This is a genomic window from Pseudooceanicola onchidii (genome assembly GCF_004959925.1).
GTDB classification, from domain to species: Bacteria; Pseudomonadota; Alphaproteobacteria; order Rhodobacterales; family Rhodobacteraceae; genus Pseudooceanicola; species Pseudooceanicola onchidii.
The window spans coordinates 109,455-221,482 of record NZ_SPUW01000003.1 but is presented as its reverse complement, the minus strand read 5'-3'; the positions used below and the strand labels follow the sequence as shown (position 1 = coordinate 221,482).

Sequence of the window (112,028 nt, the reverse complement as noted above, 5' to 3'; positions counted from 1 at the left end):
GTCGATTTCCTGGGCCACCTGTTCGAGGGATCCGCCGCGCTGCTGGCTCTGGCAGATGAAATGCGCGAAGTTCGCACAATCTGTCATTGCGGCAAGAAGGCCACCATGGTCGTGCGCCGCGGGCCCGACGGTCGCGCCCTGCGCGAAGGGGCGCAGGTCCAGGTCGGCGGCAACGAGACCTATGTCTCGCTCTGCCGGCGCCACTGGCGCGAGGAAATGGGCGACCCGGTGTCCTGAACCGGGAACCAAGCCCGGTCTGGGCCGTTTGAGAGGGCAATCTAGGAAAGGCACTGCCACATGCAAATCTTCCGCTGCCCTGCCTGCGCCGCGCCGGTCTATTTTCATAACCTCGCCTGCACCTGCGGTCAGCCGGTGCTGTTCGACCCCGAACGGCAGGTGATGCAGTCCGAGGGCCAGCCCTGCGTCAACCGTGACGACATCGGCTGCAACTGGCTTGCCGAAATGGACGGGCTTTGCCGGTCCTGCGCCATGACCGAAACCGTGCCGGACCTGCGCGAACCCGACAACCTGCCCATGTGGAATTACAGCGAGTTGTCGAAAAGATGGGTCACCGCCAACCTGGGCCGTTGGGGCTGGTTCACCGCCGCCGACCACGGCGCGCGCCCGACCTTCAAGATGCTGTCGGAAAAGACCCTCGCCGGTGCGGAAAACGTGACCATGGGCCATGCTGACGGGCTGATCACGATCAACGTCACCGAGGCCTCCGAAGCCGTGCTGGCCAAACGCCAGGAAGATCTGGGAGAGCTGTACCGGACCATGACCGGCCACATCCGGCACGAGGTCGCGCATTTCCTGTTCCTGCGGCTGGCCGAAGATCCCGGCTTCCTTGACGGGTTCCGCGCGCTCTTCGGCGACGAGACGGCGGATTACGGCGCCGCGCTCGAGGCGCATTATGAAAACCCCCGGCCCGCCGATGACGACCACATCACCAGCTACGCCACCGCCCACCCGCACGAGGACTGGGCCGAAACCATCGCGCATCTGCTGCACCTCGTCGACCTGATCGACAGCGGGGCGGCGGCGCAGCTGTCGCTGCCTGACGGGTTGATGCCGGGCTATGACGCCTATGCCGATCCGGACACCGACACCGTGATCTCGCGCGCGGTGGACCTGTCGATCGCCGTCAATCACGTCAACCGGGCGCTGGATCTGGCGGATGTCTATCCCTTCGTCCTGCCCGACGGGGTGCGCCGCAAATTCGCCTTTGCCCACAAACACCTGCGGCTGAACGGCTAGGGGCGCCGATCTGCCGAAATTTGCGGCACGCTTGCATTGACGCCCGCCCGCTTTATCGTCGAAGGGGCCTGTACCGGTGGCACGATGGTGTTCCCGGGATAGGCTGACCGGCAGCGCGACCAAGCGAAAGACAGGCCCATGGCGATCCACGCAAGCATCTATCACCTGACCCATTACAAGTACGACCGCCCGGTCACGCTGTCGCCGCAGATCATCCGGCTGCGGCCCGCACCGCATAGCCGGACACGGGTGATCTCCCATGCGCTGCGCGTCAGCCCCGGCGGGCATTTCGTGAACCACCAGCAGGATCCCTATGGCAACTGGATGGCGCGCTTCGTCTTCCCCGAACCCGTGCGCGAATTCAAGATCGAGGTCGACCTGGTCGCCGACATGACGGTCTACAACCCCTTCGACTTCTTCGTCGATGAAACGGCCGAAACCTGGCCTTTCGACTATCCTGCGGAACTGGCCGAGGACCTGTCGATCTACCGCAGGCCCGAACCCGTCTCCCCGGCCCTTCAGGCCTTCCTCGACACCATCGACCGGACCGAGGCGCGCACCGTCGATTTCCTGGTGGAGCTGAACCGCCGCGTGTCCGAGGCCGTCGAATATACCATCCGGATGGAACCCGGGGTCTATTCCCCCGAGGAAACACTGACGATCGGCTCCGGGTCCTGCCGCGACTCGTCCTGGTTGCTGGTGCAGGTGCTGCGCAACCTTGGTTTCGCGGCGCGGTTCGTGTCGGGCTACCTGATCCAGCTGAAGCCGGATCTAGAGGCGCTGGATGGTCCCTCGGGCACCGACCATGATTTCACCGACCTGCACGCCTGGACCGAGGTCTATCTGCCCGGCGCGGGCTGGATCGGCTTTGACCCGACCTCGGGCCTGATGACCGGAGAGAGCCACATCCCGCTGGCCGCCACGCCGCACTACCAGAACGCAGCCCCGATCGCGGGCGGCTTTTCCTCGGCCGGCGCGCCCGAGGTCGACTTCAACTTCGATATGCAGATCAAAAGGGTGGCCGAACATCCCCGGATCACCAAGCCCTTCTCGGACGAGGCCTGGGACCGGCTGAACGCCCTTGGCCGCCACGTCGACGACCGGCTGGAAAAAGGCGACGTGCGCCTGACCATGGGGGGCGAGCCGACCTTTGTGTCGATCGACGACTTCGAGTCGGGCGAATGGAACACTGATGCTGTCGGGCCCCAGAAACGCGGGCTGGCCGACACGCTGATCCGCCGCCTCAAGGACCGGTTCGCGCCGGGCGGGTTCCTGCATTACGGACAGGGCAAGTGGTATCCCGGCGAAAGCCTGCCGCGCTGGACCTTTTCGCTTTACTGGCGCACCGATGGCCAGCCGGTCTGGAAGAACACCGACCTGATCGCCCGCGAAACCGGAGGCACCCAGCCGACGGCCGAGGACGCGGGCCGTTTCATGGGCCGCTTTGCCGAAGCGCTCGGGCTGGAGGCCGATTACGCGCAGCCCGCCTATGAGGATCCCGCCGAATGGATCCTCAAGGAAGCCAACCTGCCCGCCAACGTCACGCCCGAAAACTCCAAGCTCAAGAACCCCGAGGACCGCGCCCGTTATGCCCGCGTCTTCAACCGCACCCTGACCGAGGCGGCGGGTTATGTCCTGCCAATCCAGCGGTGGCAGGGCAAGGCGTCGAAATGGCAGTCCGAGCGCTGGAAACCCCGGCGCGGCAAGCTGTTCCTGGTCCCCGGCGACAGCCCCGTCGGCTTCCGCCTGCCGCTCGGCTCCCTGCCCTATATCGCCCCGGCCCATTATCCCTATTCCTATCCCGCCGACACGACCGAGGATCGCGGCCCCCTGCCCGATTTCCACGCCGATGTTGCCGCACGCCGCCAGGCCCTGGCCGAGGAGATCGCCCGGATCGAAGCCGAAGAGGCCGAGGAACGCGCGCGCCTTCTGCCCGAGGAAACCAAGGACCGCACCCAGACCGGCGAAACCACCCCGGCGCCCGAAGTCAGCGAACAAAAGATCGTCCCCCAAGGCGAAGGCAACGACCCCGCCTTTGGCGCCGTCCGCACCGCCATCGCCATCGAACCGCGTGACGGACGGCTGTGTCTTTTCATGCCGCCCTGCGACCGGCTGGAGGATTACCTTGAACTGATCGCCGCGGCCGAGGAAACCGCCGCCGATCTGAACATGCCGATCCATATCGAGGGCTATTCGCCCCCGTCCGATCCGCGCCTGAACAACATCCGCGTCGCCCCCGACCCCGGCGTGATCGAGGTGAACATTCACCCCGCCCACAACTGGGACGACTGTGTCGCCACCACCGAGGCGATCTATGAAGAGGCCCGCCAGTCCCGCCTTGGCGCCGACAAGTTCATGATCGACGGACGACATACTGGAACGGGGGGCGGCAACCACATCGTCTTCGGCGGCTCGACCACCAACGACAGCCCCTTCCTGCGTCGCCCGGACCTGCTGAAATCGCTGATTCTGACGTGGCAGCGGCATCCCTGCCTCAGCTATCTTTTCTCGGGTCTCTTCATCGGCCCGACCTCGCAGGCCCCCCGGATCGACGAGGCGCGGCACGACACGCTCTACGAACTGGAAATCGCGCTATCCCAGATCCACGCCCCCGGCGACGGCACCCCGCCGCCGCCCTGGCTGGTCGACCGCCTGCTGCGCAACATGCTGACCGACGTCACCGGCAACACGCACCGGGCCGAGATCTGCATCGACAAACTTTATTCACCCGACGGCCCCACGGGCCGCCTTGGCCTAGTCGAATTCCGCGGGTTCGAGATGCCGCCCGATCCGCGCATGTCGCTGGCCCAGCAGGTCCTGCTGCGCGCCATCATCGCGCGTTGCTGGGAAAACCCGGTCAAGGGCAAGCCCGTCAGATGGGGCACCGTCCTGCACGACCGCTTCATGCTGCCGCACTACCTGTGGGAAGACCTGCTCGACCTGCTGCGGGACCTGCGGGATCATGGCTATGACCTCGACCCCGTGTGGTTCGAGGCGCAGTCGGAATTCCGTTTCCCCTTCTGCGGCCAGATCGAGGCCGAGGGCGTGCACCTCGAGGTCCGGCAGGCGTTGGAGCCCTGGCACGTGCTGGGTGAAATGGGCGCGATCGGCGGTACGGTGCGCTACACCGACAGTTCCGTCGAACGGCTGCAGGTCAAGCTGACCACGCTGCACCAGGACCGGTATCGCGTCATGTGCAACCAGCGCCCCGTGCCGATGGCCAAGACCCAGACTTCGGCGACTTCCGTGGGTGGCATCCGCTTCAAGGCCTGGCAACCGGCCGAGGCGCTGCACCCGACCCTGCCGGTCAACGCGCCGCTGACCATCGACATCTACGACGACTGGACGGGCCGCGCGCTGACGGGCTGCACCTATCACGTCGCCCACCCGGGCGGGCGCAACTACGACACCTTCCCGGTCAACGGATACGAGGCCGAGGCGCGCCGACTTGCGCGGTTCGAACCCCATGGTCACACGCCCGCGCCCTATCGCCCCGCCCCGGAAATCCCCCATCCGGAGTTCCCGATGACCCTTGACCTCCGGCGTCCAACAGGATTGGGATAACTTCTTTACCGGAGGGTCCATGGATAAGCCGACGAAGACCGGCGCGGACAGCCCCCTGCTCAGGGGATATGCGCCCGTGCAGGGCGTGGCGGACGAGTTGTTCGACCGCGACGGCAACATGCGCCCGGTCTGGAAGAAGTTCGTCGCCACGCTGTCCAACCTGTCCGAGGAAGAACTGCGCGCCAAGTTCGAACGCGGCCGCCAGTACCTGCGCGATGCCGGGGTCTATTTCCGCCAGTATTCGCAGGATCCCCTGAACGAACGCGAATGGCCGCTGGCCAATATCCCCGTGTTGCTGCACGACAGCGAATGGGATGAAATCTGCGCGGGCCTAAGCCAGCGAGCCGAGCTTCTGGAACGGGTGATGGCCGACCTTTACGGCCCGGCCACCCTGTTGCGCGACGGACACCTGCCGCCCCGGCTGATCACCGAGAACAGCCATTGGAAACGCCCGATGGTCGGGGTCGAACCGCGCGGCGGGCACTACCTGCATTTCCTCGCCTTTGAAATCGGCCGGTCCCCCGACGGCAGCTGGCTGGTTCTGGGCGACCGGACACAGGCGCCTTCGGGCGCGGGTTTCGCGCTGGAAAACCGCATGGCGATGCGGCGGATCTTTCCCGAAGATTACCCGCGCGCCTACACGCACCGGATCGCCGGGTTCTTCGAAGGCTTCCGCAATGCCTTGCAAAAGCTGGCCGGCGACGGACGCAGCGAACCGCACCAGTTCGGCCTGCTGACCCCCGGCCGCGCCAACGACGCCTTCTTCGAACACCTTTATATTGCGCGGTACCTCGGCTTGCTGCTTCTGGAAGGGGAAGACATCCTTGTCCAGAACGGTCAGGCCATGGTGCGCACGATCGAAGGGCCGGTGCCGCTTGGCCTGCTGTGGCGTCGCATCGACGCAAGCTTTGCCGACCCGCTGGAATACAATCCCGAAAGCTGGATCGGCGTGCCGGGCCTGATGGACGCGGTGCGGTCAGGCAATCTGGCGATGGTCAATGCGCTCGGCTCGGGCGTGCTGGAAACACGGGCGCTGATGGCCTTCCTGCCGCGCATCAGCGAGGTGCTGACCGGCCAGACCCTGGCCCTGCCCAACATCGCGACGTGGTGGTGCGGCGACGACAGCGCCCGCGCCTATGTGCGCGACAACATGGACCGGATGCTGATCGCCCCGGCCCTGTCGGGCGACCTGCCCTTCGACAGCAATTCGGAAACCGTGCGCGGGGCCGAACCCGAGATCCGGCAGTTGCTGGATGATCCGGCCCCCGACCTTGTCGGGCAGGAGGCGATATCGCTGTCGACCACCCCCGCCTGGATCGACGGCGAAGATGGCCCCCGCCTGACCCCCTGTCCGACCACCATCCGGGTCTTCGCCGCGCGCACCGAACGCGGCTGGACCTTCATGCAGGGCGGCTATGCCCGCATCGGCCCGCCGGGTGATGCGACCGCCCTTGCCATGCAACGCGGCGGCAGCGTGTCGGATGTGCTGATCATCTCGGACGACCGGGTGCCGGACACGGCCAGCACCAAGGCAAGCCCGGACCCTTCGGGCCACCGGTCGGTCCGGACCGAAGCCGTGGCCCTGCCCGCCCGCGCCGCCGACAACCTGTTCTGGCTGGGCCGCTACATGGTCCGGTTCGAAGACGTCGCCCGCCTGCTGCGGGCCTACAACCTGCGGCTGGCCACGACCGACAGCGACGACGACCCGATTTTGGCCAGCATCGCGGACTACCTTGAGCCTATGGGCGTCGATGCCACGCAGGCGATCCCCGACGGGCTGATCGACCGGCTTCAGGCCGCGCACAACTGCGCCGGCCGGATCCGCGACCGTTTCTCGACCGACGCGTGGTTCGCGCTCAACGACCTGATCCGCACCACACGGCAGATGTCCGAAACCGCAACGCCCGGCGATGATGCCGCCCGCGCGATGAGCGTGCTGCTGCGCAAGACCGCCGGTTTTTCGGGCGTGGTGGTCGAGAACATGTACCGCTTCTACGGCTGGCGGTTCCTCAATATCGGGCGATCGATGGAACGCTGCGACACGCTGGCCGCGATCCTGGAACACTTTGCCGATCCGGCGGCGCCCGAAGGCGCGCTCGACATCGCGCTTGAAGTCGGAGACAGCACCATGGCGCACCGCCGCCGCTATGCGCTGGAGCCGACGCGCGATACCGTAGTCGACCTGCTGGCCCATGACGCCGGCAATCCCCGCTCGCTTCTGTTCCAGCTGCGCGAGATGCAGGAATTCGCCGAAGGCATGCCCGGCGCCAATCGCACCGCCCGCCCGACACCGCTGGTGCGCGAACTGCTGCCCCTGCGCACGCGGCTCGAGGTTGAACTTCCCTCGGATCTGACCCCCGCCGGACTGGCCGAGGTGCGCGAGGCGCTGGCGCGCATGTCCGACCGCCTGTCGGAGGCGCATCTGCGATAAGCCATGCAATACGACGTCACCCTGCGCATCAACTATGCCTACAGCCAGCCGACGATGCACACGCGCAACCTGCTGCGCCTGCTGCCGCGCGACATCCCCGGCCTGCAAAACATCCACGACTGGACCCTCGCGCTGACCCCGCGCCCCTCCGAACAGGTCTGGTTCACCGATTTCTTCCGCAACCCCGTGGCCTCGGCCGTCTGGCACGACCCGATCGAAGAGGTGAAGATCACGCTCGCCTTCCGCGCCGAACGCCACGGAGAGGCGCCGCGCCTCGCTCTGGCCTCTCCGCTGTCGCAGCTGCCGGCCGATCTGGCCGCCTGTCGCGATGCCGGGCCCGAGTCGCCTCTGCATTTCACCGCCTCGTCGCGCCGGGTGCCGATCCTGACCAAGATCAACGCCTTCGCTCGCGACCAGCTGACGCCCGGCATGTCGGCCCGGGACGCCGTTCGCGCCATCGGCCATGCCATCCACGAAGAGATGACCTATTCAGCCGATGCCACGGATGTCGACACGACCGTGGAAGAGGCCTTCGATACACGCGCCGGCGTCTGCCAGGATTTCTCGCATATCATGATCTCGGCCCTGCGCGGGGTCGGCATACCGGCGGCCTATGTCTCGGGCTTCCTGCGGACCTATCCGCCCCCCGGCAAGGAAAAGCTGGTCGGCGTGGACGCAATGCACGCCTGGGTACGCGCCTGGGCGGGGCCGGAAACCGGCTGGGTCGAATTCGATCCGACCAACGACCAGTTCGCCGGCAGCGACTATATCGTCATCGGCTACGGCCGTGATTACGACGACGTGGCCCCGGTCCGCGGATCGATGCGCGGCGCGGGGGATCAGGACAGCGATCAAAGCGTCGACGTCGCGGTGGTGGCCTAGACCGGGAACGGCCCGGGCGTCCCCGGGCCCGTCCCCATCCTGACCAATGGTTTAGGCCACCTTGTTGGGCACCTCGTCCCCGGCGAAATAGGCCTTCAGGTTGTCGACCGCCATCAGCCCCATCTCTTCGCGCACCTCAAGCGACGACGTGCCGAGATGCGGCAGAAGGCTGACGTTCTCCATCGTCAGAAGCGCCGGGCTGACCTTGGGCTCATATTCGTAGACATCCAGCCCCGCACCACCGATCTGGCCCTTCTGAAGCGCCGTGACCAGCGCGGCCTCGTCGACGATATTGCCGCGCGCGATGTTGACCAGGATGGCATGCGACTGCATTGCCCCCAGCACCTTCGCGTCGATCAGGTGCTCGGTCTCGGCCCCGCCGGGGGCGGCGACGATCACCACGTCGGCCTTGGCGGCGACCTCCGCAAGCGGCAGCTGGGTTGCCGGGAAATCCACCGACTTCTGCGACCGGTTGGCATAAAGCACGTCCATCCCGAAACCGAAGTGGCAGCGCCGCGCGATCGCCTGGCCGATCCGGCCCATGCCGACGATGCCGACGGTCTTGCCGGTCAGGTGCAGCCCCAGAAGCTGGGTGGGATGCCAGCCCTCCCATTGCCCGGCGCGGACCATGCGTTCGCCTTCACCCGCGCGGCGCGCGGTCATCAGCATCAGGGTCATGGCGATATCGGCGGTGGCATCGGTCACGGCGCCCGGCGTGTTCGACACCGTCACCCCATGCGCGGCACAGGCGGCCACGTCGATATGATTGTAGCCCACCCCGAAATTCGCGACCATCTTGCAGCGCGGACGCCCGAAATCGGCCAGCAGATCGGCGGTGATGGCATCGCCAAGCGTCACCATCATCCCGTCATAGACGGCAAAGCCCGCGCGCAGTTCGCCCGCAGACATAGGCTTGTTGGAACTGCGCACCTCGATATCGAAAAGCTCTTCCGCAGCGGCCAGGGTGCGGGGCGGCATCGGTCGGCTGATCAGGACACGTTTCAATGCATCCGCCCCCCCGGGGCCACGTCCTGATCCGGTGCGATCAGGACGATCCCGCCAGCGTCATCCGACACGCCAAGCGTCAGGACTTCGGACATGAACGGGCCGATCTGGCGCGGCGGAAAGTTCACCACGGCCATGACCATGCGTCCGATCAGCCCTTCAGGATCATAATGATCGGTGATCTGGGCCGAGGTCTTCTTTTCCCCGATCTCGGGTCCGAAATCGATCCAGAGCTTGATCGCGGGCTTGCGCGCTTCGGGAAAGGGTTCGGCGCGGACGACCTTGCCCGCGCGGATATCGACCTTGAGGAAATCGTCAAAGGTGATCTCAGCCACGGCTCAGCTCCTTCGACCGGTCCGCGGCCGCCTTCACGGCGCGTTTCAGCAGCGCGGGGAAGCCGTCCGTCTCATCCATCAGAACCTCCAAAGCGGCCTGCGTGGTGCCATTTGGGCTGGTGACATTGACGCGCAGCTGGCCCGGGTCCTCGTCGGCCTGTTCCGCCAGATCACCCGCCCCGCCGACTGTCGCCTTGGCCAGCGCCATGGCGAGATCCGCCGGCAGCCCCTCGGCCTCGCCCGCGCGGGCCAGCGTTTCGATCAGGTGGAACACATAGGCGGGGCCAGAGCCCGACACGGCCGTGACCGCATCCATCTGGCCCTCGTTTTCCAGCCGCACGACCTGACCGACCGCCGACAGCAGGTCTTCGGCCATGGCCATGTGATCTTCGGTCACCGCGTCGTTGCCAATGATTGCCGTGATCCCGCGCCCGATGGCGGCGGGAGTGTTGGGCATGGCGCGGATGACCGGGGTGCCGGGGCCGAAGACCTCTTCGAACTTGGCGATCGGCGTGCCGGCGGCGACGGAAATCACCAGCGTCGGACCACCGCCAAGCGCCGCGACCGCGGGCAGCGCATCGCCCATCATCTGCGGCTTGACCGCGATCAGCGCCACGGCAGGCGCATCGGGAAATTCGGCGTTGATATGAACCCCCGCACCGGTCAGCCAGTCCGCGGGATAAGGGTCGCTGACCCAGACACTGGCGGGCGGCAATCCGCCCTTCAGCCAACCGGAGAGCATCGCGCCCCCCATCTTTCCACATCCCATCAGGACCATGCCCTGACGGGCCACAGTGTCCAACATGCCTTGCCTCCTGTCTCGGGGGCGCTTGACGTCCCGCCCCCGTTTCAGGCCAAGACTAGGCGCGCCCGTAGGCCTCTGCAATGGCGACCTGCATTGCGTCGGCAGGGGTCTGCCCGCCCCACAGGTGCAGCTGCATCGCCGGGTAATAGCGTTCGGCCGACCCGACCGCCGCGTTGATCATCGTGTCGATCTGTTCCGGGCTGGCGATCTGTTCGCCCCCGAGGATCAGGCCGTACCGATAGACGCACAGCTTGTGATCGGTCCAGTAGGTGAAGGACCCGGCCCAGCACTGATCGTTGACGAGGTTCAGAAGCTCGTACAATCCCGGCAGCTTGTCTGCGGGCGGTTCCATTTCGAAGGTGCAGACCAGACGCAGGGTCTGATCGTAGTGCGACCATGCCAGGGTCACGGAATAGGTGCGCCACTGACCTTCGACAGCCATTGCGATCTGGTCGTCGCCGATCCGGTCGAAATCCCATTCGTGGTGTTCGGCCAGATGTTCGACGATGTCGATCGGATGAAGCTCTTCGGTCAGAAACTGCTCGCTCAATGCCATTGCGCCACCTCTTTTTGGTTGTAGCGTCAGGGCCGCGAATGCGCCCTAGCGCTAGGTGCCTGCTCTAGGGGCTGGGCGACTTCCCGGTACCCCTACGAAATATGGTGAGGGGCGGGGCACCATGACGCAAGCACTTTGTTGGGGATATCTGCAAGTAGTTGTGGATTAGCCCAAGAACAACCCAAGAATAGCCGCAAGTATCGGAAAAGGTGACAGGGGCATGACAATGACCCGCCAAGGATTGCGCCCATAGCGGGTCTTTTCGATTCGTACCATCGGACAGCAGCAAGCCCGCGCCGGACCGGCACGGGCTTGCTGACATACGAAAACCGAAGGCAGCCCAGACGGACCGCCCAACGCCTTACTTGGGTGCCGCCTTACTTGGCTTCGAGCGCCTCGATCCGGGCCTTCAGCGCCTCGTTTTCCTCGCGCGCCTTCTGGGCCATGGCGCGCACGGCATCGAATTCCTCGCGCGTGACGAAATCGCGGTCGGCGAGCCAGCGGTCGACCATGCCCTTGAAGGCGGTCTCGGCTTCGTCCTTGGCACCCTGGGCGACGCCCATGGCATTGGTCATCAGTTGCGACATGTCGTCGAAGAACTTGGAACGGGTCTGCATTGCGATCTCCCTTCTGGGTTTCCCCCTATATGGGCCGTCGGGACGTCAGTCACAAGGTTGACTTCCCCCCATCCGCGCGGCCAAGTCACGCCATGGTTGCAGCTGTCCTTCCCTTCCCCGAAATCTCGCCCGAGATCTTCTCTGTGTCCCTCTTCGGGATGGAGTTCGCGCTGCGTTGGTACGCACTGGCCTATATCGTCGGCATCCTTCTGGGCTGGCTGGTGGCGCGCACCGCGCTCAAGCGGGTGCGGCTGTGGCAGGACGATCAGCCCCCCATGCAGCAATCCCAGCTAGAGGATCTGCTGACCTGGATCATCCTGGGCGTGGTGCTGGGCGGACGGCTGGGGTTCGTGCTGTTCTACCAGCCGGACTATTACCTCGCCAATCCTCTCGAGATCCCGATGATCTGGCAGGGCGGCATGTCGTTCCACGGCGGGTTCCTTGGCGTGATCGCGGCGACATGGGTCTGGTGCCATCGCAACGCCGTGCCCAAACTGCCGACCGCCGATTTGCTGGCGCTGGCCACGCCCGCGGGCATCATGCTGGGCCGCATCGCCAATTTCATCAATGCCGAGCTTTGGGGCCGCCCCTCGGAGGCGCCCTGGGCGGTGGTCTTCCCCGGTCAGTCCGCGCTTTGCGACGGCCTGCCCTGCGCCCGCCATCCGTCCCAGCTTTACGAGGCGGGGCTTGAGGGGCTGGTGCTGGGGCTGCTTCTTCTCTGGCTGGCCTTTGCCAAGGGCGCGCTGAGGAAACCCGGCCTGATCTCGGGGCTCTTCTTCGCGGGCTACGGCGTGGCGCGGTTCATCGTCGAATTCTTCCGTCTGGCCGATGCGCAGTTCATCACCGCCGACAATCCCTATGGACACGTTATGCGTGTGACCGATACGCTCGGGATCACCATGGGACAGGTGCTTTCGCTGCCGATGATCCTGATCGGCCTAATCCTCATCGCGGCGGGGCGCCGGAGCTGGCGATGACCCCGCTGGCAGACAGACTGCTGGCGCAGATCGCCACCACGGGGCCGATGACCCTGGCCGACTTCATGCAGACCTGCCTGCTGGACCCGGAGCACGGCTATTACACGACCCGAACCCCGTTCGGTGTGAAGGGCGACTTCGTCACCGCGCCCGAAATTTCCCAGATGTTCGGAGAGATGATCGGCCTGGCGCTGGCGCAAAGCTGGCTTGACCAGGGCTCGCCCACCCCCTTCACCCTGGCCGAGGCCGGTCCGGGGCGCGGCACGATGATGGCAGACATCCTGCGCGTGACCCGTGGCATCCACGGATTTCACGACGCCATGCGGCTGGTGCTGATCGAAGCCGCGCCGACCCTGCGCGCGCTGCAGGCCGATGCGCTGCCTGATCACCACCCCGCCTGGATCGCCACGGTCGAGGATCTGCCGAAGCGGCCGCTCTGGTTCGTGGCCAATGAATTTTTCGATGCCCTGCCGATCCGCCAGTTCCAGCGGGCGGGCGACGGCTGGGCCGAAACCGTCGTGACCCGATACGACGACGGTCTGGGGTTTGCCCGCGCGGCGCCGACTCCGGTGCGCGCGCTGGAACACCGGCTGGCAGACACGACCGAAGGCGACATCGTTGAACTTTGCACCGCCGCGCAGCCGATCGCGGCCACCGTCGGCCAGCGGATCGCAGCACACGGCGGCGCCGCGCTGATCATCGACTATGGCGACGCACGGTCCCTGGGCGACACGTTTCAGGCCGTGCAGAACCACGGCTATGTCAATCCGCTGGAAACCCCCGGTCAGGCCGACCTGACCGCGCATGTCGATTTTGAAAAGCTCGCCCGCGCGGCGCTTCCGGCCGTGGCGGCGCCGCTGACCACGCAGGGCGAATTCCTGGAACGCCTGGGCATCACCGACCGGGCCCAGGCGCTGGCTGCCCGACTGAGTGAAGATGCGCTTGACCGGCACGTCGCCGCACATCGCCGCTTGACCCACCCCGAGGAAATGGGGACGCTCTTCAAGATTCTAGCCCTCACGCCACCCGGCATGCCGCGGGTGCCGGGAACATGAAGACTGACGGGCGCACAGCTGAATGACACTGGAAATCATCACCTCTCCCCTTCTGGAGCCTTTCCGCCATGGGTTCTTCACCCGGCGCGGGGGGGCGTCCTCGGGCATCTTCGCGGGGCTGAACTGCGGCCCCGGGTCGTCGGACCAGACCGAGATCGTCGAAATCAACCGCGCCCGGGTCGCCATGGCCATGGGGGTCGAGGAGTCGCACCTGATCACGGTGAACCAGGTCCATTCGGCAACCGCCGTGCCCCTGACGGCCCCGTTGGCCGATCGCCCGGCCGCTGACGCCATCGTCACCGCGACCCCCGGCCTGGCCCTTGCGATCCTGACCGCCGATTGCCAGCCTGTCCTTTTCGCGGACGCCGAGGCGCGCGTTGTCGGCGCCGCGCATGCCGGCTGGCGTGGGGCGCTGGATGGCGTGCTTGAGGCCACCATCGAAGGGATGGAGGCCCTGGGCGCCACCCGGGCCAACATCCGCGCGGTGGTCGGCCCCTCCATCAGCCAGCGCGCCTACGAGGTCGGTCCCGAATTCCTGGACCGGTTCCTGGCGGAAGATCCGGACAACGCCCGCTTCTTTGCCGGAGGCGACAGTGACCGCGTGCACTTCGATCTGCCGTCTTACGGGCTGTACCGGCTGCGCGAGGCCGGGGTGGGCGACGCCGTATGGACGCGCCACTGCACCTATTCGGACCCGGACCGCTTCTATTCCTTCCGTCGCACCACACATGCGGGCGAAGCCGACTATGGCCGCCTTATTTCGGTGATCCGCGTCTGAGCGCCCGGTTTTCGCCGCGATTGTTTCCGGAAACATTGTAAAAACTGTTACCGGCGCCGATTTGAGCGCCAGAAAAGACACTTAAACTTTCTTCAAATCGCCCTTATTCGCCGCGACCCCGCCGCAAAGGCAGGGGATAGTCAGCATACCAACACGTTGCGGTATGTGCAGACCGGAAAGGACGAAACGATGAATGCCAAGCAGAAGCGCTGGATCAAATCCGTGGTTCAGACCGCCCGCACCACCGAGGTCAAGCTTCCCTACCAGCGCGGTCAACGCGCCGACGTGGCCGCACGGCTGCGGGCGGCTGCAAAACGACGCGCGGCCTGACCAGACAGAATACGGCGCCTTCGTGCCTGTGGCGCCGTTGGCGGTGGCTTTCATCCCCGTGGCCACCGCAAGGGGAGAGGTTGCACCTGCTCGCGCAGCCTCTCCCTCCCTCTTACCGGGCCCGAATTGACTGGTGACATCAACCATCGATTCGGACCCGGACACCGGCAAATGTGGCCGGATTTTCCCCGACATCGCGAACAATCGCCCGCCCGGCCCCGCCATTGCCCGCCCCTGTGCGCCAATCGGTGACGATCTTTGACAAGTGACCCGGCAAGACGGCAGATTTTCCTCATCTGATCCACAGAGTCTCGTCTCGTGTTGTCGGTGGGGGCCGACGCAGATGTGACGCCGCAAGAGGTGTTACGATGTCCGGTCCTTTCTCGCCCGCCCGGGGCGATTATTCGTCCTTTTCCCCTTCCAGCCAGTCGCTGCCGACGATGCGGCGCTATCTGACAAGCTACCTCTCGCCCGAGGGGCACGTCTGCTATGACGACGTCCGCGCGCCCAACACGCCGGAATTCCAATGCGCCTTCAACGCCTTGGCCCACGGATCCCTGATCGCCACCACCGAAGGCGAAGTCGCGATCGAAGACCTGCGTCCGGGGATGCAGGTCATCACGGCAGAACACGGGCCGCAGCCAGTGCTCTGGATCGGGTCGATGGCCCATAACCCGGACCCGAACGGCGCGCGGTTCCTGACCCGTGTCACCGCCGACCGATTTGCCGCCGGCGCCCCGCCGATGGACCTGCTTTGCGGCCCCGGGGCCCGCCTGTTGCACCGCCCCGCCGGTCTGCGCAGCGCCGCCGAGGCCAAGCCGGTCTTCACCCCTCTGCGCGATTTCGTGGACGGGGACAGCGTGATCGCCATCGCGCCGCGCATGGCTGTTGAGACCTACCACATCGCGCTGAAGCGGCACGCGACGATCCGGGTCGGCGGGCTGGATCTGGAAACCTTCCATCCCGGCATGACGGTGCTGGACCAGATGGGCGTGAACACGCGCGACCTGTTCATCTCGATGTTCCCGCACATCCGCCGGGCCACGGATTTCGGCCCCCTCGCCCATCCGCGCGTCACGCTTCGGTCGATCGAAGACGCCGCCGCCTGAGCCATCTTGCACCAACGAAAAGGCGCCCGCCCCGCAAGGGACAGGCGCCTTTTCCCGACGGCCACAGGGATCGGCTCAGGCCGTCCGGCTTAGCCGTTCTTCAAGAATATCAAAGGGAACGCCGGGATCGTCCTTGGCGCAACGGATGACGAGAGAGGTCTTCACGCTCGCCACGTTTTCGGCCGAGGTCAGCTGGCCGGTCAGAAAGCTTTGAAAGGTCGACAGGTCGGGCGCCACGCACTTCAGGATAAAGTCCACCTCGCCGTTCAGCATGTGGCATTCGCGGACCAGCGGCCAGTCCTTGCAGCGGGCCTCGAAGGCCGAAAGATCCGCCTCGGCCTGGCTGACCAGCCCGACCATGGCAAAGACCTGCACCTCGAAGCCCAGCTCGCGACTGTCGACCTGCGCGTGATATCCCTTGATATAGCCGGCCTCTTCCAGCGTGCGCACGCGGCGCAGGCACGGCGGAGCCGAGATGCCGACACGCTTTGCCAATTCGACATTGGTCATGCGCCCGTCGGCCTGCAGTTCAGCCAGAATCTTGCGATCAATCGCGTCCAGACGGGTGCCCGCCATATTCGCCTCCTGATTTTGCGTTTGTTATAGCAGCACCTACAGAACGCGCAATAATGTTTCGCGTTGAGGTAATATCCGAACAGTCAGCCCTGCACCATTCGCAACACGCCGTCCCGGTTGCAGCCCTCTGCCACGGCGCTTACATAGGCGCAACATCCGTCATGGAGAAACCGACATGTCCGACACGCGCCACACCAAGGTCCTGATCATTGGCTCCGGCCCCGCGGGATATACCGCCGGCGTCTACGCCAGCCGTGCCATGCTGAACCCGATCCTCGTCCAGGGCATCGAACCCGGCGGCCAGCTGACCACCACGACCGAGGTCGAGAACTGGCCCGGCGACACCGAGGTCCAGGGCCCCGACCTGATGGTGCGCATGGAAGCCCACGCCAAGGCCATGGGTTGCGAGATCATCGGCGACATCATCACCGATCTCGACCTGTCGAACCGTCCCTTCACCGCCAAGGGCGACAGCGGCACGACCTACACCGCCGACGCCGTGATCCTGGCGACGGGCGCGCGCGCCAAGTGGCTGGGGCTCGAGTCCGAAGAGGCCTTCAAGGGCTTTGGCGTTTCGGCCTGCGCGACCTGCGACGGCTTCTTCTACCGCGGGCAAGAGATCGTGGTGATCGGCGGCGGCAACACCGCCGTGGAAGAGGCGCTGTTCCTGACCAACTTTGCGTCGAAGGTCACGCTGATCCACCGCCGCGACGAGCTGCGCGCCGAGAAGATCCTGATCGACCGGCTGATGAAGAACCCCAAGATCGAACCGCTGTGGCATCACGTGCTGGAGGAGGTCGTGGGCCAGGACAACCCCAAGGGCGTCGAGGCCGTGAAGGTCAAACATGTCGACACCGGCGAGATCACAGAGATCCCGGCCAAGGGCGTCTTCGTCGCCATCGGCCACGCCCCGGCTTCCGAGCTGGTGAAAGACCAGCTGGAGCTGCACAACGGCGGCTACGTGAAAGTCAAACCCGGCTCGACCGAAACATCGATCCCCGGTGTCTTCGCAGCGGGCGACCTGACCGATCACAAGTACCGCCAGGCGGTGACCTCGGCCGGGATGGGCTGCATGGCTGCGCTGGACGCGGAACATTTCCTTGCCGCACAGGGCGACGTCGAGGTCGCCCCCGAAGCGCCGGTGGCCAGCGTCAGCTGATCCCGCCGGGTCGGCTGAAATCAAACCACGGCGGCAGGCCTGCCCTGCCCCCGTGACATTCCCCGCCCCATGACGCAGGCTGCACGCGCGATGCAGGCGACGGGGGCGCGGAAAAATGACACGACAGTTCAAACGCTTCGGCGTGCTTGCCCCCGTGCTGCGGGGGCTTGTCCTTTGCGGGCTGGCGCTGATGCTGTCGGCATCCGTCGCGACCGCAAAGCCGACCGTGACCGCCGGCATGCCCGGTGCCCTGCCCGTTGACGGCACCCTGACCCCGGACGGCATCAAGCTGCACTGGACGGAGGCCGAGCCGAAGTTCGCCGGCAGTGTCGAGGTCAGCCGCCGGGTGCTGGGCACCTCAGGCACCGCCACCTGGCAGGTCATTGCCCCCAACCTCGGGCCGGTGCAGGCCTATCTCGACCGCGCCGCAACCCCCGGCACCGCCTGGGAATACCGGGTCAGGCGCATGGGCCGCGACGTGATCGACCAGGGCTACTGGACCGGGGGACGCGATGTCGCCCAGCCCGATCATCGCGGGTTGGCGGTGCTGGTGGTCGAAGCTGACGTGCAAGAGCCGCTCGCCGCCGACATCGCCCGCTTTGTCGATGATCTGACCGGCGATGGCTGGCGCGTGGTGCGCGTCAGCTCCACCGCCGACCGCAACCCGCCTGCGGCCATCCGACTGATCGACGCGCTGGAAATCCGCAACGACATCCGCGAAGCCCGCCGCGCCCACCCCGACGGCGATCTCTCGGTGATCCTTCTGGGCAACGTGCCTCTTGTCTTCAGCGGCAAGGTCGCGCCGGACGGTCATGACCATGAACCCCATGCGACCGACCTGTTCTATGTCGATCTCGATGGTCGCTGGCCCTCGACCGGCGAAGGCCTTCTGATCCCCGGCGAAATCCCCGATGGCAGGATCGACGGCGCCATTGGCCGGATCGATTTCTCGAACATGGGCGCGCCCGATCGCGCGACCGAGGTCGGCTGGCTTGGCGCCTACCTGCAGCGCAATCACGACTGGCGTAAGGGCAAGACGGACGTCCCACTTCGCGCCTATGCGGGGTCAGTCGGCCACCTGTTCATCGAACGACGCGGCGTCGCCAATATCACCGGCCCCGCCGCGATCACCGAAGGCGGCCATGCTGACAAGGGACAGGAGGGGCGCTGGCTCTTCGGCGTCGATTTCGGCCCCTGGCGCGGCGATGACTATTTCGAAGCGTTCCAGGCCGGGCCGGTCTTTGCCATCAACTTCGGCAGCCACAAGCAGAAGATCGGCCGTTATCGCAATCCGATGAACGGGCTGATGACCCCGCCGAACCAAGCCCTGGCCGTCGCCTGGGGCGCCCGCCCGGCGTGGCGGTTGCACGGGATGGCCATGGGCGAAACCATCGGTGCCGCGCAGGTGCGGACCATCAACAACGGCCCCTCCGAGCCACGCGTGCTGGCCAGCACCGACTATCTGCCGACAGGGTCCTACCCCTTCGTGCACCCGATCTGGGGCAACCTGCTGGGCGACCCGACCCTGACCGCCTATCCCATCCAGCCGGTCACAGGGGTGACGGTCGCCCGCACCGACGGCGGCACGCGGATTTCGTGGACGCCCAGCCCCCAGCCCGGCGCCACCTACCGCGTCTATCGCATTGCCGCGGACGGGCGCGCAACGTTGCTGGACGAAACCGACGGCGCAACGGTTAACGTGCTTGATCCTGACGGCGCTGCCCCGCGCTACATGGTGCGTGCCGTGGCCCCGATCGAGGTTCCCGCGGGACGTCTGATCGTCCTGTCGGCCGGACAATTTGCCGATACTCCGACCAGCCCCTGACAGTCCGTCGTGGCACGGCCGGTAATTGTCGAACCAAAATAAATTGCCATCCAAAACAATACCCTGCCGGTCCACCCGCTATTTCCAAAAGGAAATTTTTCGGTCCGAAAGGATTGACCCTGACGCAGAACTGCGTCTACGGTCGCGCACGTTTTGACCCAAAGTCCATAGGATTTCAGATGATTCTCACCAACGCCTTCCGGGCGGCTGCCTGCACGTTTGCGCTGCCTCTACTAGCCACCCACGCATGGGCCGATACGACCTCCGTTACCGGCGATAGCGCGGCCTTCAGCACCTACCAACCCTCTCTCGCCCTGACGCCGCTGATCCGCACGGGCGGCGCGTCCCACAATCTCGGCGACGTCTCTTGGACGGCGGGCAACTTTGCCCCCGAGGGGCATATGATCGCCGATGGCCAGTTGTTGCAGATCAGCAATCACACGGCGCTTTTTACAGCTATCGGATCCACCTTCGGCGGCGACGGACGCCATACCTTCCGCCTGCCAGACCTGGCCGGCCGCGCAGTCGTCGGGGCCGAGGCGCGCAATGTCGGTGTCCTGCAGGGCAACCCGACCGCATCACTGACCGTGGCCAACCTGCCAAGCCATGATCACACAATCCCAGCCACCTCCCTGACGTTCGACGCCGCGACCGGTGAAACGGGCGGCGGAGCACCCGTCGACATCGCCATGCCAAGCGTCTCCATGGCCGCCGAGATCCATTTGACGGGTGACTATCCGAACCGCGGCGGAGGAGGATCGCCGACCGGAAACGACACGATCGGAAAGGTCAGCTTTTCTGCCGCGCCCAATGAATACGGTCAATACGGAGGCGACGTCGAGGCCAACGGATCTGCCCTGACCGTCAGCAGCGCGACGGAGCTGTTCAGTACCATCGGCACCACCTACGGCGGCGATGCGAGAACCGCGTTCTATCTGCCTGACCTCACCGGTCGTGTCGCCGTCGGTACGGGCACGGGACCGGAGCTGGGCGAGGTAGAGCTGGGCCAGACGTTCGGGGACGATGACGGTGCGGTCACGCTGAGCGAAGGCAATCTGCCTGCACACAATCACACCGTCGCGGGAACGGACCCGGCAGATGACGTCGACACCGGCAATACCGGATCCGCCACCGCCTTCGAAAACACCCAGGCCAGCTTTGGCCTGACCTATCTGATCAACGTGGCCGGTGGAATTCCGGAGCGCGATCGCGCGCAAGGCGACCCGGGCAACGTGTCTGTCTTGGGTGAAATCGCGCTCTTTGCCGGGGATTACGCGCCGACCGGCTGGTTCAAGGCCGAAGGCCAGATGTTGGACGTCCAGACCCATCTGTCCCTGTTCAACGTCATCGGCGACCGCTTTGGCGGCGACGGGCGTTCGACCTTTGCCCTACCGGACCTGCGTGGCCGCACGGCCATTGGCGCGGGCAACAGTGAATGGGGCCAGGAGTTTACACTCGGCCAGCAGTTCGGCAGCGAAACAACGACGCTGACTGCGCTGAACCTCGCGTCGCACGATCACAGCTTTGACGCTGCGCCTGCAAACACGCCCCCGGCAGTCCCCCTGCCCGCCCCGGCACTGTTGCTGGGCGCATCCCTGGCAAGCTTTGCCACGCTGCGGCGGCGCCGGACCGCGAATTGACCCTAGCCCACTCACGGTAGACCACGGGGCCGCGCGAACAGAATTCGCGCGGCCTTCGCTAAAGGTGAATAACGTGATCGCTTTGCCGCCAAATCGAAGCAACAGTCCTTTTCTTGAACGCCCGCCTTGCGTGGTGGCAGTGATCCGGCCTAGGTCGCGCACAATAGTGTAACCGCTGGCATGAAGGCCCGCAGACAACCCGCTGCGAGAATTGACCCCGATGCAGAACAACCTTGCCCCTATCCCCGAACTCTTTGTCTCCTACGACAGCGCCCAGAAGCTGAAGGTCGAGGCCGCCGATCTGACCAGCTGGGATCTTTCCCCGCGCCAGATCTGCGATCTGGAACTGCTGATGAACGGCGGCTTCAACCCGCTCAAGGGCTTCCTGACGGAAGAGGACTACAACAGCGTCGTCGACACCATGCGGCTGGCGGACGGCACGCTCTGGCCGATGCCCATCACGCTGGACGTGTCCGAGAAATTCGCGGACAGCATCGAAATCGGTCAGGACATCGCCCTGCGTGATCAGGAAGGTGTGATCCTCGGCACCATGACCGTCACCGACCGTTGGGAGCCGAACAAGGCGAAGGAAGCCGAAAAGGTCTTCGGCGCCGACGACCAGGCCCACCCGGCCGTCAACTACCTGCACAACACGGCCGGAAAGATCTACCTCGGCGGCCCGGTCACCGGCATCCAGCAGCCGGTACACTATGATTTCCGTGCCCGTCGCGACACGCCCAATGAACTGCGCGCCTATTTCCGCAAGCTCGGCTGGCGCAAGGTCGTGGCCTTCCAGACCCGCAATCCGCTGCACCGCGCGCACCAGGAACTGACCTTCCGTGCCGCCAAGGAAGCGCAGGCCAACCTGCTGATCCACCCCGTGGTCGGCATGACCAAGCCGGGCGACGTCGACCACTTCACCCGCGTGCGCTGCTACGAGGCCGTGCTGGACAAATACCCGGGTTCGACCACCGCGATGTCGCTTCTGCCGCTTGCCATGCGCATGGCCGGCCCGCGCGAGGCCGTCTGGCACGGGCTGATCCGCAAGAACTACGGCTGCACGCACTTCATCGTCGGCCGCGACCACGCGGGCCCCGGCTCGAATTCGCAGGGCGAGGATTTCTACGGCCCCTATGACGCGCAGGACCTGTTCAAGGAACACGAAGCGGAAATGGGCATCGAAATGGTCCCGTTCAAACACATGGTCTATGTGCAGGAACGCGCCCAGTACGAACCGAACGACGAAATCCTCGACAAGGACGACGTGACGATCCTGAACATCTCGGGCACGGAACTGCGCCGCCGCCTGGCCGAGGGCCTTGAGATCCCCGAGTGGTTCTCTTTCCCCGAGGTCGTGTCGGAACTGCGCAAGACGCGTCCGCCGCGGGCCAAGCAGGGCTTTACCGTCTTCTTCACCGGCTTCTCAGGATCCGGCAAGTCGACCATCGCCAACGCCCTGATGGTCAAGCTGATGGAGATGGGCGGCCGCCCCGTCACCCTTCTGGATGGTGACATCGTGCGGAAGAACCTCAGCTCGGAACTGGGCTTTTCCAAGGAACATCGCGATCTGAACATCCGCCGCATCGGCTATGTCGCGTCGGAAATCACCAAGAACGGCGGCATCGCCATCTGTGCCCCGATCGCGCCCTACGCCACGACAAGACGCGCCGTGCGCGAGGATGTCGAACAGTTCGGTGCCTTCATCGAGGTCCATGTCGCGACCACGATCGAGGAATGCGAACGCCGCGACCGCAAGGGCCTCTACAAGCTGGCGCGTGAAGGCAAGATCAAGGAGTTCACCGGGATTTCCGACCCCTACGACGTGCCGGAAAACCCGGAACTGCGGGTCGAGACCGAAGGCCACGACGTGGACAATTGCGCACACCAGGTGATCCTGAAGCTGGAAAGCCTCGGACTGATCGCCGCGCACTGACCGATTAAATCAATGCAAAAAGGCCCCGGAGATCCTCCGGGGCCTTTTTCATTGGGCCGTCAGGACGCGACGCGTCTCAAAGGCTATCCCGCAGCGCCTCTGCCGTGCGCAGGTGCAGGTTGGCAAACCGCGCCGCACTGTCCCGCAGCGCCTCGAGCCCCGGCCGCCGCGCCTCGTAGTCGCTTGCGGACAGCCTCTCAAGCGCATCGCGGATCTCGCCTTCGCTGTCGCAGATCACGAAAGAAGAGGTGTCGAAATAGTCGCCGATGTTCGGACAGCCCCAGTAGATCGGCACCGTCAGGCAGAGGATCGCGTCGACCAGTTTTTCGGTGAAATAGTCAGGCTCGCGCGAGTTTTCGATCACCACCGAATAGCGGTAGGGCGCCAGGCCGTCGGATTTGCGGTCGAAGGGGGCATAACCACCTCCCATCACGTCCACATCCAGCCCGCGTGCCTTCACATGGTCGGCAATCGAATGACGCACCTCGTGGCCTGCCTGCGACCGTTTGGCCGAGGCAATCAGCGAACAGGCCTTGGACTTGCGCAGGTCAAGATCGCGCCAGTCCGGCACCCAGGTCGTGCCGAAGGGCACGAAGACCCCGTTCGGAATGTGATCGACCAGGTCGCGGTCGTGGCTGAACACGCGGAAGAACCGCCGCCAGGTGACGCGCAGCAGCTTTCGGTGGTCATTGTGGATGACACGCGGTTCCTGCACCATCATCGACAGCCGCGCCTTGAGCCCAAACAGCGGCCGGACGTGCAACGCGGGACGCGGATAGACGATCAGGTGATCGGTCTTTTCCATCGCGCGCAACGGCCGCCCGCGCAACCGGTCGGGCTGGCCCAAAGGCCAGTCCAGCTTGTCGCAACTCAGATCGAGATACCCTGCCCCGAAGCGCAGCCCGTAAGGCATGATGGCAATGGCAGGATCATGGGTCATGGGCTGTCCGGTTCTACTTGGTCAGCCCTGAGTAATCCGGCCACCACCCGTGGGCAATGGCCGATCCGGTCAGCGACCGGTCAGTGCACCGTCACCGGTGCCATGTCGTTCTGGCGTGCCAGCACGAAGGCCATAGCGCGGTCCTTGACCAGCGCCAGCCGTTCGCCCTGCGTGTCGCAGACGGCGTAAAGCTCTTCCAGACCCTCGGCCTGTTCCTGGACCTCTTCCGGCAGGTCCTCGACCCGCACGGCGCGGACATAGACGATCCGCGCGGCCTCATCGGGGTGTTCGAAGTTCGTATCCATACCCTATCCTTTCTTGATGCGGATCGTCTGCACGACCTTTTCGGGCTGAACCCGGGTCAGATCGACATGCAGCAATCCGTTTTCCATCACCGCGTCCCCAACCTCGACACCGTCGGCCAGCACGAAACTGCGCTGGAACTGGCGTGCCGCGATGCCGCGATGCAGGAAATGGCGTCCCTCGCCATCGTCGCCTTGCCGACCACGGATCACCAGCTGGCTGTCTTCCAGGGTGATCGCCAGATCCTCTTCGCGAAACCCGGCCACGGCCAGGGTGATGCGATAGGAATAGTCGGAGGTCTGTTCGATATTGAAGGGCGGATAGCCGTCGTTACCGGCCTTGGCCGAGCGTTCCAGCAGCCTCTCCAGCTGTTCGAACCCCAGCATGTAGGGATGCGCCCCCAGGGTCATCTTCGTCATGACACGTCCTTGATCTTTAAGCGACAGTCGCCGGGGTCCCGTTGTGGCGGCCCCGGTTCATTGAATATGGGCAGTCGACGCGCACCGCGCAAGGCCTTCTCGCGCGGGGGCTTTGCCGTTTGGGGCAAGCGGGGTATATTCAAGGTTCTGCAACCACGAGGGGAATCGCGTCATGAACGCGCGCAGCGACATTTCGATGAAGACCGACGAGGTGCTCCGGGTTGAGCTCGAGGTCTTCCGCCGCGAACATGCCGACCTCGATCAGGCCATCGCCGCCTTGCAGGAACGCTCTACCGCCGATCAGCTGACTTTGCAGCGTTTGAAAAAGCAGAAGCTGCGGCTGAAGGACAAGATCGCACAGATCGAAGACCGACTGCTGCCCGACATCATCGCCTGAAACGCTGACCGCCCAAAGGAAAGGCCCGCGCGATGCACGGGCCTGCGTTGGTCTTATGACTTGGGTCGGCGCGGGGTCTGGAACCCGCCCGGTTTGGGCTTGCCGCCCGGTTTGGCGCCTGGCTTGCCGGCAGGCTTGCCCCCGGGCTTGCCAAAGCTCTTGCCCGCAGGCTTTCCACCGGGTTTGCCGCCGGGTTTGCCAAAAGGCTTGCCGCCCGGCCTGGGCCCGCGTTCCCCGTCACCGCGCGGCTTGCCAAAGCCGCCGGGCCGATCGTCCCGCGCAGGTTTACCGGCAGGTTTGCCCCAGACCTTCTTGGGGTTGCCCGGCGCGGCCTCGGCTGCGGCCCGCGGCTTGCGCGGCGCATCCCCACGGTCGTCCCGCTTCTGGCCATAAGGCTTGCCCTCCCCTTTCGGAGCGAAGGGCTTGCGGTCAGGCCGGGCGCCATCGTCGAACCGCTTGGGACGGTCGTCGTCAAAGCGTTTCTTCGGGCGGTCCTCATCGAACCGTTTCTTCGGACGGTCCTCGTCAAAGCGCTTCTTCGGGCGATCATCATCAAACCGCTTCTTGGGACGATCATCATCAAACCGCTTCTTGGGACGGTCGTCGTCAAAACGCTTCTTCGGGCGGTCCCCATCAAAGTCGCGGGGCTTCGGCCGATCGCCATCGAACTCCCGACGCGGGCGGCGCTCGCCCTCGGGGCGATCCTCGCGATCGCGGCGGGGGCCACGCGGCCCCGACGGTTTGCCACGCGGCGGCAGCGGGGCCAGTACGGGCGCCTCGGCCAGACGGGTTGCGGCAACGCCTTCTTCAAGGATGCCGCCCGGGCCAAGCGCCCCTTCGAAATTGTCGGCCGCCGCTTCGGCGATCTCGACAAAGGTTTCACCCCCCTGCACGCGGATCGCACCGATGGCGGACTTTTCCAGCCGCCCGGACCGCAGGATCAGCGGCAACAGCCAGCGCGCTTCGGCCCGGTCTTCCTGACCGACCGAAAGCGAATACCAGACGCTCGGACCGAAGGGTTCACGTTCCTTCCGGGCAGGCCGCGCATCGGGCGCCGACAGATCCTCGGGCGCGCAGTGACGGTCGCGGTAAAGGCGCAGGAAGGCCACCGCGATGGCCTCGGCCGATTGCGCCTCAAGCAGGCGGGCGGCAAAGGCGGCGTCACCCTCACTCGGCGTATCCTGCCAGGCGGGATCGGCCAGCAGCCGTTCCTCGTCCCGCGCCAGGATGGCGTCTGCACTGGGGGCTTCCACCCACTCGGCCTGCACCTTGGCGAATTTCAACAGACGCTCGGCCTTCTTGACCGACCGCGGCGGCACGATCAGAGCTGACACGCCCTTGCGCCCGGCACGGCCCGTCCGGCCCGAGCGGTGCAGCAGGGTTTCGGAATTCGACGGAAGTTCGGCGTGCACCACCAGCTCAAGCCCCGGCAGGTCGATCCCGCGCGCGGCCACGTCGGTCGCCACGCAGACCCGAGCGCGCCCGTCGCGCATCGCCTGCAACGCATGGCTGCGTTCGGCCTGGCTCAGCTCTCCCGACAGCGACACCACCGAAAAGCCCCGGTTGGAGAAACGCGCGGTCAGCCGGTTCACGGTCGCCCGGGTGTTGGCAAAGACGATGGCGTTTTCCGCTTCGTGGAAGCGCAGCACGTTGATCACCGCGTTTTCCACGTCCTGCTGCGCCACCTGCAGCGCCTGGTAGGCGATGTCCGCATGCTGGCCCTTGTCGGACAGGGTGGTCACGCGCACGGCGTCACGCTGGAACTGTTCGGCCAGCTTGGCGATCATCGGCGGCACCGTGGCCGAGAACATGAGCGTGCGGCGATCTTCGGGCGCCTCGCCCAGCATGAATTCCAGATCCTCGCGGAAGCCCAAATCCAGCATCTCGTCCGCCTCGTCCAGGACGATGGCCTTCAGCCCCGTCATGTCGAGCGATCCGCGCTTGATGTGATCGACCAGACGTCCGGGCGTGCCCACGACGATATGCGCGCCGCGTTCCAGCGCACGGCGTTCATCGCGCATGTCCATGCCGCCCACGCAGGACGTCACGCGCGCCCCGGTCTTGGCGTAGAGCCAGCCAAGCTCACGGCAGACCTGGAAGGCCAGTTCCCGCGTCGGCGCCACGATCAGCGCCAGCGGCGCGGCAACAGGGCCCATCACGTCCGCCCCGCCCAGCAGCGTGCCTGCGATCGCCAGACCGAAGCCCACGGTCTTGCCGGACCCGGTCTGCGCGGACACCAACAGGTCGGCATCCGCATATTCGGGGTTGGTCACGGCGTCCTGGACCGGGGTAAGCGTGTCATATCCGCGCTCGGACAGCGCATCGGCAAGGGTCTGGATCATCTGGAAACCGTCTGTAAGAGGCCGGCACAGCATCGTGGCGCGCCGGGAAAGCGCCCCTCTAGCCTACTCCAGCCCGCCTGTATATGAAAGATTTGCCCCTGTGGCCCCCGGGACACCCCCCATATGCCCCCCCATATGCCCCAAGGACAATTGCACAGATCGCGTAACCCCGTATAACCCCAAGTCTCTAGCGCAAGAGGGACCGACATGGCGGATATCAAGGTAGGCATCATCATGGGCAGCCAGTCCGACTGGCCCACGATGAAAGAGGCGGCGACCATCCTCGAGGAACTTGGCGTGGCCTATGAGACCAGGATCGTCTCGGCGCATCGCACGCCAGACCGGCTCTGGACCTACGGCAAGACCGCGGCGGACCGGGGTCTGCATGTCATCATCGCGGGCGCCGGCGGGGCCGCGCACCTGCCCGGCATGATGGCGTCGAAGACCCGCGTGCCGGTGATCGGCGTGCCAGTTCAGACCCGCGCGCTGTCGGGTGTCGACAGTCTCTACTCCATCGTCCAGATGCCCAAGGGCTTCCCGGTCGCGACCATGGCCATCGGATCTGCCGGGGCAGCCAACGCGGGCCTGATGGCCGCCGGGATCCTCGCGATCAGCGATCCGGCGCTGGCCGAACGCCTCGACATCTGGCGCGAGGCCCTGTCGAACTCCATTCCTGATGAGCCTTCCGATGACTGACATGCTTCCGACCGGGTCCACCATCGGCATCCTTGGTGGCGGCCAGCTGGGCCGGATGCTGTCCGTCGCGGCATCGCGCCTTGGCTTCAAGACCGTCATTTTCGAACCCGGCGGCGACTGTCCCGCATCCCATGTTGCCAACTATCACCTCCAGGCCGAGTACACCGACGACGCCGCCCTGCGCCGCTTCGCCGACAGTGTGGACGTGATTACTTACGAATTCGAAAACATCCCCACCTCTGCTCTGGATATTCTTGAAAAGATCAAACCCATCCGCCCGGGTCGCGAAGCGCTGCGCATCTCGCAGGACCGCCTGACCGAAAAGGATTTCCTGACCGACCTCGGCCTGCAGGTCGCGCCCTATGCCGACATCCCCGACGCCGACGCGATGGACCGCGCGATGGACACGATCGGCGCGCCCTCGATCCTGAAGACCCGCCGCTTCGGCTATGACGGCAAGGGCCAGGCCCGCCTGCGATCGCCCGAGGACGCGGCACGGGCGCTGGCCGAAATGAACGGCGCCCCGGCCGTGCTCGAAGGCTTCGTCGACTTCACCACCGAAGTGTCGATCATCGCCGCGCGTGGCCTCGACGGGTCGGTCGCCTGCTATGACCCGGGCGAAAACGTGCACGAGGGCGGCATCCTGCGCACCACGACCGTCCCCGCCACCCTCCCCGCCTCGGCCCGCACGGACGCTGTGCTGCTGGCCGCCAAAATCCTGAACGCGCTAGATTATGTCGGCGTCATGGGCGTTGAGCTTTTCGTCACCCCCAAGGGCCTGATCGTGAACGAGATCGCCCCGCGCGTGCACAATTCGGGCCACTGGACCCAGAACGGCTGCGTGGTAGACCAGTTCGAACAACACATCCGCGCCGTGGTCGGCTGGCCCCTGGGCGACGGATCACGCCACGCCGACGTGATGATGGAGAACCTGATCGGCGACGACATGGACCGCGTGCCCGAGCTGGTCAAAGAGGCCAGCGTCGCCGTGCATCTGTACGGCAAAGCCGAGGTCAAAGCCGGGCGGAAGATGGGGCATGTGAATAGGGTTGGGTGAAACCTTTGGTCAGTGCTTTTAATTTCGGCCAAAGCCTCGGCGATTAGACTTGCCTCCGTGTGCCAGAAGTAACAAATTGCATTGCGCGAGCAATAAAACGGTTTTTCAGCATGAGCAATGGCGACGAGAAGCAGTGCGAGGTCGTAAGCAACCACCTAAAAGCGAACGGGCTATCCTTCATTGAGGAAGAAATACAAAACGCCACGCGGTACAGATGCAAATCTGGCGCGAACACAGCATCAATTAATGTCTACAACACTGGAAAACTCCATGTAGAGGGTAGAGCTTCCGAGTTAAAGACTTGGTTGGAGGAGCTGAAACGTTCTATCGAAAGAGGAACCGCAGCACCCGGCGCCATACTCCCCGCCGACATTGAGAAGTTTCCTGAGACACTCAAAGAAAGGGTCCCGGAATGTGATGACGTGGTGATATGGTTTTTTCAAGAATCTATGAAGTGCTTCAAGTCAAACAGCCCTGCCGGAGCCGCTTTCATGCTCGGAGCAGCAAGTGAAAAAGCGATCCTTATACTTATTGAGGCCTATACCAACAGCATCAAATTGGACGCGAACCGGGAACGATTTTCGCAACGGACTAACGGCAAAATGATTTCGAAAAAATACGAGGAATTCAAGTCTTCGTACGCAGGCTGCAAGAACAAGCCAACAGATCAAGTGATAACCCAAGACCTAACCCACCTTTTGGACAACGCGTTCAACTATTACAGGTTTTCACGAAATAAGGTTGGACACCCACAGATTATTCCGGACTTAGACAAGGGTGTGATTCTAGCTAACCTAGGGCAGTTCATAACCTACGCAGAAAGAATTTACGCACTCAAACAGTACTTTGAGAACAACGGAGTTGAACTGTGATTGGCAGCTCGCACCTTCCCCAGCTTGTTGCTGGCTCGGACCCACATTTCTTCTGAGTTCCACCGTAATTGCCCACGGAGGCGGACTGATCGAAGCACAAAAAAATCGGGATCTTCGAGAAAAGGCCGACCTCCCGGTCGGCCCTCCCCTCTCTCATCATCCTGACAGCCTCACTCCGCCGCCAGCTTCCGTTCCACGCTCTCGGCCGACGCCAGCCCCTCGGCCTTGGACTCTCCGCCCAGCTTCTCGCGGACGCCGGCCTCGATCTGCTGGCCGACCTCGGCGTCGATGTTTTTCCAGTACTCAAACGCTCGGACCAGAACCTTTTCACTGACGCCATCGCACAGGTGCCCGACCACGTTGCCGACCAGTCGCTCGCGCATCGCGTCGTCCATGACCTCGCGCACCAGCGCGTGGGCCTGGCTCCAGTCGTCGTCATCCTCGCGCAGGGTGTAGGCCGACCGCTGCATCTCTCCGTCGGTGTACCAAACGCCCGCCTCGTGCGGCGATGGTTGCGCGGCGGGGCCGCCGTAGGAGTTCGGCGCATAGACCGGGTCCGACACGGGCATCGTGCGCCCCGCCCCGTCCTTGGAATAGGAATGCACCGGCGCCTGGGCGCTGTTCACCGGGATCTGCTTGTAGTTCACGCCCAGCCGCGCGCGATGTGCGTCGGCGTAGGAAAAACCCCGCGCCAGCAGCATCTTGTCCGGCGACAGGCCGACGCCCGGCACCATGTTGTTGGGCTCGAACGCGGCCTGTTCGATCTGGGTGTGGAAATCGGTCGGGTTGCGGTCCAGCACCATCCGGCCGACCTCGATCAGCGGGTAATCGGCGTGCGGCCAGACCTTGGTCAAATCGAAAGGATTGATCCGGTAAGTCTTGGCGTCCTCAAAGGGCATGACCTGCCATTTCAGCGTCCAGCTGGGGTGGTTGCCGTCCCGGATCGCGTCGAAGAGATCCCGGCGGTGATAATCGCCGTCCGTGCCTGCCAGCTTGTCGGCCTCCTCCTGGCTCAGATAGGCGTTGCCGTCGCCCTGATCGGTCATGAAGTGGAACTTGACCCAGAACTTCTCGCCCTTGGCATTGACCAGCGAATAGGTGTGCGAGGAATAGCCGTTCATCTCGCGCCAGGTCTTCGGAATGCCCCGGTCGCCCATCAGATAGGCCACCTGGTGCGCGCTCTCGGGCGACAGCGTCCAGAAATCCCACTGCATGTCATGATCGCGCATATCATTGTCGGCACGGCGTTTTTGGGACCGGATGAAGTGCTGAAACTTCATCGGATCGCGGATGAAGAAGACGGGCGTGTTGTTGCCCACCATGTCGAAGTTGCCCTCGTCGGTGTACATCTTGACCGAGAAACCGCGCGGATCGCGCCAGGTGTCGGGGCTGCCGCGTTCGCCCGCCACGGTCGAGAACCGAGCAACCAAGTCGACCTTGGCGCCGGGCTGAAAGACCGAGGCCTTGGTGTATTTCGACACGTCGTTCGTGACCTCGAAATAGCCAAACGCTCCGCCGCCCTTGGCATGAGGCTGGCGTTCGGGGATCCGCTCGCGGTTGAAATTCGCCATCTGCTCAAGCAGGTAGTGATCGTTCAGGACAATCGGGCCGTCGGGGCCGACGGTCAGCGAATGTTCGTCGCTCTGAACAGGGATACCGGCATCGGTCGTGGTCGGGGGAACGCGGGTGTCGCGTGTCATGGCATGGCCTCTCTGTGGGGTGGTCTCACGACCAACCCGGCCCGGCCCGGAATGTTCCTTATGGATAGCCCGTCGGTTCGGCCGCGATGAAGGCCTCCGCCTCCTCCAGGATCTGGTCACGCTTGGCCTTGTCCATCTTGTCCCAGGATGAATACACGACCCCCATCCGCCGGTTGCCCTCGAACCTCTCGCGATGCCGGTCGAGGAAGTGCCAGTAGAGCAGGTTGAACGGGCACGCCCCCTCGCCCACCTTCACGTCCGGCTTGTAGGCGCAGCCCTCGCAATAGTCCGACATCTTCTTGATGTAATTGGCCGAGGACACATAGGGTTTTGACGCCACCACGCCCCCGTCGGCCCATTGCGACATGCCGATCGTGTTCGGCGCCTCGACCCATTCAAACGCATCCGCATAGACCGACAGATACCATTCGTGCACCTGCGCCGGGTCCGCCCCGAAAAGCAGCGCAAAGTTCCCGGTCACCATCAGCCGCTGGATATGGTGCGCATAGGCCAGATCATGGGTCTGGCCCACGGCGGCCCGGATGCAGGCCATCTCCGTCTCGCCGCCCCAGTAGGACGCCGGAAGATCGCGGTCATGCCCCAGCTCGTTCTGCGCGGTATAGTCGGGCCCCTTCAGGAAATAGATCCCCCGGATGTATTCCCGCCAGCCAAGGATCTGCCGGATGAACCCCTCGGCCGAATTGATCGGCACATCCCCGTCGCGATAGGCGGCCTCGGCGGCCTCGCAGACCTCGCGCGGGGACAGCAACCCGATGTTCATGTAGATCGAGATCAGCGCGTGATTCAGATACGGCTCATCCAGCAGCATCGCGTCCTGGTAATCGCCGAACTCCGCCAGCTGGGTCTTGACGAAATGGCTCAGCGCGCGCCGCGCCTGCCCCTGGGTGACGCCGAAGGTAAACCCAGCCAGAGACCCGAAATTCCCGCCGAACCGGTCGCCCACCATGGCCAGCACGCCCTCGGTGATCTCGTCCGGAGTGAATTCCATCGGTTTCGCCTGCAGCATGGAGCGTTGCGCGGGCTTGCGGTTCTGTTTGTCGTAATTCCACTCGCCCCCGGCCGGATCGTCCGCGTCCATCAGGACCCCGGTGTTGCGCCGCATCTCGCGATAGAACCATTCCATCCGCAGCTCCCTGCGGCCTTCGGCCCAGTCGCGGAAGCGGTCGATCGGGCACAGGAACCGGTCGTCCTCCACCAGCCGCACCCCGACGGGGCAGGCCTCGAGCGCGTCGATCAGGCGGAATTCGCCGGGACGGACGGCCACGACCTCCTCGGGCTGCACGTCCTGATGCACCTGCATGAGCGCACCGCAGATCGACTTCGGCCCGTCCTCGTCCAGCCGGAAATAACGCACGTCCCAACCATCTGCGCGCAGATCCTCGGCAAAGTGCCGCATCGCCGACAGGATCAGCGCGATCTTCTTGGGGTGATGCGGCACATAGCCGGTCTCGTCCGCAACCTCGGCCATCACCACAATGTCCCGCTCCGGATCACCGTCGCGCAGCACCGCCAGATCGGGCGACAGCTGGTCCCCCAGCACAAGGATCAAGCGCCTCACCATTCCACGCGCTCCCCCTTCCAGTCGAAGAACCCGCCAATGTCCTCCGCTGTCAGCCCCCCGACGACCGACAGCAGATGCTCCGCCGCCGCCTCCGGTGTCACCGCCGGATGCCGCCCCAGATATTTCTTGGTCAGATCCGACTGCACCGTGCCCGGATGCAGCGCCACCACGACCGCCTCCTTATGCGTCCGCCCCAATTCAATCGAAGCACCCCGCACGATCTGGTTCGCCGCCGCCTTGGCCGCGCGATAGGAATGCCAGCCGCCCAGCCGGTTGTCGCCGATCGACCCGACCCGCGCCGTCAGCACCGCACAGACCGACCGACCGTCACGCGGCATGAGCCGCCCTGCCTCGCGCAACACCAGCGCAGGCCCGATGGCGTTCAGCGCGAACTGCGCCGCCATCGCCTCGGCCTCGATATCCCGCAAGGCCTTCTCCGGTCCCGCCCCGCCGATCTCCAACGCACCCGTCGCCACCAACAGAAAATCGAACGGCCCCTCGAGGGCCCCCAGCACCCGCGCCACCGACGCGCCATCCGTCACGTCCAGCCCGTCGCGCGACCGCGACAGGCCTACGACCTCGACACCATCCGCCCGCAACCGCGCCGCCACGGCCCCGCCGATGGCCCCGCTGTCGCCTATGATCAAAGCTCTCTTCATGATGGCAATACGTGGCGCGCCCCCGCCCCGGATCAAACCCGGGCCTTCATCTTGCCGGAAATACTCCCGCCGGAGGCAACATGCTGCCCTGCAGCATGTTTCCCGGGTTTTCATCGCGCGGAACCCGCGTTATATCCCCACCCATGGAAACCAAAGGGCATATCATCACGACCGCACGCGCCCCGCGCGGCGTCGCCCTGTGCCTACTCCTAATCCGCCTCTGAGCGTGCCCTCCCGGCGCGTCCGCTCAGAGGTATGCCGTCACGCGCCATGGCTTTAGGAGAAACGAGAGATCCCATGAACACGACATCCAAACAGGACCACGTCCTGATTTTCGACACGACCCTTCGCGACGGGGAACAATCCCCCGGTGCCACCATGACCCACGAGGAGAAGCTGGAAATTGCAGCCATGCTCGACGAGATGGGCGTGGATGTGATCGAGGCCGGCTTTCCGATCGCCTCGGAAGGCGACTTCAACGCCGTCTCGGAAATCGCGAAGAATTCGAAGAATTCGGTGATCTGCGGCCTCAGCCGCGCGAATTTCAAGGACATCGACCGCAACTGGGAAGCGATCAAGCACGCCGCCCAGCCGCGTATCCACACCTTCATCGGCACCTCGCCGCTGCACCGCGCCATTCCGAACCTGACGATGGACGAAATGGCCGACCGCATCCACGAGACGGTCACCCATGCCCGCAACCTCTGCGACAACGTGCAGTGGTCGCCGATGGATGCGACGCGGACCGAACATGACTACCTGTGCCGTGTCGTGGAAATCGCGATCAAGGCCGGCGCCACCACGATCAACATCCCCGACACGGTCGGCTATACCGCGCCCCGTGAATCCGCCGACCTGATCCGGATGCTGATCGAAAAGGTCCCCGGCGCGGACGAGATCGTCTTTGCGACCCACTGCCACAACGACCTCGGCATGGCGACGGCCAACAGCCTTGCCGCGGTCGAGGCCGGCGCCCGCCAGATCGAATGCACGATCAACGGTCTGGGCGAACGCGCGGGCAACACCGCGCTGGAAGAAGTCGTCATGGCCCTCAAGGTGCGCAACGACATCATGCCGTTCAGCACCGGCATCGACACGACGAAGATCATGAAGCTGTCGCGCCGCGTCGCCACCGTTTCAGGCTTCCCGGTGCAGTACAACAAGGCCATCGTCGGCAAGAACGCCTTCCTGCATGAATCGGGCATTCACCAGGACGGCGTGCTCAAGAACGTCGAGACGTTCGAGATCATGAAGCCCGCCGACATCGGGCTGAACGAAGACAACATCGTTCTCGGCAAGCATTCGGGTCGTGCGGCGCTGCGCTCGAAACTCGAAGGGCTCGGCATCGAACTGGGCCAGAACCAGCTCAACGATCTTTTCGTGCGGTTCAAGGACCTCGCCGACCGCAAGAAAGAGGTCTACGAAGACGACCTCTGGGCGCTGGTCCGCGATGCCGAGGATGAAACGCCGGACCGGCTCGACCTCAAGGATCTCAAGGTCGTCTGCGGCACCGGCGGCCAGTCCGCCGACATGACCCTGATGGTCGACGGCACCGAAAAGCGGGCCGAAACCACCGGTGATGGCCCCGTCGACGCCTGCTTCAACGCGGTGAAAGAGCTTTTCCCGCATAACGCCAAGCTTGAGCTTTACCAGGTCCACGCCGTCACCCAGGGCACCGACGCCCAGGCTACGGTCAGCGTGCGCCTGAACGAAGACGGGCGCATCGTGACCGGCCAGTCCGCTGACACCGATACCGTCGTGGCCAGCGTCAAGGCCTACATCCACGCGCTCAACCGCCTGCTGGTGCGGCGCGGCAAGGTGGGCGAAGGCGCCGACACGCGGGAAATCAGCTACAAGGACGTCAGCTGACCCAACCGCCGACATGTCATACTGAAAGGCCCGGCCCCGCGTCGGGCCTTTTCATTGCCGCAACGCAGCAGTCGACAGGTTGGCCACTTTGAGCCGGGCCGGGGAATGCCCATCTTCCTTGCTCAACTTGCCTCACTGAAAGCCATGCCATGACCGCACGCCTGATCCCCGCCCTTTCGCTGCTTGCCGCCACCGGCCTTGCCCTGCCAGCCTTGGCCGAAACGCGCCTGACCGAGGTTCGCGATCGCACGCCCCTGCCCGGCTTCGGCATCAATTCCGACATCGCCGAGGATCTGGACGTGATTGATGCCAACGGCCGCACGATAGGCGAGGTCTCTCGGGTCGTGGGCCCGGACCGCAACACGGCGCAGGCACTGGTCGTGGAATTCGAGGACTACCTGATCAAGTCGCGGGACGAGGAAAGGCTTGTGCAGCTGACCGACGTGACCTTCGATGGCAGCACCTTTGTTCTGGGCAACGTGGGCGATCTGACCGCCCTGCCCATGTCCCGCTGATCAGGTCCCGCTGATCACATCACACCGACCCATGGCCGTCCGGCGTACAGACGCGCGGGCGGCGATCAGTACCCCTGATCGCGATCGACAAGGTGCAGGAAGGGCTCATCGGCCTCGCCCCGCCGGATGTTTTCCACCACCACCCGCGCGGCCGAAGCCGCCCGGGTTTCCGACGCGATATGTGGCGTGACCGTCACGCGGGGGTGCGCCCAATAGGGGTGATCGGCGGGCAGCGGTTCGACCCGGAAGACATCCAGCGTCGCGTGGCGCACATGGCCACTTTCCAGCGCCGCCAGCAACGCGTCGTCGTCGATCAGCGGCCCGCGCCCCGGGTTCACGATCACCGCCCCTTCGGGCAGTTTCGAAAGGGCCGCGGCATCGATCAGGTTCACGGTGCCCGGCGTCTTGGGCAAGAGCAGCACAAGGATCTGCGCGCTCGACAGCGCCTCGTCCAGGCCTTCGTCGCCGCTCAGCATCGTCACGCCATCCACGGCCTTGCCGCGTCGGCTCCAGCCGGTGACCGGAAAGCCAAGGCCGACCAGCGCCTGCGCACAGGCCGCCCCCAACTCTCCCATCCCGAGGATCGTAACCGGGCGGTCCGACGCCAGCGGCGGCACGTACCGATCCCATGTGCCGTCCTGCCGGGCCAGCGCATAGTCGATGTCCAGATGATGGCGCAGCACGTGCCCCGTCACCCATTCCACCATGCCCTGCGTCAGCCCCGGATCGACCATGCGCGCCAGCGGCTGGGTCAGCGTGGCATTGTTGGTGATCCCCTCGACCCCGGCCCAGAGGTTCAGCACGGCCTTGCAGCGGGTGTAGGGCGTGAAATCCTGCAGGTCGCTGTCGGGGGCATAGACGATATAATCGACCTCGGCCGGATCAAGATCGAGCGACAGGTTGGCGTCGATCTCCGCTTCGGCCAGCCCTTCGCGCAGGGGCATCTGGTAGTCCTGCCAGCGCGCGGCACCGGCGGCGAAAAGGATATTCAAGGTCATCAGCGGGGCCTGTGGACATGGGCGCTTTGCACCAACCCGAAGCCTGCCAGCAGGACGAGCATGGCGGAACCGCCGTAGGAGACAAGGGGCAGCGGCACGCCGACGACCGGCGCAAGGCCCATCACCATCGACATGTTCACCGCGAAGAACAGAAAGAAGGTCACCGCGATGCCAAGCGTCAGGATCGAGGCAAAGCGATCCTTGTTGGTCAGCGCCGACTGCACGCAGAAGATGATGATCAGCGCGTAGAGCGCCAGCAGCGAAAACGCCCCGACAAAGCCGAATTCCTCGGCCAGCGTCGTGAAGATGAAATCGGTGTGCTTCTCCGGCAGGAAGTTCAGACGTGACTGTGTGCCCTGCATGAACCCGCGCCCGGTCCAGCCGCCCGAACCAAGCGCGATCTTGGCCTGGGTGATGTGATAGCCGGCGCCAAGCGGATCGTTCGACGGGTCGATGAAGGTGTCGATCCGGCGGAACTGGTAATCCTTGATCAGCTGCCAGTCGGTGCCCCGCGACTGGAACACCGCCGCAACCGTGCCCACCCCGGCCGAGACGACAGCGGCGAAATAGGCCCAGTGGACCCCGGCCATGAACATCACGGCCCCGCCGCCGATCATCAACAGCAGCGCCGTGCCCAGGTCGGGCTGGCGCAGCACCAGGTAAGTTGGCACGAGGATCAGCACCACGGGAAGGATCACCCACAGCGGCCGCGAGGTCTTGTTCAGTGGCAGCGCGTCGTAATAGGCCGCCAGCACCATCACCAATGTGATCTTCGTCAGCTCGGACGGCTGCAGGCGCATGAACCCGATGTCGATCCAGCGCTGCGCCCCCATGCCGACGGCGCCGAAGAATTCGACCGCCAGCAGCAGGACGAGCGAGCCGAGATAGGCCACCACCGACAGGTTGCGCCACAGCCAGATCGGCACCATGGCGATGAACATCATCACCACCATGCCCAGCACGAACCGCTTCATCTGGGGTTCGGCCCAGGGCGACAGCGACCCGCCGGCCACCGAATACAGCATCAGGAAGCCAAAGCTGGCCACGGCGATCAGCAGCACCGTCAGCGGCCAGTTCAGGTACAGCACCTTGCGGATGCCGCTTGGCGTTGTCTTGACGTTATATTCCAGAAAACTCATGCGCGGCTCTTCAGCGACCCGGTGTCGGGCGCATAGTCCCGCATCCTGGATTGCAGTTCGCGCGCGCGGGCGCGGTCCTTCTGCGGATAGGCCTCGAGCGGAGGTTCGCCTTCATAGAGCGCCTGCAAAGTGATGTCGCGCGCGACCGGCGCCGCGACCGACGATCCGCCGCCACCATGTTCGATGACCACCGCTACGGCGATACGCGGGTTGTCCGAAGGCGCGAAATCGACAAACAGCGCATGGTCACGCCGTTCCCAGGGCAGGTCGGCGTTGGATCGAACGCCCGCCGCGCGTTCCTTGGCGGTGATGTTGCGCACCTGGCTGGTGCCGGTCTTGCCAGACATCCGCATCTCTTCCGCGATGATCCGGCTGCCATAGGCCGTGCCCTTGCGGTTGTTCACGACCGAGAACATCGACCGCCGCACCTGGCGCAGATGGTTTTCGTTCAACCCAAGGCTTTCGCCCGCGCCCTCGGGCTGTTCGATGCCGTTGATCTTCTTGATCAGCCGCGGCGACACCGCCCGACCAGACGCGATCCGCGCCGTCATCACGGCCAGCTGCAGCGGGGAGGCCAGCACATAGCCCTGCCCGATCGACGAGTTCACCGTGTCGCCGATGACCCAGTCCTGTCCGCGCGCCTCGCGTTTCCACTGCTTGGTCGGCGCAAGCCCCGAGGCCACGGCGGACATCGGGATGTCGATCCGTTCACCCAGCCCAAGACGGCTGGCCATGGCGGTGATCTTCTCGATCCCCAGTTCCAGAGCGAGCTCGTAGTAATAGACGTCGCAGCTTTCGCGCAGCGATTTTTCAAGGTTCACGTGCCCATGGCCCGCCCGCTTCCAGCAATGAAAGCGGCGGTCCGAAACCTCCAGGTGCCCGGGGCAATAATAGGTGTCCTCGGGCCCGATCATCCCGTCTTCCAGCGCGGCCAGAGCCACCACCATCTTGAAGGTCGACCCGGGTGGGTAGATGCCCTGCACCGACTTGGCGGCCAGCGGGCGATACTTGTTTTCGGTCAGGGCCTTGTAGTCGGAAACCGAGATGCCCCGGACAAAGAGGTTCGGATCGTAGGACGGCGCCGACCCGATCGCCAGAAGATCGCCGTTGCGGACGTCCATGACGACCGCGGCTGCGCTTTCGCCTTCCAGACGCGCCTGCACATAGGCCTGAAGGCGGGCGTCGATGGTCAGCTGCAGGTTCTCGCCCTGCTGCCCTTCGCGCCGGTCCAGTTCGCGCATCTCGCGGCCGACGTGATTGACCTCGACCCGACGGGCGCCGGCCTTGCCGCGCAGGTCATCTTCAAGCTTGGATTCCACACCGACCTTGCCCAGCTGGAACCGGGGGATCAGCAGCAACTGGTCCGGCGCCTCGAGCTTCGACAGGTCATAGTCCGACACCGGCCCGACATAGCCGACCACATGGGCGAAATCCTCGTCCTGCGGATAGGCGCGGGTCAGGCCGACCTCGGGCGTGACGCCCGGCAGCGCGGGGGCGTTCACCGCGATGCGGGTCACGTCGTCCCAGCTGACCTGATCGGCGATGGTCACGGGAAAGAAGGGCTGCGTCCGCTTCAGTTCCGCCCGGGCGCGTTCGACCTCTTCGGGATCGAGGGTGATCAGCGATTGCAGACGGTCCAGAACCATGTCGACGTCACCCGCGTCCTCGCGGGTCAGCGTGACGCGATAGGACGGATCGTTCACGGCGATGGCGATGCCGTTGCGATCAAAGATCTCTCCTCGGGCGGGCGGGATGAGCCGGATGTTGATCCGGTTCTCTTCGGCCAGCAGCCGGAACTTGTCGGCCTCGTCCACCTGCATGTACCGCATCCGCAGTGCCAGAAGCCCCATGAACCCGGCCTGCATGCCGCCCACGATCAGCGCGCGGCGGGTCATCTTGCGGTTGCCTTCGGCTGAATCCTTGTTGGGTCGCTTCATATCCGATGCCCCAAAGTATCCACTTCACCCGGCGCCACGCGCCGCACCCCAAAGAGGGCCACGCCCCCCAGCACCATCAACGGATAGGCCAGCGCCGTCGCCAGCAATTGCGACAGGGCAAGCAGCAGCGGCGCCTGCGGGATCACGAACAGCGCCAGCACCACCCGATAGCCGATCATCACCGCGACGATGCCAAGCGCGGCGGTCAGCCACTCAACGGTAAAGGGCAGCGTGCGCAACCCTTCGGACCGGCCGCGCAGCATCTCGGACACCACGACCGTCAGCCCGGCCATCAGCCCCGGCGGGCGCTGCAGCAGCAGATCCGCCAGCACCATCGCCACCGCCACCACGGCCGGCGGGACGTATTCGGGGCGGCGCAGCGCAAAGACGAAGGTCAGCAACAGGATCATGTCGGGCCCGGCGAAGGCGCGGGGCTGGGTCTGCAGCGGCAAGAGCTCCAGCAAGAGGATGCCAAGTGAGATCAGGACATAGACCGCCCGCATCGACCAGACGCGCGCCGGGGATATGGCGGCATGTTCAACCATCGCCCGCCCCCGCGTTCGACAGGTTCACGCCGTCCTGCGCCTCGGAGTCCAGTTCGGGTTCGATCAGGCTGCCGGGGTCGCGAATCTCTTCGGTTCCCAGATGCCGCAGCACCCGCAGGTATTCGAGCCGTTCGAAATCCGCCGCAAGCCGCACACGAAGGCGGCCCCCGGGATCCTGCGCCACGCGGCCGACCAGAAGGCCTGCCGGAAACACGCCACCATCCCCCGAGGACACAACGCGGTCCCCCGGGCGCACCAGTTCGGGCGCCTCGAGAAAATCGATCGGCGGCCCGGCCGAATTGTCGCCTTCGATCAGCGCCCGCTGCCCCGAGGGCTGAATGATCACCGGCAGGCGCGACGACGTATCGGTCAAGAGCAGCACCCGCGCGGTCTTGTCCCCCACTCCGGAAATCCGCCCCACAAGCCCGATGCCGTCCATCGTGGCCCAGCCGTCGACGATCCCGTCCCGTGCGCCGACGTTCAGCAGAACCGACTGCCGGAAGGGCGACCCGCTGTCGGCCATGACGACGCCGGTCACATGGGTCAGCCGCGGATCCAGCCGCACCTTGTTCAGGTCCAGAAGCCGGGCGTTTTCCTGTTCCAGCTGCAGCGCGGCCTCTTTCCAGGCCTTCATCTGCTGCAGTTCGCGCCGCAGTTCCTGGTTCTGCTGGTGGATGCGCGTATAGCTCTGGAAATCCCGCAGGATGTTCAGCGTGCCGTTGACCGGGGCCATCGCCCAGTCGAACGACGGCACCACCTGGTCGACCACCTGCGCGCGGAACCGTTCCACGCGGGGGCTGTCGATCCGCCAGACCAGAAACAGGCCGAAGAGCGCAAGAATCACCACGCTTGCCAGAAGACGGCGGAGCGGTGTGAGATAGTCTTCTTCCTGTCTGCGGTCCTTTGCCAAGTGGGCCCCTTAGCGCAGAGGGTTAGCTGTCGTAGTCGATCGCGTGGCGCAGAAGCTTTTCGTATTCCAGTGCCTTGCCGGTGCCGAGCGCCACGCAGTTGAGGCTCTCGTTCGCGATGGACACGGCCAGGCCGGTCTGTTCGCGCAGCGCGAGGTCAAGATCACCCAGAAGCGCGCCGCCCCCGGTCAGCATGACGCCCCGGTCCACGATGTCCGCCGCCAGATCCGGCGGGGTGGCTTCCAGCGCGGTCATGACCGCTTCGCAAATCTGCTGCACCGGTTCGGAAAGGGCTTCCGCAACCTGCGCCTGCGTTATCTCGGTTTCCTTCGGCACACCATTCAACAGATCGCGACCGCGGATGTGCAGGCTCTCGCCGCGCCCGTCGTCGGGCATCCGTGCGGTGCCGATGGTGGTCTTGATCCGCTCGGCGGTGGATTCGCCAACCAGCAGGTTCTGCTGACGCCGCAGGTAGCTGATGATCGCTTCGTCCATGCGGTCGCCACCGACGCGGACGGACCGCGCGTAGACGATATCGCCAAGCGACAGGACCGCCACCTCGGTCGTCCCGCCGCCGATATCGACGACCATGTTGCCGGTCGGATCGGTGATGGGCATGCCTGCTCCGATCGCCGCCGCAATGGGTTCGGCGATAAGGCCGGCCTTGCGGGCGCCGGCCGACAGCACCGACTGACGGATCGCACGCTTTTCGACCGGGGTCGCACCGTGCGGCACGCAGACGATGATCTTGGGCTTCGAGAAGGTCGAACGCTTGTGCACCTTGCGGATGAAGTGCTTGATCATCTCTTCGGCCACGTCGAAGTCCGCGATCACGCCTTCGCGCATCGGGCGGATGGCCTCGATCGTGCCGGGGGTCCGGCCCAGCATCAGCTTGGCGTCCTCACCGACCGCAAGAACCTTCTTCACGCCGTCCTTGACGTGATAGGCCACGACAGAGGGTTCCGACAGGATCACACCCTTGCCTTTCACGTAGACCAGAGTATTCGCAGTCCCCAGATCGATCGCCATGTCAGAGGAGATCAGCCCCGGTAGTTTGTCCCAAAATGCCATCGTCGAAGTCGTCCTGCCAAATAGCCTCTCACGTCCGCGACTCGGGCAGGCGCGGACCGTTCGCCCTTTTAACGACCCTCACGGAAGGGCGAAAGTGCTGCCACGTGCAAATCAGCGTCATTCCGCCCGGACAGGGGTGGTCAGACGCCCCGGAAATGTTGGAATACTGCAAGTCATGCTCTCTTATCAGCACCTTTATCACGCTGGAAACCCGGCCGATGTTCACAAACATGCAATTCTCGCATGGATGCTGAGACGGGCGTCAGAGAAGCCAAAACCCCTGTCCTACATCGAAACGCACGCCGGTCGGGCGCTATATGACCTGTCCGCGGCCGAGGCCCTGAAGACCGGTGAAGCCGCCGCCGGCGTGGGTCGGATGCTGGCGGATTTCGCCCCCGACCACCCCTTCCGTGAGGCCGTGGAGGCCGCCCGGACCGAAGCCGGAGCGACCGCATACCCCGGCTCTCCCTGGATCGCGGCACACTGCCTGCGACCCGAAGATCAGATCCATCTGGCCGAACTTCACCCCCGCGAACACGCTGCCCTGCGGCAGTCCATGCGCGGCAAGGCCAAGGTGCATCTGTCGGACGGGTTCGACCTGGCCCAGTCGCTGACGCCGCCGGACCCGCGCCGGGGCCTTCTGCTGATCGACCCGAGCTATGAGATCAAGACAGACTACGACACCATCCCCAGGTTCATCCGGCAGGTGCATCGTGCCTGGAACGTCGGGATCATCGCGCTGTGGTATCCGATCCTGAAGGACGGCCGGCACAGGGACATGATCCGCACGATCGAGGCCGCCGACCTGCCAAAGACCGTCAAGAGCGAGGTCACCTTCCCCCCCGTGCGCGAGGGGCACGGCATGGTCGGATCGGGCATGATCGTCATCAACGCGCCCTTCGGCCTCGACGACGAAGCGGCGGCGCTGTCGCGGATGTTCGCGAGGCTTTAGGCCGTCGCATCCCGCGCGACGGGAAACCGCGTGGCGATGTCGCGCGCGATCCGGCAGTCCTCGGCATCCAGATCCGTCCGCGCCTCGGCCATCCAGGGCCGGAACCGCAGGCGGAACGCCCAAAGCAGCAACGCCTCGGGTTCGGACACTTCGGGCGCGCGGTAGCCTATCGTTTCAAGATCCTCGGCAAAGCGCGCAGCATCGACGCCCTGCCCTTCCCCCGGCTGGGGCCAGACCGCCAGCCGTCCAAGCGCCAGCCTGCGCCAGTCGAACCGCCCCCCCGGGTCGGACTTGCGATGCGGCGCCATGTCGGAATGTCCGATGACCCGTTCGGGCGGGATCGACCAGCGTTCAAGGATACCTGCCAGAAGATCCTCAAGCGCCGCCATCTGCGGTTCGGGATACGGGTGGTGGGCGGTATTGGCCAGTTCGATCCCGATCGAGCGGGAATTGACCTCCTCGACATCGCCCCAGGCGCCCAGCCCCGCGTGCCAGCCGCGATCCCCCTCGTCGACCATCTGCCACAGCTTCCCGGTCTCCGAGATCAGGTAGTGACACGACACCGGCGGCAGCCCTTCGGGCGGGTCGGTGTCGCACAACCGATCCAGCGCGGCGCGGGCGCTGACCATGGCCGTGTGATGCACGATCACCATGTCCGGCCCGCCGCCGTGGCGACGGTCGTTGATGTTGGGGGACGGGTGCCAGCAGGCCCCGGGGTGCCGGAACCGGCGCACGGGCAAGATCAGCCGCCCGCCGCCTTGCGGAAGGGCCGCGGATCCCAGGAACAGGCAAAGCCGTCCCCATCCGGATCGACACCCTTGCGGTCCCGTTCAGGCCCGCCGTTCTTGAGGAAATCGGTCTGCGCCAGATCGGGCGAGGCATAGCCGGCGCAGGCGCGCTGGTATTTGCCGTCCGACGCCAGCAGGCTTGACCGGCGGTACTGCGCGTTGCCCGGGTTATGCGTGGTCTGCAGCGCATAGGCCACGATGTTGGGCCCCGTGTCGGTCCGCGTCGGCAGCGCCTCGGGCTGGACCTGGGTATAGGCCGCCCGGTTGCGTTCGATCAGCGCCGCGTCCTGCGCGATGGACCGCTGTTCGTCCACCGCCGAGAAATCATTCTCGCGCGAGATCCCGGCCGAGTTCACGGCGACGGGCGGCGGGTTCGACGGGCTGGCCTGCAGCGGTTCGCCCGCGCCCTGCCCCATGGGCAGACCGGCAGGCTGGTTCGCGGCGTCCAGCGCCGCGCGGGTCTGGGCCGCGATGCCTTCGGGCGTGTCGGCATCCGGTGCGGCCGAGGCCATGGTGGTCCCGGTGGCCGACAGGGGTTCGGACGAAATTGCGCTGGCGGCGGGCAGCGATTGAACCGACTGGCCCGACAGCTGCGCCTCGCGCTGGCGCTGGTATTCGGCATAGTCCCCGAACCCCACACCTGCACCGCTGTCCGGCACTGCCGGCTGACAGGCTGCAAGGCCGATCAGGGCCAGAACCGGCAGCCCGCGCCGCCATTGGGAAGTCATGATCATCGGATCGCCACTCGCTGCTCTGCCGGACATCGCCGGTCTCGTTCCCGTCAGCCTACCACCATTTCGCAGGCTTCGCCACAAAGCCCGCGGCGGTTTCCAGCGCATAGGCCGTGTTCAGAAGATCGCCCTCTTCCCACGGCCGCCCGATCAGCTGAAGACCAAGCGGAAGCCCTTGTTTGTCTAGGCCCGCAGGCACGGCGATCCCCGGCAGACCCGCCAGGTTCACGGTGACTGTGAAGACGTCGTTCAAATACATTTGAACCGGATCGGCATCCGTCATCTCGCCCAGACAAAAGGCCGCCGACGGCGTCGCCGGGGTCAGGATCGCGTCCACACCCTGGGCGAAGGCGTCTTCGAAATCCTTCTTGATCAGCGTCCGAACCTTGCGCGCGCGGTTGTAATAGGCGTCGTAGAAGCCCGCGGACAACACGTAGGTGCCCACCATGATGCGGCGCTGCACCTCGGATCCGAAACCCTCGGCGCGGGTCTTCTCGTAAAGCTCGGTGATGCCGTCGCCCTGCGCCAGCTTGGCGCGGTGGCCATAACGCACACCGTCATAGCGGGCCAGGTTCGAGGACGCCTCGGCCGGCGCGATCACGTAGTAAGCCGGCAGCGCGTACTTGGTGTGCGGCAGGCTGATGTCGACGATTTTGGCGCCTGCATCGGCCAGCATTTCCTTGCCCCGCGTCCAGAGATCCTCGATCTCCTGCGGCATGCCGTCCATGTGGTATTCCTTGGGGATACCGATGGTCTTGCCCCGGATGTCACCGGTCAGCGCGGCCTCGAAATCCGGAACCGCCAGTTCGGCCGAGGTGCTGTCCTTTGGGTCATGCGAACACATCGCCTGCAGCATGATCGCCGCATCGCGCACGTCCTTGGTCATCGGCCCCGCCTGGTCGAGCGAGGAGGCAAAGGCCACCACACCCCAACGCGAACACCGCCCGTAGGTCGGCTTGATCCCCACGGTGCCCGTGAAGGCGGCAGGCTGGCGGATCGACCCGCCTGTATCCGTGCCGGTCGCCGCAAGACAAAGATCCGCCGCCACCGCCGACGCCGACCCGCCGGACGACCCGCCCGGGGTCAATGCCGCGTCGGATCCTTCGCGCCGCCAGGGGTTCACCGCGTTGCCGTAAACCGAGGTTTCGTTGGACGAGCCCATGGCGAATTCGTCCATGTTCAGCTTGCCCAGCATGACCGCGCCTGCGTCGACCAGGTTCTGGCTGACGGTGGATTCATACTCGGGCAGGAACCCTTCCAGGATCCCCGACGCCGCCTGAGAGGCGACGCCCTTGGTGCAGAACAGGTCCTTGATGCCCACGGGGATCCCGCACATGTCGGGCGCATCGCCCGCCTTGATCCGCGCATCCGCCGCCGCCGCGCGGTCGCGCGCGATCTCGGGTGTCTTGTGGACAAAGGCGTTCAGCGCATCGGCCGCGTCGATCGCCGACAGGCAGGCTTCGGTCAGCTCGACGCTGGTCACATCACCCTTGCGCAGCGCGTCCCGCGCGCCCGCAATCGTCAGTTTCGTCAGATCGCTCATTCCACCACCTTCGGCACGGCAAAGAAGCCTTCGCGCGCATCGGGCGCATTCTTAAGAACAGCGGCCTGCTGGTCGCCGTCAGTCACCACGTCCTCGCGCCGCTTCAGCCGCATCGGCGTGACGCTCGTCATCGGCTCCACGCCCTCGACGTCCACCTCGTTCAGCTGTTCGATGAAGCCGAGGATGGTGTTGAATTCCTGTGCAAGCGCCGGCAGATCGGCCTCTTCGACCTTGATCCGGGCCAGCTTTGCCACGCGGGCGGCGGTGCCTTCGTCGATGGACATGCGTCCCCCTCTCTTCAGGGTGTCTTGAATCCGGGCCGGTTTACCCCCCCGCGCCCTGCCCCGCAAGGTGCCCCGGCACGTGCCCGACCAGATGGCGACGCAGCACCTCGGCCATCCAGGCCAGCATCACGGCATTCAGTACGTGCCACAGGAAATGCGTGCCCAGGGGCCAGACCGCGCAAAGCGGATCGTCGAGGCTGCGGAAGGTCAGCGACACCGCCAGGATCGCCACGCCGATGCCCAACCCCCGGGCGACCTGCGGCAGGCGGTGCCGCAAGGCCACCGCGTATCCGGCGATCATGACCGGCACCGGCATGTAGCCAGCCGAAGCCTGCAGCCCCGGCACCGTGTTCGCCAGCGGGATCACGACCGCCGCCAGGGGAAAGAACAGCGCCGTCGCCCCCGCCGCCCGCAGGGGCGTCAGCTGCCAGAAATATCGGTTCGCGAAATGGATATACGCCAGCACGAAGATCAGGATCGGCAGCACGTCCGCCGCCCCCGTCCAGGGCAGCGCCAGCGTGTGCCACAGCCCCGATCCGATGCCGATCGCGAACAGGATCACCGCCAGCACCCGCACCGGCAGCACCCCGCCCGACCGCCGCCAGACCCAGAGCGCCGCGATCAGGAAGGCCAGGTTGGTCACGGCATTCCACGGCTCGGCCCACAGCCCCGGCCCAAGTCTTTCGCAATAGGCGTCGATCACCTGGCCGTTTTCCATGCCGCAAACCCTTTCCTTGGCCCGCTCTGGCGCTAGGCTAGGCCTAAGACATATGGAGGTTCCCCATGAAAATCACCTGGCTTGGCCATTCCGGCTTCAAGATCGAGATCGCGGGCGAAGTGCTGCTGATCGACCCCTTCCTGACCGGCAACCCGGTGTTCCCCGAAGACCGCAAGGCCGAAGCGACAGATGGCGTCACCGCGATCCTCGTCTCGCACGGCCACGGTGACCATGTCGGTGACGCGATGGAGACCGCGAAATCCGCGGGCCTGCCCGTCTACACGATGGTCGAACTGGCGGGCTGGCTGGGCTCCAAGGGGGTCGAGAACGTGACCGGCTTCAACAAGGGCGGCACCGTCAGCATCGGCGACGTCAAGGTGACGATGGTCCACGCGACCCATTCGTCCTCGACCCCGGACGGCGGCTATGCGGGCAGCGAGGCCGGGTTCATGATCGAAGGCGACGGCCACACGATCTACTTCTCGGGCGACACCGACGTGATGGCGGACATGAAGGTCTTCAACGATCTGCACCAGCCCGACATCGGCATCCTGTGCTGCGGCGGCCACTATACCATGGACATGCGCCGCGCCGCCTATGCCGCCAAGACCTTCTTCGATTTCAAGACCTTGATCCCCTGCCATTACAAGACCTTCCCGCTGCTCGAACAATCCGCGCAGCCGCTGGTCGACGCCCTTCCCGGCGTCAACGTGATCGAGGCCGAGGTGCTGGAACCCTTCGAGGTGTGATCCCTTCCCGGGTCGTGCAAAGGCGCGGGCCCCCCCGGCCCGCGCCGTTGCACGATACGCGATTGCACCGCTATCGCTGTCTGGAGACCATCTTTCAGCTGGGGCGCGGTGCCGAAGTTTTCCACCGCAAAACCCAGGTCATGGCTATTGAAATAGCACGCAGACCGCAGACAAGGCAAAGCGCCTTCCCAAGCGCGGGCACGTCCCTGACCACCCCCTTACGGCCTGGAACACCGAGCCTTTTCACATGCCCCCGAAGACCACACGCCCCGGCCCTGCGCCGGGGCGTCTTTTACGGAATCCCCGCCCAGACACGGCCCCGGTCGGAACCGCACCAGCCTCACCCGGTCCCGGCCAAAGGCCGGGCCACAGGGATCAGGCCGCCAGCCCACGTCCCTTCAAGAGCGCCTCAACGCCCGGCAGGCGGCCCCGGAACCTTTCGTAAAGCTCTGCCGCCTCGATCGACCCGCCTTTGGAAAGAATGTTCTCCTCCAAGGACTTCGCGACCTCGGGGTCAAACGCACCGCCCGCTTCCTCGAAGGCCGCAAAGGCATCCGCATCCATCACCTCGGACCACATGTAGGAATAATACCCCGACGAATATCCATCGCCCGAAAAGACATGCGCGAACTGCGGTGTCGCATGCCGCATCGGAATGGCCGAGGGCATCCCCAGACCGTCAAGAACCTCAGCCTGCTTTGCCATCGGATCCGCAGGCGCGGCGCCGTCGTGGAACTCCAGATCAACCAGCGCCGAGGCGACATATTCCACCGTCTGGAAGCCCATGTCGAAATTCGCAGCACCCAACACCTTGTCGAGCATGGCCTTTGGCATCGGTTCACCCGTGTCGACGTGGACCGCATACTTCTCAAGCACCTCGGGCACTTCCAGCCAATGTTCGAACAGCTGCGACGGCAGTTCGACAAAGTCCCGCGCGACCGAAGTGCCAGACACGCCTTCCCACCGGACATCCGACAGCATCTGGTGCAGCGCATGGCCGAACTCGTGGAACAGCGTCCGTGCGTCGTCATAGGACAACAACGCCGCCCGCCCCTTCGGCGGCTTGGCAAAGTTGCAGACGTTCACCACGACCGGCGTCTGCAGACGGGGTCGCACGGCCTGTGATCGGATCGCCGAACACCAGGCCCCCGACCGCTTGGTGCCGCGCGCAAAATAATCGCCCAGGAAGATCGCCACATGCGCGCCATCGCGCGTCACCTCGAACACCCGCACATCGGGATGGTAAGAGGCCATGTCGAGCTCCTTGAACTCCAGCCCGAACAACCGGTTAGAACAATCGAACGCCGCGTCGATCATCCGGTCGAGCTGGAAATACGGCTTCAACGCCGCTTCATCGAGGTCACGTTCCGCCTTCCGCCGTTTCTCTGCATAGTAGCGCCAGTCCCAGCCCTCGATCGCACCGTTGACGCCGTCCTGTGCCGCCATCGCGGACAGCACCTCCTGATCGGCCAGGGCCTGACGCTTCGCAGGCTCCCACACATCCATTAACAAACCGCGAACCGCCGCCGGATTTCCGGCCATCTCGGTATCCAGTTTGTACCGCGCGAAATTGTCGTAGCCGAGCAGCTTCGCCCGCTCTTCACGCAGCGCCAGGATTTCGGCCGCGATGTCGCGGTTGTCGGTTTCTCCTCCAAAAGCGCCGCGCGAAACCCAGGCCTTCCAGGCCTTTTCGCGCAATTCGCGTCGCGGAGAAAATTGCAGAAACGGAACAATCAAGGACCGTGAAAGCGTGATAACCGGCCCGTCCTTACCCTTTTCCTCACCCGCGGCCCGTGCGGCATCGATCAGGAAATCCGGCAGCCCCTCAAGGTCCGCCTCTGTCAGATCCATCGACCAGTCCGACTCGTCCTTCAGCAGGTTCTGCGTGAAAGAGGTCCCCAGTACCGCCAGCCGTTCCTTGATCTGCTTCATCCGGTCAGCCTCGGCCCCCGTCAGCGCCGCACCGGACCGCACGTAGCCACGATGCACCAGGAACAACTGCCGCGCGTCCTGATCATCCAGCCCCAGATCGTCGCGCCGATCCCAGACCGCCTTGATCCGCGCATAGAGGTCGGGGTTGGCAGAGATCTCGGCGAAGTGCTTGGCCAACTTGGGGGAAAATTCCCGCTGCAGCTCCTGCCGCCGTGCTGTCGCGTCCGCCCCTGCCAGTGCAAAGAACGGCGACAGCACCCGGTCAAGCGCCTCGCCCGACGCCTCGAGCGCCGCGATCGTGTTCTCGAAATCCGGCGCGGCGTCGTTGGCCACGATTGCCTTGATTTCGGCATTGTGCGCCGCAAGCGCCTCGTCCAGCGCGGGTGCGAAATCCTCGTCGCCGATGCGGTCAAAGGGCGGCAGGTCGAAGGGCGTGTCCCAGGGGGCGAGAAGCGGATTGGTCATGCGTGGTCTCCTTTGTCCGGAAACCTATGCCTTGCCCGCCGCCTCCGCCAGTCCCGCACCATGACAAACCGGGCAATCCGCACGCGGTTTCACGCGAATTTTCCGGCTTTCCCCCCAGAGCGCGTCGTAGATCATCATCTCGCCCCGCAGGGCGGCGCCCGCGCCGGTGATCACCTTCACCGCCTCGACCGCCATCATCGATCCGACGACCCCCGGCAGCGGCCCGATCACCCCGGCCTCGGCGCAGGAGGGCGCCAGGCCGGGCGCCGGGGCTTCGGGAAAGACGCATTGGTAGCACGGGGCGCTATGTGCCGGATCGAAGACAGACACCTGCCCTTCCCATTGCGTCAAGGCCCCCGAAATCAACGGCTTGCCCAAGGCCACACAGACCCGGTTTGCCAGATACCGGGTGTCGAAATTATCGGTCCCATCCAGCACCAGGTCATAGTCGCCGATCAAGGCCTCGGCCTCTTCGGCGATCAACCGCCGCGCATAGGGCCGGACCTCGATGAAGGGGTTGATCGCGCGCATTCGGTCCGCTGCAGAATGGGCCTTCGGCCGCCCGATATCCGCATCCCCGTGGATCACCTGCCTCTGAAGGTTGGTCCCGTCGACCGCGTCATCGTCGATCACGCCAATCGTTCCGACACCCGCCGCGGCCAGGTACATCAGCGCGGGCGATCCCAGCCCCCCGGCCCCGATCACCAGAATTTTCGCTTGTTTCAGCTTGACTTGACCGGGTCCGCCGACCTCTCGCAGAACGATGTGTCTGGCATAGCGGCGCAGCTCCGCATCACGGAACGGGCCTTCTGTTTGTCCTGCAGCCGCATCCACCTCGCGCAGCTGAGCCTTCGTGCGCAGGCCCTTCAGCAGCCACCGATAGGCACCGGCCAGAACCACGAAACCGCCCAGCATCAGCCAGGGCGCGGCGCTTCCGCCTGTCCGGGCGCGCAGGGCATGACCTTCGGGAAGCACCAGATGCGCCAACACCACGCCCAGCCAGACGACTGCGATCCCCCAAAGGCGCAGCGACACCGGCGTCCGGGTGACGATCCCGGCCCCCCAGATGACGGCAGCGATCAGAAGGACCAGACCCATCAGCCGCGCCCGGTCGACCCGAAACCGCCCGCCCCGCGTGCGGTATCATCCAGCTGGTCCACAAGGGAAAACCCCGCCTGCAGCACCGGTGCCACCACGATCTGGGCGATGCGATCCCCATGCGCGACAGTAAAGGGCTCGGCCCCGAGGTTGATCAGGATCACGCCGACCTCGCCGCGATAATCGCTGTCGATAGTTCCCGGCGTATTCACCAGTGTGACCCCGTGTTTCAGCGCCAGCCCCGAGCGGGGCCGCACCTGAACCTCGTACCCCTGCGGGATCGCCATCCGCAGACCGGTCGGGATCAGCGCCCGCGCTCCGGGCTCAAGCACCACGGCAGCGCGGTCCGCAAAATTCGCGCGGATGTCCGCTCCGGCAGAACCGGCGGTTTCATACGACGGAAGCGCTACATCAGCGTCCGCACCCTCGACCCGTACGATCTGAACCGTGACCCCCTTCATCTTGCCCCAAGTACTCCCGCCGGAGGCATCCCGAGCGCCGCCGCGATCCTGTCTGCCAGCCGGTCTGCGACCTCCTGCTTACCCATGCGCGGCCAGTCCTCGGACCCCGCGTCGGAAATCAGGATCACCGCGTTTTCCGACCCGCCCATGATGCCGGTTTCCGGCGACACGTCATTTGCCACGATCCAGTCACAGCCCTTGCGGGCCCGTTTCGCGGTAGCATGGGCCACCACATCGTCGGTTTCGGCCGCAAAGCCCACGACCAGCCCCGGCCGCCCCGCGTCCATCTGCGACACGGTGGCAAGGATGTCGGGGTTCTCCTCGAACTCCAACACCGGCAGCGCGCCCTTTTCCTTCTTGATCTTCGATTTCGCTTCGCGCGCGACGCGCCAGTCGGCCACCGCCGCCGCCATCACCGCCGCATCGACCGGAAGGGAGGCCGTCACGGCCTCAAGCATCTCGCGCGCGGATTGCACGCGGATCACCTTGACGCCCTCAGGCGGCGGCACGTCTGCGGGCCCGGTGACGAAGATCACCTCTGCCCCCCGCGCGGCCAGCGCCAGGGCAATCGCGGTGCCCTGTGCCCCGGAGGACCGGTTGGCGATATAGCGCACGGGATCAATGGGTTCATGGGTCGGCCCCGATGTCACCAGAACCCGTTTCCCCTTCATCGGACCATCCATCAGCCTGGCCTCGATCGCGGCCAGGATCTCGGCCGGTTCGGACATGCGTCCGGGGCCATATTCGCCGCAGGCCATGTCACCGTCGTTCGGCCCGACAAAGCCGACACCGCTGGCGCGCAGCCAGCCGACGTTGCGCTGGACCGACGGGTGCTGCCACATGCGCACGTTCATCGCGGGCGCCATCAGGACTTCGGTGTCCGTGGCCATCAACAGGGTCGAGGCCAGATCGCCCGCAAGACCGCCCGCCACCTTGCCGATCAGGTCGGCCGTGGCCGGGGCGACAACAATCAGGTCGGCGGATCGCGACAGCTGGATGTGGCCCATCTCGGCCTCGTCCGTCAGATCGAAGAGTTCGGAGTACACCTTGCCGCCCGCAAGCGCCGCGACGGACAGGGGCGTCACGAATTCCGACGCCGCCCCGGTCATCACGGGCACGACCCGGGCGCCGCGATCCCGCAGTCGCCGGATCAGTTCCAGCGATTTGTAGGCCGCGATACCGCCGCCGATGATCAGAAGAATGGTTTTCCCCGAGAGCATCCCGCACCCCCTGCCTGCATTGCGCGGGCGACCCTAGGCCTCGTCGCGCCACAAGACAAGCGCGCGGGAAGCAATCCCACGCGCTGTCAGGACTTTGGTCGGGGTCCGATCACGCCAGCAGCGAGTCCGCCACCGCATCGTTCTTGCCCAGATGCTTGCGCATCTTCTTGAAGGCCGCCGCTTCCAGCTGGCGAACCCGTTCCTTCGACAGCCCAAGCTCTTGCCCCAGGCTTTCCAGCGTGCGCGGCGCATCGCGCAACTGACGTTCGCGCACGATCAGCGTTTCGCGGTCGTTCAGGGTGCCCATGGCCTCGACCAGCCAGCGGCGCAGGGTTTCGCGATCCTTTGCGGCCTCGACCATGTCGGCGGCCTGATCGCTTTCATCCTCGATCGTATCGATCCATTCGCGGCCTTCCTCGTCCACCGACTGCGTCGCGTTCAGCGAAAAGTCCGATCCCGAAAGACGACCGTCCATCATCTGCACGTCGCGCAAGGGCACGCCCACCTCGGTCGCCACCAGCTGATGCAGCTGGTGCTTGTCCAGCACCTCGCCCCGGCCCATGGCTTCGCGTTCGAACTGGGCCTGAACGCGGCGCATGTTGAAGAACAGCGATTTCTGGGACGAGGTTGAGCCGGTCCGAACCATGGACCAGTTGCGCATCACGTGATCCTGGATCGACGCCTTGATCCACCACACGGCGTAGGTCGAAAACCGGACCCCACGGTCGGGGTCGAACTTGTCCGCCGCCTTCATCAGGCCGAGACCGGCTTCCTGGATCAGATCGTTCATCGACGCGCCATAGCGGCGGTATTTGGATGCCATGGAAATCGCCAGCCGCATGTAGGCCGTGACCAGACGGTGCAGAGCCGCCTCATCCCGGTCATCGCGCCAGGCATAGGCCAGCTTCAGTTCGGTCTCCGCATCCAGAAGTTCGGCCTTCATCGCGCGGCGAGAGAGTGATTGTTCACCAATATGGTCGAGTGCCATGGACCCCCCGGTCGCTTGTGGACCAGACCTTGGCTTCTGCCGACGGGCATCCGCGCAAGGTCGGTGCATTGTTTTCTTGTCTCACTGAGCTATACGCACGAGACCCCTGTTTGGTTCACGCCTAGGTGCAAAATTCTGATGACAACCCCTCTCACCCTGGTTCTCGGCGGCGCGGCATCCGGCAAGTCCGGATTTGCCGAGGGGCTTGTCACCGCCACCGCGCGGCCCCGCACCTACATCGCGACCGCACAGGCCTTCGACGCTGAAATGACAGCGAAAATTGCCCGCCATCGCGAGATGCGGGGTACTGGCTGGACCACAATCGAGGCCCCGGTCGATCTGGCCAGGGCCCTTGCGCAGGCGCCCGCCGATCACATCATCTTGATCGACTGCCTGACACTCTGGCTGACGAACCTGCTGCTTGCGGATCGCGACGTCGAAGCCGCCACGGATGACCTGATCGACACCCTCGCCAAGGTCGCGGCGCCGGTCGTGATGGTGTCGAACGAAGTCGGCCAGGGGATTGTTCCCGAAACCGCCCTGGCCCGGCGCTTCCGCGAGGCGCAGGGGCGGCTCAATATCCGCATGGCCGCACGCGCCGACACGGTCATCCATGTCGTCGCCGGCCTGCCCAATGTCCTGAAAGGCGTGTTGCCATGACCACATTCCACCTTGTCCGGCACGGCCCCACCCACGAAAAGGCCTTTGTCGGCTGGCGCGACGTGCCCGCCGACCTCTCGGACCTCGACGCCGTGCGCCGGCTGCATGCCGGGTTGCCGCAGACGGCGCTGCTGATCTCCTCGGACCTGACGCGCGCCGTGCAAACGGCCGACGCGATCGGGGACGGCCGGATCCGCCTGCCCCACGACCGCAACCTGCGCGAATTCGATTTCGGTGACTGGGATGGTCAGATCTTTGCCCAAGCCGCCGAAACCCACCCCGAACTGTCGCGGTCCTTCTGGGAAACCCCCGGCGACATCGCCGCTCCGAACGGCGAAAGCTGGCATGACGTGGCCATTCGCACGGCCCGCACGCTGGACCGGCTGCACGAAGATCATCCGGGCGCCGACATCATCGTGGTCGGCCATTTCGGCATGATCCTGACCCAGCTGGGCCGCGCCCATGGCACCGACCCCGCAGTCACCATTGGTCAGAAGATCGACAACCTGTCGGTCACGACCCTGCGCCGCCACGACGCGGGATGGGACACGCCACGCATCAATCACGTATTCTGAATCAGATCCGCACAACCATTCATTTGCGCAATGCTGCAACGCGGCTAACCTGAGGTCACGCAGCAGGAGATTTGCATGACCTACGACCTTTACATCGGCGACCAGACCTTTTCGTCCTGGTCCATGCGGGGCTGGTTGATGTTCCGGAACTTCGACATTCCCGTGACCAGCCACATGGTCGGGCTTTATTCAGGCACCATGGCCGAAGACCTTGCCCAGTTGGCGCCCGCCCGTCTGGTCCCGGCCATGGTCACGCCCGATGGCGTGGTCGTGGGCGAAACGCTTGCCATGGGCGAAACGCTCGCCGAACGGCACCCGGGCGCCGGTCTCTGGCCTGCCGATCCGGCCGCCCGTGCGCTGGCACGCTGGCTGTCGGCGGAAATGCACGCCGGATTCGGCGCGTTGCGGGGCAACTGTCCGATGCAGCTTCTGCATCAATATCATGGCTTTGAACCGTCAGACGCCGTGAAAAAGGACCTCGCCCGGATCGACGAGCTCTGGTCTCTGGCCCGCGCCCGGTTCGGATCAGAGGGTCCCTGGCTTTTCGGGGCCTATTCGCTGGCCGACGTCTTCTACGCCCCCGTCGCCGCGCGGATTGCGGGCTATGGCCTGCCCGTCGGGGAGGTCGCGCAGGCCTATGTTGACGCGCATCTCGCCGATCCGGCGTTCCGCGAATGGCGCGCCGAGGGGTTGAAGACGACCTACGATCCCGTGCCCTACGCGTTGGACCTGCCCACGGCCCCCTGGCCCGCAGCTTGATCCTGCCACGTTAACCAACTGGCAACCTCTCCCTCGTTAACCATGACGCAGGGGGAGCGCCATGATCGCCAGATCCTACACCGTCGCCTTCGAAGGCGTCGAAGCCCATCCGGTCGAGGTGCAATGCGCCGTGACCCTGGGCCTGCCCGCCTTCGCCATCGTCGGCCTGCCCGACAAGGCGGTCAGCGAAGCACGTGACCGTGTGCGCACGGCGTTGACTGCCCTGCACATCGCCCTGCCCTCCAAACGGATCACCGTGAACCTGTCTCCGGCCGATCTGCCGAAGGAAGGATCGCATTTCGACCTGCCGATCGCGCTGGCCCTGCTGGCCGCGATCGACATCCTGCCGAAGGACGCGGTCGAAAACGCCGTCGCCCTCGGAGAGCTGTCGCTCGACGGCACGCTGGTCCCGGTGCTGGGGTGCCTGCCCGCCGCCGTCGCGGCCGCCGAAGACGACCGCAGCCTGTTCTGTCCCGAAGCCTGCGGGGCCGAGGCCGCCTGGATCGACACGACTCAGGTGATCGCCCCGCCCTCGCTCGGCGCGCTGATCCGCCACCTGACCGGCCAGGCCGTGATCCCGCCCGCCCGCCCCGGAGAGGTGCATGACCCCGCCACCGGCCTGAAAGATCTGCGCGACGTGAAGGGCCAGGAACGCGCCAAGCGCGCCCTCGAGATCGCGGCCGCCGGACGCCATCACCTGTTCTTGTCGGGTACGCCGGGCTCGGGCAAATCCATGCTGGCCGCGCGCCTGCCGACGATCCTACCGGATCTGACGGCGGAGGAAGCGCTCGAGACGTCGATGATCCACTCGGTCGCGGGGCTCCTGACCGACGGCGGCATCTCGCGTCGTCGCCCCTTCCGCGATCCGCATCACACCGCATCGATGGCGGCCATCGTTGGCGGCGGGCGTGGATCGAAACCCGGCGAAATCAGCCTTGCGCACAACGGCGTGCTGTTCATGGACGAACTGCCCGAATTTCCGCGCACCGTTCTGGAAACCCTGCGCCAGCCCATCGAGACCGGAGAGGTCGTCGTCTCCCGCGCCAATGCGCATATGCGCTATCCCTGCCGGTTCCTGCTGATCGCCGCGGCAAACCCTTGCAAATGCGGCTATCTTCCCGATCCATCCCGGGCCTGCGCCAGGGTCCCGCAATGCGGGCTCGACTACTTGGGGCGCATCTCGGGCCCGATGATGGACCGCTTCGATCTCCGGATCGAGGTGCCGCCGGTGCCCTTCATGGATCTTGACCTGCCACCATCGGGCGACACCTCAGCCACGGTCGCGAACAGGGTGGCGCGCGCCCGGAAGATCCAGGCGACCCGCTATGCCGCACACCCCGGCGCGCGGCTCAACGCCGATGCCGAAGGGCGCCTGCTGGAAGAGATCGCAACGCCCGCCCCCGAAGGCCGCGCCATGCTGCAGGCCGCGGCCGACCGGTTCGGGCTGACGGCGCGGGGCTATCACCGGATCCTGCGGGTGGCGCGCACCATCGCCGATCTCGACGCGGCCGCGCAGGTCGAAACCCCGCATATCGCCGAGGCGCTCAGCTACCGTCTGGCCGTCGAGCGCCAGACCGACACCGCCGCCTAGGCGCGGCGCGCCTCGATCGCTTCCCAGATCTTGGCGGCGATATTGACGCCGTCGAACCGCTCCAACTCCTGGATGCCGGTCGGCGAGGTCACGTTGATCTCGGTCAGCCAGTCACCGATCACGTCGATGCCCACGAAGATCTGCCCGCGTTCCTTCAGAAGCGGCCCGATCTTGGCGCAGATCTCGAGATCGCGGTCGGTCAGCCCGACCTTCTCGGGGCGCCCACCGACGTGCATGTTCGACCGCGTCTCGCCTTCGGCCGGAACGCGGTTGATGGCACCAACAGGTTCGCCGTCAACCAGGATCACCCGCTTGTCGCCCTTCGACACCGCAGGCAAAAACTTCTGCACGATCAGCGGCTCGCGCGAGAAACCGGTGAACATCTCGTGCAGCGAGGCCAGGTTGCGATCCTCCGGCGTGATCCGGAACACCCCGGCCCCGCCGTTGCCATAAAGCGGCTTGACGATGACATCACCATGCTTGGCGCGGAACGCCTTGATCGTCTCGAGGTCGCGGGCGATGGCCGTGGGCGGCGTCAGGTCGGGGAAGTTCAGGACAAGCAGCTTTTCCGGAAAGTTCCGGACCCAGAACGGGTCGTTGACCACCAGCGTGCCGGGGCTGAGCCGCTCCAGCAGATGTGTCGTTGTAATGTAGAACATGTCGAACGGCGGATCCTGCCGCAGCCAGACGACGTCGAAATCCGCCAGATCGACCTCTTCCATGGGGCCAAGGTCGGCATGGTTTCCCTGCTCGCGCCGCACGGTCAGGGTCTGGCCTCGCGCCATGATTCGGCCTTCCTGGTAGGACAGTCGTTCCGGCAGATAGTAGAACAGCGAATGCCCCCGCGCCTGCGCTTCTTCCGCGATTCGGAAGGTGCTGTCTGCCTCGATATTGACCGACCCGATCGGGTCCATCTGGATCGCTACTTTCATCGCCGGGGCTCCTCTGCCGTCGTTCCGGCTTTGATGGCGGAAACGCGGGCGGGGTGCAATCGCCCCGTCGTCACACGACCGGCAGAATTTGCGCTACCACCATCCGGCGAAGGCGTTTTCCAGCAGGGCGACCCGGCCCTGTCCGTCCACCAGCGCCACATCGATACGCATGTCGGTTGCAGCACCCGCTGCGTGGCGATCCAGATAGGCCAGCGACGACAACGCGATCCGATCGGCCTGCCGCTGAAAGATGCGGGCGGCCGCGCCGTCATGGGTGCGTCCCGCCTTGACCTCCACGAAGATGATCTGCGCGTCCCGGCGAAAAATCAGGTCGATTTCCCCGCCCGGGCCACGCCAACGCCGGTCGAGGCAGGTCCAGCCCAGCGCGGTACAATGGCGTTCGACAGCATCTTCGGCCGCCAGACCGGCAAGATAATTGACGCGTCCGCGGATCTGGCGCGACGAACGTTTGGGGGCCACATCGGACACAGCCGGTGCGGCGGTATCAAAATCGAATTCCAGCTGTGAATGACGCATCAAACCCCCGGGGCCCAGCGCCGGATCAGTCGCGATCCAGAGACAGGGCCAGTTGATACACATTGCGGCGCGGCCAGCCGGTTTCCTGCGCCACGGTTGTCGCAGCGTCCTTCACCGAAGCCCCTGCCCCGCGTTCCCGTTCTAGCGCATCAATCACGAATTTTTCGCTAACCTCCTCGATCCCCTTGCGCCCGATCAGCACCACGATCTCTCCCTTCACCGGCTGATCGGCGATGGCCTGGGCCAGTTCCTGCAGGGTTCCGCGCTTCACCTCTTCGAACTTTTTCGTCAGCTCCCGGCAGACGGCCGCCTCCCGGCCTGCGCCCAGGACCTCGGCCGCGTCGGTCAGGAACTTGCCCAGCCGCTTGGGGGATTCGTAGAACACAAGCGTCGCCGGCACGGTCCCCAGTTCGGCCAGAGCATCGCGCCGGGCTTTGGTCTGGTTCGGCAGGAACCCCCCGAAAAGGAACCGGTCGGTCGGCAGCCCTGCCAGCGACAGCGCGGTGATCACCGCCGAGGCCCCCGGCGCCGCCGTCACGCCATGGCCCGCCTCCCGCGCCGCGCGGGCCAGGTCATAGCCCGGATCCGCGATCAGCGGCGTGCCGGCCTCGGAGGCATAGGCGACGGACTGTCCCGCCTCCATCGCCTTCAGAAGCCGTGGCCGGGCGGCATCGCCATTGTGGTCGTGGTACGAGATCAGCGGACGATCGCCGACGGGAATCCCGTGAATCTCCATCAACCTGCGCAGGGACCGCGTGTCCTCGGCAGCAAGCACATCCGCCTCTCTGAGCACGTCGAGCGCATGCAGGGTGATGTCGCGCGCCGCGCCAATGGGCACCGCCACGAGCGTCAGCCCGGGGGCGGGTTTGACTGTCTGCCGATTCAAAACTGGACCCTCGTATCTTCGCAGCTATGATTACCGCTGAAACCTGTCATCCGGGCGTGTTACAGCGCCGGACGCCATCACCCAAGGAGACCGCAATGTTCGCCTTTCTGCGCGCATCCCGCAAGGCCGGAACCCGAATCGCAACCGCTCTGTCGGTGGTTGCCCTGGCCGCCTGTGAACCGATCGCGCTTGGCGGCGGATCGAACGGTGGCCCCGCCATCGACGCATCCAAGCCCGTGCCGGTCGCGCTTCTGGTGCCGAAAAGCGGCGGATCGGGCGACGCGGTCGTGTCGGCCGCGCTGGAAAACGCTGCCCGGCTCGCCATTGCGGATCTGAACGGCGCCAGGATCGACCTGCGCGTCTACGACACCGCCGGGAACGAAGGCACCACCGCGACCGTCACCCAACAGGCCGTGGCCGATGGCGCCAAGATCATCCTCGGCCCGCTCTATGGCGGCAACGCCAACGTCGCGGGCCACACCGCCGCCTCGGCGGGGGTCAACGTTCTGGCCTTCACCAACAATGCCTCGCTCGCCGGGGGCAATGTCTTCGTGCTGGGCCAGACCTTCGACAACACCGCGCGTCGGCTGACCTCCTATGCCGCGCGCCAGGGCAAGCGGCGCATCGTCACCGTCTCGGCCGAAACCGCCGCCGGAGAGCTGGGCCGCCAGGCCATGGCGTCCGCCGCTGCCGCCTCGGGGTCGTCGGTCGTGGGCAACGTGGTCTACAGCTATTCCCAGCAGGGTGTCATCGCCGCCACGCAGGAAATCAAGGCCGCTGTTGAGACGAACAATGCCGATGCGGTCTTCCTGGCCTCGAACACCAACGCGGCCCTGCCGTTCTTTGCCCAGCTTCTGCCCGAGGCCGGCGTGAACCCGGCGGTCACCCAGTACATCGGCCTGACCCGTTGGGACGTGCCTGCGCAGACGCTGGACCTGCCGGGGCTTCAGGGTGGCTGGTTCGCCCTGCCCGACCCGACCCTGACGGCCCAGTTCAATTCGCGCTACGCTTCGGCCTATGGCACGGCGCCGCACCCGCTCGCGGGGCTGGCCTATGACGGCATCGCGGCCATCGGTGCCCTGGTCAACCGGGGTCGCGCCGATGCGCTGACCGGCGCGGCGCTGACGCAGAGCGCGGGCTTCCAGGGCGTCAACGGTGTCTTCCGGTTCCAGTCGAACGGCGTTGCCGAACGCGGCCTGGCCATCGCGACGATCCAGAACCGCCAGGTCGTGGTGATCGATCCGGCGCCGCGCGCCTTCGGCGGGTTCGGATCCTGATCCCGACGCCTGATAACGGGACCCGTTCCAAAGAACGGGCCCGGCAAAAATGCAACGAACCGGGGGCGCTGCGCCCCCGGTTTGCGTAGACATCGCTTGGCAAACCGCCCCGGTTCAAGACATGAAGCGCCATGAAAGACGACCTGCCCGCCCCCGATGACCTTGTCCTGCCCGCCGCCGAGATCGCCGATCCCGCCGATCTGAGGCAGCGCATCGATGCCGCCCGCGCCGATCACAAGGATGACAAGGCCTTCCGCAAGGCCGTGGTCGATCTGCTGACCGACACCAACAATCGCGCCCGCACCCGCATTGCCGAGGCCTTTGCCCAGACGCCGCGCACCTCGGCCCCGACGACCCGCGCCTATTGCTGGCTGACCGATTGCCTGGTCGGTGCCGCGCTGCACACGGCGATGACCCACCTGGCCCCCAAGGGGTCGAACCCCGGGCCCTTCGCATTGTGTGCCGTGGGCGGATACGGTCGCGGAGAGATGGCGCCGCAATCCGATGTCGACCTGCTGTTTCTGGCGTCGACCAAGATATCGCCGGACCTCGAGGCGCTGATCGAGGACGTGCTCTACCTCATGTGGGACCTGCACCTGAAGGTCGGCCATTCGTCCCGCACGCTGAAGGAATGCCTCAAGCTCGGGGCCGAGGATTACACCATCCGCACCGCCCTGCTGGAACAGCGGTTCCTGACCGGCAAGCGCAGTCTTGCGCTGGATCTGGACAAGCGGCTGTGGTCGGACCTGTTCCGCGGCAGCGAGAAGCAGTTCATCGAGGCCAAGCTGGAAGAACGGCAGGCGCGGCACACCCGCCAGGGCGGCCAGCGCTACATGGTCGAACCCAATGTCAAAGAGGGCAAGGGCGGGCTGCGCGACCTGCAATCGCTCTACTGGATCGCCAAGTACGTGCACGGCGTCTCGGATACCTCGCAGCTGGTGACGCTTGGCGTCTTCACTGCCGAGGAATACAGCCATTTTCGCAAGGCCGACGATTTCCTCTGGGCCGTGCGCTGCCACCTGCACCTGATTGCCGGGCGACCGATGGACCAGCTGACCTTCGACATGCAGGTCGAGGTGGCCGAGAGGATGAACTACCGAGACCGCGCCGGGCGCCGCGCGGTCGAGGTCTTCATGCAGGACTATTTCCGCCACGCGACCGAGGTTGGCGAACTGACCCGCATCTTCCTGACCAAGATGGAAGCGGCGCATGTGAAAAGCGAACCCTTGCTTGACCGGGTGTTCCGCCGCCGTCCATCCGTCGGCAAGGGCTACGAGGTCGTGATGAACCGCCTGGCCGTGAAGGACGAGGCCGAGTTCCTGAGCGACAAGCTGAACCTTCTGCGGCTGTTCGACGAAGGCCTGCGCACGGGGATGCTGATCCACCCCGACGCCATGCGGATGGTCACCGCGCATCTCGACCTGATCGACGACGACATGCGCAACGATCCCGAGGCCGCGAAGATCTTCCTTGGCACGTTGCTGAACCACGGCAATCCCGAACGCGCCCTGCGCCGGATGAACGAACTGGGCGTGCTGGCCGCCTTCATCCCCGAGTTCGAGCCGATCGTGGCGATGATGCAGTTCAACATGTACCACCACTACACGGTGGACGAACACACGATCCAGACGCTGCGCCACCTTGCGCTGATCGAACACGGCGACCTGACCGAAGAGCTTCCCGTTGCCTCGACGATCCTGAAGGAAGGCATCAACCGCAAGATCCTCTATGTCGCGCTGATGCTGCACGACATCGGCAAGGGCCGGGAAGAGGACCATTCCATCGTCGGCGCCCGGATCGCGCGCACCGTCGCCCCGCGCCTTGGCCTGAAGCCCGCCGAATGCGAAACGGTCGAATGGCTGGTGCGCTATCACCTGCTGATGTCAGACATGGCCCAGAAACGCGACATCGCCGACCCGCGTACCGTGCGCGACTTTGCCAAGGCCGTGCGCACGCGCGAACGGCTTGACCTGCTGTGCGTGCTGACGGTCTGCGACATTCGCGGCGTCGGCCCGGGCACCTGGAACAACTGGAAGGCGGCGTTGCTGCGCGGGCTTTATCGCCAGACCCGGCGGGCGCTTGAAACGGGGCTTGAAGACCTCAACCGCCAGTACCGCGAGAAAGAGGCCCGCCGCGCCCTGCGCGAGGCCCTGCCCGACTGGACGAAGGGAGAGCTCGACCGCGAGATCCGCCGCCATTACCCGACCTACTGGCAGGGGCTGCATGTCACCGCCCACGCCATCCTGGCCGAGATGCTGCGCGACCTGCCCGAGGACGAGATCCGCATCGACCTGCACCTTGACGACGACCGCGATGCGACGCGGGCGCTTTTTACCATGGCGGACCATCCCGGCATCTTCTCACGGCTCGCCGGGGCACTGGCGCTGGTCGGGGCCAACGTGGTCGACGCGCGGACCTATACCACCAAGGACGGCTTTGCCACGGCGGCCTTCTGGGTGCAGGACGCCGACGGCCACCCCTACGAGGCCGCCCGCCTGCCGCGCCTGCGCCAGATGATCACCAAGACCCTGAAGGGCGAGGTCATCGCCCGCGAGGCGATCAAGGACCGCGACAAGATCAAGAAGCGCGAACGCGCCTTCAAGCTGAACACCGCGATCAGCTTCGACAACGAGGGGTCCGAGATCTACACGATCATCGAGGTCGACACCCGTGACCGCCCCGCCCTGCTGTTCGACCTGACCCGCACGCTGGCGGCGGCGAATATCCAGATCGCCTCGGCCGTGATCGCGACCTACGGCGAACAGGCCGTCGATACCTTCTACGTGAAGGACATGTTCGGCCTGAAGCTTTATAGCGACAGCAAGCAGAAGTCGCTTGATGCGCGGTTGCGACAGGCCATTTCCGAAGGCCAGGAGAGGGCCCGATCGTGAAACCCATCCGCATGATGCGCGGCTTTCTGACCGTGGGCGTCTGGACCCTGGCCAGCCGGCTGCTTGGCTTCGTCCGCGACATCCTGTTTGCCGCCTACCTGGGCGCAGGCCCCGCGGCCGAGGCCTTCGTGGTCGCCTTTTCCCTGCCGAACATGTTCCGCCGGTTCTTTGCCGAAGGCGCGTTCAACATGGCCTTCATCCCGCTGTTCTCGAAAAAGGTCGAGGCGGGCGAAGACGCCAGGGACTTTGCCGAACAGGCGCTGGCCATGCTGGGCACGGCGCTGATCGTGCTGACACTGGTCGCCACGGTTTTCATGCCTGCGCTGGTCTGGATGATGGCCTCGGGGTTTGCGGGCGACGAACGGTTCGATCTGGCCGTCGATTTTGGCCGCGTGGCCTTTCCCTATATCCTGTTCATCTCGCTGGCCGCGTTGCTGTCAGGCGTGCTCAACGCCACGGGCCGCTTTGCCGCCGCAGCCGCTGCACCGGTCCTGCTGAACGTCATTCTGGCGGGCGCGATGATCTGGGCCGCGAAAACGGGCCACGATGTTGGCCGGGCGCTGGTCTGGGGCGTGCCCTTCGCCGGGGCCGCACAGCTGGCACTGGTGTGGTATGCCGCCGCCCGCGCGGGCTTTGGCCTGCGCCCCCGCCTGCCCCGACTGACGCCCGAGATGCGCAAGCTGGCCGCCATCGCGGCCCCCGCGGCCCTTGCGGGTGGCGTCGTGCAGGTGAACCTGCTGGTGGGCCGCCAGGTCGCCAGCTTCTTCGAGGGCTCGATCCAGTACCTCAACCTGGCCGATCGCCTCTACCAGTTGCCGCTTGGGGTGGTCGCCATCGCCATCGGTGTCGTGCTTCTGCCTGACCTGTCGCGCCGCCTGCGCGCGGGCGACGAGGCGGGCAGCAAGTCGGGGTTCAACCGCGCCGCGGAATTCGCGATCTTCCTCACCCTGCCCTGCGCCGTGGCCCTGGTCGTGATCCCCGAGCCGATCATCACCACGCTGTTCCAGCGCGGCCGCTTCACCCCCGAAGACGCACAGGCCACCGCGCTGGCCGTTGCCGTCTATGGCGTGGGCCTGCCGGCCTTCGTGCTGCAGAAGGTGCTGCAACCGCTGTTCTATGCCCGCGAAGACACCCGCAGCCCCTTCCGCTATGCCATTGTCGCCATGGTGGTGAACGCCGTGATCGCCATCGGCCTTGCCCCGGTGATCGGCTACATCGCCGCCGCCTTCGCCACGACCACCGCCGGCTGGGCGATGATGGTTCTGCTCTGGCGCGGGTCGCGGCACATGGGGGACGCTGCCGCGCTGGATGACCGCCTGCGCCGTCGCATCCCGCGCATCATCCTGGCCAGTGCCGGGCTTGGCGTTGTCCTCTACGGCCTCGACATCGCGCTTGAACCGCTCTTCGCGGTCACCCGTGCCGGGGCGCTGGCCCTTCTGATCCTCGGCGGCACCATTGCCTATTTCATCCTGTGCCAGCTGATCGACGCCTTCCGCATATCCGAGCTTCGGGCGGCGATGCGACGGGGCAGGTAAGGCGGAACCAGACCGGCCCGCGCGGCGTTCCCTGAACTGAGGAACAGACGCGAAACCCCGGAATGATGCCGCAAACCCCACAGCTGTCAGACGCAGAGCCCGCCCCGCGGGCCGAAACGCTGCGTCCGCTCATCACCGCGGCCGAGATGTTTCCGGCGCTCGAACGGCTGGTCCTTGGCGCCACGGACGAGGTGCTGCTGTCGTTCCGCATCTTCGACGCCCGCACCCTTCTGCGCAGCGACGAGGCGCAGGCGCTTGGCCTGAAGACCTGGGCCGACCTGATCGCCCATGTCGCGGCCAGGGACGTGTCGATAAGGTTCCTTCTGGCCGATTTCGATCCGGTCTTCGCCGCTGACCTGCACCGCGCCGCCTGGGCCAGTGCCGGACAATTTGCCAGCCGCCTGACCGACCACCCCAAGGCCGAGATCATCTGCGCCCTGCACGACTGCGCCCCCGCCCCCCTGTGGGAATGGGCCTTTGCCCTGCCGATCCGCAAAAGGCTGGCCGACCTGCGCCAGCGCCCGCATGAAACCCTGACTCCGATGCAGCTGCAGGCGCTTCAGGGCAACTACCACCTGCGCCCGGTCACGCTGCATCAGAAGTTCGCCGTGATCGACCGCCGCGATGCGATCATCGGCGGCATCGACGTCGATGAACGCAGGTGGGACGATGACGATCACGACCAGCGCCCCGAAGACACCTGGCACGACGTCAGCATGGAGGTGACGGGCCCGGTCGTCCACGACCTGCGCCGCCACTTCTCGGACTGCTGGTCGCGGGCGCGCGGTCATTGCGGCACCGCCTTCTCGGCCCAGACGACCGACGTCCCCGACGCGCCCGGAACCGGCGCAACCCACGGCCCCCGCCTGTTGCGCACCCTGTCGACGCGCGGTACAGGCGCGGCCCGCTTCAGCCCCGTGACCGAGGACCGCGATCACGAAGTCGCACACCTTGACGCCTTTGCCCGCGCCAAGGACACGATCTATATCGAAACGCAGTTCCTGCGGCACTATCCCCTGGCCCAGGCGCTGGCCGACCGCGCGGCTCAGGTCCCCGACCTGCAACTGATCCTGGTAATCCCGACCGAACCCGAACGCGTGATCTTCGGGCGCGACAACGGCATGACCGCCCGCCATGCCCAGGCACTGCAACTGCGCTGCCTGCGCCTGCTGCGCCGTGCCTATGGCGACCGGCTGGCCATCGTGTCGCCCGCGCAACCGCGCCCTGCCCCCGAAGGCACTCCGATGCCGGTGAAAGGCTCGGGCATCATCTACCTGCATTCCAAGGTGACGCTGGTGGACGACACCATTGGCATCGTCGGCTCGGCCAACCTGAACGGGCGGTCGCTGCTGTGGGATACCGAGGCCTCGGTGATCTTCGACGACGCGCAGGTGATCACCGGCCTGCGCGACCGGTTGGCGGAAAAATGGCTGGGCGACACGCACCACGACAACACCCGCGCCGCGACGTGGCTGCACAGCGCTGAAAAGGCGTCACAGCAGCCGCCCGACAACCGCCGCGCAATGATCCTGCCTTACCCCGAGGGCCGCAACCGCCGGTTCGCCCGCTATGTTCCGGTCCTGCCCGCCGCGATGTTCTAGATCGGGTCAGTCGCGTTTGCGCAGCTTCTCCATCAGCGCGGCAAAGCCGCCGGGCGCCAGAACTGGTGCAAAGAACAACCCCGTGACGAAGCCGCCCAGGTCCCCCGGCCAGTCCTGCGCGAACCCGAAGATCAGGCCGAAGACCACCTGGATACCCGCCAGCACGGCGATCAGGCGAAAGGCCATCATCTGTGGCGCGCCCATCACGCCCAGCCGCACCCAGAGCAGGTAGGTAAACGCCCCGATCAGCCCGTAAACCGGCGGAAAGGCCCCGTACATCCAGGCATCCGGCTGCGCCAGCGCCCACATCGCGACCGCGCCGCCGATGGTGCACAGCACGAACAGGATGAAGACCGACAGCGGTGCCATGACCTCTCCCACGTATTTGCCAAGCGCCAGAAGCATCACGCCCGCAAAGGCCGCCTGGGTGAAGGACCCGTGGACGAAGGGGTAGGAGACAAAGCGCAGCAGGAACTCGGGCCGCCATTGCCCGGTCTCGACCATGTAGGCCGGGAACTGACCCTGAAAGCCGTAGTCCATGATGGCGCCGGTGCGCCAGCCGACCCCGGCAGGCCCGCCCATCAGGCCACGTGTACCCAGCTGGAACACCACCTCGATGCCGCACATCACGACGAAGATCGCCAGCACCAGCGGCGGGATCGGATTGATCGGGCTTTCGCCCCGGGGATCGGACATGGGGACCTCTTGGCAAACCGGGTCCGCCTTGACGCGAACCGGGGGCATGGGTAAGCCAGCGCGGCACGGAAATCCAGCCAAAGGACGCCGCCATGACCGAAGCCACCCAGGGTCAAACCGAAGGCAAGACCTTCCAGCCCCGCGTCTTCTCGGGCATCCAGCCGTCGGGCGGGCTGACCCTTGGCAATTACCTGGGCGCGATCCGGCGGTTCGTCGACATGCAGAACGCAGAAGACCTCACCGGGGTCGAAAAGATCTACTGCATGGTCGACCAGCATGCGATCACCGTCTGGCAGAACCCCGAAGACCTGCGCCGCAACACCCGCGAACTGGCCGCGGGCTATATCGCTGCGGGCCTCGATCCGTCAAAATCCATCCTGTTCAACCAAAGCCAGGTTGCGGAACACGCGCAACTGGCCTGGATCTTCAACTGCGTCGCCCGCATGGGCTGGATGCAGCGGATGACCCAGTGGAAGGACAAGGCGGGCAAGAACCAGCAGAACGCCTCGCTCGGGCTGTTCGCCTACCCCTCGCTGATGGCGGCGGACATCCTGGTCTACCACGCCACCCACGTCCCCGTGGGTGAGGACCAGAAGCAGCACATCGAACTGACCCGCGACATCGCGATCAAGTTCAACAACGACTTCGGCGTCGATTTCTTCCCCATCACCGAACCGGTGATCGAAGGCGCGGCAACCCGCGTGATGTCCCTGCGCGACGGATCCAAGAAGATGTCGAAATCCGACCCCTCGGACATGGCGCGCATCAACATGACCGACGACGCCGACGCGATCGCCCAGAAGATCCGCAAGGCCCGCACCGACCCCGACGCCCTGCCCTCCGAGGTCGAGGGGCTGGAAGGCCGCGCCGAGGCGCGCAACCTCGTCAACATCTACGCCGCCCTCAACGATCAGACCGTGGCCGAGGTGCTAAGGGACGTCGGCGGCAAGCAGTTCTCGGACTTCAAACCGATGCTGTCGGACCTCGCCGTCGCCAAGCTCTCGCCCATCTCGACCGAGATGGCCCGCCTGATGGAAACCCCGGACGAGATCGACGCCATCCTCCGCAAGGGCGCCGACCGCGCCCGCGCCATGGCCGCACCGATCCTGCAGCAGGCGTATGATATCGTTGGCATGATCCGCTAAAATACGGGGGCGCCTGGCCCACAACCGCGCCCTCGACTTCATCTTGCCAAAAATACTCCCGCCGGAGGCCCCGATATGCCACAGGCATATGGCCTCCGCGCACATCCCCATTGACTTCCGCGCCGCAAACCCCCATCTGCGCCTCAGTAGTCGCCGGTTCCCTTACCGGTGCGGAGCATTCCTCCGTTCCTGCGATACGCTTTTCCCGCGCACGGCAACGCCGTCTCGCGAAGGGGCTCTCGCGATTACGACCTGACGGGCAATGCCGCCTGTCCCAGGTTCGTCGCGATGACCCGAACTCTGCCTTGGGTGGCAGAACACCATAGGCCTGTTAGGACAGGCCCCGAAAGGATTTACATGAACTTCGAAAAGCTGGGCCTGCGCCCTGCCCTGCTCGACCGTCTGGCCGAGCAGAACCTGACCGATCCGACCCCGATCCAGACCCGCGCCATTCCCGAAGCCCTGCAGGGCCGTGATGTGCTGGGCCTGGCCCAGACCGGCACCGGCAAGACGCTCGCCTTCGGCCTGCCGATCGCCGACAAGCTGCTGGGCCAGAACATCAAGTGCGAACCCAAGACCACGCGCGCGCTGATCCTGGCGCCGACGCGGGAACTGGCCAAGCAGATCACCGACAACCTTCAGTTGATCCTGAAGAACGCCCACCTGCGCGTCGGCCTGGTGGTCGGTGGCGCCTCGATCAATGCACAGCAGCAGCGCCTGCTGCGCGGCGCGCATATCCTCGTCGCGACGCCTGGCCGCCTGATCGACCTGCTGGACCGCAATGCCATCACGCTGGCCAAGACCGACTACCTGGTGCTGGACGAAGCCGACCAGATGCTGGACCTTGGCTTCATCCACGCCCTGCGCAAGATCGCCAAGATGCTGCCCGCACAGCGTCAGACGCTGCTCTTTTCGGCCACCATGCCGAAATTGATGGATGAAATCGCGGCATCCTTCCTGACCGATCCGGTCCGGATCGAAGTCACCCCTCCGGGCAAGACCGCCGACAAGGTCGACCAGTCCGTCGTCTTCGTGAACCCCAACGACAAGCCCGCCGCGCTGATCGACCTGCTGGATGGGCACCGCGACGAACTGGCGCTGGTCTTCACCCGCACCAAGCACGGCGCCGACAAGCTGGCCAAGAAGATCGACCAGGCCGGGTTCGCCGTCAGCGCGATCCACGGCAACAAGAGCCAGGGCCAGCGCAACCGTGCGTTGACCGAGTTCAAGGAGGGCAAGGTCCGCGTGCTGGTCGCGACCGATGTCGCCGCGCGCGGCATCGACATCCCGGACGTGCGCCATGTCTACAACTTCGAACTGCCGAACGTGGCCGACAACTACGTGCACCGCATCGGGCGCACCGCGCGGGCGGGCAAGGACGGGCGCGCCGTCAGCCTCTGTGCCCCCGAGGAGATGGGCGAACTGCATGACATCGAAAAGGTGATCGGCCAGCAGATCGTAACCGCGGGCGGCACCCGCCCCGAAGGCCGTGGCCCCGCCAAGCCGAAATCCGGCGGTCGGGGTCGGGGCGGTCGCGGACGTGGCCAGGGCCAGGGTCAAGGCCAGCGTCAGGGCCAGCCCAAGGCGCAGGCCAAACCGCAGGGCAATGGCGCGGCCAAGCCCAAGTCGGGCAACCGCAACCGCCGCCGCCGGTCCGGCGGGCAGCGCAGCGCGGCCTGATACTAACCCACGCATCGGGGCCCGCCTGACACAAGGCGGGCCCTTTGCATTTGCGCACCATACCCCTGCGCGCACCGATCTTTTCCCCGACCTGCGCACAGCTTATTCTCCTTTCCAACGATAGGAGACACCCATGACACCTGTTCATCCCCAGGCCCGTATCGGCCATGTCCATCTCAAGGTGGCCGACCTCGACCGTGCCATCGCCTTCTATTCCGGCGTGCTCGGCTTTGAATTGACGCAGAAATACGGAACGCAGGCCGCCTTTCTGGCGGCGGGCGGATATCACCATCACATCGGGCTCAACACCTGGGAAAGCAAGAACGGCACGCCGCCGCCTCCGGGGCACACCGGGCTTTATCACACGGCCTTCCTCTACCCCGATCGCGGCAGCCTTGGCGACGCGCTGCGCCGCGTGGTCGAAGCGGGGATCGCGCTGGATGGCGCCGCCGACCATGGCGTGTCCGAGGCGATCTACCTGCGCGATCCCGACGGCAACGGGGTCGAACTGTACCGCGACCGCCCCGAGTCCGACTGGCCTCGCGATGCAAACGGCACGCTTCAGATGGTGAACAGTCCGCTTGACCTGCAGGCCCTTCTGGACGACGCGGCTTAGCGTCACCAAAGTGTCGAAGTCTCGTCACAGAACGGATTCAATCTTTGATTAACCATTGTGGCGTGGCGCATTGCTGCACCTTTCCCCGAACCGGTCGCAAGACCGACCCTGATTTCAGAACGCATCCCCGGCCTCGTGCCGGGGTATTGCGTTCGTGCCCTTCCCCTTCCGATCCCGCGCTGCCATAAGTTCGGGCAATCAGAAGGAAGACGACCATGGCAACCGGAACCAACCTGCGCACCTATTTTCAAGGCCAATGGCACGACGGTGACCTGCCGATCATGCGCGCGGGCGACCACGGCAGCTGGCTGGGCACCACCGTCTTTGACGGCGCCCGCATGGTCGACGGGCTGATCCCCGACCTCGACGCCCATTGCGCCCGCGTCAATCGATCAGCCGAGGCGCTGATGATCACGCCAACGGTCGACACCGACAGCATGATCGACATCGTGCGCGCAGGGCTGGCGCTTTATCCCAAGGGCACGCCGATCTACATCCGCCCGATGTACTGGGCGCTGGACGGCGGCGCGCTTGGCGTCGACCCCAAGGAGGGCGCGACCGGTTTCGCCATCTGCCTCGAGGAAATCCCGATGGCCCCGCCCGAGGCCTCGACCACCCTTGGCTACACCAGCTTCCACCGGCCCGTGATGTCCGACAACATCGTCAACGCCAAGGCCGGCTGCCTATACCCCAACAACGCCCGCATGATCCTTGAGGTGCGCAAGCGCGGGTTCGGCAATGCGCTGGTGGCGGATGCCATCGGCAACGTCGCCGAAAGCGCCACCGCCAACGTCTTTATGGCGAAGGACGGAGAGCTGTTCACCCCCGTCGCCAACGGCACCTTCCTGGCCGGCATCACCCGCGCGCGCCACATCGCCAACTTCCGCGCCGATGGCGTCACCGTGAACGAAACGGTGCTGAGCTTTGCCGATTTCCACGACGCGGACGAGGTCTTTTTGACCGGCAACATGTCCAAGGTCACGCCAGTGACGGCGATCGAGGACCGGCAGTACCAGCCGGGCGCCCTCACCCGCCGCGCGCGCGAGATGTACTGGGATTGGGCGGCGACCGACGCCCGGCTCTGACGGGCCTTTTGGCCCTCTGCCAGCCTCGGTACGCCATCACACCGGGTCGCGTAGGGTGCGTGCTGGCACGCACCGCCCGCCACGCCGACCCCGCTCAGACCGACGGATCCGAGGACACCCGCACCAGCCGCGTCAGATCCGCCAGGCTTTCCCTCTGCTGACCGTCGGCGCCGAAATTCGCGGGCGAAAGCCAGACATCGAACGCCTCTTTCAGGGCGGGCCAGTCCTGGTCGATCACCGCGAACCAGGCGGTGTCGCGATTGCGCCCCTTGTAGACCGTCGCCTGACGGAAGATCCCCTCGTACGAGAACCCGTACCGCTGCGCCGCCCGACGTGACGGCGCGTTCAGCGCGTCGCACTTCCATTCGTACCGCCGATATCCCGCGTCAAAGGCCCAGGACATCATCAGGTACATGGCTTCTGTCGCCGCCGGGGTCTTCTGCAACGCGGGCGACATCATGATGAAGCCCACCTCGATCGATCCCGACGCAGGCGTGATCCGCAGGAAAGAGGCAAAGCCCACAACCCGTCCGCTGCCCGCCAACCGGATGGCCAGGTAATGCGGATCCCGCGACCCTTCGCAGGACTGCACGAACCGATGGAACTGCGCCACACTGTTGAACGGGCCGACCGGCATGTAATCCCACAGCCAGTCCTCTCCCTCGATCTCCTTGAACAGAAGCGCCGCGTGATCTTCGGCGCGCAGCGGTTCAAGCCGCACGTGCCGCCCATCGATCACCAGATCCGAAGGGGGTGCGGGCGGCTCTTGCCAGTCGGGAAGGGCAAACCCCTTTGGGCGCGGGTCAGTCATGGAAAACGTCCTGAAATCAAGTGGTCACCGCGACACTAGGCAGGCCGCCGGAAAATGCCAAGCCGGCCCGTGACGTTGCTGCGGAACCACCGCGCCCGCCCCCGCGTTGCCCCTTCGCATCAGCCATCGGAGGATCCCATGCCGTCCATCTACGACGCCATCAAGAAAGACCACGACCGCCACCGCGAACTGCTCGACATCATCGTCGAGACCGAAGGCGCCAGCGACGACCGCAAAAGCGCTTGGGACGAGCTCTACCGGGACATCAAAAGCCACTCCGCAGCCGAAGAGGAAACCTTCTATTCCAAGCTGTTGACGCAGACTTGGGGTCAGGACGCCGCCCGCCATTCCGTTCATGAACATGCCGAAATGGACGAGATCCTCGAAGAGCTGCGCGAGATGGACATGTCATCCTCGGGCTGGCTCACGCGCTTCAAGACGCTCAAGCATGATTACGAACATCACATGGAGGAAGAGGAGAACGAGGTCTTCGGCCGCGCCAAGGAAGTCATCGACGATGGCGAACTCGACGGCTACGGCGACCGTTTCCTCAAGCGGAAAAAAGAGGAAATGGGCCTGATCGAGGAAAAGCGCGAAGACGCGCTGGAAGACTGACCCTCTGACCTGATTGCCGGGCGCGCCGGATCGAACCGGCCGCCCCTACGCCTATCGCCGCCGGGCAAAGACATCTGCCCGGCGTTCCCACCTGTAGCGTGGGTCCTCGCGCACCGGCGTCCAGTATAGAACCCCGCCCTGCCGCCATCCGTCCAGCACCAACCCGTCCTCCATCGGCGCCCCCGTTGCCGAGATGACGACCGTGCTGTGATCCAGCAGCAGGCTGGACCCGTTGGCGATCGCCCGATGCAACGCCAATGATCGGAACCCCTCTTCCGCCAGGCGAGACTCCAGGTCTTCGGCCCAATGCCAGCACAGCCCGCGCGGCCGCCTGCCAAGGTTGACCTTGGTATTGTGGATCAGCGGCGGGTCCGTGACCCCGTATCTTTCCCGCAACTCAAGCGGATAGCGCACCGCGATTTCGGCCGCGCGCGCGGCCTCCTGCGCATCGACCGTCGGCGAGAGGGACCGGATCGCCTGGGTCAGCACCCAGATTTCCGATCGCTCCGGCACCGGATCGGTCACTGTCGTGCATCCCGCCAGCCATAGTCCCGAAACCGCCCCCGTTGCCAGAAACCGCCTGCGGGACAGCGCGGTCTGCGGACCGTCGGTTTTGCCATTCAGTGTCATGCCGCCAGTCTCGTCGTTATTTCCTGAATCGCAACTATCACCAGATTGAATGGAACCGGCAAAATCCCGCCAACGCAGGAACTTAGGCTTGTTTTCCGGCCCGAAACGAAAAATAAACCTTAAAACTTCGCACAAAAGTGAAGAAAAATCGGGACAATTGAGGGTCAGAACAGCGTGAAACACGCAACAAAGTCCACGCGCGGCGCGCTCCTGCTTGCCGCATCGCTTCTTCTGGGTGCCGGCTGCGCCCATGTCACGCCGGAACAGGCCGCCAACAAGGCGACGCTGGATCTTGAGCTTCGCACCCTGGCCATCCACGAGGCACAGGCCAAACGCGCCTTGGGCCATCGTGTCTGGTGCGTCCCCTTCGCCCGGACCGCCAGCGGAGTCGACATCCGCGGCAACGCCAACACCTGGTGGTCCCAGGCCGAAGGCATCTACGGCCGCACCAAGCAACCGCATGTCGGTGCCGTCATGGCCTTCGCCGCGACCCGCGGCATGCCCATGGGCCACGTGGCCGTCGTATCCCGCGTGATCTCCGACCGTGAAATCACCATCGACCATGCGAATTGGGAGAGGAACCAGGTCTCCCTCGGGATGACGGTGATCGACGTCTCCGACCGCAATGACTGGAGCCGTGTTCGCGTGGAATCGAACCCCGGCCAGCTGGGAAAGATCTATCCGATCAACGGGTTCATTCTTCCTAGCACCGAAGTCTGAATTATTCGTCAAGGTAACCGGAGGGCGGGCTATCCCGCCCTTTTTCGTGCGCGCGGTGCGTTAGCGATTTGGCAATCAATTGTTCCCATATTGTTCCCATGCCCGAGTCGCCGCGTCGGGTCAGAAAACGGATGACTCCGCCCTGAAAGGAACGCTATATATGGGATATGAGCAGCACATTCGCCCCAGATTTGTCGGCCCGCCCCGGTGACCGTCCTGTGACCAGCCGTTTTCGGGGGTAAGTCGCGCATGGATGGAACGGGCATGATCGACCAACAGCTGACCTCACTCGAGGTCTGTGCCGGCGCCGGTGGTCAGGCGCTTGGGCTGGAAGCCGCGGGCTTCCGTCACATCGCCCTGTCGGAGATCGACCTGCACGCCCGGAACACGCTGCGCCTGAACCGCCCGGAATGGAACGTCCTTGAAGGTGCCGATGCCGACATCAAGACCTTCGACGGCCGCCCCTACGCCGGGCGCGTCGACCTTCTGGCCGGCGGCCTGCCCTGTCCGCCGTTTTCCGTCGCGGGCAAGCAACTGGGCGCGGATGACGAACGCAACCTCTTCCCGGATTTCCTCCGCCTTGTCGAAGAAATCCGACCCCGCGCCATCCTGATCGAAAACGTGCGTGGCTTTCTGGATGCGAGTTTCGCGGATTTCCGCGACACCTTCCGGCGCGACCTGGCCAAACTGGGGTTCACGCTCGACTACCGCCTGCTGAACGCCAGCGATTTCGGCGTCCCCCAGTTGCGCCCGCGCGTTGCGATCATCGGGCTGCCCAAGGACACCGAAACCAGCTTTGACTGGCCGGACGCGTCTGACCTGCCCGCGCGTAGCGTCGGCGATACGCTCTACCCGCTCATGGCCGCCGAGGGCTGGACCGGCGCCAAGGCCTGGGCCCGCAACGCCCAAGGCATCGCGCCGACCCTCGTCGGCGGATCCAAGAAACACGGCGGCCCGGATCTGGGGCCGACCCGCGCCAGGAAAGCCTGGGAAGCGCTTGGCGTGAATGGGAAATCCCTGGCCGATGCCCCGCCGGACAAAGACTTTGTAGGCCTGCCGCGCCTCACAGTTCCAATGGCTGCCGCGATTCAGGGTTTCCCGCCCGATTGGGTCTTCTCGGGCCGCAAGACACCCGCCTATCGCCAGGTCGGAAACGCCTTCCCGCCGCCCGTCGCCGAAGCCATCGGCCGTGCGTTGGCCAAGGTGCTCAGCCGGACCGCAGCGGTCGCCGCCTGATGACCTCAGGCCTGTCCCGGCTGCGGGCCGAGTTTCACGGAACGCTTCGGGCCGGGACGCTGACACTGAACGCATCGGGCGTGCCTAGCAACGCCGACACTGCCAGCCAATCCAGCAAAAGCTACGCGCGCAGCATCCTCGACAGCCTCGGTGAAGCGCAATCCATGACCAAACTGCCCGGTCAGACCATGGGCGCGAACTTCGAAACCGCCTGCGCCGAGTTTCTCAGGCAGTGCTTCGCGGCGCTTGCCCATCTGCGCCCCCTGCCCCTTCAGGTCCGCAAGGGCGGCGGGATTACCGAATTCGATCAATACGACCACCTCGACGATCTTGAGGCGATCGCGCGGACAAACCGGGAAATTGCCACTGCGCTCGGATCTGACTACCTGATCAAGCCCGACGTGGTCGTCATCCGCGATGCGCTCAGCGACGCGGTGATCAACGCGCATGGCACCTTTGTCGATGACACCGTGGCGCTATATTCTCCGACCCGTGCGGACGCATGGGCGCGGCAATCTCTGCATGCCTCCGTCAGCTGCAAGTGGACGCTACGCAGCGACCGCGCCCAGAACGCGCGCTCGGAAGGGCTGAACCTCGTACGGAACCGCAAGGGGTCGCTGCCCCACGTGGTGGTCGTGACCGGCGAACCGCTGCCCAGCCGCATCGCGTCCCTTGCGCTTGGCACCGGCGATATCGACTGTGTCTACCACTTCGCGCTGCCCGAACTCGTCGCGGCGGTGCAGGCACATGGCAGCGCCACACATCAGGATCAGCTGTCGATGATGATCGAAGGCAAGCGCTTGCGCGACATCGCGGACCTTCCGCTCGACCTGATCGTCTAGGCCACGGCACCAGGCTTCTTCTGGTCAAAAATACCTTCGGGGGAATTGGCCCGGAACGGGCCAAGGGGGGCGGACAGCCCCCGGGCGCGCAAAACCCCGCGCGCCCGGTCGGCGTCATCACTCCTGCGGGATCACCCGCAGCGACAATTCCATCAGCTGGTCCGACGTCGGTTCGGACGGCGCGCCCATCATCAGGTCTTCGGCCCGCTGGTTCATCGGGAAAAGGATGACCTCGCGGATGTTCTGCTGGTCGGCCAGCAGCATCACCACCCGGTCGATGCCGACCGCGCAGCCGCCGTGCGGCGGAGCGCCGTACTGGAAGGCGTTGACCATGCCGCCAAACCGCTTGCGCACCTCGTCCTCGCCATAGCCGGCCAGCTCGAACGCCTTGATCATGATGTCCAGCTTGTGGTTCCGGATCGCGCCGGAAATCAGCTCGTAGCCGTTGCAGGCCAGGTCGTACTGATAGCCCAGCACGTCCAGCGGGTTGCCATCCAGCGCCTCGCGACCGCCCTGCGGCATCGAGAAGGGGTTGTGGCTGAAATCGACGGCGCCGGTTTCCTCGTCCGCCTCGTACATCGGGAAATCGACGATCCAGGCAAAGGCGAAACGGTCCTTGTCGGTCAGGCCCAGTTCCTCGCCGATGACGGTCCGCGCGCGGCCCGCGACGCCTTCGAAGGCCGAGGGCTTGCCGCCAAGGAAGAACGCCGCATCGCCGACGCCAAGGCCCAGCTGCTGGCGGATCGCCTCGGTGCGCTCGGGGCCGATGTTCTTGGCCAGCGGACCGGCTGCTTCCATGCCGTCGCCCTGATCACGCCAGAAGATATAGCCCATGCCGGGCAGACCTTCCTTCTGGGCAAAGGCGTTCATCCGGTCGCAGAACTTGCGCGAGCCGCCGGTCGGGGCCGGGATCGCGCGAATCTCGGTCCCCTCCTGCTCAAGCAGCTTGGCGAAGATCGCAAAGCCCGAGCCCGCGAAATGTTCGGACACGACCTGCATCTCGATCGGGTTGCGCAGGTCGGGCTTGTCGGTGCCGTATTTCAGCGCGGCATCGGCATAGGTGATCTGCGGCCAGTCGGTGTCGACCTTGCGGCCGCCGCCGAACTCTTCGAAGACGCCCCGGATCACCGGCTGGATCGTGTCGAAGACGTCCTGCTGGGTGACAAACGACATCTCGAGGTCGAGCTGGTAGAAATCCGTGGGCGAGCGATCGGCGCGCGGATCTTCGTCGCGGAAACAGGGCGCGATCTGGAAATACTTGTCAAAGCCCGACACCATCAGCAGCTGCTTGAACTGCTGCGGTGCCTGCGGCAGCGCGTAGAACTTGCCCGGGTGCAGGCGCGACGGCACGAGGAAATCGCGGGCCCCTTCGGGCGAGGACGCGGTGATGATCGGCGTCTGGTATTCGCGGAACTTCTGGTCCCACATCCGCTGCCGCATCGAGGCAATCACATCGGACCGCAGGGTCATGTTCTTCTGCATCTGCTCGCGGCGCAGGTCGAGGTAGCGATAGCGCAAGCGCGTTTCCTCGGGGTATTCCTGATCGCCGAAGACCATCAGCGGCAGTTCCTTCGCGGCGCCCAGCACCTCGATGTCACGCACGAACACCTCGATCTCGCCGGTCGGCAGCTTGGGGTTCACCAGCTCGGGGTCGCGGGCCTTCACGTTGCCGTCGATGCGGATACACCATTCGGACCGCACCTTTTCGACCTCGGCAAAGACCGGGCTGTCAGGGTCGCACAGGACCTGCGTGGTGCCATAGTGGTCGCGCAGGTCGATAAAGAGGATACCACCGTGATCGCGCACCCGATGGACCCATCCCGAAAGACGGACGGTCTCTCCGACGTTGGAGGCGGTCAGATCGGCGCAGGTATGGCTGCGGAAAGGGTGCATGGGGCGGTTTCCTCTTGGTCGCGATCCGGGTTGGCCCGGCTTGGGTCGATACACATGCTGCTGGCCCGGAAGTCAAGCAGGACGGGGGGAAACGGTCAGTCCCGGCGGGCATTCCGGGGCGGTCGTGTCAGGCCTGCAAAAGCGCCGCGGCCCCGGCGGCATCGGTATGGGCGATCCGTCCGCCCACGATCGTCAGGCCGGGTCGGCCGGTTGCCGGATTGATCGCCACCAGATCGGCGCGCAGCCCCGGGGCCAGTGCCCCCCGGTCGGTCAGCCCCAGCATCCCCGCCGGACCTGTGGACACGAGCCCCCAGGCCGCCGCCAGCCCCATGTCGGGCGCCAGTTTCTGCGCCGCGAAGACCAGCGAGGGATAGTGGTAGTCCGACGCGAGCGCGGTGCACAGGCCCGCGCGCACGACCTCGGTCGCGGCGACATTGCCGGAATGCGACGCCCCGCGCATGACGTTGGGCGCCCCCATGACCACGGGCGCGCCCTGCGCGAGGGCCTCTTGCGCGGCGTCGAGCGTTTCGGGAAATTCGCTGATCATCAGCCCCTGCGTCTGCGCGGCCCGGCGCGCCACAGCGTCGCGATCATCATGCGATCCGGTCAGCACACCTTTGGCGCGCAGACGCGCGGCAAGCGCGGCCACGGCATCGGGCACCTCGCCCCGCCGGGCATGAAGCGACTGCATCAGCGCAAGGTGCTTTTCTGGATTCCGGCCGGATTTCAACGCCTGCCCGGTCAGTCGCGGAGGGCGCTTGCCCTTGGCCAGCGCGTCATGCGGCAGGTGGTCATTGAAGACGACATACCCGATCCCGTGGTCCGCGATGACCTCTTCGATCTCGGCGAAGTCGTCCATCATGTGCACCTCGATCCGCAGCTGCACGCGAATGTCGGTCGTCAGCCGGGGACGCACCTCGGCCAGCCCCGCCAGCATCGCCTTTGCGAAGTCTGGGCCGCGCATGCCGCCCTCCCAGCTCCAGAACTGCGCAAGCATGGCGGTGGTGATGCCATTGGCGGCCAGTTCGGCGTCCAGCGCAAGAAACCCCGAGGTCATGTCGCGCAGCGCCCCGCGCCGCGCAGCAAGGTGGCGTTCAAACCCGTCGCCGTGCGCATCCACGATTCCCGGCAGCAGGTGCCAGCCCGGCAGATCGACCGCCCGCCCGTAGCGCGTATCCGTCAGCCGCCCCTGAGACACGCCAAGGGCCGCGCCGCTTTGGCCGTCCGGGGTCAGCGCCAGCGCGCCGGTGATGTGAAAGTCAGGCATCTCCATGCGCCGCTTTTGGCGCGGGACGCGGGCAGAGGCAAGGTGGTCAGAACTCTGAGAACGCCGGAGGATAGACCACGCGATCCGACCGTCCCGCCGTCTTGGCGGCGATCGGGTACAGCATGAAATGCGGCCCAGCGAAGGGACTTTGCAGGTGTTCGGCCGCTTTCAGCGTAAACCCGAACCGGGTGTAATAGTCGGGATCGCCCAGCACCGTGATGGCGCGCGCGCCCGCTTGCCGCGCCTGATCAAGACCCATGCGGATCAGGTCCGACCCGATGCCGCGCCGCTGCCGCGACGGCGCGACGGCCACCGGCGACAACGACAACCAGCCCTCTGGCTCTTGCAGCCGCACGAAGGCGACATAGCCGAAGATCCGCCCGTCCTCTTCCGCCAGAAGTTCAAGCGCCATGTCGCCATCCGCCCGCAGCCGGGACACCAGTTGCGCTTCCAGCGGGCCGTCGAAGGCCGTGGTCAGAAGGGCCGAGACCGCGGTTTCGTCACCGGGTTGCATTGGGCGGAGGGTCATCGAAATATTTCCATTCAAACAGGTCCCAAAGGTAACGCGGGCCACGCAAAGGTCACGGGGGTTTCGCGCAATGGGGCCGATCCGCCGCGGCCCCTGCCCGACAAACAGGCGCCCCGAACGCAAGAAGGGCGCCCAAAGGCGCCCTTCCCGTGTGTCTGGCTGTGGGGCCAGAGCGGATGATTACATCATGCCGCCCATGCCGCCCATGCCGCCCATGTCGGGCATGCCGCCACCGGCGCCTTCTTTGGCCGGCTTGTCAGCAACCATGGCTTCGGTGGTGATCAGCAGACCGGCGATGGACGCTGCATCTTCCAGCGCGGTGCGGGTCACCTTGGCCGGGTCGATCACACCGAAGGCGAACATGTCGCCGTATTCGTCGGTCTGAGCGTTGTAGCCGAACTTGACGTCGGTCGATTCGCGAACCTTGCCGGCCACGACAGAACCGTCGACGCCTGCGTTCTGCGCGATCTGGCGCAGCGGTGCTTCCAGGGCACGGCGCACGATGGCGATACCGGCGTTCTGGTCCGAGTTCGCACCGGTCACGCCTTCCAGCGCCTTGCCGGCCTGAACCAGGGCAACACCACCACCGACGATGACACCTTCCTGAACGGCCGCGCGGGTCGCGTTCAGTGCATCGTCGACGCGGTCCTTGCGCTCTTTCACTTCGACTTCGGTCATGCCGCCGACGCGGATGACAGCCACACCGCCTGCAAGCTTCGCAACGCGTTCCTGCAGCTTTTCACGGTCGTAGTCCGAGGTGGTTTCCGCGATCTGGGTGTTGATCTGGGCAACACGTGCCTCGATCTCGGCCTTGTCACCATGGCCGTCCACAACGGTGGTTTCGTCCTTGGTGATCGACACGTTCTTCGCGGTGCCGAGCATGTCCATGGTGACGTTCTCGAGCTTCATGCCCAGGTCTTCCGAGATCACCTGGCCGCCGGTCAGGATCGCGATGTCCTGCAGCATGGCCTTGCGGCGGTCGCCGAAGCCCGGTGCCTTGACGGCTGCGATCTTCAGGCCGCCGCGCAGCTTGTTGACCACGAGGGTCGCCAGGGCTTCGCCTTCGACGTCTTCCGCGATGATCAGAAGCGGCTTCTGGGACTGGATCACCTGCTCGAGCAGCGGAACCAGCGGCTGCAGCGAAGAAAGCTTCTTCTCATGCAGCAGGATCATCGCGTCTTCGAGTTCGACAGTCATCTTGTCGGGGTTGGTCACGAAGTAGGGGGACAGGTAGCCACGGTCGAACTGCATGCCTTCGACGACATCCACTTCGGTTTCCATGCCCTTGTTTTCTTCGACGGTGATGACGCCTTCGTTGCCGACTTTCTGCATCGCGTCTGCGATCATGCGGCCGATGTTGGCTTCACCGTTTGCGGAAATGGTGCCGACCTGTGCGACTTCGTCGCTGTCGGTCACGTCGCGGGCCGCTGCCTTGATGGCTTCGACGACCTTGGTCGTTGCCAGGTCGATGCCGCGCTTGAGGTCCATCGGGTTCATGCCCGCTGCGACCGACTTCATGCCTTCTTTGACGATGGCCTGGGCCAGCACGGTTGCGGTCGTGGTGCCGTCACCGGCTTCGTCGTTGGTGCGGGAAGCGACTTCCTTCACCATCTGGGCGCCCATGTTCTCGAACTTGTCTTCCAGTTCGATCTCTTTGGCGACGGACACACCGTCCTTCGTGATGCGCGGGGCGCCGAAGGATTTGTCCAGAACAACGTTACGGCCTTTCGGGCCGAGGGTCACCTTCACCGCATCGGCGAGGATGTTGACGCCCTTGAGCATTTTATTGCGGGCATCGGTGTCGAATTTGACGTCCTTTGCAGACATATTCGTCTCTCCTGACTAAGTCGTTGGTTGAGAAAGCGTCAGGCGGGGGTCACCCCGCCATCCTTCAGGCGATCACGCCGAGGATGTCGCTTTCTTTCATGATCAGCAGTTCCTGGCCGTCCAGCGTGATCTCAGTACCGGACCACTTGCCGAACAGGACCTTGTCGCCGGCCTTCACGGCCATCTCGATCAGTTCGCCGCTGTCCTTGCGTGCGCCTTCGCCCACGGCAACAACTTCGCCTTCCGCCGGCTTTTCCTTGGCGCTGTCGGGGATGATCAGCCCGCCTGCGGTTTTCTCTTCGCTCTCGGTACGCTTGACCACAACGCGGTCGTGAAGCGGTTTGAATGCCATCTCTGAGGCTCCTTGGCTCAAAGTTTCTCCCTGCCCCCTCGCCCTCGATCACGAGCGACTCGGAGGCGTTATCACTCACCGGTTGCGAGTGCTAACGGCGCACAGTTAGGCATCGGTTGGAAAGCTGTCAAGCATCGGGGGCCGTGAAATTCGCAGCGCTGGCGATATGCTGCGCGAAGGTTCCGGCGGCCCCGGCTGGTGCGACCCCGATCTATTCACCCAAGGTCGTCGTGAACACCGCGACGCGACGCTTCCGTTGCGTCACCCGGCAAGACGATGGTCGCGCAAGGCGGGCGAAGCATCGCCTGGCTCAGGTCTCATCCGGCGGCGCGGGTATTGGCAGGTCACCGAAGGCAGACCGCTCCTCCGCGCCCTTCGGGGTCAGCGCATAGACGCCGCGATCGACCCGTTCAAACCACCCGTAATGATCGTCGCGCATCAGCGTGGTCGCATTGGGCACCTCGGCGGCCCGGGCCACATCAGCCCCCCGCGACGGCCCAACCCGGGACAGCACGGCGGCACAGCGCAGCGCATCCTGCCGATAGGCCGTCACCAGTTTGACCCCGACCGACCCGCCTTCGTTCGGATCACCGACCCGCCGCTGGAATTCCCGAAGCAATCGCCCCCGGCGCGGCTTGGACTGGCGCGGGACGTATGGCCCGGGATCGCAATGTACCTGCACATGGCCGTCGCGCAGCCGCACCGTGATCAACCCCAGCCCCAGCCGTCGACACAGCGCGAGATGCCCGGCCAGCGCCTTGCGTCCCTTGACTGTCGGCACCGCGAGATAGACCCAGTCGGTCAGCCCCTGCCGCGCCACCCCCTGCTGCACCAGCGTCAGGTTCATGCCGGTCTTCAGCTCGACGATCACCGGGTCGGGATCATCGGGCCGCATCGCCATGACATCCGCCCCCGCGACTTCGGACTTCACCTCATAGCCCTGCCCTTCCAGGAAGGCCTTGATCGGCGGGTAAAGATCGGTTTCACGCGGTTTGACCATGCCGCATTAGTCGGCGATCAAGCGGATGGGAACAAGTCCCCGCGCCGGGCCTTTATCCTGCATGCCCTGCCGGAGCCGCAAATGACCCTGATCCTCGTTGTCGCCATCGTATCCGCCGCCCTGATCGTCGGCGCCGCCTGGGGGCTGTTCGGCCGCCTGCCTGACCGCACCGAAGGCTTTCTGGTCGCCATGGCCGGGGGCGCGTTGATCGTGTCGGTGATGACGGAACTGATCGAACCGGCCTCGGACCACCTGCCGCTCTGGGGGCTTGCCATGGCGGTCGCGGGCGGGGCGGTGCTGTTCACGGGTGCCGATGCGCTTCTTGAGCGACATACGGAAGGATCCGAAGGCAGCGGGTTGATGCTGGCCATCACCTTCGACGGCGTGCCGGAAAACCTTGCGCTTGGGGTGGCGCTGATCGGCGCGGGCGCGCCCGAGGTCGCCGCACTGGCCGGGTCGATCCTGCTGTCCAACCTGCCCGAAGCCGCGGGCGGCGCGAAGCGGATGCGCGAAGGCGGCATGGACCGGCGGCGGGTGTTCTGGATGTGGGGCGCGACCGCCGCGCTGCTGGCGGCCTCGGCGGTGATCGGCAACCTGGCCTTGCGCGAGGTCGGCGAGGAAACGCTGGCCGCCATCCGGGCCTTTGCCGCCGGGGCCGTCACGGCGTCGCTGGCGACCGAGGTCTTTCCGCAGGCCTACCGCGAAGACCACAAGTCAACCGGGATCGCCGTCACCCTCGGCCTGCTGATTGCCTTCGGCCTGACCCGCCTCGGATAGATCCGCCGCGCGCTTGGCCAGATCGGCCTGCACCGCCCGGGCCATGGCCGCCGGATCGTCGCGCAGCGCCTCGATGAACCTGTCGGGCACTTCGGTCCGCGCGTCCCAGGTCTGTGCCCAGTCGATCATCGCCAGCACCACCGGCACCAGCCCCCGGCCCTTTTCGGTCAGCTGATAGATTACCCGCACGGCCTTTTCCGGATCCCGGTTGCGGGTGACGATTCCCTCGGCCTCCAGCCGCTGCAACCGGTCGGTCAGGATGTTGGTCGAGATCCCCTCGGACGCCGCCACAAAATCGCCAAAATGCCGTGATCCCCTGAAGATCAGGTCGCGCAGGATCACCAGTGCCCAAGCGTCGCCAACCACGGTCGCGGCGTATCGGACCGGACATCCGCTCCAGTTTTCCGAGGTCAGACGGGGCATGGTGAGGCGCCTTTTTACACAACTCTCGTTCTGCAAGTTATTTAGCAGATATTTACTTGTGTTTCACAACTTAAATATTCTCCTTATGCTACAATGACCAAGCAGGCATTCTGCTATCAACCTAGGCGAGTCTTGCGGGTCGCCGCTGCAATTAAAGCGAGTCACTGGGCCATTCACTTGCATATTACAATCAATACCCGCAAACCCCGCGTCGCCGCACCGCAGCAACAGGCAGGTGACACGGGCGGGCACCACTTCTATAAGGGCGCCGAATTAGCGACCTGACACAGGACTTCGAAACATGACGATCAAGGTCTTCGGCCACAAATCACCCGACACCGATTCCACCGGCTCTCCGATCATCTGGGCCTGGTATCTTTCCGAAGTGCGCGGCACCCCCGCCACCCCCGCCCTGCTGGGCGAGCCGAACACCGAAGCGGCCTTCGTCATCGACAAGTGGGGCTTCGACAAGCCCGAGATCATCGCGGGCGTCGATGCGGGTGCCCAGGTTGTCATCGTCGACACCAACAACCCCGCCGAACTGCCCGAAGGCATCAATGACGCGGACATCATCCAGATCATTGACCACCACAAGCTGACCGGCGGGCTGGAGACGAAGGCACCGATCGACATCACGATCAAGCCGCTCGCCTGTACCGCGACCATCATGTACAACCTGATGGGCGACAACGCCGCGAAGATGCCCGACAACATCAAGGGCGCGATGCTGTCGTGCATCCTGTCTGACACCCTGGAATTCCGGTCGCCCACCACCACCGATCAGGACAAGGATCTGGCGATCAAGCTGGCGAAAGAGCTCAACATCGACATCGCCGCCTACGCCTCTGAAATGTTCGAAGCAAAATCCGACGTGTCGGCATTTTCCGACGCCGACCTGATCCGCATGGACAGCAAGGAATACGAAGTCGGCGGCACCAAGTTCCGCGTCTCGGTCCTGGAAACCACCGCGCCCAAGATCGTGCTGGACCGCAAGGACAGCCTGATGGAAAGCTTCAAGACCGTCGCCGCCGAAGACGGCGTGGACGAGGTTCTGCTGTTCGTCGTCGACATCCTGAACGAAGAAGCAACGCTTTTCGTGCCGAACGACCTGATCAAGGGCGTGGCCGAGAAAAGCTTTGGCGCATCGGTCGAGGGCGACACGGTCGTCCTGCCCGGCATCATGTCCCGGAAAAAGCAGATCATTCCGAACCTCAAGGTCTGATCGACGCGGCCATCGCGGCAAGGGGCGCCCCGGCGCCCCTTTTTTCATGCCCAAATCCCGGTACGATCGCGCTGCAGCACCCGAGTCGGAGGAGACGCCGTGCCCAGCATGACCCCCACCCTGTGGTTCGATATGAACGCCGAAGAGGCCATCACCTTCTGGGCCTCGGTCGTGCCCGACACCCGTATCGACAATGTGGTCCGCGCCCCCTCGGACACGCCATCGAACAAGGAATGCGACGCCATGGTGGTCAGCTTCACCCTGAACGGACAGGCCTGGACCGGCATCAATGGCGGCCCGCAATTTCCCTTCAACGAACAGATCTCGTTCGCGCTGGCCTGCGAAGACCAGGCCGAGGTCGACGCCATCTGGGACAATCTGACCGAGGGCGGAACCGAAAGCATGTGCGGCTGGTGCAAGGACCGCTACGGGTTCTCGTGGCAGGTGGTGCCCAAACGGCTTTACGACCTGCTGGCCGACCCCGACCCGGACCGCGCGCGGCGGGCGTCAGAGTTCATGCTGACCCAGCACGGCAAGCTGAACATCGCCGCGATCGAGGCCGCCGCGGACGGCTGATCGCGCGCAAAGTCCACCTGAGGCGGATTCGGGTGAATTGTCAGGATTCTGGAATCTCAACCTGCGCCTCGCCCCGCAAGTGATTCAAAAGACTCTCAAAACGGAAAGGCGCAGCGGGACCCCGCAGCGCCGGATCCGCGTTGTCCCCAAGAACGGCTGGCCTTCCGCCCGCCCCCGCCCTAGCTTGCAGCCAAATCAAACTTCGGGACCGACCATGACCCAGATCATCACCGCCCTCGCCGAAATCTCCGACCGCTACGACGCGCTGTTCGTCGACCTCTGGGGCTGCGTCCACAACGGCGTGACCGCCTTTCCGGCGGCCTGCGAGGCGCTGATTGCCTACCGTCAGCGCGGCGGCACGGTGGTGCTGGTCACCAATTCCCCCCGCCCGCGCGGATCGGTCGAGACGCAACTTGACGGCTTCGGCGTCCCCCGCGACGCCTGGGACACCATCGCGACCTCGGGCGACAGCGCCCGCGCGGCGGCCTATGAAGGTGCGGTCGGCGAAAAGGTCTTCTTCATCGGTCAGCCGGACGAGGAAAACGTTTTCCTCCATCCGCTCAAGATCCAGGACAATCCGGTCCACATCACCACCGTCCCGCTGGACGAGGCCGAGGGCATCATCTGCACCGGCCCCTTCGATCCGCTGGCCGACCCCGACACCCTGCGCCCCCAGCTGCTGCACGCCAAGACGCGCGGGTTGAAGCTGCTGTGCGCCAACCCCGACATCGTGGTCGATCGGGGCGACCGGCGCGAATGGTGCGCCGGGGCGGTCGCGCAGCTTTATACCGAGATGGGCGGCGAGAGCCTGTACTTCGGCAAGCCGCATCCGCCGATCTATGACCTGGCGCGCCGCCGCCTGGCCGCGACCGGCAAATCCGTCGGTAACGAAGGGATCCTGGCCATTGGTGATGGAATCGGCACCGACATCCGCGGGGCCATGGGTGAAGATATCGACAGCCTCTTCATCACCGGTGGTCTGGCGGCCGAAGAAACCGCCACCACCGAACAGCCCGACGCCGACAAGCTAACCAGCTACCTTGAAAAGGAAAAATCATCTCCGACCTATGCGATCGGTTTTCTGCGGTAGCGAATTCGCCCTTGATTTTCTGCGCGCGCGAAGTAATAAAGTTGCCAAATGCGCCAACGCGCGATCAGAAAATTACCCGACCGGACTGAAGGGTGGAGAGAATGTTGGACAACTTGCCGCGCGGTACGATCTGTATCGAAGACATCGAAATGGGCATGACGCGCCACCTGCGCAAAGTCGTGACCGACGAGGATATCGAGATGTTCGCCCAGGTCTCGACCGACCGGAACCCGGTGCACCTGGATGATGCCTACGCGCAGGACACGATCTTCGAAGGGCGCATCGCCCACGGCATGCTGACGGCCGGCCTGATCTCGGCGGTGATCGGTGAACAGCTGCCCGGGCATGGCACGGTCTACATGGGCCAGACGCTCAAGTTCCTGGCGCCCGTGCGTCCCGGCGACATGGTCCTGGCCGAGGTCGAGGTGATCGACATCGACCACGCCAAGCGTCGGGTCAAGCTGGACTGCCGCTGCATGGTCGACGGCAAGAAGGTCCTGATGGGCGAAGCCACCGTGCTGGCACCGTCCCGCAAGTTCGACTGACACAAGGCGAATTCCGCAATCCCGGCCCGCCGCACTGGCGGGCCGTTTGCCATTGCGCACCTCTTGCACCTCCTCCCGCCCGGGGCTACCCCTGCGATCATGAGGATCGTGCGCGACTATCAATACGTGACAGAGGCCGACCGGGGCGCCTCCATCGCCATCGGCAACTTCGACGGCGTGCACCATGGCCACCGCGCGGTGATCGATATCGCCCGGGCCGAGGCCACGCGCCTGGACGCCCCCCTTGGCGTCATGACCTTCGAACCGCACCCGCGACAGCTGTTCGCGCCCGACGCCGCGCCCTTCCGCCTGACCGGCCCCGCCGCCCGGGCACACCGGCTGGAAAAGATCGGCGTTGATGTCCTTTATGAGCTGACGTTCAACCCTGGCCTCGCGGCCCTGACGCCCGACGAATTCGCCAAACGCGTTCTGGTCGATGGCCTTGGCGTCCGCCATGTCACCGTCGGCGCCGATTTCCACTTCGGCGCGAAACGCGCGGGCACCGTCGACACGCTCCGCGCCTTCGGGGACACCTACGGGTTTGGCGTCACCATCGCCGAGCTGATCTCGGAAGGAACCGAGGAAGTGTCGTCCACCGCCATCCGCACCGCCCTGACCGAAGGCCGCCCGCGCGACGCCGCCGCGATGCTGGGCCACTGGCACCGCATCGAAGGCCCGGTGATCCGGGGCGATCAGCGCGGCCGCGACCTGGGCTATCCGACGGCCAACATGTCGATCACCGGGCTGCACCAGCCGAAGTTCGGCGTCTACGCCGTGCTGGTCGACGTGCTGACCGGCCCCCACAAGGGCAGCTATCACGGCGCGGCCTCGCTTGGCGTGCGGCCGCAGTTCGACGGCGAAACGCCCAACATCGAAACCTATGTCTTTGACTTCAAGGGCGATCTCTACGGCGAAACGCTGTCGGTCGCGCTGGTCGACTACCTGCGCCCCGAGGCCCGGTTCGACAGCCTTGACGCGCTGGTCGCCCAGATGGACGCCGACTGCGCCAAGGCCCGCACCATCCTGGAGCGGACATGACCGACGACCCGATCGACCGGTCCGGCCTCGCGCCGCGGTTCTGGGAAAAGAAACCGCTCGCCAAGATGACCCCCGCCGAATGGGAGGCGCTTTGCGATGGCTGCGGCAAGTGCTGCCTGAACAAGCTGGAAGACGAGGAAACGGGTGAGGTCGCCCTCACCCGCGTCGCCTGCCGCCTGTTGGACGATGCCACCTGCCGCTGCGCGCAGTACCCCATCCGCCACCAGTTCGTGCCGGAATGCATCACGCTCGACCCGAAGACCATCCAGGACAACATGTACTGGCTGCCCCAGACCTGCGCCTATCGGCTGCTGGCCGAAGGGCGTCCGCTGTACGACTGGCACCCGCTGATCAGTGGCACGGCCGAGTCGGTCCACCGCGCAGGCGTGTCCGTCCGGGGCATGACCTATTCGGAATTCGAGGTCGCCGACGAAGACTGGGAAGACCACATAATAGAGGAGCCGCTCTGATGTACTTTGGATCCGACAACACGGGCCCCGTTCACCCGCAAATCATGCAGGCCCTGACCGAAGCCAACACGGGCTACACCGGGTCCTATGGCGCCGACCCCTTGATGGACGAGGTCCGCGCCCGCATCCGCGAGATCTTCGAGGCGCCCGAGGCGGCGGTCTACCTTGTGGCCACCGGCACCGCCGCCAACTGCCTGGCGCTGTCGTGCTACTGTCCGCCGACGCACACGGTCTTCTGTTCGCCCGTCGCGCATATCTACGAAGACGAATGCAACGGCCCCGAATTCTACACCGGCGGCGCCAAGCTGACCCTGGTGGGGGACGCCGACAAGATGACGCCGGACGCCCTGCGCGCCGCGATCGAGGCCGAGGAGGTGCGCGGCGTCCACGGCCCGCAGCGCGGCCCGGTCTCGATCACCCAGGCCACCGAAAAGGGCCAGACCTTCACGGTGGCCGAACTGACTGCGCTGACCTCGGTCGCACGTGACTACGGCCTGCCCGTCCACATGGACGGCGCGCGCTTTGCCAACGCGCTGGTCGCCACCAACTGCACGCCCTCCGAAATGACATGGCGCGCGGGCGTCGACGTGCTCTCCTTCGGCGGCACCAAGAACGGCTGCATGGGGGTCGAGGCGGTCGTGATGTTCGATCCGGACAAGGCCTGGGAGTTTGAGCTGCGCCGCAAGCGGGGCGCACACCTCTTTTCCAAGCACCGCTACCTGTCGGCGCAGATGGCCGCCTACCTGCGCGATGATCTCTGGCTGTCGACGGCCCGCGCGGCCAATGCCAACATGGCGAAACTGGCCGACGGGTTGCGCGCCCTGCCCGAAGCTGACTTCCTGTATGAACCCGCGGTCAACATGGCCTTCCTCACCCTGCCCCGTCGCCGCCTGAAGGCGCTCAAGGACGCAGGTGCGGTCTTCAACGTCTGGGCGGGATCGCTGGACGACGGCGATGCGGATGAACCGCTGACCACGCGGCTTGTGACCGACTGGGCCCTGCCCGAGGCCGAGATCGACCGCTTCCTCGACCTCGCCCGTGCCTGACGAACGCTGACAACAACCGGGCGCCCGGCGTCCGGTCTTCCTCTGGTCCCATATCCTCGGGGGTCCGGGGGCAGACAGCCCCCGGCGGCCGGCCATCTGACGCCTAGCCTAGGAACTCCGCCACCATCGGCCCGACCACGTCCGCGTGGCTGATCGGCACCATGTGTCCGGCCCCCGCCACAGTCTCCAACCGCGCGTCGCGGATCAGATCCTGCAGGGCCAGCACGATCCGGTGGCTTCCCTCGGGGCTCTCGGCCCCGTCGATCAAAAGCGCCGGCACCGGCATCTTCGCGATCAGCCCATCCGCCAGGATTCCGTCCGGATCGCCGTTGTTGGTGACCATGACGGCCTCGACCAGCTTCATCTGCTCGGTGAACAGGTCCTGCTGCTCGGCCGTCATCTCCTCCCACGGCTGGCCGCCGCCCCAGTCGCCCAGGAATGCCTTGGCGGCCGCGCGATAGTCCTTGGCCTGAAACCCGTCGTAGACCGGATTGGGCAGCGCCTTCTGCGCGGCCGCCCAGTCAGGATCGGCGGCATAGGCTGCGGTGAAGAACACCGGCTCGACCAGCACCATGCGCCGCACCAGGTCGGGCGCGGTGGCCGCAAGGCGCAGGCAGGCCGTTGCGCCGAAGGAATGGCCGACCAGATCGACCGGCGCCTGCCATTCCGCGATCATCTCGCGCATCTGCTGCACCACGGCGTCCTGATAGCCGCACTCGAAATCCCAGGGCGCGCTGCGTCCGTGCCCCGGCAGATCGAAGGCGCGACATTCGTGACTGGCCGACAGATACCCCGCAACGCCCTTCCACGCCCCGGAATGGGCCAGCGAACAATGCACCATGAGAGCACGCCCCGGCCCACCCGGCCAGCTGCGCACCGCCGTGTCGCGTCCCGCGTAGATCTTCGATGTCACGAAAGCGCCCCCGACAGGTAAAGGTCCAGCATGTCGAGCCGGTCCTGCCCCCAGAACCCTTCCACCCCGTCGACAAGGTAGAAGGGAGCCCCGAAAGCACCGACCTGGATCGCCTCTTCGGTGTTGGCCTCATAGGCCATGGCGCCGGTCAGCATCCCGCCGCTGGCGAGGTCGGGGTCGAACCCCGCCGCTGACAGGCAGTCACGGATCACGGCCTCGTCGGCCACGTTCTTTTCCTCGGCCCAGCAGGCCCGCAGGATGGATTGCACCAGCGCGCCCGTGTCGCCGCCGCCCGCCGCCTGCGCGGCGATGATCGCATAGGACGCGGGCGCCGGATTGGTCGGGAAATGCGCAGGTTCCAGCGTCAGCGGCATCTTCAGCGCCGCGCGCCACCGCTTCAGTTCCTGCATGCGGTAATCCTTGCGCGCCTGCGACCGCTGCGCCAGCGGCAGACCGCCCGTGGATTGGAACACCCGGTTCATGTCGCAGGGTTTGTAAGTGATGGTCGCGCCGTGCTTTTCCGCGATCTCTTCCAGGCGATTGCCGCCCAGGTAGGTCCAGGGAGAGACTGTTACGAAATAATAGTCGATATGCGGCATCTTATCCTCCCCGCCGGTTTGGCAAGACCCTACCTAGGTGGTAAGCGGGGTTCAACGTCACGAATCTGTCACGCCGCCTTTGCGTCAGAACCATCGGAGCTGCCATGCCGAACGTCGTCGAACCCAAGCTTATCGCCGGGAATGCCAACCTGCCGCTCGCCTCGGCCATCACGCGTCGCATGTCGATCCATCGGGGGGTGAACCTCGACCTGGTCGATGCCCGCGTCGAGAGGTTCAACGACGGCGAGATCTTCGTCGAGGTCTTTGAAAACGTCCGCGGCGAGGACATGTTCATCATCCAGTCGACGTCGAACCCGGCGAACGACAACCTGATGGAACTGCTGATCATGGCCGATGCGCTGCGCCGGTCCTCGGCCTCCCGCGTCACTGCCGTGATCCCCTATTTCGGCTATGCCCGCCAGGACCGCCGGACCAAGCCGCGCACGCCGATCACCGCCAAGCTGGTCGCCAATATGCTGGTCGAGAGCGGCATCAGCCGCGTCCTGACGATGGACCTGCACGCAGCCCAGATCCAGGGCTTCTTCGACATCCCCGTCGACAACCTCTATGCCAGCCCGATCTTTGCGCTCGACATCAAGGAAAAGTTCAAGGGCCGGATGGAAGAGATCATGGTCGTGTCGCCCGACGTCGGCGGCGTGGCCCGCGCCCGCGAACTGGCGAAACGCATCGACGCCCCGCTGTCGATCGTGGACAAGCGCCGCGAAAAGCCCGGCGAAGTCGCGGAAATGACCGTGATCGGCGACGTGAAGGACAAGATCGCCATCATGATCGACGACATGTGCGACACGGCCGGCACGCTGTGCAAGGCGGCGGAACTGCTGACCGAATATGGTGCCAAGGAAGTTCACGCCTATATCACTCACGGCGTCCTGTCGGGCCCGGCGGTCGAACGGATCTCGAATTCGGTCCTGAAGAACCTGGTGATCACCGACACCATCGCGGCGCCCGATGCCGTGAAGGACTGCGCCCAGATCCGCATCCTGCCGACCGCGCCGCTTTTTGCGCAGGCGATCCTGAACATCTGGAACGGCACCTCGGTTTCGTCGCTGTTTGAGACCCGGTCGATGGAGCCGATCTACGAGGGTGTCTTCCGCAGCTGAGCGGCGGAGTGAGGGGGCCGTCTGCCCCCTCTTGGCCTATGGCCAATTCACCCCCGAGGATATGAAGACCAGAGGAAGCCCGGACCCGGACTTGTGAGCCGCGCCCGGGATTTCTATAAGCGAGGCAACGCGAGGGAGGCACCATGGGTTTCAGACAGGACCACCTGCTTGGCATCGAACCGCTGGCCCCGGACGAGATCGGCGAGATCCTGGATCTGGCCGACGACTATGTCGCCCTGTCGCGCAGCGCCGACAAGCATTCTGAGGCCCTGCGCGGCCTGACCCAGATCAACATGTTCTTCGAGAATTCGACCCGCACGCAGGCCAGTTTCGAACTGGCGGGCAAGCGTCTGGGCGCGGATGTGATGAACATGGGCATGTCGACCTCTTCGGTGAAGAAGGGCGAGACGTTGATCGACACCGCGATGACGCTGAACGCCATGCAGCCCGATCTGCTGGTCGTGCGGCACCCGCAGTCCGGCGCGGTCGACCTGCTGAGCCAGAAGGTCAACTGTGCCGTGCTGAACGCGGGCGACGGGCGTCACGAACACCCCACGCAGGCGCTGCTGGATGCGCTGACCATCCGCCGCAAGAAAGGCCGCCTGCACCGGCTGTCGATTGCGATTTGCGGCGACATCGCCCACAGCCGCGTCGCCCGGTCCAACATCATCCTGCTGGGCAAGATGGAGAACCGCGTGCGACTTGTCGGCCCGCCGACGCTGATGCCTGCGGGCATGGCCGACCTGGGCTGCGAGGTCTACGAGGACATGGCCCAGGGATTGCAGGACGTTGACGTCGTGATGATGCTGCGGCTTCAGAAAGAACGGATGGACGGCGGTTTCATCCCGTCCGAGCGCGAGTATTACCACCTCTATGGACTGGACGCCGAAAAGCTGTCGCACGCCAAGGAGGACGCCATCGTCATGCACCCCGGCCCGATGAACCGCGGCGTCGAGATCGACGGCACCCTGGCCGACGACATCAACCGGTCGGTCATCCAGGAACAGGTCGAGATGGGCGTGGCCGTCCGCATGGCCGCCATGGACCTGCTGGCGCGCAACCTGAAGACGCGGAGGGCGGCGGCGTGATCCGACCCGATCCCGGTGAACAGGTCATCGCACGCCGCGACCGAAGCGCCGGGCCGCTGCTGGCGGGTATCGTGCTGACCGCGATGCTGGCGATGGCGATCTATGCCGTCGCGACCTGGGCCCTGACAGGGGCGGTCCATATGGTGGGGCTTTTGCATTTCCTTGCCGTTTTCAGCGGCTTCAACGCCATAGCTCATCTTCTGGTCCGGCGGCGTCTGGATTATTGCCTGACCGACCGGCGGCTGCTGATCGCGCCGGACCGGGTCATTCCGCTGGACGAGATCCGCAGTTTCGACGTCGGCGCGCATTCCCTGACCGTGAAGACCTGCGACCGCGATCACCGGATCGTCGCCCTCGCCAGCCCCGCCTGGCTGGCCACGCGCCTGAACCGCTGCCGCGCCGCCACCGCGCCCGACACCGGACAGGTGGCCGCATGAGCGGACGCAATCACGCCGCCACCGGCGAAGGCTGGGATGGCGTTCTGGCCCCCGGAGAGGAGATCCTGTGGCAGGGGCGTCCGGATGCAGCCTTCGTGATCGGCGTGGCGCAGATCGGGGGCGCGCTGTTCGGCCTGTTCTTTGCCGGGTTCGCCGCCGTCTGGATGATGATGGCCTCGATGGCGGGGGGGTATTTCTGGAGCTTCGGGCTGATCCATTTCTCGGTCGGGATCTCGCTGGCATTCGGCGCCTTCTTCTGGGGACCCTGGCGGCGCAGGCACACCTGGTACACGCTGACCGACCGCCGCGCCTTCATCGCGACCGACATGCCGCTGGCCGGGCGGCGTCTGCGGTCGTGGCAGATCGACGGCGACAGCGTTCTCGAGTTCAAGGCGGACAATCTTGTGACCATCAATTTCGCCAAGGAATACCGGCAGACCAAGAACGGCACGCGGGCGGTCGATATCGGCTTCGAACGGCTTGAGGACGGCCACGAGGTCTATCGCCTGATGACCAACGTCCGTGACCGCCGCCTGGCGGATCAACAAGCAAAGGGCACAGCATGACCCTGACCTCCGGCGACCGCGAGACGGTCCACCTGTTCACCGCCAATCTGGACGAAGACGCGCTTTGGTCCTTCGTGACGCCCGATCCCGACACCGGGGCTTATCCGCTGCGCGAGGCCCTGGGCGTCGACAGCCTGGATGACACGCAGGTCGAAGGCGCGGTGGCCGAGGATCTGGACGGCATCGGCCTGGCCGGGTTCCTGACCGAAGGCATTGGCGTGGACGAGGGGCAGATCGCCGCCGACCGCGCCCGGATCGACGCCATCCGGGGCGCTGTGGTCATCATCAAGGGGGCGGCCTTCGACGGCGCGCATGTCCCCTTGTCGCCCAAACCGCCGCTGGCGCATTTCGGCAGCTGGTCGATGACCCCGGTCGCCACCACGATGGAACCGCTGCGCAGCGAAGCGGCCAGCGGCATCACCACCCCGGCGCCGCAGCCCGCGCCGGTGAATGCCCCGAAGACCAGCCGCCTGACGCTCTGGCTTTTGCTGGGCATGGCGGCGCTGATCCTCATCGTCATGGGACTATTCGCATGAGCGCCACGACCCTTACCAATCTGCGCCTGATCGACCCCGAGACCGGGACCGAGACGACCGGCGGCCTGACCCTGAAGGATGGCGTGATCACGGCCCGCCATGACGGCGCCGGTGACGGCATCGACTGTGGCGGGCTTTGCCTGGCGCCCGGCATCGTCGATATCGGGGTGAAGGTCTGCGAGCCGGGCGAACGGCACAAGGAAAGCTTCGGCTCGGCCGGTCAGGCGGCGGCGGCGGGTGGCGTCACCACCATGGTCACCTGTCCCGACACCAGCCCGACCATCGACAATCCCGAAACGCTTGAATTCGTCGCCCGCCGCGCGCGCGAAGCCTCGCCCGTCCGCGTGCTGCCCATGGCTGCGCTGACCAAGGGCCGCGCCGGCACGGAAATGACCGAGATCGGGTTTCTGATGGACGCGGGCGCCGTGGCCTTCACCGATGGCGATCACGTCGTGACCTCGGCCAAGGTGCTGAGCCGGGCGCTGACCTATGCCCGGTCGCGCGGCGCGCTGGTCGTCGGCCACGTGCAGGAACCGGTGCTGTCGGACGGTGCCTGCGCCACCTCGGGCAAGTTCGCGTCCCTGCGGGGCCTGCCCGCCGTCAGCCCGATGGCGGAACGCATGGGAATCGACCGCGACATCGCCCTGCTCGAGATGACGGGCGCGCGCTATCACGTCGACCAGATCACGACTGCCCGCGCCCTGCCCGCGCTTGAACGCGCCAAGGGCAACGGTCTGGACATCACGGCGGGCGTGTCGATCCACCACCTGACGCTGAACGAGCTTGATGTCGCCAATTACAGAACCTTCTTCAAAGTCAAACCGCCGCTGCGCCACGAAGATGACCGCAAGGCCGTGGTCGAGGCCGTGGCGTCAGGACTGATCGACATCATCTGTTCCATGCACACGCCGCAGGACGAGGAAAGCAAACGCCTGCCCTACGAGGCCGCCGCCAGTGGCGCCGTCGGATTGCAGACGCTGCTGCCCGCAGCCATGCGGCTTTTCCATTCCGGCGACCTGACCCTGCCGCAGCTGTTCCGCGCCCTGTCGCTGAACCCGGCGAAACGGCTGGGCCTGCCGCAGGGGCGGCTGGCGGTCGGCGCCCCGGCGGACCTTGTGCTGTTCGACCCGGACGCGCCCTTCATCATGGACCGCTTCAAACTGTTGTCCAAATCCAAGAACACCCCCTTTGACGAGGCCCGGATGCAGGGCCGCGTCCGCGCCACATGGGTCGCCGGCAACCAGGTCTTCGGAGCACCGCTATGATCCCCGAAATCGTCACCCCGTCGCTTGCCCTGCTGGCCTGGGCCATCACCGGCTATATCCTTGGGTCGATCCCCTTCGGCATCGTGATCGCCCGGATCTTCGGCCTGGGCGACCTGCGCCAGGTCGGGTCGGGCAACATCGGGGCCACCAACGTGCTGCGGACGGGCAACAAGACGGCTGCTGCGCTGACCCTGATCCTCGACAGCGGCAAGGGGGCGGCGGCGGTGCTGATCGCGCGCAGCCTTGCCGCCGAAGACGCGGTGCAACTGGCGGGCGTTGCGGCCTTCCTGGGTCACTGTTTTCCGATCTGGCTGAAATTCAAGGGCGGCAAGGGGGTCGCGACCTTCCTTGGCCTGCTGCTGGCCTATTTCTTCCCGCTTGGCCTTGCCGCCTGCGCCACCTGGCTTGCGACGGCGGTGATCCTGCGCATCTCGTCGCTGTCGGCGCTGACAGCCGCCCTTCTGGCGCCGGTCTGGGCCGGGCTTCTGGGCGTGCCGCAGGCCATCGCCATGTGTGTCGCGCTGGCGACGCTGATCTTCATCCGCCACCGGCCGAACATCGACCGTCTGGTCGCCGGAACCGAGCCCAAGATCGGGAAAAAGTGACACCCGGCCCGTCCGCCGCTAGGACAATTCGGTAAGGTATGTTACTTTCTGAATTGTCAGAAAGGAGGGGACGCAATGCAACTCACTCCATCCATGCAGAATTTTGTCCTTCACTGGGGGGACATGGGGTCGAAGTGGGGGCTTAACCGCTCTGTCGCGCAGATCCACGCGCTGCTGCACCTTTCCCCCGAACCTCTTACGGCCGAGGAAATCGCCACCTCGCTCAGCCTCGCGCGGTCGAACATCTCGACCGGGCTGAAGGAACTGGCGGCCTGGCAGCTGATCCGCACCTCGCGCAAGCTGGGGGATCGGCGGGAATACTACACCTCGATCGGCGATATCTTCGATCTGGTCGAGGCCGTCATCGCCGCCCGCCGGGACCGCGAATTCACCCCCACCCTCGCCGCGCTGCGCGAGCTTCAGGCAACGGCGGAAACCGACGACACGCCGCCGGAGGTGAAGACCCGGCTGGCCGAAACCATCGAGGCGATGCAGCAACTGGACGGCTGGTATCAAAGCATCGCTGCCCTGCCCCGCGGCACGCAACTGGCGCTTCTGAAGACCGGGGCAACCATCGGGGACCTTATGGCCCCCGCGCCCAAGAAGAAGAAAAAGAAAAAGAAGGCCGATCCTGAAGAGTGACCGGCCAACCTTCTGGTCAGTAAGAATATTCCGGATAGATGCGCGACAGGTCGCCGGCCCATTCGCCGTTGTATTTCGCAAGCAGCTCGTCCGCCGGAACCATCCCCGAGTCGATGCTTTCCTTCAGCGCGTTCAGGAAATGCGTCTCGTCCGGGATCAGCCCGCCGGCCCCGGGCCGCGCCCGCGCCTTCAGACCGGCATCAGCGATCGCCACGACCTCGCGCGCGATGTCGTGCATGTCGATCCCGTCGACCTTGGCCTGCAGCCCGTGCACGCCGGCCTCGACATGCAGCGCGGCGCGCTGCTCATCGGTCCAGTCCTTCACCAGATCCCACGCGGCATCCAGTGCGGTCTGGTCATAGGTCAGCCCGACCCAGAACGCAGGCAGCGCACACAGCCGCCGCCACGGCCCGCCATCCGCACCGCGCATTTCGATGAACTTCTTCATCCGCGCCTCGGGGAACAGCGTTGTCAGGTGGTCGGCCCAGTCAGACAGGGTCGGCACCTCGCCCGGCAGGGCGGGCAACTGGCCTTTCAGAAAGTCCCGGAAACTTTGACCAAGCGCGTCGATGTACTTGCCGTCGCGATAGACGAAGTACATCGGCACATCGAGCGCATAGTCGACCCAGTTCTCGAACCCGAAGCCATCGTCGAAGACGAAGGGCACCATGCCCGTGCGCGCATCATCCAGGTGCCGCCAGACATAGTTGCGGAAGCTTTTGACGCCGTTCGGCTTGCCCTCGAAGAAGGGCGAATTGGCGAACAGGGCATTGGCCACCGGCTGCAACGCCACGGCCACGCGCATCTTCTGGACCATGTCGGCCTCGGACGCGAAATCGAGGTTCACCTGCACGGTGCAGGTCCGGCGCATCATCACCCGGCCCATGGTTCCGACGCTGCCCATGTAGGCGTCCATCAGCTTGTACCGCCCCTTGGGCATCAGCGGCATGTCCTCGTGCGTCCAGTCGGGCGCGGCACCCAGACCGATGAAGCCGACACCGACCTTGTCGGCGATGTCCTTCACGTCGGCCAGGTGCTGGTTCACCTCGTCGCAGGTCTGGTGGATCGTCTCAAGCGGGGCGCCCGACAGCTCAAGCTGCCCGCCGGGTTCAAGCGAGACGTTCGCGCCGTCCTTGGTCAGGCCGATCAGCTTGCCGGCCTCTTCCAGCGGATCCCAGCCATGGCCGTCGCGCAGCCCTTCCAGAACCGCCAGAACCGACCGTTCGCCGTCATAGGGAATGGGCTTCAGGCTGTCCTTGCAATAGCCGAACTTCTCGTGCTCGGTCCCGATGCGCCAGTCCTGCTTGGGCTTGCAGCCGCTTTCCAGGTATTCGGTCAGCTGCTCGGGCCGCTCGATCGGGCCGCCTCCGGACTGGGGAATGGACATGTCTGCGGTCTCCGCGAAGTGGCTTGTCCGACTTGGATGGTCGGAATTGAGGGGGGTGTCAATGCAGGCGCATACGATCCCGGGATTTCTCCCAGATGACGACGCGGCGCGGCATGTCGCTGCGGCGCATTTCTTCCAGCATCCGGTCGGTCTTGATCCCCGGCAGGGCGGCGAAGACATCGAAAAGCGCATCCGCCCCTTCGGCGTTCAGCGGCACCTGAAGCGCGGGTTGCCCGGGCTGGTCCAGAACCCAGCAGGGCGGCGCGCTCTCTCCGTCAAGGCTCAGGCGGGTCAGTTCGCTCAGCGCCACGGCGCCGCCGGTCAGAGGCCCGAAATAGGCCACCTGCCCCTCGTCGACGGTCACGACCCCCGGCCCGCCCGACCCGGTGCGAAACCGCCCGCGCTGGACCCCGGCAAAGGCCATGACCGGACCCAGGGCAGCAAGCCCCCAGCCCAGCCACGCCAGAAGACCCCATGAGGTCAACGCCCAGTAAAGGCCCAAGGCCATCACGCCCAGCCCGATCAGCGCCTCGTGCCAGCGCGCGATCCAGGCGCGCAATTCGGGCCGGATCAGATCGGTCATGACCAGTCGCCCAGGGCGTCCTGCCACAGCGTCATCGCCGCGACCGCCGCCGTGTCGGCACGCAGGATCCGTGGCCCGAGCGCCACCGGGTGGGCATAGTCGAGCCCGCGCAGCCGTGCGCGTTCGGCCTCGGAAAAGCCGCCCTCGGGCCCGATCAGGATGCCCCATGGGCCTCGGATATCCGGAAGGCCTGCCGATCCGCCCACCAGCGACTCGTCACAGAACATCAGCTGCCGCCCCTCTGGCCAGTCGGCCAGAACCCGGTCCAGCCGCAGGGGTTCGGCCACCTCGGGCACATAGGTGCCGCCGCATTGTTCGGCCGCCTCGACGCAATGCGCCTGCAGCCGGTCGACCCGGACACGTTCGGAATTGGTGTAATCGGTCATCACCGGGACGATCCGCCGCGCCCCCATCTCGGCCGCCTTTTCGACGATGAAATCGGTGCGGGCCTTCTTGATCGGCGCGAAGATCAGCCAGAGGTCCGGCGGGTCCGACTGCGGGGCGCTTTGCCCGACGCAGGCCAGTACGCCGTTGCGCTTGTTGCCGGTCACGACCTCGGCCCGCCATTCGCCGTCGCGCCCGTTGAACAGCGCCACCGCGTCGCCGGGGGTCATCCGCATCACGTTGAACAGGTAATTGGCCTGATCACGATCGAGAGGAACGGTTTGCCCCGCCCCCAATGGGTGATCTACATAGAGCCTGACTTTTGCACGATCCATGAGGCCTACATATGACCGAGGGCACGACGACGCCAGAGGGAACCCCGACAGACGGACAGGTCTCGGACGCGGTGCGTGGCAACTGGGTGGACCGCCTGGCCCCGCCCTGGACCCGCCCCTACCTGCGGCTCAGCCGGGCGGACCGGCCGATCGGCACCTGGCTTCTGCTGCTGCCCTGCTGGTGGGGTCTGGCGCTGGCCATGCTGTCGGACGGGCGCGCGGGATGGTCGGACCTGTGGATCGCCCTGGGCTGCGGGCTGGGCGCCTGGCTGATGCGCGGCGCGGGCTGCACCTGGAACGACATCACCGACCGTCACATCGACGGATCGGTCGAACGCACCCGGTCGCGGCCCATCCCCTCGGGGCAGGTGACGACGAAACAGGCACTGGCCTGGATGGTCGTGCAGGCGGTGGTGGCCTTCGTCATCCTGCTGACCTTCCCGCCCATGGCCATCGCGCTTGGCGTGCTGTCACTGGCCCCTGTCGCCATCTATCCCTTTGCCAAGCGGTTCACCTGGTGGCCGCAGATCTTCCTGGGCCTTGCCTTCAACTGGGGCGCCCTGCTTGCCTGGACCGCCCACACCGGCGCGCTGTCGTGGCAGCCGGTTGTCCTGTATGTTGCGGGCATCGCCTGGACGCTGTTCTACGACACGATCTATGCGCATCAGGACAAGGAAGACGACGCGCTGATCGGCGTGAAGTCCACCGCGCGCCTCTTTGCCGAACAGACGCCCCGCTGGTTGAAACGCTTCCTGATTCTGGCCGTGTCGCTGATGGGGGTCGCGGTGATCGGATCGCTGCTGCCCGGGGCCAATCCCCTGGCGCTGGTCCTGGCGCTGGCCGGGCCCTGGGCCTTTGGCTGGCACATGGCCTGGCAGCTTCGGCGTCTTGAAATGGACAACAATGACCGGCTGCTCATGCTATTCCGGTCAAATCGGGACGCGGGCCTGCTGCCCTTGCCGTTTTTCGCCGCTGCCTTCCTGGTGTGATTGCGCCGAAGGGGAATCCAAACTAAACCCTTCGCAATGCCAACAGAATGCGTGAAGTGATGCGTCTGTCCTCTGTCACGATCCTGGTGGGAACCTTCCTTGGTGCCGCCCTGATCTCCTTAGTCGTTGCCACCTTTGCCGCAGCCGCGATCGAACGAAGTTCGGCCGACGGCGTGAAGATGGAACTGGATATGGAGGGCATCAGCTGGGCCGATGTGACCTCGGACGGGTTGCAGGTCGAACTGACCGGCACCGCCCCGACCGAAGCCGAACGGTTCCGCGCCATCACCGTGGCGGGCCAGATCGTCGATGCCACCCGGGTGATCGACAAGATGAAGGTCGCCGACAGCGAAGGCCTTGCCGCCCCGCGCTTTTCCATCGAACTGCTGCGCAACGAAGGCCAACTGTCGCTGATCGGCCTGATCCCGGCCGAAACCGACCGCGAGGCGCTGATCGAAAAGCTGGACGCGCTGCCCAATGTCGACAAGGTCACCGACCTGTTGGAGGTGGCAAGCTATCCGGCCCCCGACGGCTGGCAGCTGACCCTGGATTTCGCCGCCGCCGCACTGAAGGACCTGCCGCGCTCGAAGATCTCGCTTGCCGCCAAGGAAGTCACGATCACCGCGATGACCGCCAGCCTCGAGCGGCAAAGAGAGCTTGAGACCCGTCTGAACCGCCGCGCCGGGGGCAGCATCGACCTGACCCTCGCCCTGTCGGCCCCGCGCCCGGTGATCACGCCCTTCACCCTGCGCTATATCATCGACGACACTGGCGGCCGGTTCGATGCCTGTTCCGCCGACACAGAAGCCGCCCGCGACCGCATCATCACCGCTGCCGAAGGCACCGGGTTGAACGGCGAAGCGCGCTGCACCCTGGGTCTTGGCGTGCCCTCGCCCGAATGGGACGCGGCGACAAGTTCGGCCATCCTTGCGCTTGGCCGGATCGGCAAGGGCACTGTCACCTTCTCGGACGCGGACATCAGCCTGATCGCCGCCGAAAGCACCGACCGCGCCACCTTTGACCGCGTGATCGGGGAACTTGAGAACGCCCTGCCCGATGTCTTCGCCCTGCACGCGGTCCTGCCCGAACCCGAGGCCGGCGCGCCCCGCGGCCCGGCCGAATTCAGCGCCACCCTGTCGCCCGAAGGCCAGGTGCAGCTGCGCGGCCGCATCCGCACCGACCTGTCGCGCAAGACCGCCGACAGCTATGCCAAGTCGCGCTTCGGCAGCGAAAACGTCTATTTCGCCGCCCGCCTCGACGACACCCTGCCCGAAGGCTGGTCGCTGCGTGTTCTGGCCGGGTTGCAGGCCCTGTCGGAACTGGCGCACGGCGCGGTGGTCGTGACCGAGGACAGCGTCAAGATCAACGGCACCACCGGCAACAAGGACGCCAGCGCCGACATCGCGCGGATCCTGTCCGAGCAGCTGGGCGAGGGTCAGGAATTCCGCATCGACGTGGCCTACAACGAAAAACTTGATCCCGACGCGGCCCGTCCCCCGCCCGAGAAATGCATCGCCGACATGAACGCGATTCAGTCGACCCGAAAGATCAACTTTGAACCGGGCTCGGCCACCGTGACGGGCGACAGCCGGTCGGTGCTGGATGACCTGGCCGAGGTGCTGCGTTTCTGCGGGCCGCTGCGGATCGAGATCGGCGGCCACACCGACAGCCAGGGGCGCGAGGAAATGAACCTCGACCTGTCGCAACAGCGCGCCGACACCGTGATCGCCGAGCTGCGCACCCGTCGCGTCGTCACGGGCGGCTTCGTCGCCACCGGCTATGGCGAAACCCAGCCCATTGGCGACAACGGCACCGAAGAGGGCCGCGAGGAAAACCGCCGCATCGAATTCAGCCTGATCTCGGCCCCGACCGAAGAGGCCACGGGCGAAAGCGGTCTTGAAAACGGTGACGCAGCCGGCCAAGACAACGAAGAAGAGCCTGAACCGGCCGAAAAGGAATAAGCGTCGATGAACAGAACCGAATTCGTGATCGCCACCGCGATCATCCTGTTTGTCGCCTTTGCCCTGGGCTGGTTTGCCTACTGGCTCATCCATCGCTTCACCCGGGTCGCCAAGGCGGACATGGGCGAACTGGAACGGATGGCCAAGGAATTGCATGACGCTGAGGAAATGCGCGATCAGGCGATCACCTACCTGCAGCAGCGTGAATCCGAACTGACCAACCAACTGAGCCAGACCGAAGCCGAGCTTTCGGCGGCCATGGAAGGCCTGCGCGAGGCACGCCACGAGGCGGAAGAGCTGCGCGCTTACGTCGAACGGATTCACGCCCAGCAGTAACCCGGCCTACCGGCGACTCTGACCTCTCAGCGGCCCGGTGCTACCAACGGCGCAGCGCGTCCTCGTCTTCGTCCTTGGCCGCAACCCAGCTGGCCCCGTCCGGCCCCAGTTCCTTCTTCCAGAACGGGGCACGGCTTTTCAGGTAATCCATCAGGAATTCGGCGGCCTCAAACGCGTCCTTGCGGTGCGGTGCGGCCGTGGCCACCATCATGATCAGGTCACCGGGCGCCAGACGGCCATGCCGGTGAATCACCAGCACGTCGCCCAGGCTCCATCGATCACGCGCCTCTTCCGCGATGGCAGTGATCGCCTTTTCGGTCATGCCGGGATAGTGCTCGATCTCCATCGTGGCCAGCCCTCCGTCGCCGCGAACGACGCCGGTGAAGGTGACGATGGCGCCCATGTCGCGATGCCCCCGGGCAAAGGCATCCGCCTCGGCGCCCAGATCGAAGGGGGCGTCCTGCACCGCGATCTTCATCTCAGCCCCCGGTCATCGGCGGAAAGAAGGCGACCTCTCGCACGCCTGCAAGCGGGGCGTCGAAGTCCGACAGTTCCTGGTCCAATGCGACGCGCAGTGCTGAAAGATCAGCAAAGGCGGCCTCGTACCGGTCTTCGCGGGCTTTCAGTTCCTCGACCAGATCCCGCACCGTGGCCGCGTCAGAGGGGACGGTTTCTTTCGGAATCCCGATCCTTTCGCGCACCCAGGCAAAATACAGGACATCCATCAGCTTTCCCCCAGATGTGCACGCGCCTTGGCAAAGTAATCCCAGCCCGTGATCCCGGTCAGCACGGCCGCGACCCACAGAAGCGTGATGCCCACAACACCGCCCCATTCGGCGCGGAAGACCTTGCCGCGGATATCCAGCGGGTCCTCTTCCCGCCCGTCGAGGATGGCCGAGATCGTTTCCCCGTCCATGCCGAAAACCGCCATGCCAAGGTTCGAATTGAAAGCCCCCTGCGCCAGCAGCAGGGCAATGGCCACCATCTGCACGGCCGTCTTCCACTTGGCCAGCTTGGTGACCTTGAGCGTGCCCGCGACATTGCCCAGGAATTCCCGCAGACCGGACACGAAGACCTCGCGGAAGAGGATGATCGCGCCGGGGATCACGGCCCAATGCGCCAGCGGAGACCAGACGGCCAGTGCCAGCAGCGCGATCATCACCATCGCCTTGTCGGCAATCGGGTCCAACATGGTCCCGATGCGGCTGATCTGGTCCCATTTGCGGGCCAGATAGCCGTCGAGGTAGTCGGTAAGAGACGCCCCCACGAACAGGGTAAAGGCCAGCCAATCCGCATAGGGACGCGGGACCAGGACGAAGGCCAGAACGACACCAGGCGCGGCCAAAAGCCGGAAGAGTGTAAGGATGTTGGGGACAGTCATCTTCATACGTCCTACCTAGCCCGCCCGGCGGCAGGAGGGAAGAGACCGTTGGTAGGGGGCGCTGCCCCCGTCCTTCGGACTCCCCCGGAGTATTTCGGGAAGGTGAAGCCGGGGCCGGTCAGCCCTTGTCGTGGAAATGCGCATAGATGGTTTCCGCCATGGCGTCCGAGATGCCATCGACCGCCTTGAGGTCCGCAAGTCCCGCGCGGCTCACCGCCTTGGCCGATCCGAAGTGGGTCAGCAGCGCGCGTTTGCGGGTCGCGCCGACGCCGGGGATTTCGTCCAGCGGCGTGGCCGAGACCGCCTTGGCCCGTTTCGCCCGGTGCGTGCCGATGGCAAAGCGGTGTGCCTCGTCGCGCAGCCGTTGAACGAAATACAGCACCGGGTCGTTCATGCGCAGCGCGAAGGGCCGCTGGCCGGGGCGGTGGAATTCCTCTTTCCCGTGATCGCGGTCGACGCCCTTGGCGACACCGACCATCGGCAGGTCCGGCACGCCCAGCTTTTCCAGGATCTCCTGCACCGCCGACACCTGCCCTGCCCCGCCGTCGATCAGCAGAAGATCGGGCCAGAGGCCATTGGCGCGGTCGGGGTCTTCCTTCAGCAGGCGGGTCAGACGGCGGGTCAGCACCTCTTTCATCATGCCAAAGTCATCGCCGGGGGTGAGGTCTTCGCCCTTGATGTTGAACTTGCGGTATTGTGACTTCAGGAATCCCTCGGGCCCGGCGACGATCATGCCGCCGACCGCATTGGTCCCCATGATATGCGAGTTGTCGTAGACCTCGATCCGCTGCGGCGGGGTGTCGAGGCCAAAGGCCTCTGCCACGCCTGCCAGCAGTTTCGCCTGCGTCGCGCTTTCCGACATCTTCCGCGCCAGGCTTTCACGGGCATTGCGGGCCGCGTTTTCGATCAGCTCGGCCTTTTCACCCCGCTGCGGCACGGAAATCTCGACCTTGCGGCCCAGTTTCTCGCACAGCGCCTCTTCCATCAGGTCAGAGTTTTCGATCGGATGGGACAGCAGGATCAGACGCGCCGGATCCTTGGTATCGTAGAACTGGCCCAGGAAGGCCTCCAGCACCTCGGCCTCGTCAACATCAGCCCCGACGCGAGGATAGAAATCGCGGTTCCCCCAGTTCTGGTTGGCCCGGATGAAAAAGACCTGCACGCAGGCCTGCCCGCCTTCCATATGCAGGGCGATCACGTCGGCCTCGGGCGTGGCGCGCGGGTTCACGCCCTGGCTGGATTGCACGTTGGTCAGCGCCTTGATCCGGTCGCGCAGGGCGGCGGCACGTTCAAACTCCATCGCGTCCGACGCCTCTGCCATCTCGGCCTTCAACTTTTCCTGCACCTGGGTGGACCGTCCCTGCAGGAAGCGTTCGGCATCCGCGACAGAGGCCGCGTAATCGGCCTTGCTGATCTCTCCGGTGCAGGGGGCCGAACAGCGTTTGATCTGGTGCAGCAGGCAGGGCCGGGTGCGGGTCGAGAACATCGAATCCGAACAGTTGCGCAGCAGGAAGACCCGCTGCAGCTGGTTCAGCGTGCGGTTCACGGCCCCTGCCCCGGCGAAGGGGCCATAATAGGCCCCCTTGCGCTTCTTGGCCCCACGATGCTTGAGGATCTGCGGAAAGTCGTGGTCCTTGGTGACCAGGATGTTCGGAAAGCTCTTGTCGTCACGCAGCAGCACGTTGTAGCGCGGTTTCAACTGCTTGATCAGGTTCTGTTCCAGCAGCAGCGCTTCGGTTTCCGTCCGCGTGGTCAGGAACATCATCGACGCGGTTTCCCGGATCATCCGGGCAATCCGGCCCGAATGGCCCGAGGGGCGCGCGTAATTCGACACCCGCGCCTTCAGGTTGCGCGCCTTGCCGACGTAGAGAACGCGGCTGTCCGCATCGAGCATGCGGTACACGCCCGGCGACGAATCAAGCGTCGACAGAAGCGAGTGAATCAGTGCGTGCCCGGTCGCCGGGGCCCCTTTACCTTGGGTCATGATATATGGTCCGACGATTCGGTGCGTCGCTGCAAATTCCTGATCGGTTGGACAAGAGGAAAGCTGTCCACGGAACTTGTGGATAACTCTGGGAGCAATTCTTTTCCATTAAGAAAAATCCCTTGTTCCTTGGGCCCTTGGCTGCATTGCCTATTTTTTAGGCTTTATCGCAAGCCATTGATATGACGCAATATTATTTTGTTGGCGCAGCAAACTATTGATATCTTTAACGTTTTGGTAACCGTTTCGTGACATCAAATATACGGGGTGCACAACTTTTCTTGCAGGTGACGTAGGGATCACTCGAGCCCGACCACGTCGGGGGTTTCCCACCCCAGGTGCTGCCCCCCGTCCACGCACAGGAATTGCCCCGTCACGGCCTTTGCCCCGGTCAGATAGCGCACGGCGGCGACGATGTCCTGGGGGTCGCTTCCCCGTTCAAGGATCGTCGCGGCGCGCTGGTCGGCGAACTGCTGTTCGCTTTGCCCGGTGTTGCGCAGGGTCGGCCCCGGCCCGACCGCGTTGACCCGGATCCTCGGCGCCAGGGCCTGCGCCGCCGTCTGCGTCAGCGTCCAGAGGGCCGCGCGCGACAGGGTATAGCTCATGAAGTCGGGCGTCAGCTTGCGCACGCGCTGGTCGATCAGGTTGACCACGGATCCTGCCGCCACCGGTTCGCCGGTCCCGTCCCGCAGGGGCGCGGGGCATTGGCCGGCAAAATCCTGGATCAGGCGGAACGGCGCGCGAAGATTGGCCTCCATGTGCTTGTCCCAACTGGCGCGGGTCGCATCCTGAATTGTATCACGTTCAAAGACCGACGCGTTGTTCACAAGGCAGGTCAACGGGCCGCCAAGACCCTGCGCGGCCGCGGCGACCAGGCCGCCGACCTCGGCTTCCTGCGTCAGATCGGCCCGGACCGCCACCGCCTGGCGCCCCATGTCGCGCAGCAGTCCGACGACCTCATCTGCGGCATCTGCGGACCGGCCATAATGCACCGCCACGTCGAACCCGGCCTGCCCCAGATCCAGAGCGATGGCACGGCCGATGCGGACACCGGCGCCGGTGACGAGGGCACGGGGATGCGGGGACTGGGTCATTGGGGCCTCTTACTGCAACACGGCGACGACATAGGTCGCATATAGCGCGGTCAGCACGGCGCCCCACCTGCGCCCCAGGTCGCGCTTCATCAGCACGAAAGGCGCCAGCACGAAGGCCGAGGCGATCATCACCCAGAGGTCGAACTGCAGGAACTCGGCCTCGACGGGGATCGACCCGAAAAGCGTGGTGAGACCCAGAATTCCCAGCAGGTTGAAGATGTTCGACCCGATCACGTTGCCAAGCGCCACGTCGGCCTGCTGTCGCAGCGCCGCCATCACGGTCGTCGCAAGTTCGGGAAGCGACGTGCCGACGGCCACCAGTGTCAGGCCGATGACCGCATCCGACACGCCGAAGTCCCGGGCGATGATCGACGCGTTTTCGACCAGCAGGTCGGCGCCAAGCGGCAGGCCCGCCAGACCAATCGCCAGGAACAGCGCAATCTTCCACCACGGCATGTCGGGATCGGCCCCGTCAAGATCCGAAAGCTCTTCGGTCCGGGTCCGGGCAACATGGGCCCGCGCGGCGCGGAACTGATCCCACAGCACCGCCGCCAGCGCCGCCAGAAGCAGCAGGCCCGTGACCCAGGTGAGCGTGCCGAGGAACGCCAGAGCCGTGAACCCGATCGTCGCCGCCACCATCATCAGATAGCTGCGCCGGGTGTCGTAACGACTGGTGTGCATCTTCGACAAAAGCGCGGGAAGACCCAGCACAAGCAACACGTTGGCAATGTTCGACCCGACCACGTTGCCCAGGGCCAGACCCGGCTTGCCTTCGTGGACGGCGCTGATCCCGATCAGCAGTTCCGGCGCGGATGTCCCGAAGGCGACGATGGTCAGGCTGACGATCAACGCAGGGATGCCGACGCGCAGCGACAGGTTCACCGCACCGCGCACAAGCGCATCGCCCGCGAGGACCAGGATGGTCAGGCCGACGCAGGTCAGCACCCAGGGTAGGATCATTTGACTCTCCTGCAGGGGCACGGGCCCTTGCCGATCTTGTAGCGACCGCAATGCGGACATTTGCGCGAGGCAAGGCGTTTGTGGCCCGGCAGCTTCAGCTTACCGAACATCGCCATGACACCCATGGCGACAAGGAACAGGACAACGATCTTCAGGATCACGTCAGAGCCCCAACCGGGCGAAGGCCGCTCTCTCTTCTATCCCGGCCAGGCCGTCCTGCACGATCGATGCCCCGAACCGCGACAGCCAGCCCCGCTTGGGGCCATAGCGCCGAAAGCGGACCTTGTCGCCGTAGCGTTTCTTCATCTCGGGCACGAGATGCGCGATGCCATCGATCAACCCCAGTTCCTGCGCCTTGCCGGCCAGCCAGAACTCACCGGTGAAAAGCGCGTCGTCGTCTTTCAGTTTTCCGGCGCGCCGTGATGTGACGTGATCGGTGAAGGCGACATGAATGTCTTCCAGCAAGGCCTTGAGTCTGGCGACGTCTTCTTCCTTCTCGGGCTGGAACGGATCCAGCATCGACTTGGACTTTCCCGAGGTGTGAACACGCCGCTCTACCCCCTGCCGTGCCAGCAGGACATGCGCCCCGAAACCCGCCGAAATCACCCCGATCGATCCGACGATCGAGGTCCGGTCAGCATAGATCTCGTCCGCCGCGCAAGCGATCCAGTACCCGCCCGAGGCAGCCGCGTCTTCGACGAAGGCAAAGACTGGCACGCCCTTTTCGTCCGCCAGACGGCGGATGCGGGCGGCGATCAGGGAGGATTGCACAGGC

111 protein-coding genes (2 of these 111 cut by a window edge) are annotated in these 112,028 nt (G+C 65.3%); 57 read left to right on the top strand and 54 right to left on the bottom strand.

All coding sequences use genetic code 11. The features are described 5' to 3' along the window. The 5 genes from E4S58_RS14010 to E4S58_RS13990 all read left to right on the top strand — a co-directional run. On the top strand, positions 1-237 hold the 3' portion of the coding sequence (locus E4S58_RS14010; RefSeq protein WP_136637078.1) for a thymidine kinase. 351 nt of this gene lie to the left of the window's left edge; only the last 237 of its 588 coding nucleotides appear in the window; its start codon lies off the left edge, out of view; its stop codon occupies positions 235-237. 60 nt (positions 238-297) lie between these two features. Next, a complete protein-coding gene (locus E4S58_RS14005) occupies positions 298-1,257 on the top strand; it encodes a zinc-binding metallopeptidase family protein (protein WP_136637077.1) in 960 nt (319 codons plus the stop codon). A gap of 138 nt (positions 1,258-1,395) precedes the next feature. After that, positions 1,396-4,821 carry a transglutaminase family protein gene (locus E4S58_RS14000; protein ID WP_136637076.1) on the top strand — a complete coding sequence of 1,142 codons (3,426 nt, stop codon included), beginning with the start codon at positions 1,396-1,398 and terminating at the stop codon, positions 4,819-4,821. Positions 4,822-4,840: 19 nt separating this feature from the next. Then, positions 4,841-7,252, top strand: a complete 2,412-nt coding sequence (locus E4S58_RS13995) for a circularly permuted type 2 ATP-grasp protein (protein ID WP_136637075.1) — start codon at positions 4,841-4,843, stop codon at positions 7,250-7,252. Between the two features lie 3 nt (positions 7,253-7,255). Further along, positions 7,256-8,134, top strand: a complete 879-nt coding sequence (locus E4S58_RS13990; protein ID WP_136637074.1) for a transglutaminase family protein — start codon at positions 7,256-7,258, stop codon at positions 8,132-8,134. 51 nt (positions 8,135-8,185) lie between these two features. Here E4S58_RS13990 and E4S58_RS13985 read toward each other — a convergent pair whose 3' ends face one another. The 5 genes from E4S58_RS13985 to E4S58_RS13965 all read right to left on the bottom strand — a co-directional run bounded on the left by E4S58_RS13985 (position 8,186) and on the right by E4S58_RS13965 (position 11,452). Next, positions 8,186-9,139 (bottom strand): 2-hydroxyacid dehydrogenase, encoded by a 954-nt coding sequence (locus E4S58_RS13985; protein WP_136637073.1) that lies wholly within the window; start codon positions 9,137-9,139, stop codon positions 8,186-8,188. After that, positions 9,136-9,474, bottom strand: coding sequence for a tRNA-binding protein (locus E4S58_RS13980; protein WP_136637072.1), 339 nt, complete (start codon positions 9,472-9,474; stop codon positions 9,136-9,138). The genes E4S58_RS13985 and E4S58_RS13980 overlap by 4 nt, the downstream gene beginning before the upstream one ends. Next, complete coding sequence (gene proC, locus E4S58_RS13975) at positions 9,467-10,279, bottom strand: pyrroline-5-carboxylate reductase (RefSeq protein WP_136637070.1); 813 nt, start codon at positions 10,277-10,279, stop codon at positions 9,467-9,469. The genes E4S58_RS13980 and proC overlap by 8 nt, the downstream gene beginning before the upstream one ends. A 55-nt stretch (positions 10,280-10,334) precedes the next feature. Next, positions 10,335-10,835 (bottom strand): type III secretion system chaperone family protein, encoded by a 501-nt coding sequence (locus E4S58_RS13970; protein ID WP_136637068.1) that lies wholly within the window; start codon positions 10,833-10,835, stop codon positions 10,335-10,337. Between the two features lie 377 nt (positions 10,836-11,212). Next, positions 11,213-11,452 (bottom strand): accessory factor UbiK family protein, encoded by a 240-nt coding sequence (locus E4S58_RS13965; protein ID WP_136637066.1) that lies wholly within the window; start codon positions 11,450-11,452, stop codon positions 11,213-11,215. A gap of 92 nt (positions 11,453-11,544) precedes the next feature. Between E4S58_RS13965 and lgt the strand changes: the two genes are divergently transcribed. The 5 genes from lgt to E4S58_RS13945 all read left to right on the top strand — a co-directional run bounded on the left by lgt (position 11,545) and on the right by E4S58_RS13945 (position 15,701). Next, entirely contained in the window at positions 11,545-12,429 is an 885-nt protein-coding gene (lgt, locus tag E4S58_RS13960) for a prolipoprotein diacylglyceryl transferase (protein WP_136637064.1), read from the top strand. After that, a complete protein-coding gene (locus tag E4S58_RS13955; protein WP_136637062.1) occupies positions 12,426-13,484 on the top strand; it encodes a class I SAM-dependent methyltransferase in 1,059 nt (352 codons plus the stop codon). The genes lgt and E4S58_RS13955 overlap by 4 nt, the downstream gene beginning before the upstream one ends. A gap of 22 nt (positions 13,485-13,506) precedes the next feature. Continuing rightward, a complete protein-coding gene (gene pgeF, locus E4S58_RS13950; protein WP_136637060.1) occupies positions 13,507-14,262 on the top strand; it encodes a peptidoglycan editing factor PgeF in 756 nt (251 codons plus the stop codon). Between the two features lie 189 nt (positions 14,263-14,451). Then, on the top strand, positions 14,452-14,592 hold the full coding sequence (locus tag E4S58_RS17915) for a hypothetical protein (RefSeq protein WP_169052675.1): 141 nt from the start codon (positions 14,452-14,454) through the stop codon (positions 14,590-14,592). 368 nt (positions 14,593-14,960) lie between these two features. Beyond that, positions 14,961-15,701: a Hint domain-containing protein gene (locus E4S58_RS13945; protein ID WP_136637058.1), complete on the top strand. Its 741-nt coding sequence runs from the start codon at positions 14,961-14,963 to the stop codon at positions 15,699-15,701. Positions 15,702-15,776: 75 nt separating this feature from the next. On the opposite strand, the gene E4S58_RS13940 is transcribed toward E4S58_RS13945, so the two are convergent. Then, complete coding sequence (locus E4S58_RS13940) at positions 15,777-16,277, bottom strand: Lrp/AsnC family transcriptional regulator (RefSeq protein WP_136637056.1); 501 nt, start codon at positions 16,275-16,277, stop codon at positions 15,777-15,779. Positions 16,278-16,452: 175 nt separating this feature from the next. Here E4S58_RS13940 and trxB point away from each other — a divergent pair, with 175 nt between their 5' ends. The 4 genes from trxB (at position 16,453) to E4S58_RS13920 (ending at position 22,834) form a co-directional block, all read left to right on the top strand. Continuing rightward, positions 16,453-17,436: a thioredoxin-disulfide reductase gene (trxB, locus tag E4S58_RS13935; protein ID WP_136637054.1), complete on the top strand. Its 984-nt coding sequence runs from the start codon at positions 16,453-16,455 to the stop codon at positions 17,434-17,436. 115 nt (positions 17,437-17,551) lie between these two features. Then, complete coding sequence (locus E4S58_RS13930) at positions 17,552-19,261, top strand: hypothetical protein (RefSeq protein ID WP_136637052.1); 1,710 nt, start codon at positions 17,552-17,554, stop codon at positions 19,259-19,261. 179 nt (positions 19,262-19,440) lie between these two features. Beyond that, the gene (locus tag E4S58_RS13925; RefSeq protein WP_169052674.1) at positions 19,441-20,901 is read left to right on the top strand and encodes a phage tail protein; all 1,461 of its coding nucleotides are present in this window, start codon (positions 19,441-19,443) and stop codon (positions 20,899-20,901) included. Positions 20,902-21,121: 220 nt separating this feature from the next. After that, positions 21,122-22,834 carry a bifunctional sulfate adenylyltransferase/adenylylsulfate kinase gene (locus E4S58_RS13920; protein ID WP_136637048.1) on the top strand — a complete coding sequence of 571 codons (1,713 nt, stop codon included), beginning with the start codon at positions 21,122-21,124 and terminating at the stop codon, positions 22,832-22,834. Between the two features lie 76 nt (positions 22,835-22,910). Here E4S58_RS13920 and E4S58_RS13915 read toward each other — a convergent pair whose 3' ends face one another. The 3 genes from E4S58_RS13915 to E4S58_RS13905 form a co-directional block, all read right to left on the bottom strand. Continuing rightward, on the bottom strand, positions 22,911-23,774 hold the full coding sequence (locus E4S58_RS13915) for a glycosyltransferase family 10 domain-containing protein (RefSeq protein ID WP_136637046.1): 864 nt from the start codon (positions 23,772-23,774) through the stop codon (positions 22,911-22,913). Between the two features lie 80 nt (positions 23,775-23,854). Next, positions 23,855-24,079, bottom strand: coding sequence for a DUF1150 family protein (locus tag E4S58_RS13910; RefSeq protein WP_136637045.1), 225 nt, complete (start codon positions 24,077-24,079; stop codon positions 23,855-23,857). Between the two features lie 3 nt (positions 24,080-24,082). Next, positions 24,083-24,496: an Hsp20 family protein gene (locus E4S58_RS13905; RefSeq protein ID WP_136637044.1), complete on the bottom strand. Its 414-nt coding sequence runs from the start codon at positions 24,494-24,496 to the stop codon at positions 24,083-24,085. A gap of 172 nt (positions 24,497-24,668) precedes the next feature. Between E4S58_RS13905 and E4S58_RS13900 the strand changes: the two genes are divergently transcribed. Further along, a complete protein-coding gene (locus tag E4S58_RS13900) occupies positions 24,669-24,893 on the top strand; it encodes a YdcH family protein (protein WP_136637042.1) in 225 nt (74 codons plus the stop codon). 53 nt (positions 24,894-24,946) lie between these two features. Here the strand turns inward: E4S58_RS13900 and E4S58_RS13895 are convergent, their stop codons facing one another. Further along, positions 24,947-27,235, bottom strand: coding sequence for a DEAD/DEAH box helicase (locus tag E4S58_RS13895; protein ID WP_136637041.1), 2,289 nt, complete (start codon positions 27,233-27,235; stop codon positions 24,947-24,949). Positions 27,236-27,442: 207 nt separating this feature from the next. Between E4S58_RS13895 and purE the strand changes: the two genes are divergently transcribed. The 3 genes from purE to E4S58_RS13880 all read left to right on the top strand — a co-directional run bounded on the left by purE (position 27,443) and on the right by E4S58_RS13880 (position 29,860). Then, on the top strand, positions 27,443-27,931 hold the full coding sequence (gene purE / locus E4S58_RS13890) for a 5-(carboxyamino)imidazole ribonucleotide mutase (protein ID WP_136637040.1): 489 nt from the start codon (positions 27,443-27,445) through the stop codon (positions 27,929-27,931). Beyond that, complete coding sequence (locus tag E4S58_RS13885; RefSeq protein ID WP_136637039.1) at positions 27,924-28,988, top strand: 5-(carboxyamino)imidazole ribonucleotide synthase; 1,065 nt, start codon at positions 27,924-27,926, stop codon at positions 28,986-28,988. Before purE ends, E4S58_RS13885 begins: the two co-directional genes overlap by 8 nt. Before the next feature lie 110 nt (positions 28,989-29,098). After that, a complete protein-coding gene (locus E4S58_RS13880; RefSeq protein WP_136637038.1) occupies positions 29,099-29,860 on the top strand; it encodes a hypothetical protein in 762 nt (253 codons plus the stop codon). Between the two features lie 170 nt (positions 29,861-30,030). Here the strand turns inward: E4S58_RS13880 and E4S58_RS13875 are convergent, their stop codons facing one another. Genes E4S58_RS13875 through E4S58_RS13865 form a run of 3 tightly spaced genes read right to left on the bottom strand, consistent with a single transcriptional unit; the run spans position 30,031 to position 33,801 of the window. After that, a complete protein-coding gene (locus E4S58_RS13875) occupies positions 30,031-31,560 on the bottom strand; it encodes a catalase (RefSeq protein WP_136637036.1) in 1,530 nt (509 codons plus the stop codon). 58 nt (positions 31,561-31,618) lie between these two features. Continuing rightward, entirely contained in the window at positions 31,619-33,142 is a 1,524-nt protein-coding gene (locus E4S58_RS13870; protein WP_136637034.1) for a cryptochrome/photolyase family protein, read from the bottom strand. Continuing rightward, a complete protein-coding gene (locus tag E4S58_RS13865) occupies positions 33,136-33,801 on the bottom strand; it encodes an SDR family oxidoreductase (RefSeq protein WP_136637032.1) in 666 nt (221 codons plus the stop codon). Before E4S58_RS13865 ends, E4S58_RS13870 begins: the two co-directional genes overlap by 7 nt. 297 nt (positions 33,802-34,098) lie before the next feature. Here E4S58_RS13865 and E4S58_RS13860 point away from each other — a divergent pair, with 297 nt between their 5' ends. After that, positions 34,099-35,670 (top strand): 2-isopropylmalate synthase, encoded by a 1,572-nt coding sequence (locus E4S58_RS13860; protein ID WP_136637031.1) that lies wholly within the window; start codon positions 34,099-34,101, stop codon positions 35,668-35,670. 149 nt (positions 35,671-35,819) lie between these two features. Beyond that, positions 35,820-36,185 (top strand): hypothetical protein, encoded by a 366-nt coding sequence (locus E4S58_RS13855; protein ID WP_136637029.1) that lies wholly within the window; start codon positions 35,820-35,822, stop codon positions 36,183-36,185. A gap of 65 nt (positions 36,186-36,250) precedes the next feature. On the opposite strand, the gene E4S58_RS13850 is transcribed toward E4S58_RS13855, so the two are convergent. From E4S58_RS13850 to E4S58_RS13825, 6 genes are read right to left on the bottom strand one after another with little or no spacing between them, the layout of a single operon-like run. After that, positions 36,251-37,183: a 2-hydroxyacid dehydrogenase gene (locus tag E4S58_RS13850; protein ID WP_136637028.1), complete on the bottom strand. Its 933-nt coding sequence runs from the start codon at positions 37,181-37,183 to the stop codon at positions 36,251-36,253. Continuing rightward, complete coding sequence (rodA, locus tag E4S58_RS13845) at positions 37,183-38,322, bottom strand: rod shape-determining protein RodA (RefSeq protein ID WP_136637027.1); 1,140 nt, start codon at positions 38,320-38,322, stop codon at positions 37,183-37,185. Before rodA ends, E4S58_RS13850 begins: the two co-directional genes overlap by 1 nt. After that, on the bottom strand, positions 38,319-40,259 hold the full coding sequence (mrdA, locus tag E4S58_RS13840) for a penicillin-binding protein 2 (RefSeq protein WP_136637026.1): 1,941 nt from the start codon (positions 40,257-40,259) through the stop codon (positions 38,319-38,321). The genes rodA and mrdA overlap by 4 nt, the downstream gene beginning before the upstream one ends. Further along, positions 40,256-40,804 (bottom strand): rod shape-determining protein MreD, encoded by a 549-nt coding sequence (locus tag E4S58_RS13835; protein ID WP_136637025.1) that lies wholly within the window; start codon positions 40,802-40,804, stop codon positions 40,256-40,258. The genes mrdA and E4S58_RS13835 overlap by 4 nt, the downstream gene beginning before the upstream one ends. Further along, positions 40,797-41,714, bottom strand: a complete 918-nt coding sequence (gene mreC / locus E4S58_RS13830; protein WP_136637024.1) for a rod shape-determining protein MreC — start codon at positions 41,712-41,714, stop codon at positions 40,797-40,799. Before mreC ends, E4S58_RS13835 begins: the two co-directional genes overlap by 8 nt. 22 nt (positions 41,715-41,736) lie before the next feature. Beyond that, positions 41,737-42,783 (bottom strand): rod shape-determining protein, encoded by a 1,047-nt coding sequence (locus E4S58_RS13825; protein ID WP_136637022.1) that lies wholly within the window; start codon positions 42,781-42,783, stop codon positions 41,737-41,739. Between the two features lie 175 nt (positions 42,784-42,958). On the opposite strand from E4S58_RS13825, the gene E4S58_RS13820 reads away from it, so the two are divergent. Further along, the gene (locus tag E4S58_RS13820) at positions 42,959-43,735 is read left to right on the top strand and encodes a 23S rRNA (adenine(2030)-N(6))-methyltransferase RlmJ (protein ID WP_136637021.1); all 777 of its coding nucleotides are present in this window, start codon (positions 42,959-42,961) and stop codon (positions 43,733-43,735) included. Here the strand turns inward: E4S58_RS13820 and E4S58_RS13815 are convergent. The 5 genes from E4S58_RS13815 to E4S58_RS13795 form a co-directional block, all read right to left on the bottom strand. After that, positions 43,732-44,388, bottom strand: a complete 657-nt coding sequence (locus tag E4S58_RS13815) for an N-acetylmuramoyl-L-alanine amidase (protein ID WP_136637590.1) — start codon at positions 44,386-44,388, stop codon at positions 43,732-43,734. The two genes, E4S58_RS13820 and E4S58_RS13815, sit on opposite strands and share 4 nt — an antisense overlap. Positions 44,389-44,477: 89 nt before the next feature. Beyond that, the gene (locus E4S58_RS13810; protein WP_240789564.1) at positions 44,478-45,287 is read right to left on the bottom strand and encodes a hypothetical protein; all 810 of its coding nucleotides are present in this window, start codon (positions 45,285-45,287) and stop codon (positions 44,478-44,480) included. A gap of 22 nt (positions 45,288-45,309) precedes the next feature. Then, positions 45,310-46,797 (bottom strand): Asp-tRNA(Asn)/Glu-tRNA(Gln) amidotransferase subunit GatA, encoded by a 1,488-nt coding sequence (gene gatA / locus E4S58_RS13805; protein WP_136637020.1) that lies wholly within the window; start codon positions 46,795-46,797, stop codon positions 45,310-45,312. Beyond that, positions 46,794-47,081 carry an Asp-tRNA(Asn)/Glu-tRNA(Gln) amidotransferase subunit GatC gene (gene gatC, locus E4S58_RS13800; RefSeq protein WP_136637019.1) on the bottom strand — a complete coding sequence of 96 codons (288 nt, stop codon included), beginning with the start codon at positions 47,079-47,081 and terminating at the stop codon, positions 46,794-46,796. The genes gatA and gatC overlap by 4 nt, the downstream gene beginning before the upstream one ends. A 40-nt stretch (positions 47,082-47,121) precedes the next feature. Next, complete coding sequence (locus tag E4S58_RS13795) at positions 47,122-47,799, bottom strand: ceramidase domain-containing protein (RefSeq protein WP_136637018.1); 678 nt, start codon at positions 47,797-47,799, stop codon at positions 47,122-47,124. 65 nt (positions 47,800-47,864) lie between these two features. On the opposite strand from E4S58_RS13795, the gene E4S58_RS13790 reads away from it, so the two are divergent. Further along, entirely contained in the window at positions 47,865-48,548 is a 684-nt protein-coding gene (locus E4S58_RS13790; RefSeq protein WP_136637017.1) for a metal-dependent hydrolase, read from the top strand. A gap of 375 nt (positions 48,549-48,923) precedes the next feature. Here E4S58_RS13790 and E4S58_RS13785 read toward each other — a convergent pair whose 3' ends face one another. From E4S58_RS13785 to E4S58_RS13765, 5 genes are all read right to left on the bottom strand, one after another. Further along, positions 48,924-50,945, bottom strand: a complete 2,022-nt coding sequence (locus E4S58_RS13785; RefSeq protein ID WP_136637016.1) for a M3 family metallopeptidase — start codon at positions 50,943-50,945, stop codon at positions 48,924-48,926. A 24-nt stretch (positions 50,946-50,969) separates the two neighbouring features. Further along, complete coding sequence (locus E4S58_RS13780) at positions 50,970-52,043, bottom strand: HesA/MoeB/ThiF family protein (RefSeq protein ID WP_136637015.1); 1,074 nt, start codon at positions 52,041-52,043, stop codon at positions 50,970-50,972. Continuing rightward, positions 52,043-52,504, bottom strand: a complete 462-nt coding sequence (dut, locus tag E4S58_RS13775) for a dUTP diphosphatase (RefSeq protein ID WP_136637014.1) — start codon at positions 52,502-52,504, stop codon at positions 52,043-52,045. The genes E4S58_RS13780 and dut overlap by 1 nt, the downstream gene beginning before the upstream one ends. Then, complete coding sequence (gene coaBC / locus E4S58_RS13770) at positions 52,501-53,724, bottom strand: bifunctional phosphopantothenoylcysteine decarboxylase/phosphopantothenate--cysteine ligase CoaBC (protein WP_136637013.1); 1,224 nt, start codon at positions 53,722-53,724, stop codon at positions 52,501-52,503. Before coaBC ends, dut begins: the two co-directional genes overlap by 4 nt. A 109-nt stretch (positions 53,725-53,833) precedes the next feature. Continuing rightward, entirely contained in the window at positions 53,834-54,712 is an 879-nt protein-coding gene (locus E4S58_RS13765; protein WP_136637012.1) for an RNA polymerase factor sigma-32, read from the bottom strand. Between the two features lie 138 nt (positions 54,713-54,850). Between E4S58_RS13765 and cobU the strand changes: the two genes are divergently transcribed. The 4 genes from cobU (at position 54,851) to E4S58_RS13745 (ending at position 58,297) form a co-directional block, all read left to right on the top strand. Continuing rightward, the gene (cobU, locus tag E4S58_RS13760) at positions 54,851-55,372 is read left to right on the top strand and encodes a bifunctional adenosylcobinamide kinase/adenosylcobinamide-phosphate guanylyltransferase (protein ID WP_136637011.1); all 522 of its coding nucleotides are present in this window, start codon (positions 54,851-54,853) and stop codon (positions 55,370-55,372) included. Next, entirely contained in the window at positions 55,369-55,947 is a 579-nt protein-coding gene (locus E4S58_RS13755; protein WP_136637010.1) for a histidine phosphatase family protein, read from the top strand. Before cobU ends, E4S58_RS13755 begins: the two co-directional genes overlap by 4 nt. A gap of 75 nt (positions 55,948-56,022) precedes the next feature. Then, positions 56,023-56,706 (top strand): glutathione S-transferase, encoded by a 684-nt coding sequence (locus tag E4S58_RS13750; RefSeq protein ID WP_136637009.1) that lies wholly within the window; start codon positions 56,023-56,025, stop codon positions 56,704-56,706. A 61-nt stretch (positions 56,707-56,767) separates the two neighbouring features. After that, a complete protein-coding gene (locus E4S58_RS13745; protein WP_136637008.1) occupies positions 56,768-58,297 on the top strand; it encodes a YifB family Mg chelatase-like AAA ATPase in 1,530 nt (509 codons plus the stop codon). Here E4S58_RS13745 and gshB read toward each other — a convergent pair. The 3 genes from gshB to rsmI all read right to left on the bottom strand — a co-directional run bounded on the left by gshB (position 58,294) and on the right by rsmI (position 60,652). Further along, positions 58,294-59,229 carry a glutathione synthase gene (gene gshB, locus E4S58_RS13740; protein ID WP_136637007.1) on the bottom strand — a complete coding sequence of 312 codons (936 nt, stop codon included), beginning with the start codon at positions 59,227-59,229 and terminating at the stop codon, positions 58,294-58,296. The two genes, E4S58_RS13745 and gshB, sit on opposite strands and share 4 nt — an antisense overlap. 93 nt (positions 59,230-59,322) lie before the next feature. Beyond that, the gene (locus E4S58_RS13735; RefSeq protein ID WP_136637006.1) at positions 59,323-59,766 is read right to left on the bottom strand and encodes a YraN family protein; all 444 of its coding nucleotides are present in this window, start codon (positions 59,764-59,766) and stop codon (positions 59,323-59,325) included. A 25-nt stretch (positions 59,767-59,791) separates the two neighbouring features. Continuing rightward, complete coding sequence (gene rsmI, locus E4S58_RS13730; protein ID WP_136637005.1) at positions 59,792-60,652, bottom strand: 16S rRNA (cytidine(1402)-2'-O)-methyltransferase; 861 nt, start codon at positions 60,650-60,652, stop codon at positions 59,792-59,794. A gap of 95 nt (positions 60,653-60,747) precedes the next feature. Here rsmI and E4S58_RS13725 point away from each other — a divergent pair, with 95 nt between their 5' ends. From E4S58_RS13725 to E4S58_RS13710, 4 genes are all read left to right on the top strand, one after another. Next, a complete protein-coding gene (locus E4S58_RS13725) occupies positions 60,748-61,929 on the top strand; it encodes a penicillin-binding protein activator (protein WP_136637004.1) in 1,182 nt (393 codons plus the stop codon). 131 nt (positions 61,930-62,060) lie between these two features. Further along, the gene (locus E4S58_RS13720) at positions 62,061-64,820 is read left to right on the top strand and encodes a [protein-PII] uridylyltransferase (RefSeq protein WP_136637003.1); all 2,760 of its coding nucleotides are present in this window, start codon (positions 62,061-62,063) and stop codon (positions 64,818-64,820) included. Further along, positions 64,817-66,355, top strand: coding sequence for a murein biosynthesis integral membrane protein MurJ (gene murJ, locus E4S58_RS13715; protein ID WP_136637002.1), 1,539 nt, complete (start codon positions 64,817-64,819; stop codon positions 66,353-66,355). Before E4S58_RS13720 ends, murJ begins: the two co-directional genes overlap by 4 nt. Positions 66,356-66,417: 62 nt before the next feature. After that, positions 66,418-67,956: a phospholipase D-like domain-containing protein gene (locus tag E4S58_RS13710; RefSeq protein WP_240789563.1), complete on the top strand. Its 1,539-nt coding sequence runs from the start codon at positions 66,418-66,420 to the stop codon at positions 67,954-67,956. A 6-nt stretch (positions 67,957-67,962) separates the two neighbouring features. Here E4S58_RS13710 and E4S58_RS13705 read toward each other — a convergent pair whose 3' ends face one another. Continuing rightward, complete coding sequence (locus E4S58_RS13705; protein WP_136637001.1) at positions 67,963-68,652, bottom strand: rhomboid family intramembrane serine protease; 690 nt, start codon at positions 68,650-68,652, stop codon at positions 67,963-67,965. 92 nt (positions 68,653-68,744) lie between these two features. Between E4S58_RS13705 and trpS the strand changes: the two genes are divergently transcribed. From trpS to E4S58_RS13685, 4 genes are all read left to right on the top strand, one after another. Beyond that, positions 68,745-69,797, top strand: coding sequence for a tryptophan--tRNA ligase (gene trpS / locus E4S58_RS13700; RefSeq protein ID WP_136637000.1), 1,053 nt, complete (start codon positions 68,745-68,747; stop codon positions 69,795-69,797). A gap of 357 nt (positions 69,798-70,154) precedes the next feature. Next, the gene (locus E4S58_RS13695; RefSeq protein WP_136636999.1) at positions 70,155-71,477 is read left to right on the top strand and encodes a DEAD/DEAH box helicase; all 1,323 of its coding nucleotides are present in this window, start codon (positions 70,155-70,157) and stop codon (positions 71,475-71,477) included. A gap of 133 nt (positions 71,478-71,610) precedes the next feature. Then, positions 71,611-72,093: a VOC family protein gene (locus E4S58_RS13690; protein WP_136636998.1), complete on the top strand. Its 483-nt coding sequence runs from the start codon at positions 71,611-71,613 to the stop codon at positions 72,091-72,093. 215 nt (positions 72,094-72,308) lie between these two features. Beyond that, the gene (locus E4S58_RS13685; RefSeq protein WP_136636997.1) at positions 72,309-73,178 is read left to right on the top strand and encodes a branched-chain amino acid aminotransferase; all 870 of its coding nucleotides are present in this window, start codon (positions 72,309-72,311) and stop codon (positions 73,176-73,178) included. A gap of 94 nt (positions 73,179-73,272) precedes the next feature. Here the strand turns inward: E4S58_RS13685 and E4S58_RS13680 are convergent, their stop codons facing one another. Next, entirely contained in the window at positions 73,273-73,989 is a 717-nt protein-coding gene (locus E4S58_RS13680) for a GNAT family N-acetyltransferase (protein ID WP_136636996.1), read from the bottom strand. Between the two features lie 138 nt (positions 73,990-74,127). On the opposite strand from E4S58_RS13680, the gene E4S58_RS13675 reads away from it, so the two are divergent. Beyond that, the gene (locus E4S58_RS13675) at positions 74,128-74,604 is read left to right on the top strand and encodes a hemerythrin domain-containing protein (RefSeq protein ID WP_136636995.1); all 477 of its coding nucleotides are present in this window, start codon (positions 74,128-74,130) and stop codon (positions 74,602-74,604) included. Between the two features lie 51 nt (positions 74,605-74,655). Here E4S58_RS13675 and E4S58_RS13670 read toward each other — a convergent pair whose 3' ends face one another. After that, entirely contained in the window at positions 74,656-75,234 is a 579-nt protein-coding gene (locus E4S58_RS13670) for a hypothetical protein (protein WP_205965393.1), read from the bottom strand. A 174-nt stretch (positions 75,235-75,408) separates the two neighbouring features. Between E4S58_RS13670 and E4S58_RS13665 the strand changes: the two genes are divergently transcribed. From E4S58_RS13665 to E4S58_RS13655, 3 genes are all read left to right on the top strand, one after another. Beyond that, positions 75,409-75,954 (top strand): CHAP domain-containing protein, encoded by a 546-nt coding sequence (locus E4S58_RS13665; RefSeq protein ID WP_136636994.1) that lies wholly within the window; start codon positions 75,409-75,411, stop codon positions 75,952-75,954. 264 nt (positions 75,955-76,218) lie between these two features. Next, complete coding sequence (locus E4S58_RS13660) at positions 76,219-77,190, top strand: DNA cytosine methyltransferase (RefSeq protein WP_136636993.1); 972 nt, start codon at positions 76,219-76,221, stop codon at positions 77,188-77,190. Beyond that, the gene (locus tag E4S58_RS13655; protein ID WP_136636992.1) at positions 77,190-78,032 is read left to right on the top strand and encodes an NgoMIV family type II restriction endonuclease; all 843 of its coding nucleotides are present in this window, start codon (positions 77,190-77,192) and stop codon (positions 78,030-78,032) included. Before E4S58_RS13660 ends, E4S58_RS13655 begins: the two co-directional genes overlap by 1 nt. Before the next feature lie 117 nt (positions 78,033-78,149). Here E4S58_RS13655 and aspS read toward each other — a convergent pair whose 3' ends face one another. The 6 genes from aspS to E4S58_RS13625 all read right to left on the bottom strand — a co-directional run bounded on the left by aspS (position 78,150) and on the right by E4S58_RS13625 (position 84,900). Further along, positions 78,150-79,925: an aspartate--tRNA ligase gene (aspS, locus tag E4S58_RS13650; protein WP_136636991.1), complete on the bottom strand. Its 1,776-nt coding sequence runs from the start codon at positions 79,923-79,925 to the stop codon at positions 78,150-78,152. A 127-nt stretch (positions 79,926-80,052) separates the two neighbouring features. Beyond that, entirely contained in the window at positions 80,053-81,192 is a 1,140-nt protein-coding gene (locus tag E4S58_RS13645) for an alpha-D-ribose 1-methylphosphonate 5-triphosphate diphosphatase (RefSeq protein ID WP_136636990.1), read from the bottom strand. A 46-nt stretch (positions 81,193-81,238) separates the two neighbouring features. After that, complete coding sequence (locus tag E4S58_RS13640; protein WP_136636989.1) at positions 81,239-81,721, bottom strand: GNAT family N-acetyltransferase; 483 nt, start codon at positions 81,719-81,721, stop codon at positions 81,239-81,241. 180 nt (positions 81,722-81,901) lie between these two features. After that, entirely contained in the window at positions 81,902-83,548 is a 1,647-nt protein-coding gene (gene groL / locus E4S58_RS13635; protein WP_136636988.1) for a chaperonin GroEL, read from the bottom strand. Positions 83,549-83,612: 64 nt separating this feature from the next. Beyond that, positions 83,613-83,900, bottom strand: a complete 288-nt coding sequence (gene groES / locus E4S58_RS13630) for a co-chaperone GroES (RefSeq protein ID WP_136636987.1) — start codon at positions 83,898-83,900, stop codon at positions 83,613-83,615. Positions 83,901-84,210: 310 nt separating this feature from the next. After that, entirely contained in the window at positions 84,211-84,900 is a 690-nt protein-coding gene (locus E4S58_RS13625; RefSeq protein WP_136636986.1) for a DUF2161 domain-containing phosphodiesterase, read from the bottom strand. 81 nt (positions 84,901-84,981) lie between these two features. On the opposite strand from E4S58_RS13625, the gene E4S58_RS13620 reads away from it, so the two are divergent. Then, positions 84,982-85,677, top strand: coding sequence for a ZIP family metal transporter (locus tag E4S58_RS13620; RefSeq protein ID WP_136636985.1), 696 nt, complete (start codon positions 84,982-84,984; stop codon positions 85,675-85,677). On the opposite strand, the gene E4S58_RS13615 is transcribed toward E4S58_RS13620, so the two are convergent. Continuing rightward, positions 85,615-86,100 (bottom strand): winged helix-turn-helix transcriptional regulator, encoded by a 486-nt coding sequence (locus E4S58_RS13615; protein WP_136636984.1) that lies wholly within the window; start codon positions 86,098-86,100, stop codon positions 85,615-85,617. The genes E4S58_RS13620 and E4S58_RS13615 overlap by 63 nt on opposite strands. A gap of 301 nt (positions 86,101-86,401) precedes the next feature. Between E4S58_RS13615 and E4S58_RS13610 the strand changes: the two genes are divergently transcribed. The 7 genes from E4S58_RS13610 to E4S58_RS13580 all read left to right on the top strand — a co-directional run bounded on the left by E4S58_RS13610 (position 86,402) and on the right by E4S58_RS13580 (position 92,087). Next, the gene (locus tag E4S58_RS13610) at positions 86,402-87,322 is read left to right on the top strand and encodes a manganese-dependent inorganic pyrophosphatase (RefSeq protein WP_136636983.1); all 921 of its coding nucleotides are present in this window, start codon (positions 86,402-86,404) and stop codon (positions 87,320-87,322) included. Between the two features lie 108 nt (positions 87,323-87,430). Continuing rightward, positions 87,431-87,898: a VOC family protein gene (locus E4S58_RS13605; protein WP_240789561.1), complete on the top strand. Its 468-nt coding sequence runs from the start codon at positions 87,431-87,433 to the stop codon at positions 87,896-87,898. Positions 87,899-88,112: 214 nt separating this feature from the next. Continuing rightward, on the top strand, positions 88,113-88,988 hold the full coding sequence (locus tag E4S58_RS13600; RefSeq protein ID WP_136636981.1) for a TIGR01459 family HAD-type hydrolase: 876 nt from the start codon (positions 88,113-88,115) through the stop codon (positions 88,986-88,988). Between the two features lie 101 nt (positions 88,989-89,089). After that, positions 89,090-89,533, top strand: coding sequence for a MaoC family dehydratase (locus E4S58_RS13595; protein WP_136636980.1), 444 nt, complete (start codon positions 89,090-89,092; stop codon positions 89,531-89,533). Positions 89,534-89,632: 99 nt separating this feature from the next. Then, positions 89,633-90,571, top strand: coding sequence for a bifunctional riboflavin kinase/FAD synthetase (locus E4S58_RS13590; protein ID WP_136636979.1), 939 nt, complete (start codon positions 89,633-89,635; stop codon positions 90,569-90,571). After that, entirely contained in the window at positions 90,568-91,041 is a 474-nt protein-coding gene (locus E4S58_RS13585) for a YcgN family cysteine cluster protein (protein WP_136636978.1), read from the top strand. Before E4S58_RS13590 ends, E4S58_RS13585 begins: the two co-directional genes overlap by 4 nt. After that, positions 91,041-92,087 carry a threonine aldolase family protein gene (locus E4S58_RS13580; RefSeq protein WP_136636977.1) on the top strand — a complete coding sequence of 349 codons (1,047 nt, stop codon included), beginning with the start codon at positions 91,041-91,043 and terminating at the stop codon, positions 92,085-92,087. The genes E4S58_RS13585 and E4S58_RS13580 overlap by 1 nt, the downstream gene beginning before the upstream one ends. Before the next feature lie 103 nt (positions 92,088-92,190). Here E4S58_RS13580 and E4S58_RS13575 read toward each other — a convergent pair whose 3' ends face one another. Continuing rightward, positions 92,191-93,000 carry an alpha/beta fold hydrolase gene (locus E4S58_RS13575; RefSeq protein ID WP_136636976.1) on the bottom strand — a complete coding sequence of 270 codons (810 nt, stop codon included), beginning with the start codon at positions 92,998-93,000 and terminating at the stop codon, positions 92,191-92,193. Next, positions 92,997-93,599, bottom strand: a complete 603-nt coding sequence (locus tag E4S58_RS13570; protein WP_136636975.1) for a 2-hydroxychromene-2-carboxylate isomerase — start codon at positions 93,597-93,599, stop codon at positions 92,997-92,999. Before E4S58_RS13570 ends, E4S58_RS13575 begins: the two co-directional genes overlap by 4 nt. A gap of 104 nt (positions 93,600-93,703) precedes the next feature. Here E4S58_RS13570 and E4S58_RS13565 point away from each other — a divergent pair, with 104 nt between their 5' ends. From E4S58_RS13565 to E4S58_RS13530, 8 genes are all read left to right on the top strand, one after another. After that, positions 93,704-94,720: a ribose-phosphate pyrophosphokinase gene (locus E4S58_RS13565; RefSeq protein ID WP_136636974.1), complete on the top strand. Its 1,017-nt coding sequence runs from the start codon at positions 93,704-93,706 to the stop codon at positions 94,718-94,720. A 143-nt stretch (positions 94,721-94,863) separates the two neighbouring features. Beyond that, entirely contained in the window at positions 94,864-95,808 is a 945-nt protein-coding gene (locus tag E4S58_RS13560) for an aspartate carbamoyltransferase catalytic subunit (RefSeq protein WP_136636973.1), read from the top strand. After that, a complete protein-coding gene (locus tag E4S58_RS13555) occupies positions 95,805-96,245 on the top strand; it encodes a hypothetical protein (protein WP_136636972.1) in 441 nt (146 codons plus the stop codon). Before E4S58_RS13560 ends, E4S58_RS13555 begins: the two co-directional genes overlap by 4 nt. Beyond that, positions 96,242-96,811 carry an aspartate carbamoyltransferase catalytic subunit gene (locus E4S58_RS13550; protein WP_136636971.1) on the top strand — a complete coding sequence of 190 codons (570 nt, stop codon included), beginning with the start codon at positions 96,242-96,244 and terminating at the stop codon, positions 96,809-96,811. Before E4S58_RS13555 ends, E4S58_RS13550 begins: the two co-directional genes overlap by 4 nt. Beyond that, complete coding sequence (locus E4S58_RS13545) at positions 96,808-97,347, top strand: hypothetical protein (RefSeq protein WP_136636970.1); 540 nt, start codon at positions 96,808-96,810, stop codon at positions 97,345-97,347. Before E4S58_RS13550 ends, E4S58_RS13545 begins: the two co-directional genes overlap by 4 nt. Further along, positions 97,344-98,612 carry a dihydroorotase gene (gene pyrC, locus E4S58_RS13540; RefSeq protein ID WP_136636969.1) on the top strand — a complete coding sequence of 423 codons (1,269 nt, stop codon included), beginning with the start codon at positions 97,344-97,346 and terminating at the stop codon, positions 98,610-98,612. Before E4S58_RS13545 ends, pyrC begins: the two co-directional genes overlap by 4 nt. After that, the gene (gene plsY, locus E4S58_RS13535; RefSeq protein WP_205965392.1) at positions 98,609-99,217 is read left to right on the top strand and encodes a glycerol-3-phosphate 1-O-acyltransferase PlsY; all 609 of its coding nucleotides are present in this window, start codon (positions 98,609-98,611) and stop codon (positions 99,215-99,217) included. The genes pyrC and plsY overlap by 4 nt, the downstream gene beginning before the upstream one ends. Positions 99,218-99,292: 75 nt before the next feature. After that, entirely contained in the window at positions 99,293-99,859 is a 567-nt protein-coding gene (locus E4S58_RS13530; RefSeq protein WP_136636968.1) for a GbsR/MarR family transcriptional regulator, read from the top strand. Between the two features lie 16 nt (positions 99,860-99,875). Here the strand turns inward: E4S58_RS13530 and E4S58_RS13525 are convergent, their stop codons facing one another. The 3 genes from E4S58_RS13525 to E4S58_RS13515 are packed head-to-tail and all read right to left on the bottom strand — an operon-like array spanning position 99,876 to position 102,548. Further along, the gene (locus E4S58_RS13525; RefSeq protein ID WP_136636967.1) at positions 99,876-101,246 is read right to left on the bottom strand and encodes a glutamate--cysteine ligase; all 1,371 of its coding nucleotides are present in this window, start codon (positions 101,244-101,246) and stop codon (positions 99,876-99,878) included. A 58-nt stretch (positions 101,247-101,304) separates the two neighbouring features. Continuing rightward, positions 101,305-101,829 (bottom strand): hypothetical protein, encoded by a 525-nt coding sequence (locus E4S58_RS13520; protein WP_136636966.1) that lies wholly within the window; start codon positions 101,827-101,829, stop codon positions 101,305-101,307. Beyond that, the gene (locus E4S58_RS13515) at positions 101,826-102,548 is read right to left on the bottom strand and encodes a 16S rRNA (uracil(1498)-N(3))-methyltransferase (RefSeq protein WP_136636965.1); all 723 of its coding nucleotides are present in this window, start codon (positions 102,546-102,548) and stop codon (positions 101,826-101,828) included. The genes E4S58_RS13520 and E4S58_RS13515 overlap by 4 nt, the downstream gene beginning before the upstream one ends. A gap of 11 nt (positions 102,549-102,559) precedes the next feature. On the opposite strand from E4S58_RS13515, the gene ubiA reads away from it, so the two are divergent. The 3 genes from ubiA to E4S58_RS13500 are packed head-to-tail and all read left to right on the top strand — an operon-like array spanning position 102,560 to position 105,834. Then, positions 102,560-103,537, top strand: coding sequence for a 4-hydroxybenzoate octaprenyltransferase (gene ubiA / locus E4S58_RS13510; RefSeq protein ID WP_136636964.1), 978 nt, complete (start codon positions 102,560-102,562; stop codon positions 103,535-103,537). 59 nt (positions 103,538-103,596) lie between these two features. Beyond that, positions 103,597-105,498: an OmpA family protein gene (locus E4S58_RS13505; protein ID WP_136637587.1), complete on the top strand. Its 1,902-nt coding sequence runs from the start codon at positions 103,597-103,599 to the stop codon at positions 105,496-105,498. A 6-nt stretch (positions 105,499-105,504) separates the two neighbouring features. Continuing rightward, on the top strand, positions 105,505-105,834 hold the full coding sequence (locus E4S58_RS13500; protein ID WP_136636963.1) for a hypothetical protein: 330 nt from the start codon (positions 105,505-105,507) through the stop codon (positions 105,832-105,834). 40 nt (positions 105,835-105,874) lie between these two features. On the opposite strand, the gene E4S58_RS13495 is transcribed toward E4S58_RS13500, so the two are convergent. The 7 genes from E4S58_RS13495 to E4S58_RS13465 all read right to left on the bottom strand — a co-directional run. Further along, positions 105,875-106,312: a molybdenum cofactor biosynthesis protein MoaE gene (locus E4S58_RS13495; protein ID WP_136636962.1), complete on the bottom strand. Its 438-nt coding sequence runs from the start codon at positions 106,310-106,312 to the stop codon at positions 105,875-105,877. 1 nt (position 106,313) lies between these two features. Next, positions 106,314-106,559 (bottom strand): molybdopterin converting factor subunit 1, encoded by a 246-nt coding sequence (gene moaD / locus E4S58_RS13490; RefSeq protein ID WP_136636961.1) that lies wholly within the window; start codon positions 106,557-106,559, stop codon positions 106,314-106,316. Beyond that, positions 106,559-107,221, bottom strand: coding sequence for a CDP-diacylglycerol--glycerol-3-phosphate 3-phosphatidyltransferase (gene pgsA / locus E4S58_RS13485; RefSeq protein WP_136636960.1), 663 nt, complete (start codon positions 107,219-107,221; stop codon positions 106,559-106,561). The genes moaD and pgsA overlap by 1 nt, the downstream gene beginning before the upstream one ends. 112 nt (positions 107,222-107,333) lie before the next feature. Next, positions 107,334-109,199, bottom strand: coding sequence for an excinuclease ABC subunit UvrC (gene uvrC / locus E4S58_RS13480; protein ID WP_136636959.1), 1,866 nt, complete (start codon positions 109,197-109,199; stop codon positions 107,334-107,336). Between the two features lie 299 nt (positions 109,200-109,498). Beyond that, positions 109,499-110,293 (bottom strand): SDR family oxidoreductase, encoded by a 795-nt coding sequence (locus E4S58_RS13475; protein ID WP_136636958.1) that lies wholly within the window; start codon positions 110,291-110,293, stop codon positions 109,499-109,501. Between the two features lie 9 nt (positions 110,294-110,302). Then, positions 110,303-111,250, bottom strand: a complete 948-nt coding sequence (locus tag E4S58_RS13470; RefSeq protein WP_136637586.1) for a calcium/sodium antiporter — start codon at positions 111,248-111,250, stop codon at positions 110,303-110,305. 165 nt (positions 111,251-111,415) lie between these two features. Continuing rightward, on the bottom strand, positions 111,416-112,028 hold the 3' portion of the coding sequence (locus tag E4S58_RS13465; RefSeq protein ID WP_136637585.1) for a S49 family peptidase. Its footprint extends 185 nt past the window's final position; 613 of the gene's 798 nt are visible here — the last part of the coding sequence; the start codon falls outside the window, past its right edge — the gene reads right to left on this strand; its stop codon occupies positions 111,416-111,418.

Bases quoted from the DNA above. Each gene is read 5' to 3' on its own strand.
- E4S58_RS14005 (WP_136637077.1), top strand. From the start codon at position 298: ATGCAAATCTTCCGCTGCCCTGCCTGCGCCGCGCCGGTCTATTTTCAT.
- E4S58_RS14000 (WP_136637076.1), top strand. From the start codon at position 1,396: ATGGCGATCCACGCAAGCATCTATCACCTGACCCATTACAAGTACGAC.
- E4S58_RS13995 (WP_136637075.1), top strand. From the start codon at position 4,841: ATGGATAAGCCGACGAAGACCGGCGCGGACAGCCCCCTGCTCAGGGGA.
- E4S58_RS13990 (WP_136637074.1), top strand. From the start codon at position 7,256: ATGCAATACGACGTCACCCTGCGCATCAACTATGCCTACAGCCAGCCG.
- proC (WP_136637070.1), bottom strand. From the start codon at position 10,279: ATGTTGGACACTGTGGCCCGTCAGGGCATGGTCCTGATGGGATGTGGA.
- E4S58_RS13970 (WP_136637068.1), bottom strand. From the start codon at position 10,835: ATGGCATTGAGCGAGCAGTTTCTGACCGAAGAGCTTCATCCGATCGAC.
- E4S58_RS13965 (WP_136637066.1), bottom strand. From the start codon at position 11,452: ATGCAGACCCGTTCCAAGTTCTTCGACGACATGTCGCAACTGATGACC.
- lgt (WP_136637064.1), top strand. From the start codon at position 11,545: ATGGTTGCAGCTGTCCTTCCCTTCCCCGAAATCTCGCCCGAGATCTTC.
- E4S58_RS13955 (WP_136637062.1), top strand. From the start codon at position 12,426: ATGACCCCGCTGGCAGACAGACTGCTGGCGCAGATCGCCACCACGGGG.
- pgeF (WP_136637060.1), top strand. From the start codon at position 13,507: ATGACACTGGAAATCATCACCTCTCCCCTTCTGGAGCCTTTCCGCCAT.
- E4S58_RS17915 (WP_169052675.1), top strand. From the start codon at position 14,452: ATGAATGCCAAGCAGAAGCGCTGGATCAAATCCGTGGTTCAGACCGCC.
- E4S58_RS13945 (WP_136637058.1), top strand. From the start codon at position 14,961: ATGTCCGGTCCTTTCTCGCCCGCCCGGGGCGATTATTCGTCCTTTTCC.
- E4S58_RS13940 (WP_136637056.1), bottom strand. From the start codon at position 16,277: ATGGCGGGCACCCGTCTGGACGCGATTGATCGCAAGATTCTGGCTGAA.
- trxB (WP_136637054.1), top strand. From the start codon at position 16,453: ATGTCCGACACGCGCCACACCAAGGTCCTGATCATTGGCTCCGGCCCC.
- E4S58_RS13930 (WP_136637052.1), top strand. From the start codon at position 17,552: ATGACACGACAGTTCAAACGCTTCGGCGTGCTTGCCCCCGTGCTGCGG.
- E4S58_RS13925 (WP_169052674.1), top strand. From the start codon at position 19,441: ATGATTCTCACCAACGCCTTCCGGGCGGCTGCCTGCACGTTTGCGCTG.
- E4S58_RS13920 (WP_136637048.1), top strand. From the start codon at position 21,122: ATGCAGAACAACCTTGCCCCTATCCCCGAACTCTTTGTCTCCTACGAC.
- E4S58_RS13915 (WP_136637046.1), bottom strand. From the start codon at position 23,774: ATGACCCATGATCCTGCCATTGCCATCATGCCTTACGGGCTGCGCTTC.
- E4S58_RS13910 (WP_136637045.1), bottom strand. From the start codon at position 24,079: ATGGATACGAACTTCGAACACCCCGATGAGGCCGCGCGGATCGTCTAT.
- E4S58_RS13905 (WP_136637044.1), bottom strand. From the start codon at position 24,496: ATGACGAAGATGACCCTGGGGGCGCATCCCTACATGCTGGGGTTCGAA.
- E4S58_RS13900 (WP_136637042.1), top strand. From the start codon at position 24,669: ATGAACGCGCGCAGCGACATTTCGATGAAGACCGACGAGGTGCTCCGG.
- E4S58_RS13895 (WP_136637041.1), bottom strand. From the start codon at position 27,235: ATGATCCAGACCCTTGCCGATGCGCTGTCCGAGCGCGGATATGACACG.
- purE (WP_136637040.1), top strand. From the start codon at position 27,443: ATGGCGGATATCAAGGTAGGCATCATCATGGGCAGCCAGTCCGACTGG.
- E4S58_RS13885 (WP_136637039.1), top strand. From the start codon at position 27,924: ATGACTGACATGCTTCCGACCGGGTCCACCATCGGCATCCTTGGTGGC.
- E4S58_RS13880 (WP_136637038.1), top strand. From the start codon at position 29,099: ATGAGCAATGGCGACGAGAAGCAGTGCGAGGTCGTAAGCAACCACCTA.
- E4S58_RS13875 (WP_136637036.1), bottom strand. From the start codon at position 31,560: ATGACACGCGACACCCGCGTTCCCCCGACCACGACCGATGCCGGTATC.
- E4S58_RS13870 (WP_136637034.1), bottom strand. From the start codon at position 33,142: ATGGTGAGGCGCTTGATCCTTGTGCTGGGGGACCAGCTGTCGCCCGAT.
- E4S58_RS13865 (WP_136637032.1), bottom strand. From the start codon at position 33,801: ATGAAGAGAGCTTTGATCATAGGCGACAGCGGGGCCATCGGCGGGGCC.
- E4S58_RS13860 (WP_136637031.1), top strand. From the start codon at position 34,099: ATGAACACGACATCCAAACAGGACCACGTCCTGATTTTCGACACGACC.
- E4S58_RS13855 (WP_136637029.1), top strand. From the start codon at position 35,820: ATGACCGCACGCCTGATCCCCGCCCTTTCGCTGCTTGCCGCCACCGGC.
- E4S58_RS13850 (WP_136637028.1), bottom strand. From the start codon at position 37,183: ATGACCTTGAATATCCTTTTCGCCGCCGGTGCCGCGCGCTGGCAGGAC.
- rodA (WP_136637027.1), bottom strand. From the start codon at position 38,322: ATGAGTTTTCTGGAATATAACGTCAAGACAACGCCAAGCGGCATCCGC.
- mrdA (WP_136637026.1), bottom strand. From the start codon at position 40,259: ATGAAGCGACCCAACAAGGATTCAGCCGAAGGCAACCGCAAGATGACC.
- E4S58_RS13835 (WP_136637025.1), bottom strand. From the start codon at position 40,804: ATGGTTGAACATGCCGCCATATCCCCGGCGCGCGTCTGGTCGATGCGG.
- E4S58_RS13825 (WP_136637022.1), bottom strand. From the start codon at position 42,783: ATGGCATTTTGGGACAAACTACCGGGGCTGATCTCCTCTGACATGGCG.
- E4S58_RS13820 (WP_136637021.1), top strand. From the start codon at position 42,959: ATGCTCTCTTATCAGCACCTTTATCACGCTGGAAACCCGGCCGATGTT.
- E4S58_RS13815 (WP_136637590.1), bottom strand. From the start codon at position 44,388: ATGGTGATCGTGCATCACACGGCCATGGTCAGCGCCCGCGCCGCGCTG.
- E4S58_RS13810 (WP_240789564.1), bottom strand. From the start codon at position 45,287: ATGTCCGGCAGAGCAGCGAGTGGCGATCCGATGATCATGACTTCCCAA.
- gatA (WP_136637020.1), bottom strand. From the start codon at position 46,797: ATGAGCGATCTGACGAAACTGACGATTGCGGGCGCGCGGGACGCGCTG.
- gatC (WP_136637019.1), bottom strand. From the start codon at position 47,081: ATGTCCATCGACGAAGGCACCGCCGCCCGCGTGGCAAAGCTGGCCCGG.
- E4S58_RS13795 (WP_136637018.1), bottom strand. From the start codon at position 47,799: ATGGAAAACGGCCAGGTGATCGACGCCTATTGCGAAAGACTTGGGCCG.
- E4S58_RS13790 (WP_136637017.1), top strand. From the start codon at position 47,865: ATGAAAATCACCTGGCTTGGCCATTCCGGCTTCAAGATCGAGATCGCG.
- E4S58_RS13785 (WP_136637016.1), bottom strand. From the start codon at position 50,945: ATGACCAATCCGCTTCTCGCCCCCTGGGACACGCCCTTCGACCTGCCG.
- E4S58_RS13780 (WP_136637015.1), bottom strand. From the start codon at position 52,043: ATGGGTCTGGTCCTTCTGATCGCTGCCGTCATCTGGGGGGCCGGGATC.
- dut (WP_136637014.1), bottom strand. From the start codon at position 52,504: ATGAAGGGGGTCACGGTTCAGATCGTACGGGTCGAGGGTGCGGACGCT.
- coaBC (WP_136637013.1), bottom strand. From the start codon at position 53,724: ATGCTCTCGGGGAAAACCATTCTTCTGATCATCGGCGGCGGTATCGCG.
- E4S58_RS13765 (WP_136637012.1), bottom strand. From the start codon at position 54,712: ATGGCACTCGACCATATTGGTGAACAATCACTCTCTCGCCGCGCGATG.
- cobU (WP_136637011.1), top strand. From the start codon at position 54,851: ATGACAACCCCTCTCACCCTGGTTCTCGGCGGCGCGGCATCCGGCAAG.
- E4S58_RS13755 (WP_136637010.1), top strand. From the start codon at position 55,369: ATGACCACATTCCACCTTGTCCGGCACGGCCCCACCCACGAAAAGGCC.
- E4S58_RS13750 (WP_136637009.1), top strand. From the start codon at position 56,023: ATGACCTACGACCTTTACATCGGCGACCAGACCTTTTCGTCCTGGTCC.
- E4S58_RS13745 (WP_136637008.1), top strand. From the start codon at position 56,768: ATGATCGCCAGATCCTACACCGTCGCCTTCGAAGGCGTCGAAGCCCAT.
- gshB (WP_136637007.1), bottom strand. From the start codon at position 59,229: ATGAAAGTAGCGATCCAGATGGACCCGATCGGGTCGGTCAATATCGAG.
- E4S58_RS13735 (WP_136637006.1), bottom strand. From the start codon at position 59,766: ATGCGTCATTCACAGCTGGAATTCGATTTTGATACCGCCGCACCGGCT.
- E4S58_RS13725 (WP_136637004.1), top strand. From the start codon at position 60,748: ATGTTCGCCTTTCTGCGCGCATCCCGCAAGGCCGGAACCCGAATCGCA.
- E4S58_RS13720 (WP_136637003.1), top strand. From the start codon at position 62,061: ATGAAAGACGACCTGCCCGCCCCCGATGACCTTGTCCTGCCCGCCGCC.
- E4S58_RS13710 (WP_240789563.1), top strand. From the start codon at position 66,418: ATGATGCCGCAAACCCCACAGCTGTCAGACGCAGAGCCCGCCCCGCGG.
- E4S58_RS13705 (WP_136637001.1), bottom strand. From the start codon at position 68,652: ATGTCCGATCCCCGGGGCGAAAGCCCGATCAATCCGATCCCGCCGCTG.
- trpS (WP_136637000.1), top strand. From the start codon at position 68,745: ATGACCGAAGCCACCCAGGGTCAAACCGAAGGCAAGACCTTCCAGCCC.
- E4S58_RS13695 (WP_136636999.1), top strand. From the start codon at position 70,155: ATGAACTTCGAAAAGCTGGGCCTGCGCCCTGCCCTGCTCGACCGTCTG.
- E4S58_RS13690 (WP_136636998.1), top strand. From the start codon at position 71,611: ATGACACCTGTTCATCCCCAGGCCCGTATCGGCCATGTCCATCTCAAG.
- E4S58_RS13685 (WP_136636997.1), top strand. From the start codon at position 72,309: ATGGCAACCGGAACCAACCTGCGCACCTATTTTCAAGGCCAATGGCAC.
- E4S58_RS13680 (WP_136636996.1), bottom strand. From the start codon at position 73,989: ATGACTGACCCGCGCCCAAAGGGGTTTGCCCTTCCCGACTGGCAAGAG.
- E4S58_RS13675 (WP_136636995.1), top strand. From the start codon at position 74,128: ATGCCGTCCATCTACGACGCCATCAAGAAAGACCACGACCGCCACCGC.
- E4S58_RS13670 (WP_205965393.1), bottom strand. From the start codon at position 75,234: ATGACACTGAATGGCAAAACCGACGGTCCGCAGACCGCGCTGTCCCGC.
- E4S58_RS13660 (WP_136636993.1), top strand. From the start codon at position 76,219: ATGATCGACCAACAGCTGACCTCACTCGAGGTCTGTGCCGGCGCCGGT.
- E4S58_RS13655 (WP_136636992.1), top strand. From the start codon at position 77,190: ATGACCTCAGGCCTGTCCCGGCTGCGGGCCGAGTTTCACGGAACGCTT.
- aspS (WP_136636991.1), bottom strand. From the start codon at position 79,925: ATGCACCCTTTCCGCAGCCATACCTGCGCCGATCTGACCGCCTCCAAC.
- E4S58_RS13645 (WP_136636990.1), bottom strand. From the start codon at position 81,192: ATGCCTGACTTTCACATCACCGGCGCGCTGGCGCTGACCCCGGACGGC.
- E4S58_RS13640 (WP_136636989.1), bottom strand. From the start codon at position 81,721: ATGACCCTCCGCCCAATGCAACCCGGTGACGAAACCGCGGTCTCGGCC.
- groL (WP_136636988.1), bottom strand. From the start codon at position 83,548: ATGTCTGCAAAGGACGTCAAATTCGACACCGATGCCCGCAATAAAATG.
- groES (WP_136636987.1), bottom strand. From the start codon at position 83,900: ATGGCATTCAAACCGCTTCACGACCGCGTTGTGGTCAAGCGTACCGAG.
- E4S58_RS13625 (WP_136636986.1), bottom strand. From the start codon at position 84,900: ATGGTCAAACCGCGTGAAACCGATCTTTACCCGCCGATCAAGGCCTTC.
- E4S58_RS13620 (WP_136636985.1), top strand. From the start codon at position 84,982: ATGACCCTGATCCTCGTTGTCGCCATCGTATCCGCCGCCCTGATCGTC.
- E4S58_RS13615 (WP_136636984.1), bottom strand. From the start codon at position 86,100: ATGCCCCGTCTGACCTCGGAAAACTGGAGCGGATGTCCGGTCCGATAC.
- E4S58_RS13610 (WP_136636983.1), top strand. From the start codon at position 86,402: ATGACGATCAAGGTCTTCGGCCACAAATCACCCGACACCGATTCCACC.
- E4S58_RS13605 (WP_240789561.1), top strand. From the start codon at position 87,431: ATGACCCCCACCCTGTGGTTCGATATGAACGCCGAAGAGGCCATCACC.
- E4S58_RS13600 (WP_136636981.1), top strand. From the start codon at position 88,113: ATGACCCAGATCATCACCGCCCTCGCCGAAATCTCCGACCGCTACGAC.
- E4S58_RS13595 (WP_136636980.1), top strand. From the start codon at position 89,090: ATGTTGGACAACTTGCCGCGCGGTACGATCTGTATCGAAGACATCGAA.
- E4S58_RS13590 (WP_136636979.1), top strand. From the start codon at position 89,633: ATGAGGATCGTGCGCGACTATCAATACGTGACAGAGGCCGACCGGGGC.
- E4S58_RS13585 (WP_136636978.1), top strand. From the start codon at position 90,568: ATGACCGACGACCCGATCGACCGGTCCGGCCTCGCGCCGCGGTTCTGG.
- E4S58_RS13580 (WP_136636977.1), top strand. From the start codon at position 91,041: ATGTACTTTGGATCCGACAACACGGGCCCCGTTCACCCGCAAATCATG.
- E4S58_RS13570 (WP_136636975.1), bottom strand. From the start codon at position 93,599: ATGCCGCATATCGACTATTATTTCGTAACAGTCTCTCCCTGGACCTAC.
- E4S58_RS13565 (WP_136636974.1), top strand. From the start codon at position 93,704: ATGCCGAACGTCGTCGAACCCAAGCTTATCGCCGGGAATGCCAACCTG.
- E4S58_RS13560 (WP_136636973.1), top strand. From the start codon at position 94,864: ATGGGTTTCAGACAGGACCACCTGCTTGGCATCGAACCGCTGGCCCCG.
- E4S58_RS13550 (WP_136636971.1), top strand. From the start codon at position 96,242: ATGAGCGGACGCAATCACGCCGCCACCGGCGAAGGCTGGGATGGCGTT.
- E4S58_RS13545 (WP_136636970.1), top strand. From the start codon at position 96,808: ATGACCCTGACCTCCGGCGACCGCGAGACGGTCCACCTGTTCACCGCC.
- pyrC (WP_136636969.1), top strand. From the start codon at position 97,344: ATGAGCGCCACGACCCTTACCAATCTGCGCCTGATCGACCCCGAGACC.
- plsY (WP_205965392.1), top strand. From the start codon at position 98,609: ATGATCCCCGAAATCGTCACCCCGTCGCTTGCCCTGCTGGCCTGGGCC.
- E4S58_RS13530 (WP_136636968.1), top strand. From the start codon at position 99,293: ATGCAACTCACTCCATCCATGCAGAATTTTGTCCTTCACTGGGGGGAC.
- E4S58_RS13525 (WP_136636967.1), bottom strand. From the start codon at position 101,246: ATGTCCATTCCCCAGTCCGGAGGCGGCCCGATCGAGCGGCCCGAGCAG.
- E4S58_RS13520 (WP_136636966.1), bottom strand. From the start codon at position 101,829: ATGACCGATCTGATCCGGCCCGAATTGCGCGCCTGGATCGCGCGCTGG.
- E4S58_RS13515 (WP_136636965.1), bottom strand. From the start codon at position 102,548: ATGGATCGTGCAAAAGTCAGGCTCTATGTAGATCACCCATTGGGGGCG.
- ubiA (WP_136636964.1), top strand. From the start codon at position 102,560: ATGACCGAGGGCACGACGACGCCAGAGGGAACCCCGACAGACGGACAG.
- E4S58_RS13505 (WP_136637587.1), top strand. From the start codon at position 103,597: ATGCGTCTGTCCTCTGTCACGATCCTGGTGGGAACCTTCCTTGGTGCC.
- E4S58_RS13500 (WP_136636963.1), top strand. From the start codon at position 105,505: ATGAACAGAACCGAATTCGTGATCGCCACCGCGATCATCCTGTTTGTC.
- E4S58_RS13495 (WP_136636962.1), bottom strand. From the start codon at position 106,312: ATGAAGATCGCGGTGCAGGACGCCCCCTTCGATCTGGGCGCCGAGGCG.
- moaD (WP_136636961.1), bottom strand. From the start codon at position 106,559: ATGGATGTCCTGTATTTTGCCTGGGTGCGCGAAAGGATCGGGATTCCG.
- pgsA (WP_136636960.1), bottom strand. From the start codon at position 107,221: ATGAAGATGACTGTCCCCAACATCCTTACACTCTTCCGGCTTTTGGCC.
- uvrC (WP_136636959.1), bottom strand. From the start codon at position 109,199: ATGACCCAAGGTAAAGGGGCCCCGGCGACCGGGCACGCACTGATTCAC.
- E4S58_RS13475 (WP_136636958.1), bottom strand. From the start codon at position 110,293: ATGACCCAGTCCCCGCATCCCCGTGCCCTCGTCACCGGCGCCGGTGTC.